The sequence below is a fragment of the Plantibacter auratus genome (assembly GCF_050587365.1).
Classification (GTDB): Bacteria; Actinomycetota; Actinomycetes; order Actinomycetales; family Microbacteriaceae; genus Plantibacter; species Plantibacter auratus.
Genome location: NZ_JBOBFV010000003.1, coordinates 340,633 through 455,975 on the forward strand (window position 1 = coordinate 340,633; position 115,343 = coordinate 455,975).

Sequence of the window (115,343 nt, forward strand, 5' to 3'; positions counted from 1 at the left end):
AATCGGGTCGTCCGGCGCCGGCGGGCCGAGATGCACCGACGCCGGCCGCCGCAGAGCGACGATGTGCACGATCAGACCGGCCACCGGGCCGACGACCATCGCGAGGATCGTGCGCTCGTGCAAGCCCAGCGGCAGGAGCAACGCGATGATCGTGGAGACGGCGGCGACGATCCAGCCACCGGCGAACGGCCCGTGCTGCGCGCGCGACAGGGTGGCCGCGCCCGTGACGCACAGAACACCGACGAGGCCCGCGGTCGCCACGAGGAGGGCGATGGTGCCCCCGGACAGCACGTCCGCACGCCCGAACAGGATCGAGAGGGCCCACGGACCGAGCCACCAGGCGAGCACGGAGAGGAGGCCCGCACCGGCGAGCACGATGATCGCGAACCGGACGACCCGGCCGAGCATGGCGTCGGCGTCGGTACGGAAGACCACCACGAGATAGCTCTGCAGTGCGAGCACGACGATGACGATCGGTGCCCTGGTGAGGGTGATGGCGTAACTCAGGGAACCGAACGCGTCCGAGGAGACGATGTCGCCGGTCGCCTGGATCATCAGCGGCAGGCCGCTGACCATGACCCCGGTCGCGGCGGCGGCGGTGACGGTCCGCAGGACGTTCCAGCTGAGTTCCCGCGGTCCGACGTCGATCCCGAACCGCCCGACGACACCGCGCCGGATGAACGGCCAGAGGATGAGCGGGGTGATGGCGAAGGGAAGCGTCACGCCCCAGGCGAGGACCGCGATATCGGTGGTGAGCGAGAGCATGACGGCCACGATGGCGAACCGGACGAGCCCGTCGACGATCGTGAGGGCCGCAGCGGACGCCCAGAGCGAGAGGCCGTAGAGCACGCCCGCGGTCGCAGCGACCACGACGTAGGCGGCGAGGCCGATGACGAGCGGAAGCACCAGCGACCAGCCGTTCGCGGGGAAGACCGCGCCGACCCAGATCCAGGCGGTGCCGGCGATGAGCACGGCGATGATGAGCGCCGCGACCACAGCGAAATTGCGGACGACCGGTGCACGGAATGCGCCCCGTGCTCCCTCACCGAGGACGTGGGTGGCACGCGCGACCTCCTGCTGGACGCCGGACAGCGCACTGATGAGCAGGTAGAGCGCCGACCAGAAGACCGCGAACGGCGCGTAGGCCGCCGTCCCGAGGGCTGCCCCCGTGATGATCTGGAGGAGGTAGCCCGCGCCTCCCCCGATGGCGGTCGCCGCGAGGATCAGGACGGCACCGTTCGGCCCGCGGCGCACGGCCTCGGGCGGAACGGCGCTATCGCTGGGCGGCAATCCACTCCTGCAGCGCCGCGACCCCCCGCGTGACGTCCCAGGCCGGGGCCCAGTCGAGTCCGGCGAGCGTGTCGTCGATGCTGCACTCGGCGTGCCGGACGTCGCCGTCGCGGTACATCCCGTTGATCACCGGCGCGGGCGCGCCGTGATAGGCCGCGATGGCCTGTGCCAGCTCGAGGATGGTCGTCCCGACGCCGGAACCGATGTCGAAGCGGGACACGTCGGCGGACGGTCCGGCGGTGATGACCGCGCGGAAGGACTCCGCGATGTCGTCGATGAAGACGAAATCACGGACGATCCGACCGTCCTCGTACACCTGGATCGTGCCGCCGTCCATCGCGAGCTGGGAGAAGAGGGAGACGATGCCGGTGTAGGAGTTGATGAGCGACTGGCCGGGACCGTACACGTTCTGCAGCCGGAGGACGGTGAGCTTCGCGTCGTGGGCGGCGGTCCAAGCGGACAGGATGTGCTCCTGGGCGAGCTTCGTCGCTCCGTAGACGCTCGTCGGGGCCGGCATGGTGACCGCGGCCCGGCTGGGCAGGGGTGAGGCCTCCGGGAAGTCCCACTCGCCACGTTCGAACTGGGCGTGCGAACGTTGCCCTGGCTCGAACACGGACCCGTCGGTGCGCCGCCACTGGCCCTCGCCGTAGACCGCCCGGCTCGACGACAGGACGAAGTGTCCCGGGACCTGCCCCGCCCGGCCGAGTGCGTCGAGCATCTCCGTCGTTCCGACGACGTTCGCCTGAGCGTGGCTCGTGGCGGCGTGGAGGGACTGCGCCGTGCCGGTCTCGGCGGCCAGGTGGACGATGACGTCCGGCTCGACGTCCGCCAGCAGGGCGTCCCAGGCGGCGGCGTCGGTGACGTCACCGACGACCAGCTCGGCAGCCTCGTGGAGGTCGGCTGGCCGTTCTGCGCTCGGATGGACCTGCGGGTGCAGTTTGTCGATGACGACCCACCGCTCGGCTGTGGCAGCGAGCTTGTGGGACAGCGCGCAGCCGATGAAGCCGGCGCCTCCCGTCACCAGAACGGTTCCGAGCGTTGTTGCAGTCACGAATGGGTGTCCTTAGCTGTAGGCGGGCCGACATTCGATGGTACTCGACGCGGTCACCGTCACACGGGATCCGCGGTCCGACGCGTCGCGAGCCACTCGAGTCCCCGCCCGGGACCGCGATCCTTCAACGCCATCGCCCGCTTCTCGACCCCGTGCCAGCTCAACCACGCGCACGCCGCGGTGACGAGGATGGTCAGCCCGACCCACGGCCAGTAACCCAGGGCGTTCCACCCGAGGAAGGCGGTGAACTGCTGGACGAGGAACCCGTAGACGTACATGCCGTAGGAGTAGTCGTTCTTGGCGCCGATCCACTGGACGCGCTTCGGGAGGCGAGCCGCCAGCCAGAGGATGAAGTAGGCGAAAGCCGGGTACCCGAGGAGCACCCACCCTCCGGTCACGAGCGTGACCGCCGCCACGACACCGCACGCGACGCCGATCCAGTCGTTCAGCGGGATCCGCTTCGAGTACATCGCGAGCGAAGAACCGATGAGGAAGGCGAGACCCAGCTTGATGGGGTTCGCGTCGACCAGTTGCGGGATGAACACCGTCACGATCTGCGGTGCGACGCTGTAGGCGATGTCGGCCAGCCAGAACCCTGCGGCGAGCGCCGGCACGACCCAGCGGGCATGGCGGAGCACGCCGACCACGAGGAGGGCGGCGATCAGCATGTAACACCCCCACTCGAGCGTGAGCGTCCAGAGCGAGCCGTTGAAGACGCTGTACTGGACGACCTCGCCGTACGGCGTCGTGTTCTGGAAGATGTCCCAGACTCCCCACTGCCGCATCGTGAGGTCCGCGTTGGAGAAGACGTAGGCGACCGGGCTGACCCCGATGTAGTCGCGCAGACCGCGGCCGGAGAGGTGCCAGGCGATCGGTCCGACGATGACGGCACCGACGAGGAGCACGGTCCAGAAGGCCGGGAAGATCCGCAGGGCGCGCCGCCAGACGAACTGGAGGATGTCCGCGGACGCACCGCTCTTCGCGATGAGGTAGCCGCTGATCGTGAAGAAGCCGACCACGGCGAACCCACCGATCGTCTCCTGGCCGTTCGTCCACCCCTTCGACGGATCCTCCCCCCAGCCCCCGGTGGGGAACGCGTGCGAGAAGATGACCATGGACGCGAGGATGAGCCGCAGGACGCCGAGCGAGTTGCGGTGGCCGCCCAGTCCTTCGCTGAGCGACATGCCACCGCCCGGGAGGCGGAGACGCTTGCCCGGACGACGCGGCTGGTCGTACGGGACGTTCGTCGTCGACGTCATGCGTTCCATTCCTGAGTGCGGGGCCGGCCCCTGGACGGACGCCGATGGGCGGTCCGAGGTGGAGTCAGGATACCCCGTCGTCAGCCGTCGCCCGTGACGGCTTCCGCATAAACTGTCTGCAGTCTCCGCGGTCGGCGCACGATCGCCCGTCATCACGTCGAATGGAACATCATCTCGCTCGCAGGCCCGCTCGAACCGTCCGGTGGCGCACGCCCGGTCAGGAACCGTTGGCGCGTGTTCGTGATCGCGTTCGTCTGCTTCTTCGCAGCCAACCTCCTCTGGTCGCTCGCCTCCCCGCTGCGCTCCTCGCCTGACGAGCCGGCCCACTTCATCCGCGCCGCCGCGGTCGTCCGTGGCGACCTCACCGGGCAGCCGAAGGCGGGCGAGACCTGGCTCTCGGAGTCGCTCGTGCCGAAGTACATCGCCGACACCCAGGGGCGCACCTGCTACGCCTACCAGCCCGACGTCAGCGCGAGCTGCGACGGACCCGTCGACCCCGACGACACACCGACCCCGGCCGTCACCACGGCGAACTCCAACCACCCGCTCTTCTACGCCATCACCGGGCTGCCCACGCTGGTCCTCGAGGGCAACGCCGCCCTGTACGGGATGCGCGGGATGAGCGCCCTGCTCAACGCGGCGATGCTCGCCATCGCGACGATGTCGCTCTGGCAGTTCCCACGGGCGAGGTTCGCCCTGATGGGGCTGGTCGCGGGCTTCACACCGATGGTCGCGTTCCTGTCGGGAACGCTCAACCCCAACGGTGTCGAGGTCACCGCCGCGGTGGCCCTGATCTCGGTCCTGCTCCTCACCCTCAGGCGCGCCTCGTCGACGCGACTGCTCTGGGAGCGCGGAGCGATGGTCGTCCTCGCGACACTGCTCCTGTCCAGCACCCGCAGCATCTCACTGCTCTGGGTGCTCGTCATCGTCGTCGCCGCGCTCCTCGCCGCCGACTGGCGATCCGCGAAGGACCTGTTCAGACGACCGGCCGCGATCGTCACCGTCGTGGTCTCGGGGCTCGTCGCGGTCGGAGCGATGGCCTGGTTCCTGACCCCGCTCACCACCTACGGTGACGGAGGGCAGACGTATCCGGAGGTGGGCACCGGGTACTGGACCGGATTCCTCCAGATGCTCGTGAGCACCTTCGACTACGCCCAGGGGTGGATCGGGCTCTTCGGCTGGATCGACACGGCACTCCCGCTCTCCGCGATGGCCATCTGGACGGTCGCGGCGGGATCGCTCGTGGCGGCCGCCTTCGTCGTGGGCCGAGGTCGCGCTCTGCTCGCCCCGCTCCTGCTGGTGCTCGTTCTGGTCTTCGTCCCGGCATTCGTCCAGGCGGCCCTGGTCACCGAGATGGGCTACATCTGGCAGGGACGGTACACGCTCGCGATGTTCGCGGTCCTCCTCGTCCTGTGCGGCGTCGTCATCGATGGGAGCGACGTCGTCCTCGGGGTGAGGACGACCCGTCGACTCGCGACGATCGCACTCGGCGCCCTGGTGATCGCGCACCTCATCGCCTTCGTGAACACCCTGCGGCGGTACACCGTCGGTTCGCAGTATTCCTTCGCCGACATGCTCCAGCACGTCACCTGGCAGCCTCCCGCCGGCTGGCTGCCGCTCTCCGTGGCATATCTCGTCGTGCTGACGACCGGGGCCGTCCTCCTTCGCCGACGCCTCCTCAATGACCACGACGCACCGGTCGGCTCCGTCGCCCAGACACCGGGGCGGCGCTCTGAGGATCCGCTCGGACCCGCCGCTAAGCTGATCGGCGACGGAACCGCGAACCGTCGCGCATCGACCTGATCGGAACCTCCGCCACATGGATTCTCCCGCCCGCAGCTCCGCCCCCACCCGCTGGGAGCGACGACGCTGGCTGACCTTCCTCCTCGCATTCGTCACGATCCTGACGCCGATGGTCCTCTGGGCGCTGGCCTCGCCGATCGGGTCCATTCCGGACGAACCGTCCCACGCCATCCGCGCCGCTGCGGTGGCGCGCGGAGAGCTCGTGTCCGTACCCTGGCCCGAGAATCCGAGCCTGACCGAGGCGACGGTACCCGAGAACATCGCGAACGCGCATCAGCTCGTGTGTTTCGCCTTCGACGGCGAACTGACCGCCGACTGCCAGGCGGGACTCCGGGATCGCGACGAGGATCTCGTGACCACGGGGTCCTCGGCCGGGCTCAACAGTCCGGCGTTCTACGCGATCGTCGGCTGGCCGTCACTCTTCGTCACCGGTGACGCGGCCTTCTACGCCATGCGCATCGCCGGGGCCGCGGTCTGCGCCCTCGCGCTCGCCGTCATGGTCATGCAGCTCACCCTCCTCCCCCGCTGGCGGTGGGCCATGGTCGGCGCGATCGTCGGGGTCACCCCGATGGTGCTCTACCTCAGTGGTTCCCTGAACCCGAACGGCCTCGAGGTCGCGGCTGCCGGAGGGCTCTTCGCCACGTTGCTCGCGATGACCCGAGGAACGGCCACCGGTCGACGGCTCTGGGAACAGGCCGGCCTCGCGCTCGTCACCGCGAGCCTGCTCATGACGACGCGGAGCATCTCGTTGCTCTGGGTGCTCCTCATCGTCGTCGCCGCCATCTTCCTGGGCAACCGGCCGCGGGTGGCGGCCCTCCTGAAGTCGCCACCAGGCCTGGCACTGCTCGTCGGGGCGGCCGTCGTCGGTCTCGTGACCGTCGCCTGGTACCTGCAACCGCCAGCCCTCGCCGGCTCGGCCCCCGCGAGTCTCGGGATCGTGAGTTACCTCTTCGCGGCCGGCTACACCTTCATCCAGTCCATCGACTGGGTGTTCGGCATGATCGGGTTCTTCGGCTGGGTCGACACCCCCGCCCCGTCAGCCACGATCATCGCGTGGAGCGCCGCACTGCTGCTCCTGTTGTCGGCGTCCGTCGTGTGGGGTCGACGACGCACCACCGTCGCGGTCTGGGGCCTCCTCGTCGTGTGCCTCGTCGTGCCCGTCCTCACGACCCTCTCCGTCTACGCGCAGTACGGGTACATCTGGCAGGGCCGCTACATGCTCGCGATGTTGCTGTGCCTCGTCATCGTCGCCGGTCTGGCGCTCGACGACGCCGGTGTCGGGATCGGTGCCGACCGTCGCATCGCGCGGTTCGTCGTCGGCGGGTTCGTCCTCCTGGCGATCGGCCACCTGTTCGCCTTCGTCATGACCCTCAGGCGCTACGCCGTCGGGATCGACGGCGATTTCGGCCGATTCGTCTTCGACCCGAGCTGGGAGCCGCCCATCGGCTGGCGCCCGCTGTCGGTCGCGCTCCTCCTCGTGCTCGTCGTCGCCGTCTGGTTGAGCAGGAAGCTCTTCCTGGGAGCACCCGACCATCGGGCCGTCGAACCGAGCGCCGACCGCTTGGACGATCAGCCGTCGAGGACGACCGAGAAGTCCTGATCCGAGCACTCGGCACGCAGGGAGGCCTCGAGGTCGGGGTTCCGCGTCCGGATCGTCGCTCCGCTCTCGAACCGACCGATCGCCGTGCAGACGTCGTCGATCTTCGTCACGTCCAGGGCGTAGGCGGAGATCCGGATGGGGTCGGTCGCGTCCGTCGTGTTGATCTGCAGGCTCCAGGAGTTCACGTAGGCGTCCGTCGAGGGATCGGCGTACCCCACCAGGATGTTCTTCTCCCCCGGCGTCGCGAACCGCATGGCGAGCTCCGCGGCGTCGCCCGACGCGGCGATACCCGTCTTCCGCCAGACCTCGACGATCGGTGACACCGCCGAGGTCTCCGGGCCGAGCGGCGTGATCTGCCACGCGAGCGATCCGACCAGCACGATGCCACCGGCGACGAGGACCACACGGGCGCTCCGCACCTGGTCCAGCCGGACGGACAGCGCCTGAGCGATCAGGGCGAGGATGATGACGAGCGCCAGCGCCTCCAGCAACCAGGCGAACTTCGCCGGATAGTACCCCCAAGGGTTGGGCACGGCGTGGCGCAGGAGGACGAAGACGACGACCAGCAGCGCCCCCGCGCCGGTGAGGGCGAGGACGCCGGCGAAGACGTGCGATCGGCCCTGCTGCAGGCGGGCGCACGCGGCGACGACGAGCAGAGCGGCCCCGACCGCGATGGCGGTGTTGGACGTGGAGGTGAAGATGCCGCCGTCGGCGGAGAGCGCACCCTGCTCACGGAGGAAGTCGGGCACGGTGACGAACAACGCGTACCCCACCATCTGCGCGGTCGCCGCGATCACCAGGATGAACCGGGGGACGTCGACCCTGCTGGTGAGCACTCGGAGGTTCCGTCCGGCGAGGACGAGCAGCACCGACCCCAGGACGATGGCGACCGGACCCCACGTGCCGAGGAGCACCGTGATGATCAGCGTGAGGACGACGTAGGCCGGCACCGGGTACTGCTCGGCGCGCAGGTAGACGAGCCACCCGGCCAGGAGCAGGAAACAGGCGAGCGCAGCGTTGAAGAAGCCGAATTGCAGGGCGTTCCCCGCGACGAACCAACTGAGGGGAAGCGCACCGGCGACCAGCGCAAGGGGGGTCGTGACCCACCAGGAGGCCGTACCCCGCGACGCGACGACGACCGCACCGGCCAGGACGGCAGCACCGAGGAGCACCAGGATCCAGAGTTGGGCGAGCTGACCGAGGTCGTGTCGCAGATACTCCTCGGGTGGGATGGAATGCCGCCCGGGTGCCAGCGCTGCGGCCACGAGCGAATACGGGACCGGCACCGGGTTGGTCCGCTCCGGGCTGATCCCGCCGTCGCCGAACATGTATCGGGAGAACATCAGGCTGGTGATGGAGTCGCCGCTCGTCACCCACGCGATGTTCCACCGGCCGGGGACGACGACGATCGCGAACACGGCCACGAGTCCGGCGAGCGCGCTCGCCGAGGCGACCAGGATCTGGCGGAGCGGTCGGACGAGGCGAGCATCCAGCGTCAGAACACCGTGTCGCCAGAGCAGCACCGCCACGGCGACGCCGATCGCCAGATGGACGATCAGGACCGGTGTGGCGATGCCGACACCGAGGAGGGGCGTCAGACGGAGCAGCATCGTGACGACGAAGAGACCGACGGCAGGGCCGGCGGCGATGCCGAGGAACCAGTCCGTCCGATGGGCGACGAGCGCACCGACACCGAGCCAGACGGCGAGCCAGAGCGGCCATCCCGCTCCCCCGAACCACAGCGCCCAGACGGCGAGCAGGACGACGCCGACCAGGTAGGCGGCCGCGAGGACCGTCCCGGACGAGAGCGCCAGGGGAGGCGATGCATTGCTGCGGTGCGCGACGGTCCCGGTCTCCCCCGGATCCGTCTGCTGACGACGAACCTCGACCACGACCGCCCCCTCATCCGCGGCGGCCGTCGGCCCGGTCGCCCTCCGCGAGCCTAGTCGACAGCTGCAGCTCTGATGACGATCGTCACCGCCCGAGCACGGACCGCTCGTCACAGGTCACCCGTCGCTTCCGAGGTCGTGGAAGACTGAACCCACCCGTTCCCACCAGGAGGCCCCGATTGACTGAAGCCGAGACCGAGCGTTCCTACGTGGAACGACTCGCAGACGCCGAGACCCTCGATGACGTCCCCGGGATCGTCGACCCCAGGGTCCAGGCACCGTCCAATCCACCGCGGCGTATCCAGCAGAAGTTCGTCGGCGCGAGCTACCTCGACGCCTACCGAGAGGCGGAGCGCTTCATCGGAGCAGCCTTCGACCGGTGGCCGACAGGCGACCAGGGCGAACACCTCGTCCTCGACTTCGGTTCCGGCTGGGGCCGGATCACCCGCCTCCTGATGAGTCGCCTCCGGGCGGACCAGATCTGGTCGAGCGACGTCGACACACAGATGACGGCGCTCCTGCACCACACCCTGCCCGGCGTCAACGCGGTCACGAACCGCCCGATGCCGCCCACCGTCTTCCACAGCGGCAGTTTCGACGCCGTGACGGCGTTCAGCGTGTTCTCCCACCTCTCCGAGGAGGCCCACCGCCGGTGGTCCGCCGAATTCGCGCGGATGACCCGGCCGGGGAGCAAGGTCTTCATCACGGTGCTCGAGGAGAACTTCCTCGCCCAGGTCGCCGGTGCACAGGCTGCGGTGGCCGCAGGAGAGGCCGACACGTTCGCGACGAACCTCGCGGCTGTGGTCCCCGACGCGCAGCTCGCGCTCGAGCAGTTCCGCAACGGCGAATTCATCTTCGGAGGCGGCGGCGACGACGGACCGCGCGAACAGTCGTTCTACGGTTGGGCGGCCGCACCCCGGGAGTTCGTCGAGCGCACGTGGGGCGCCAATGGGTTCGTCGTCGAGTCCTGGATCCCGACCGGAGAGCTGTTCGAACAGGCGATGGTCGTCCTCAGGCGCGAGGAGGCCGGCCCGATCGCGCGGGCCGAGCGATTCGCCCGCCGCGCCGTGAACGGGCTGCAGCGCCGCATCGCGCGCTGAGTTGCACGGAACGCAGCGGTTCGGGGCCGTTCTCAGCGACTCTCCAGTCCGGCCGTATACTGAGCCGAGAACCGCCGGTCACCCATCCGGGGGTGGATGAGAGGAAGCCGATGCTGGTCGCACGTCGTGGAGGACTGCTCGCAGTGGTCGGTCTCGTGGCCATGTTCGGGCTGACCGGCTGCTTCGGCGGTGACGCGGCTCCCGACTCCAGCCCCTCACCGACCGGCTCGACCAGCGAGGTACAGGGCAAGAGCCCGGAGCCGGCGCCGATCGAGCCGGAGGCCGTGATCGTGTTCGCCACCATCGATCCCGACGGTGCGACCATCTCGATCTCCGGCTACGTCGCCGGCGTCATCGAGAACGACGGTTCGTGCACCTACGTCCTGACGGGGCCCGGCGACGAACAGCGCATCGAGTCCGTCGGGGCGGCTGACGCCGGGCAGACCTCGTGCGGGGTCGTCCAGCTGGACACCGGCGCCCTGCTCACGGGCACCTGGTCCGTCACCCTCGACTACGCTTCAGCGGCGGTCACGACGACCTCCGCCCCGACCACTCTGGAGATCCCGTGAAACATCGTTTGGCGGCATTCTTCGCCATCTTCTCGCTCCTCGTGGCCGGCCTCGTCGTCGGTTCGACGCCGGAGACGTCCGAAGCCGCCGAGGCACGGAACTTCGACCCCGGCAACATCATCAGCGACCAGCTCTTCTACAACGACATCTCCATGTCGGCGGCAGCGGTGCAGTCGGTGCTGAGCTCTCGGGTGTCCACCTGTCGGTCCGGCTACACCTGCCTCAAGGACTTCCGCGAGAACACCCCGAACCGCGCGGCGGTCTCCGGCAGATGTGCGGCGTACTCGGGAGGCAATCAGAGCGCGGCGGAGATCATCACCCGCGTCGGCGTCGCCTGCGGCATCAGCCAGAAGGTCCTGATCGTCATGCTCGAGAAGGAGCAGAGCCTCATCACGGACGATTGGCCCTCCGCGCGGCAGTACCGGAGCGCCATGGGCTACGGCTGCCCGGACACGGCCGACTGCGACACCAACTACTACGGCTTCTTCAACCAGGTGTACGCAGCCGCGCTGCAGTTCAAGAACTACCAGGCGAACCCGACCCGCTGGAACCACGTCCCCGGTCGCAACAACGCCGTACGGTTCAACCCGAACGCCGCCTGCGGCTCGAGCACCGTCTACATCCAGAACGCTGCGACGGCCGGACTCTACAACTACACCCCGTATCAGCCGAACGCTTCCGCGCTCGCCAACCTCTACGGCACCGGCGACGGCTGCGGTGCCTACGGCAATCGGAACTTCTGGCGGATCTACACGGACTGGTTCGGTCCGACGACGGGCTCCTCGTACGGCTCGTACGACGGCGTGTCCGGTGGATACCAGGGCATCTCCGTGTCCGGCTGGGCGATGAACCCGAACAGCACGGCGCCCGCATACGTGTGGGTCAACGTGAACGGCCAGGGAGGACCGTTCCTGGCGAACACGTCCCGTGCGTGGTTCAACTCCCTCTACCCGGGCTACGGCCCGAATCACGGCTTCGACGGGACCATCGCGAAGCCGCCGGGGACGTACGAGGTGTGCGTCTACAACTCGACCATGAACACGCTCCTCGGCTGCAAGCAGGTCACCGTCCCGAAGGGTGCCGGATCGTTCGACACCGCGACGCAGGTCCCGGGCGGCATGATCCTCAGCGGTTGGGCGGTCGACTACACGACGAAGAACCCGACCAACGTGACCGTCTCCGTGAACGGCAAGGCTGAACCGGCGGTCGCCGCCAACGTCTCCCTGCCCTGGATCAACGGATACTTCCCCGGCATCGGTGCCAATCACGGGTATTCCATCAAGCTCGACAGACCACTCGGGACGTACAACGTGTGCGTCGACGCGATCTCGGGTCGGTTGGGTTGCAAGACCGTGACGCTGAAGTCCGAGGAGGTGGGGTCGTTCGATACCGCGACGGCCTCGGCGAATCAGCTCCGGCTCACCGGTTGGGCGTTCGACCGGAGTACCACGGCTTCGACGTTCGTCTGGGTCGACGTCAACGGCAAGGGTTCCGCCTACCGCGCGAACACCGCACTGAGCTGGTTCGAGGGCATGTTCCCGGGGGCGGGGAAGAACCACGGGTTCGACCTCACGATCCCGACGACGGCGGGCAACAATCGAGTGTGCGTCTATGGTTCGGCGACCTCGAAGTTGCTCGGCTGCAAGACCGTCAACGTCCCCGCTCCGGCAGAATACGGTTCCTTCGACACCGCGACCGCCGTCGACGGCGGCATCAAGCTGACCGGCTGGGCCTACAACTCCGCGACGAAGGACCCGTCCTACGTCTGGTTCGACATCAACGGCGTCGGAACCGCGGTCAAGGCGAACACGAGCCTCAGTTGGTTCGAGGGATTGTTCCCCGGAGCCGGCAAGAACCACGGGTTCGACGTCACCCTGCCGAAGGGGCCGGGGACCTACCGGATCTGTGCCTACGGATCCGCGACCTCGGTGCTGTTCAGCTGCAAGACGGTGACCGTCGGCGCCGGGAAGGCTCCGGCACCCGCGCCGACGCCGACGCCCACCCCCACGCCCACCCCCACGCCGACGCCGGTCGCACCGACGCCGACCCCGACCACCGCGACCGGATCGTTCGACACGATCACCCCCGCGGCGGGCACGGTCCGGGTGACCGGTTGGGCGTACCAGCCCGGCGTGGACCCGGCGACGACGACGTCGTTCGTCTGGGTGGACGTCGACGGGGTCGGTGCCGCCTACCGCGCCAACAGCACCCTGTCCTGGTTCGACGGCCTCTACCCGGGTGCCGGCACCGACCATGGGTTCGACCTGACGGTTCCGGCGGCGTCCGGGGCGCGGAACGTGTGCATCTACGAAGCATCGACCAGCGTGAAGTTGGGGTGCAAGGCGACCACGGTTCCCTGACCGGAGCCGTGAACGTCGAAGGGGCTGCACCGTTCGGTGCAGCCCCTTCGACGTTCGCGCGAATCGCGCTCAGCGGTACAGGACGTCGCGGATCGCCATCAGGTAGGACTTGCCGAAGCGGAGCGTCGGTTCGAGGACGGCGCTCTCCGCCCATTCGTTCCAGGCGTTGACGAAGACCAGACGGTGCTCGTGGTCGCGGTCCGCGACGGCCGACACGGCCGCATCGAACCAGCGTCGGAACGTGTACGGGTTCGAGCCCCACCAGAGATCCGGCTGCCACTGGCGTCGGGCCGTGTTGTCGTAGTTGACCATCACGCCCGGGTAGCGGTCATCGGACACACCCTCCAACAAGGTGAGCTCGGCGTTCTCCACCATGGCGTCGTAGCGGAACGTGTTCCCCTGGAACCGGTCGTCGAACTCCGTGTCCGCGCGGTCCCATGGGCTCCACAGTTTGTTGTGGGGAGCGAACTCCATGTACGCGTCCATGCCGTGCTCGGAGAGGTCGCCTTCGACCCCGTCGAACGCGCCGCTCACGTCCACGCTGAGGAGCAGGAGGTCGTCCAACCCGGCCTCACGAGCGACCTGACGCCAGTAGGCGACGACCGAACGGTACTCGGGGATCTGGGTGATCCGGTAGACACCGAGCACCGGGCGACCGTCGACTCGGATGTAGCGGTCGTCGGTGAGCAGGTCGATGACGTCGTGGATGAACTGCGTCGCGGGGACCCGCTCGTAGTCCTGACCGATCAGGACGTTCGTCGAACGTCCGTCCCATCGCCGCGTGAAGTTCTCGTTCGCCCACATGATGCAGAACGGTTCGTCATCGGAGTCCGCGACCAGCTGTTCCACCGGCAGGTTCATGAGCTTCTTGCCCGCGAACCAGTAGTAGTAGTACATGAAGCCCTCGATCCCCATGGACTGGGCGAGGTCGTACTGCTTCCGCCGGGTACCGGGCGCCCGGAGGTCGTAGAAGCCGAAGTCGCTGGGGAGCAGCGGCTGGTTCTGCCCCTCGTAGATGGCCTGTGCTCCGGCGACGTTCGACCATTCGGTGAAGCCGGTGCCCCACCACTGGTCGTTCTCGGGGAAGGCGTGGAACTGCGGGAGGTAGAAGGGGACCGCCCTGGCCCGCGGTTCCACTTCGGCATCCCGTCGGAACCGCTTCCAACCGTCGGACTCGACATCGGTCGAGGAGGCGGTGAGCGAACCGACCTCGCGCAGGTCGTATCCGGCCTCCTCCGTGACGATGCCGATGAGGCGCTCGACGCCGTGCGCCGTGGTCGCGTCGACCTGCCCGGCCTCCGCCTCGAAGTCCCACTCGCTCAACTGCAGCGCGCGGAGACCCTGCAGGATGAAGCCGCGGACCCAGTAGACCGAACCGGACGCGAAGTGGAGGGTCTCCGGTTCGAGTTCGAGCTGGAGACGCTTGAGGAGCGCCTCGACGATCTGCTGGTCGCCGCCCCAGAACTCGGGACCGACGAGGTTGCCGTCGGCGGTCAGGAGACCGAGGGACGGGTCCCCGGCGAATGCCGAGAGGATGGACTCGACGTGCTCCGGCGAGCCGAGCAGGCCGGCGTACAACGAACGGCGCCACTCATCGCCCGTGCCGCTGAGCTCCGTGTGCTCGGCACGCCAGGCACTGCGCTTCGTGTGGATCTTGAGGACCAGCTCGTACGGCTCCAGGATGTCGGCGTTGACCAGCGACACGAGCGGCAGGATGTCGCGTCCCTGGTTGTTCACCTCGTACACCTCGACCCGCCCGACGCGGTCGAGGGACGAGGTGTCGAGCTCGAGCGGGACGCCGGTGGCGTTGGTGACGATGAGGTCGAACTCGACGGGCAGGTGCTGGAGCTCGTGGAGGATCTCCGGCACGAGCTCGGCGTAGAAGACGTGCACGACCACAGCGACGCGCGCGGCGGGCACCGTCGACGGCTCGCGCATGCGCCACTCGCTCGGGAAGAGCGAAGTCAGACGGTCGTTGCGTCGTCGCAGCCAGTTCTCGAACCCGGCCGGATAGGCCGTCGGCACGTGGTGCTGGACGATGGCCGGGTCGAGCTCGGCGAGCTTGACGCCCGCGGAGATCCCTTTGCGGCCGGCGAACCGCTTCGCGCCGCCGGGGGTGATTCTTCTCATGTCTTACCTCGGCTTCGTGTCCGGTGTGGTCGGCAACCAGTCCATCGGGTCTTCCCCGAAGGCGGCTCGTACGGTCTCGCGAGCGCGGACGCCGTCGGCGACCACGCTCGGGTTGGTGATGATCTCCCGCTTCACGAACGGGAACCCGAGCTGGACGAGTCGGCGCCAGCCACGGATGACCGGGTTCTCCCCCGGTTCGACGACCTGGGCGTGATCGATCCAGGCGCTCGTGACGTAGGCCTCGACATGGAGCAGCTCGCTCAGCCCGATCTCGTACTGGTCGATGATCTGCTGCTTGTCGTCGTGGTCGACGAGCGTGCGCCAGAAGGTGCGGACCGGGCGGTCCCGGAGCATCCCGTTCCGGAAGCCCAGGAGGTAGCTCTGGAGATGCGGCGAGAACTGGAGCGTGTTCGTCGCGCCCCAGACGTCCGTGTCGCGAGTCTCGAAGTCCTCGAGCATCGGCTGCAGCGACCCGAACGGGCCGACGAGTGAATCGTTCGCAAGCAGCACGAACGGGGCCCGGAGCAGCTGCGGGTACAACGCCATCCCGGTCGCCCATGAACCGAAGTCGTACCCGATGTTGGGCTTGCGCACCACCAGCGCCTCGGGAGGCGTCGGCCAGACCAGTGGTTCGACCGAGTCCGACGCACGGACGACGACGACGAAGTAGCCGCAACGGGCGAGTTCCGAGACGAGAGTGGAGAGCGACCGTGAGACGTGCGGATCCGCGCCCCAACTGGCGACGAACGCCACCCGCTCGGGGTGCGTCGGGAGCGCTCGAGGGCGCTCGACCACCACCCGAGGGAGGACCTCACGCAGAACGGTACCGCCCACCTCAGCGGCCCCTGCGGAGCGATGACACGCGCCGCTTCACGGCTCGCACCGGCTTCGTCAGGCGCCAGGAGGAGGATCGGCGCAGTTCGCGCACCTGCTCCGCGTACTTCGCAGACTTCGCACGCTCAGCCCGGAGCAGCCGCTTTGCGTCGTCGGCTTGACGTGCCAGGCGGGCCGCTTCCGCTCGCAGGCGGGCGATCTCGAGCCTCGCCTGTCGGAGCTCTCCGGTTCCGGCCTCTTCAGTCACGTCGTCCCACCTTCGTCCGTTCCCCACGAGTCAACGCTCCATCCTACCGAGGCGCCGACTTGGAGTTCGCTGGGCTTGCGTGTAGGCGAGACCCAGAGGTCACGCGACGGAATCCACCACGCTGGCGGTCGGCACGGCGTGCACGGTCCCGACGGCAAGCTGGAAGTGCGGGGCATCGAACGACGCGATCTGGGGCCGGTCTGCGAGGTGGACCCCGTCGTGGGTCATCAGCGACACGTTGACGAAGTACTTGCCTTCGCCGAAGGTCACCTTCTCGAGCACGAAGTCGACCGTGCAGGAGCTCCGGAGCCGCGGGAGCGACAGCCCGATGCGCTTGCTCGTGGTGCCATAGACGACCTGGCCGAGCGCACTGTCGATCTGCACCGCGGCGATCCAGTCGTCAAGCCCTTCACTGTGGGAGAAGGTCGCGGACACGATGAGGTCGTCTCCGGGCGCGACGGGCTCACCGACCGCCTTGCCGACGGCGTGGGCGTTCACCGAGATGATGCGTCCGGCGCCCTCCTGCTCCTCGGGGTGCTCGGCGATCTCCTCCTGACGTCGCTCCTCGAGCACGTCGCGGAACTCCGTCGTCGCGACGTGCGGTTCGCCGTCGAACAGCACCTCGCCGCGGTTCAGCAGGACGGCGCGATCGCACAGTTCGGTGACCTGGCCCAGGGAGTGGGTGACGATGACGATCGTGCGGCCCTCGGCCTGGAAGGACCGGATCTTGTCGAGGCACTTCCGCTGGAACGCCTCGTCGCCGACGGCGAGCACTTCGTCGACGAGGAGCAGGTCGGGGTCGACGTGGATCGCCACGGCGAAGGCGAGCCGCATGTACATGCCGCTCGAGTAGAACTTCACCTGCGTGTCGATGAAGTCACGGATCCCCGAGAACTCGACGATGTCCTCGAAGTAGTAGTCGGTCTGTTTGCGGGACAGCCCGAGGATCGAGGCGTTGAGGTACACGTTCTCGCGACCGGTGAGGTCCTGGTGGAACCCGGCACCGAGCTCGAGGAGCGCGGCGAGCCGACCGCGACGCTTCACCGAACCGCTGGTCGGCTCGATGATGCCGCCGATCGCCTTGAGCAGGGTGCTCTTGCCGGAGCCGTTCGGCCCGATGAGCCCGATGGTCGAGCCTGAGTCGACCTCCAGCGAGATGTTCCGGAGAGCCCAGAAGTCCTCTTTGTGCTTCGCCGACCGGCCGGCGTTGACCAGCCGCTCCTTGAGACTCTTCTCCTTGCGGATGACGAACCGCTTCGAGACGTCGTCGAGACGGACGATGGGGACTGAGGTGCTCATGTTCACAGCTCCTGCGCGAAGTTGCCCTGGAGCTTCGCGAACACGCGCTGGGCTCCGAAGAGGAGGACGATGCCGACCACGGCGGCGATGGCCAGGCGGAGCCCGAGGTCGGGCAGGGTCTCGCCGTTGCTTGTGCTCGCCCAGAACGCTTCCTGGAATCCGATGACCCCGAGCGTGATCGGGTTGTTGAGGTAGATGTCGGCCAGCCAACCCGGCATGTGCTGCACCGCGAACGTCCAGTGGTACAGGATCGGCGAACCCCACATGAAGAGCATGAGGAGCACCTCGACCAGGTACTGCACGTCGCGGAGGTAGACGTTCAGGGCGGACAGCAGGAGTCCGATCGCCGTCGCATAGACCAGCAGCACGAAGAAGCCGCCGAGGCCGAACAGCAGGTTGCCTGAGAACTGCAGTGTCCCGAACAACGCGGCGGCTACCAACAGGATCACGAACTGGATGCAGAAGTTGAAGATCGCCGAGCCCACAGCGGAGAGGGGGAAGATCTCACGCGGTAGGTAGACCTTCTTGACGAGGCCCGAGTTGGCGATGATCGAGGAGGTCGAGCCGCCGACGATCTCGCTGAAGAGCCCGTAGGCGGTCAGACCCGCGAACAGGTAGATCGCGAAGTTCTCGATGTTGCGGGCTGCTCCGAGGAACTGCCCGACGACGACCGCGTAGATGAGCAGCTGCATGAGCGGCTTGATGAGGCTCCAGAAGAAGCCGAGTGCGCTGTCCTTGTACCGCGCCTTCACCTCGCGGTTCGTCAGCAGACCGAGGAGCTCGCGGTGCCGCCAGATGTCCTTCAGCTGCGAGGTGGAACCCCCCAGCGACGACCCGGGTGAACCGGCGTCCTCCCAGGGCAGTCCCGCCAGTCGTTCCGCCCGATCGTCCGGGCTCGGCGCAGCAATAGCCATGCAGTGGATCTCCTAGCAGTTCGAAACAGCTCTCCGCTGATTTCGAGCAGAGACGCCTCCGAGGATACAGGAGTGAACATGAGAGACTGCGTGCTGGGGTTCGAAGCGGACTCCCGCCAGGCAATCTCCAGGAAAGCGAGGTCGGTGTGCCCGACGGATACCGGAGCCTCCCGCGGCGCGCCCTCGGCCGCGCGGCGCGTGACTACCGTGGAGCCGTGCTCGCCTACCAGCAGCGCCGGGCCGACCAGCGGATGCGGCGGATGCTCGACGGACGGTTCACCATCGAGCTCCTGGCGGGTGAGGTGCACGAGGAGGACCTCGCGGTCGTCGTGTGCCTGTGGAACCGGCGGGAGCGGCTCGCCGACGTGATCCGTCTGCTGCGCGACCAACGAGTCGACCGCCACCTCCGGTTGGTGCTCTGGAACAACCAGCCGGACGACGAGGCACACTATCGCCGGGTCATCGCGGAGGTCGGCGTGGGCGGTGCGCTCCGCAGCATCGAGTTCCGCGCCAGCCCGGAGAACATCGGCGGCATCGGACGCTTCTGGGCGGCTCGCAAGCTCAGACTCGCCGGCTATCGCGGACCGTTCGTGATGTTGGACGACGATCAGGACGTCGAACCGGACTTCATCCGATCGCTCCTCGAACGAGCGGGCGAGCGGGTGATCGCGGGGGTCTGGGCCTATGCGAACCACGGCTCCTACTGGAACCGGACGGATCTCGCCGACCGCGAGCGGGCCGATTACGTCGGCACCGGCGGCTGCGTCTGCGATTCCGAGATCGTCACGGATGACGCGTTCTTCACCGACCTGCCCGAGCGGTACCGGTTCCTCGAGGACATCTGGATGTCGTTCCTGGCCGCCCGCCTCGGGTGGCGTCTGGAGAAGGCGGACCTCCCCGTCACGTTCGTCCTCGACGAGACCAATCAGAACCATACGCTCGCGTACATCAAAGACGAGTTCTACGCCTACCTGCACCACGACCACACCGGACCGACCGACGCGTAAGCTGGAGCGGTTGTCCCGATGCCGACCCGACAGGAACACACTCGATGAAACTCGCCATGACGATCATGGTCCGCGACGAAGCGGACATCATCGCGGCCATGCTCGACCACCACGAGGCCCAAGGGGTCGACACCTTCATCGTCACCGACAACGGGTCGGTCGACGGCACCACCGAGATCCTCGAGCGCTACGCGGCCGAGGGGCGGATCGACCTCCGTCATGACCCGGTGCACCGCAAGCAGCAGGCACCCGTGGTCACGCAGATGGCGCGCGACGCCTACACCCGTTATGGAGCGGACTGGGTCATCAACGCCGATGCCGACGAGTTCTTCCTGCCCGTCGATCGCACCAAGACCCTCCACGAGGTGTTCGAGCAGATCCCCAAGACCTACCTCAGTTTCCTCGTCCCGGTCGTCAACCTGACCGGCGCACCGGCCAAGGACGGCACCGGCTTCGATCGGCTCGTCTACCGCGACGCCCGAACCCAGGACCAGCTCGAGCTCGCCGGGGTGCGTGCCCACCCGACCCCGGACGCCGTGCACATCGGGTCCCCCGACATCGACGTGATCCAGGGCAACCACTTCGTGAGCCTGGCGTCGCAGGGTTCCCCGCCACCGGAACTCGCCATCGAGGTCCTCCACCTGCCGTGGCGTTCGTGGAAGCAGTACAAGAACAAGGTCGAGATCTCCGGGCGCGCCTACGAGAGCAACCCCGAGTTGACACCCAGCCCGAACCACCACGGGATGCGCGACTATGCGAGATTGAAGGCGGGTGCGCTGCTGCCGTACTACTTCATGCGCCACCCCACGCCCGAGGAGCTCGAGCAGGGAGCGGTCGACGGCACCCTGGTGCGCGATGACGTGCTCGCCGATGCGCTCACGGCGCCCGTGCCGGATGCGGACTTCGACAAGGCGACCCGGAAAGCACAGCTCGCCTTCAGCGAGGCGCTCCGGTACGACCGTGTGCAGCGGGCGAAGCGCATCGCCTCCGGCTTCGAGGATCGACTCGAAGCCGCAGCGGAGCGCGAGGCCGACCTCGCAGCCCGCCTCGCCGTTGTGGAAGGTGAGGCGGCAGCCCTGCGCTCGAGGCGGGTCGTGCGCGCCACGGATCGACTCGCACGACTCGTCCGCCGTCGCTGACCGGTCTCACCAGCGCTTCAGTGCCGCCACCACCGGCGTGAGTGCCGTGGTCCCGCCGATGCTGAGTCAGGCCTGACGCCAGCGAAGTCTGGAATCTGTCGCGGATCGCGAGCAGACCATCAGGAGCCCGGTCGCCGTTCGGCCGTACTGCCCGTCGAGCGAAGCTTTACAGAACGCCCCCGGAGTGACACCGTCCCGATGCGGGTTCCCTGCTGAACCGAGCGGTGGCGCCGGCGCCGGAGGCGGGTTCGGAGCAGGAGCCGGCGCAGGTGGCGGAAGGCAGACGAAGCGATCTGCCACAGCGGGAGAAAGCGCCGCGGCACCACCGAGCAAGGTCAGTTCCGTAACTCCTGCCGAAGCCAAACCGTTGGCGACGACAGGCGGAAGGCAAGTCGGCGTCACGACGTACAGCGACGAGCCGGTGCGGCCCGCGAGGACGGCACCCGCCAGTGCGTCCGCATACGCGGTTCCCGTTGCAATCAGGGCAGACGAACTTCCCGATGGAAACTGACTGTTGATGAGGACCGACGTCTCGTAGCGATCCTGGCCGGCGATGCGGCCAACGGATGAGACGGACTTCCGCAGTCCGCCCGCGTAGCCTTCCCCGATAGCGGCCGAACCGCCGATGAGCGTCGCACTCGTCGTTCCCAACGCCTGGAACAGTCCCAGATCATCCAAGCTAGGGCCCGATGAGCTTCCGTCGACCAGCAACACCGGGATCCCGCGGGGTCCGCTTGCGGCCCCCGCGGAGAGGGCGTCGGGAAAGTTGGATCCTGTCGCGAGGAAGACCTGCGTTGCTCCGGTCACCGAGAACGCTCGCTGAATCAGCGCTCGCGACGTCGCGAACCGATCTGTACCCGAGACTCTCTCGACGGTGATACCGAGAACACCGAGTTCGTCGACCACCGAAGCGTCGACGGCGTTCACACCGCCGACGACGACGACCTTCGTGACGCCGAGGCGCGAGAGTTCCGCTCGAACGGTCTCGGGAAGCCGATCGCGCATCGTGAGGAGGAGTGGACCACCTTCTACCATCGCTGCGGGCGCCGCGCTGAGGGCGTCCGGAAAGTTGAAGCCGGTCGCCAAGTACGCAACGGTGGCCCCGCCGTCGGGGAACGCTGCCTGCGAGATGGCGACCGCCGTCGAGAATCGATCGTCGCCCGCCAGTCTGACCGTCGCCGCCTGAGCTGGAGCGGCTGTGCCAGCCATCAGGCCGGCGCTTGCGAGAGCGATGGTCGCCGCCACGGCGAGCATCGCCAATCGACCGCGTGGAGCGAACGTTCTGTGCACAGCGCTGTCCTTGCCGCCGACCGCTCGGGTTCGGCAGGCGAGCTGAACTCTAGCAGAGGTGATCACCTCAGTACTGCACCCTCGAGGCACGGCTCCGATGATCGGGGTCAGCAGCGCTTCAGTGCCGCCACCGCCGGCGTGAGTGCCGTGGTCCCGCCGACCACCGACACCGTCTTGGGCTGCAACGCCGCAAGGCGGTCGAGTACGGAAGACGACACACAGGTGGACCCGCTCGTGAGCATCGGTACACCCAACGCGCCGGCTGCGAGTGCGTCGGGGAAGTTCGCCCCCGAGGCCAACAGCACCTGATCGACGGCGCCCGGCCACGCGGCGGCCACGATCTGCGCGGCCGTGTCGTAGCGGTCGGCTCCCGCATACCGCGTCACCTTGCCCGGGTAGAGGTGTTCCAACTGCGACTGGATACCGGCGCTCATCGCCGCACGCCCGCCCACGAGTCTGACGTCGCGGACCCCGAGCCCGGCGATCATCCGGAGCGTCGCAGCGTCCACGGTCGACGCACCACCGTCGACGAGGACCACGGCACCTCCCAGACTGGCTGCGGCCGGGCCGGCGGCGAGTGCGTCCGGGAAGTTGGACCCGATCGCGAGGTAGACCGTCGAGGCGCTACGCAGCGCGTCCGCGATGAGCAGTCGGTTCGTCTCGAACCGGTCCGACCCACCGATGCGGGTCGTACCGTGTGCGAATGCGAGCCCCGTGACCTGGCTGAGGACCGCGTCGGACACGGCCGACGTCCCGCCGACCACCTTCACCGTCCCAGGACGCAATCTGAGCAGCTCCGCCCGCACCGCGTCCGGCAGGACCTCCGGTGCCGTCAGGAGGACCGGCGCACCGATCGAGGCGGCGAGGGCTCCGGCTCCCAGCGCGTCCGGGAAGGTGTTCCCCGACGTCAGGTAGACGGTTCCGGTACCCGTGTCGAACGGAGCGAACGCCTGCGCCGTCGCGACCGCGGTCTGGTAGCGGTCCTCCCCCGAGATCCGGACGACCTCCGGCGAAGCGGCCACGGTCAGCGCGGCGGAGACCAGTCGTCCGTCGTCGGACCCGCTCACCCCCCAGAGTCGTTGCACGCCGGCGGGAGCGTCGGCCGGCAGTCGAAGCGTCCCCGCGACCCCGCCGCCCGCATCGGCGACCAGCGCTCCGACCTGCTCAGCGGAACCCGTCGACGGGTGCAGGGAGAAGGTGACCGTCTCCGCCGGTGCGAACCCTCCTGCCTGGACGACGAGGTCGCCTCCCGAGAAGACCGCCCCGCTCGTCGAGAGCGCCTCCGTCGAGCTGAGTGGCATCGGGGTGCCCGGACCGGACGCGAGGCGGAACCGGCTGGTGGCGCCCGCGATCGAGAGGTCCAGGTCGTCCCCGGGAACCCAGCCGCTCGGAACGACGATGTCGACCGTCACCGCACCCGATCCGTCGACCGTCGCCCCGACAGGTGCAGCGACCGCACCGGACAGGTCGCCGCCCGACGCGAGTCCCCGCGTGACGTTCGTGATCGAGGCCGTCACCTGCTCACCAGGCGTGAAGCCGAACGCGCTGGCGGTCACCACGGCTCCCGCCCCGACGGGGCCCGTGATGCTCCAACTCCACCTGGTCGCCGTCGGGCCCGAACGGACCGTCAGCGGTAGGGAGATGGTCTGTGCTGCGCCACCTCCCGAGGGTGTGCACGTGAGCTGCAGGGACCCGGCCGTACCATCGGGGATCGACGCCGACATCTGACCGTCCCGGGAGGTCACGCCGAGCGCTGAATTCGCCTCCGAGGGCGACGGCAGCGGTGTCGATGCTGCGGCGTCGACGAACGCCCAGCTCTGGGAGAACGCGTCACCGCCGTCACCGCACTCGGCGGTCTCGCCGATGAAGTCCACGGTGAATGCGCCATCCGGTGCGACGGACGGTGCAGAGACGTAGGCGCCCGTCGGAGCCGGTTGCGGAGCCTCGGCCACGGCCGCGGGGACGGCACCGAGGGCAGTCGAGCCCACCGCGATGGCGACGACCGCGCCGATCGCGACCGAGGTTCTGCGTCGTGGTCTCGGACCGACGTGTCGGGCCCCGGTCGTCTCTGGCATCTCGGGGCCTTTCGCTCGGGGATGTCGTCCTCTGAGGGTATCGAGCGGACCAGCACCGGAGAGACGCCACGCTGCGGTCCCCGACGAGACCCTTCGAGCCGGACCCTGTCAGCCGGCGTCCCGTCCCAGTTCGGCCCAGAGCGCGCTGACGCCGTCGTCGAGTGAGGTCGGCGACTGCGGCCGACCGAACTCGCCCTCGTACCGGGAGACGTCCAGGACGACCCGATCGACGAACGTCTTCGGTTGCGGCAGGCGTTCGATCGCGAAGTCGACGCCGGTGACGCGACGCAAGGAGGCGAACACCTCGGACACGGAGAACCCGATGCCGCTGCCGAGGTTGTAGGTGGAGTGCTCCGGCGTGGTCGCAACCACCGGCAGGATCATCCGTACGAGATCCTCGACGTAGACGTAATCGCGGACCATCGACCCGTCGCCGAACTGTTGGATCGGCCGGCCGAGAGCGATCTGTCTCAGCGCGATCGGGATGAGCCCCTGCTTGCGGTTCGGACGCTGGCGAGTGCCGTAGGGGTTCGACACCCGCAGGGCCGTCGAGGCCAGACCGTGCTTCGCCCGGAAGTAGTCGAGGTAGTGCTCGATCGCGAGCTTGCCGATGCCGTAGGGCGAGATCGGGAGCGCCTGGTCCGTCTCCGAGTAGACGTCCTGACCCTGCTGCCCGTAGATCGCCCCGCCGGTCGATGCGAACACGAATCGGCCGACACCCGCGGCGACACTCGACTCGAGGAGCTCGATCGTCTGGGCGATGTTGGTGCGGACGTCCAGCGTCGGATCGCTCTCCGCCGTCGCCGGCGTGGTCGTCGACAGGAAATGGAACACGAGTTCCTGACCTCGGACGGCTTCCTCGAGGTCGCTCCGACTGAGGAACTCCCCGGTCAGCACTCGGGCCCGCTCGGAGCTGAAGGTCGTCGTGCCCGAGCTGAACCGGTCGAACGCGGTCACCTCGTGGCCGGCACCGTCGAGCGCGTCGACGAGGTGCGAACCGATGAACCCGTTCGCACCGATGACCAGTGCCTTAGCCACGCATGACCCGTTCGACTGCCGACACGAACGCGTCACCCGAGTCGCTCCAGCTTGCACCGGCGACCGAGGCGGACATGGCCAGACCACGAGCGGTCGCATCCGGCCGGTCGAAGACGCCGGCGAGCGTACGAGCGAGCGCCATGGGCACCGGAGGCACGTATTCGATGAACGGGTTGTCCGACACCATGCGGTTGTTCGGACCGTCGTTCACGACCGGGGCGACGCCGCTCGAGATCAACTCGAGCGGGAGCAGCGACATGTTGGTCAGCGACAACACGAGCCCCGCAGCACAGCGGTTGTAGAGCTCGTTGAGCTCGGCCAGCTGCATGCTGGAGTGGTTCTTGTACGCGAACGGCAAGTCCCATCCGGAGACGTCCCAACCGGCCAGGTTGATGGTGACATCCGGCTTCAGCTCCGAGAAGTCCTTCAGCGCGAGGACGCCGAGCTCGAACGCGCGCCGCGAGGTGACCGGGCGTGCGTAGAAGAAGATCTCGTTCCGTGGACGCTCATTCGTGATCCGGTAGAGCGAGGTGTCGACCGAGAAGTCGAAGGAGTCACATGCCATGCCGTACTCGGTGCTGAGCTTGTGGGCCAGCCACCCGCCAGCCGTGATGCCGTGGAATCCGAAGCGGTAGGTGTTCTCCGCGAGGATGTACTCCGAGCCGATCGCATAGAAGTACGGCTCGAAGTCCTGCACGAAGTAGAAGCGCTTCGCCGTCGAGCGATCGAGGTAGGAGGCGTAGGCGGTCTCCCAGCCGGTGGCGAACAACGCCTGGGTGTCCGCATCCACGCCGACGGAGGCGTCGTACATCCGGATGTCGGCCTTGAGATCCGGGTACGACTTCGAAGCGGCGAGCATCTGCTTCGTCGCGTCGAGACTCGGCGTCAGGTGCAGATTGTCGTAGAGGTAGATCGTGCAGTGGTGACCTGCCCGTTCAGCGAAGTCGATGAACCGGAACAGGTTCTGGTGGCCGCCGCTCTCGGCTCCCGGCGGCGACATGATCCAGGCCATGCGGACCGGGCCGTCGGCGACGGTCACCGGGTTCGCGAAGCGTTCGCCGGGCACCGTCCAGTCGACGGCTGCGGCGTGCTCGAGGTTGACGAGCATCTCCCCGCCGGCGTTCTGCAGGCTCAGTTGGGTCGAGAGCTTGCTGAACACCCGACCGAGGAAGGCCTTCGGACCGAGGTCCTTGAAGAACCGGAGGAGGCGGGCGGCACGGGTCCTGACACGGGCGGCGCGGGTGCGCACCGCCGTCAGCCGCGAGCTGAGAGGCGACACGGTCAGGCCTGCTGGGCCAGCAGCGTCTGCAGGTAGCGACCGTAACCGCTCTTCACCAGCGGAGCGGCGAGGGCTGCGAGCTGCTCATCGTCGATCCAACCGGCACGCCACGCGATCTCCTCGATGCAGCCGACCTTGAAGCCCTGGCGGTCTTCGATCACACGCACGTACTCGGACGCCTGCATCATCGACTCGAAGGTGCCGGTGTCGAGCCAGGCGGTGCCACGGTCGAGCACCTGGACCTGCAGGGTGCCGCGCTCCAGATAGCGCTCGTTGACCGTCGAGATCTCGAGCTCGCCTCGGGCGGAGGGCTCGATCGTCTTGGCGATCTCGACGATCGAGTTGTCGTAGAAGTACAGTCCGGGCACCGCATAGTTGCTCTTCGGCTGCGCGGGCTTCTCCTCGATGGAAAGCGCTTTGAAGTCGTCGTCGAACTCGACGACGCCGTAGGCCTTCGGATCGGCGACCTGGTAGGCGAAGATGAGCGCGCCGTCGATGTCGTTGTGACTGCGGAGAGCTGAACCGAGGCCGGTGCCGTGGAAGATGTTGTCGCCGAGGACCAGGGCGACGCTCTCGTCTCCGATGAAGTCCTCACCGATGATGAACGCCTGCGCAAGGCCGTCCGGAGACGGCTGGACGGCGTACTCGAGGCGGATGCCGAGATCGTCGCCGTTGCCGAGGAGCGCCCGGAACTGCTCGTTGTACTCCGGGGTGGTGATGATGAGGATCTCCTTGATCCCCGCCATCATGAGCGTCGACAGGGGGTAGTAGATCATCGGCTTGTCGTAGATGGGCATGAGCTGCTTGGAGATGCCCTTGGTGATCGGCCAGAGACGCGTGCCGGATCCACCGGCGAGAATGATGCCGCGCATCGTCAGTTCCCCTTCAAGGTCGCGTAGAACGCCCGGGCGTCGTCCCAGGTCGGCAGGAGACCGGCGGCGGCCGCCTCGTCGAGACCGGGGGCCTCGGTGTCCTTCGGTGAGAGCAGAGGCGTGCCGGCCTCCGGTGGGATGACGAGACCGATCCGCTCGTCGAGCGGGTTGATGCCGTGCTCGCGGTCGGGGCGGTACACGTCGGTCACGAGGTAGCTGACGGTGGCGTCGTCGGTCAGGGCGACGAAGCAGTGGCCGAGGCCCTCGGAGATGAAGATCGCCTTGCGGTCGGTGTCGTCGAGCAGCACCGAGTCCCACTGGCCGAAGGTCGGTGAGCCCACGCGGATGTCGATGACGTAGTCGAGGACGGCACCGCGGGTGGCCGTGACGTACTTCGCCTGCCCGATCGGGATGTCGGCGAAGTGGATGCCGCGCACCGAGCCGCGCTTCGACACCGAGGTGTTGGACTGGGCCAGCTTGATCGACCGACCGGAGGCCTCTTCGAGCTTGTCGAAGCGGTACCACTCGAGGAACACGCCTCGGTCGTCGCCGAACTGCTTCGGCGTGATCTCATAGCTGTCGGGGACGTTCAGTTCGCGGATCTGCACCCGGGGAGTCTACCAAGTCGGCGCTCGGCGACAGTATTCCGCGGTTCCGTCACCGGTTGTCTCAGGCATAATCGAGTGTCCGCGCACAGAACGGCCCGCCATGATCCCTCTGCTCCGCCGCCTCTGGAACGGTGTCTCCGCGTACGCGGTGAAGTTCGGCGTCGTCGGGCTGATCGGCTTCGGCCTCGATGTGCTCGTGTTCAACCTGCTGCGCGTCGGCGTCTTCGGACACGACCACCTCGCGCAGTCCCCCCTCGGCGCCAAGGTCATCAGTGTCTCGGTCGCCATCGTCTTCAACTGGATCGGCAACCGGTACTGGACCTTCCGCGAGCATCGCCGGAAGAACTTCGTCCTGGAACTCGGCGAGTACGTGATCGTCTCCCTGGGTGGCATGGCCATCGCCGTCGGGTGTCTCTACGTCAGCCACTACGTCCTCGGCTTCACCTCGCTGCTCGCCGACAACCTGGCCTCGAACGTCATCGGGCTCGGCCTCGGGACCCTTTTCCGTTTCTTCCTCTACCGCTTCTGGGTCTACGGACACCATCGGGCGGACGGCCTGGCCAACCTCGCTCGCGTTGAGGAGGCCCAGCGAACGCTGTTCGAGGAGCCACCGGCGACTCAGGCACCGACAGGTTCCGCCCTGCCCGAGCCGGGTACGATGAACGGGCCACTCCCGAGAGGACCCCTATCTTGACGTACCTGATCACCGGCGCTTCCGGCATGCTCGGCCACGACCTGCAGGAGGCCCTGACGGGTCGCGAGGTCACCGCCCTCGGTCGCGCCGAGCTCGACGTGACCGACCTCGAGGCCGTCCGTTCCGCCGTCGCAGGGCACTCGGCCGTCATCAACGCCGCCGCCTACACGAAGGTGGACGACGCCGAGTCGCACGAAGCAGACGCCGCGGCCGTGAACGCCATCGGGGCCCGCAACCTCGCGATCGCCGCTCGGGAGGCCGGCGCGAAGCTCGTCCAGGTGTCGACCGACTACGTCTTCGACGGCTCCGCGACCTCGCCGTACCAGGAGGACCACGAGCTCGCCCCGATCAGCGCGTACGGCCGGACGAAGGCCGACGGGGAGCGCGCCGTCCTCGCCGAGCACCCGAACGGCGGCTACATCGTGCGGACGGCATGGCTGTACGGCAAGAACGGACCGAACTTCGCCGCCACCATGGCGAAGCTCGCGGCGAACGGCGTCGACCCGGCCGTCGTGACCGACCAGTTGGGTCAGCCCACGTGGACCGCCGACCTCGCCGCGCAAATCGTCGCACTGCTCGACGCCGACGCTCCTGCCGGGGTCTACCACGGCACCAACGCCGGACAGGCCTCCTGGTACGAGTTCGCCCAGGCGGTCTTCGCGGCGGTCGGCGCGGACCCGGCCCGGGTCTCCCCCACCGACAGCTCGGCGTTCGTCCGCCCCGCGCCGCGCCCCGCCTACTCGGTGCTCGGCCACGACGCCTGGGCCACCGCCGGTCTCGCCCCGATGCGTGACTGGCGGGAGGCCTTCGAGGCAGCGACGCAGCACGGCGTCGTCACGGCACCGTGACCACCCTGCGCGTCGTCGTCGACCAGATCGTCGCGCCGGTCGCCGGCGGGGTCGGTCGTTACTCCGAGGAACTCACCCGTGAGCTCATCGCGAGCGCCCCAGCGGGATGCGACGTCGAGGGCATCGTCTCGGCGGTATCGAAGGAGAAGATCGACCTCCTCGAGTCCAAGCTCCCCGGACTGGCGACGCTGCATCGCACGACGCTCCCGCGCCGCGAGCTCAGTGCCGCCTGGCAGCTCGGCATCGTCGCGCCCGGCACCGCGAACGGCATGGTGCACGCCCCGGGCCTGCTCGCCCCGCTCAACCGCCACGACCGCATCAACGACGGCAACCAGATCGTCGTCACCATCCACGACACGCTCGCCTGGTCGCACCCGTCGTCACTGACACCGATGTCGGTGGCGTGGCAGAAGGCGATGGTCAAGCGGGCGCGGAAGCACGCGGACGCCATCGTGGTCCCGACGCACGCCGTCGCCGACGAACTGCGCGACATCGTCGATCTCGGCGACCGCGTCCGCGTCATCGGCGGGGCCGCCGCGACCACGCTCACCATCCCGACCGACGCCGACGGTCGAGCACGGACGCTCGACCTCCCCGCCGAGTACCTCGTGTCGGTCGGCTCACTCGACCCCCGTCGCGGCATCACGGAACTCATCACCGGCCTCGGACGACCCGGTGCACCCGACCTCCCCCTGCTCATCGTCGGCACGGACAGCTGGGGCGACGTCACCCTCGCGCAGGTCGCCGACGAGGCCGGGCTGCCGGAGGGTCGCGTGCGTGCGCTCGGGTTCCTCGACGACGCCGACCTCGCCGTCGTCCTCGACCGCGCGACCGCCTTCATCTACCCGAGTCTCGCCGAGGGGTTCGGGCTCCCACTCGTCGAGGCGTTCCGCTTCGGCACGCCCGTCATCCACTCCGACGTCCCGGCGCTCGTCGAGGTCGGCGGCGGCGCCGGCGTCGTGGTCGAGTCCGGTGCCAAGGGGTACGCCGATCGACTCATCGCCACCATCAACGACGTCATCGGCGACAGCGAACGCCTCGCCCGCCTGCGCATCCTCGGCATGGACCGCGAGCAGGCCTTCAGTTGGCGCGACTCCGCCGAACGCGTCTGGCAGCTGCACGCGGAGATCTGACACCGACGCCGAGCCGGACGGACGACCTCTCAGAGCGGCCTCAGCCGGCGTCCGGCTCCGGGCTCGGCGACGGCGGGAACAGCTGGTCCTGCACCATCTGGTGGATGAGCGTGTAGTCGGGCTCTTCCGGGTCGATCGTCGGCGGGACGAACTGCAGCGAGTTGATCGGCAGCTCGCGCGTCTTGAGCGCGAGGTTCACGAAGTAACCGAGCATTCCCTGGGGCACATCGGTCTTGACGACGTCGCCTCCCGCAGCTGCGACGTCCTGGAAGCGCGCGAGGACGTTCGCCGGGTTGAACTGCTTGAGCATCGCCGTCTGGAGGATGTGCTGGCGCTCCATGCGGTCGTAGTCGCTCGTCGAGTGCCGCGACCGGGCGTACATGAGCGCGGTCCAGCCGTCCATGTGCTGCTCGCCGGGTTCGATCCACTTCGTGACGTTCTCGAGGTCGGCGTCGCCGTCCATCGGTAGTCGCTCCTTGACGTCGATGTCGACGCCACCGAGCGTGTCGATCAGCGTGGCGAAGCCGTACATGTCGATGAGGACGTACCACTGGATGTGCAGCCCGGTGATGCCCTCGGCTGCCTGCTTCATCGCCTCGATGCCGGGCTCGCTCGCCTCAGCCGTCGCCTTGGGGAACAGTTCGGGGTTCTTCAGCTCGATCTCGGTGTAGATCGAGTTGAGCTGACAGACGTCGACGTCGCAGGAGTCGTCGTAGCCGTCCGGATAGAGGGACGCCATCTCGCTGCCCTCGGGGAACGGGATGTCGACGAGGTCACGCGGCATCGACATGGTCGTCGCCTGCCCGGTCTCGGCGTTGATGCTGACGACCGACATGCTGTCCGGCCGCATGCCGTCGCGGTCGGGGCCGGCGTCGCCACCGAGCAGCAGGATGTTGTAGTAGCCGTCGACCGGCGGCTCCGACGGGCCGGTGTTGCCGAAGATGGAGGAGATCGACCCGCGGGTGGCGCCTGCGACCACCGCTCCGTAGCCGGCCCCACCGGCCACCAGCACCATGGCGAGGGTCGTGAACAGCGCCACACCGAGCCTGGCGTTCGGCGAGGCCTTCACGAGGCGGACGAGCCGCAGGGTGTCGAGCGTCAACACGATCCACAGGATCGCGTAGGCGGCGAGGAGGATCTGGGCGACGGTGAGGGCGATCGGATTCGTCGCGAGGGTGAAGAGCACCTCGCGGGCGAGGAACATGAGGGCAACGCCGACGACGACGAGCAGCCAGAGGAAGAGGGTGAACCCGAGGCCGAACCGACCGAGCTTCCGGTTCCCGGCGAGCACCTGCGCGGAGCCGGGGATCAGCAGATTGAGCAGGACCAGCCACCAGGCGCGCTTCGTCATCACCTCGCGCGAACGGGTGTCGGGATACCGCATCGGCTTCGCGGCGGTGGCTGCACTCGTCATAGCTGCGCTTTGAGGTTCCGGTTCTTCTCCTCGACGGAGTCGGCGAGGCCCGCGGCGTAGGCCACGAGCGCCTGGTGCAGGGCGTCGTCGGCCGTGGCGAGGATCTTGACGGCGATCAGCGCGGCGTTCTTCGCGCCGCCGATCGACACGGTCGCGACCGGCACGCCAGCGGGCATCTGCACGATCGACAGGAGCGAGTCGAGGCCGTCGAGGCGGGAGAGCGGCACCGGGACGCCGACGACCGGGAGCGTGGTGACGGAGGCGAGCATTCCGGGAAGGTGCGCCGCTCCACCGGCACCGGCGATGACGACCTTGATGCCACGGCCGTGGGCGGCTTTGCCGTAGGCGATCATCTTCTCGGGCGTGCGGTGGGCCGACAGCACCTCGACCTCGAACGGCACGCCGAAGTCGCGGAGCACCTGCGCCGCGTCGCTCATGACGTTCCAGTCGGAGTCCGAGCCCATCACGACGCCGACGAGCGGCGGGGCGTCACGGGACGGGGCGGAGTTCTCGGGCATGAGCACCATCGTAGATCGCGGTGCCTGAAGATCGGCTCAGGACGCACCGCAGCTGGCGGACAAGCCCTCGCCCAGGAGCCCCCAGTCCGGGGACGCCTCGGTACCGCGCAGCGCACCGGTCGACAGGTGTCTGGGACAATCGGCGGATGAGCACGTCGACCGCGGACGGATCCGCAGCACGCCACGAGCCGCCCAGCCAGCGCGAGCTGCGGCGGTGGCGCGGGTACCTCGCCGACGAACGCGCCGAGGCCGCCGTCTACCGGGATCTCGCCGGGCGGCGGAGCGGTGAGGAGCGCGACATCCTGCTCGCGCTCGCGGAGGCCGAGAAACGCCACGAGTCGCACTGGATCGCCCTGCTCGGGGAGGACGTCGGCAAGCCGCAACGCGGTGACCTGCGGACCAGGCTGCTCGGCTGGCTCGCGAGGCGGTTCGGATCCGTCTTCGTCCTGGCGCTCGTCCAGCGCGCCGAGTCGCGCTCGCCCTACGCGACCGAACGGGCGGCCACCGAGCGCATGGCCGCCGACGAGCAGATCCACGAGGAGGTCGTCCGGGGCCTGGCCGCCCGAGGACGCAACCGCCTGTCCGGAACCTTCCGGGCGGCCGTGTTCGGAGCGAACGACGGACTCGTCTCGAACCTCGCGCTCGTCATCGGCATGAGCGCCACCGGCGTCGGCAACGGCGTCGTCCTCGCCGCCGGGCTCGCGGGCCTCCTGGCGGGCGCGCTGTCGATGGGAGCCGGCGAGTACGTCTCGGTCCGGTCGCAGCGGGAACTGCTCGAGGCGTCCAGCCCCAACCCGGCGGCCGACGACGCCCTCCCCCACCTCGACGTCGACGCGAACGAACTCGCGCTCGTCTACCGGGCACGCGGCATGGAGGTCGGTGAAGCCGAGGCCCACGCAGCGGACGTCCTGGCCCGCGTCGGCGCCGGTACCTACCAGCGCGAGGCCCGGACGGCGATGGAGCACGAGGCCATCGGGACCGGGCTCGGTGCCGCGCTCTCGAGCTTCTGCTTCTTCGCGTCGGGCGCCGTCATCCCGGTCCTGCCCTACCTGTTCGGACTGCAGGGTGTCGCTGCATTGCTGGTCGCCGCGCTCCTGGTCGGGGTGGCCCTGCTCGGCACCGGCGCCGTCGTCGGGCTGCTCTCCGGGGGGCCACCGCTTCGCCGGGCACTGCGACAACTCGCGATCGGGTACGGCGCTGCTGCGGCGACCTACGTGCTCGGCCTGCTCTTCGGCGCGAACGTCGGCTGACCCGGCCGTCGGTCGTCCGCCGCGCGACACCGGGAGCCGATGCGAACACGTAATCTGCCGTCCACGAGTGCGTCACCGGCGTTCCCTACGCTGAGCCCGCCGTCCGTCGACCCGGAGGGCGGGGGGGGCGCGTGAGGCAGGTGCAGGACCGGACCGACGTGTCTCCTCTCCTCGGAGCGGTTCCGCGAACGCAGCCCGACATCCAGTTGCTCCGCGCGATCGCCGTCCTGTCCGTCGTGGTCTTCCACCTGTCGTCGAGCCTCCTGCCCGGCGGGTACGTCGGCGTCGACGTGTTCTTCGTCGTCAGTGGCTATCTGATCACGAGCCACCTCGCACGCCAGGCCGACCAGACGGGCCGCGTCGACCTCCCGGCGTTCTGGGCCCGGAGGATCCGGCGACTCCTGCCGGCCGCTCTGCTCGTCCTCGCCGTCACCGCCGTCCTGATCTGGCGGCTGGCCCCGCCGAGCGCCTGGACGCAGTTCTTCACCGAGACCGTGGCGAGCGCGACCTCCTGGGAGAACTGGTTCCTGGCCGGGAGCTCCGTGGACTATCTCGCACAGGGCAGCGCCGCGTCACCGGTCCAGCACTTCTGGTCGCTCTCCGTCGAAGAGCAGTTCTACCTCGGCTGGCCGCTCGTCGTCGTGCTGTGCGTGTGGCTCACCCGGCGTCGACCGTCGGCCCTCCGCCGCACCCTCGGTGTTGCGCTCGGGATCATCGGTGCCACCTCTCTCCTGTGCTCGATCCTGTACACGGCGGCGGACCCGACTCCGGCGTACTTCGCCACGCCGACCCGTGCCTGGGAGTTCGCGGCCGGCGGTCTGCTCGCGCTCCTCGGGCCGGTCGTGGTCGTGCACCGCACCCGGTGGCGAACGGTCTCCGGCGTCCTCGGTGTCGTCCTCCTGGCGGTCGCCCTGGTCGCCTTCACCGAGCGGACGGCGTTCCCCGGGATCGCCGCCGCCCTCCCGGTCCTCGGGACGCTCCTCGTGATCGTCGGTGGGTCGTCGACCCACCGGTGGTCCGTGACGACCCTTGCGCGCACACGTGCGTCGCTCCTCCTCGGCGATCTCTCCTATTCGCTGTATCTGTGGCACTGGCCGCTCATCGTGGTCGCGCCGTGGGTGCTCGGCGTGCCCGTCGCGCTCGGCGACCCGCTCGGGTGGGCGGTCGCTGCCGCACTCCTGGTCGTCGCCGTGATCCTCGCCGCGCTGACGAAACGGTTCGTCGAGGACCCTGTCCGACGAGCCCCCGTCCTCGCGCACGCACGCTCCGCACGGACCGTCCTGCTGGCGGGCGCGGCGACCGCACTCGTGCTCTGCATCCCGACCGCGGGGTTGCTCACCGTCGCTACGGAGGAACGCACCCTCGCGAGCACCGTGGACGCCTACGTCGCGGACGGCGAACCGTGTTTCGGTGCCGATGCGGCCGTGTCGGGCTGCACCAATCCGGCGTTGGCGGACGAACTCCTGCCGCCGCTGTCGGTGCGGACCGAGGACACCGGCGACACCTTCCGGTGCTCCGCGGCGGCCGACGCACCGGACTTCCCCGGCTGCACCTTCGGTTCCGAGCGCCCGGACGCCACGCGGGTCGCGCTCACCGGGAACTCGCACGCCACGATGCTCATCCCCGGACTCGTCGACCAGCTCGAGGCACGCAACTGGCGACTCGACGTGTACGTCGGCAAGGGCTGCGAGTGGCGGGCACCGGGACCCGACGACTCGGCGGCCTGCGACGCCCGGCGGGCGCTCATGCAGGAGGCGTTCACGGGTGAGCGGCCGTACGACATCATCCTGGTGACCTCCAAGAGTCCGGACGAGACCTCGGTGGCCGAACAGGCCGCGATCCGCGGCGCGACGCTCGCCGCGTGGAGACCGGTGCTCAAGCAGGGGACGTCGATCGTGGTGCTGCGGGACAATCCCCGCGTGCCGACCGAAGCCGCGGCGTGCGTCGACCGCACGAGCGCCGCCGAGCTCATCGCGGGGGCGTGCGCCTTCCCCGTGGCCGAGGCGTACCCGACGTTCGACCTGAACACCGCCACGGCGGCGATGACCGACGGCGCCGTGCCGGTCGTGGATCTCGGCGAGCTGTACTGCGCGGCCGGAACCTGTCCGCTCGCCGTCGGGAACGTGCTCGTCTATCGCGATCTGCACCACATCACGGCCACCTGGTCGCGGACCCTGGGCCCGTTCCTCGTCGACCGGATCCGAGCCGCCACCTCCCGAGGGTGACCAGTCCCCGATCGGGTGGAGTGCCAGCGCGGTGCGCTGACGCGAGGGTGTCGAACCCGGCGTCGGCGCGGTGCGCTGACGCGAGCGCGGCGGAACCGGCACGACCGCGGGGCACAGGCGTGAGCGCGCCCCTCCGGAGACCCGCGCTGACGTCCCCGACCCGCGGTGACGTCAGCGCACCGCGCTGGCGACCACCCAGGAGAGCACGGGCGCGGGAGCGGTCAGGCGGAGGTGGGCTCGTACTGCCGACGGTCGCCGATGACGCCCGCGAAACGGAACGGCGCACCGGTCTCGCGAGGGCGGTCGGAGTCGTGGACATCGGCCGACGCCGCATCCTCGAGGAGCTGCAGGTAGCGGGCGTCGTCGACGACCGTCCTGGCATCGAGCTGCGCACGGTTCGCGTCGCTCCGCAGAGCCGAGCGGTAGCCCGGACGCACGATGCCGCTGAAGCACTCCGCGACCGCACCCGAGCCGTAGCTGAGGAACGCGATGCGCCGACCGGTGAGGTCGTCGTCGCCGTCGAGCAGCGCGAGCAGTGCGAGGTACACGGAGGCCGTGTAGCTGTTCCCGATCCGGCGGTTGTACCCGGTCGTCGGCTCGATCTGTGCGTCCAACTCCTCCTGGGTGCGCTCGGAGCCGAGCGACTTGGCCAGGTGCCGGTGCGCCTTGATCGCCATCTTCGTGAACGGCTGGTGGTAGCAGAAGTGGTCGACCTCGGAGAAGTCCGCTCCGCCGCGTGACCGGTAGTCCGCCCAGGCCCCCTCGATCGCGTCCTGGTAGGCGGAGATGGACAGCTTGCCGTCGACGATCGCCGTCGCACTGTGGTTCGGGCGCCAGAAGTCCATGACGTCCTGCGTGTAGACGCCGGTCGCGGTCTCGAGCTCGAGGATGGCCGGATCGGCGGCCACGAGCATGGCGACGGCCCCGGCGCCCTGCGTCGGCTCGGCGTTGGAGTGCAGTTCGTACCGCGCGACGTCGCTCGCGATCACGAGGACGGTCTCCTCGGGGTTCCGCGCCACGAGCGCAGCAGCGAACTGCAGCGCCGCGGTGGCCGAGTAGCAGGCCTGCTTGAGCTCGACCACGCGGACCGCCTGCGGCAGGCCGAGCAGCCGGTGCACGTAGACGCCAGCGGACTTCGACTGGTCGATCCCGGACTCGGTGGCGAACAGGACGGTCCTGAGCCGGTCGCTGCCGTGGCGTTCGATGATGGGCGCGGCAGCGGCGGCGGCCATCGTGACGATGTCCTCGTCGGCGGCCGGGACGCTCATCTCGCTCTGGCCGAGACCGACGTAGTACTTGGCGGGTTCGACACCGAAGCGCCCCGCGAGCTCGGCGAGGTCGATGCGGTTCGCCCCGGTCGCGAAGGCGATGTCGTCGATGCCGACGGCGGGGCTGCTGGTCTGGTTGGTGTTCACGTGCGGGGTGCTCCGTTCGAGCGTCGACGATGCACCGGTCCCCCGGTGCGGTGGGAGGGTCAGGCGGGCGCGCCGGCTGCGGTCTGCGCGCTGCGTTCGAGCTTCAGGTGGGCGGCCATGAGCTCACCGGGGTTGGTCTGCGCGGCGAGGAGTGACAGTTCGCCACACCAGACGGCGGCAGCGCACAGGACGGCGAGTCGCCGGGCGTTGGCGCCGGGTTCACGGTCCTCGCGGCACCCGAGGCGGGTGAGGTTCTCCTCGACGAAGCCGAGTCCCTTGCCGTTGCCGACCGTGCCGACGATGAGGTTCGGCAGGGTGCAGGAGAAGTAGAGGTCGCCGTCGTGCACCTCGGCGTGTGTGACGCCCTGCGAGCCCTCGACGATGTTCGCCGCGTCCTGGCCGGTCGCCAGGTAGAACGCGAGCAGCATGTTGGCGTAGTGGGCGTTCGCGCTGCGCAGGCCGCCGGCGAGGATCGTCCCGACGAGGTTCTTGCGCACGTTCAGCTGCACGATCTGCTCGGGCGTCGTGTGCAGGAACCGCTCGACGATCGCCCGCGGGATCGTCATCTCGGTGACGACGTTCTTGCCGCGACCCAGGATGCCGTTGACCGCGGTCGCTTTCTTGTCGGAGCAGAAGTTGCCGGAGATCGAGCCGTAGCGGAGCATCGGCCAACGCTCCATGATGTACGGCATGAGACGGTCCGCCGCGAGCGTGACCATGTTGTGACCGGACGCGTCACCCGTGCGGAACTCGAGGCGCAGGAAGAGCAGGTTGCCGGCGATCTGCGAGTTGATCTCGATGAGTTCTGCGAAGTGGCTCGACTGGGCGACGACGGCCTGCAGCTCGGGCAGGCTGCGCTCGATCTCACGGAGTGCCTGCAGGGCGTCGCCGGCCGAGTCGACCTCGAACAGGACGGAGCGGCTCATCCGCTCGTCGACGAGCGTCGCGCGGATGCCGCCGGGGACCATGGAGGAGATGCGGGCGCCCCGACGGACCGACGGCCAGAGCGGGCTCTCGTAGGTGGCGAGCGGGACCTCCTGCTCGCCCTCCATGACGTTGCCGCTCAGGTGGAGCGGACCGATCCACTTGAGTGGGACCGGTGCGACGCCGTCGGGTTCGTTGCTCATGCGTGGGGTTCCGTTCCGCCCCGGAGGACGTCGTGCTGCTCGGCGAAGGCACGAGCGTAGGTGGATCTGATGGATTCGACCGCGTCGTCGTCGGTACGGCTGATCTCCGACGGCCCCCACGGGCTGTGGGCGGCGTCGATGAGTCCGGTCGGCGGGTGCACCGTGAGCGGGAGCCGCTCGATGCCGTGCGCCGACCAGTCGTCCTCGAGGGCGGCGGTGGAGACGGACTGGCCGATGAACGCGATCCCGCAGTCGCCACCACCGGCACCGGAGGACTTGGCCGCCCCGCCGAGGCGCTCGGCGGCGTCGCAGAGCTGAGCGAGCGCGGCGGTCTCGATGTCGACACCGGCGTCGCGGCCGAGACCGGCGAGCGTCGCGCGCGCGGAGCGGACGGCACCGAGCACGAGGGCCGGATCCTCGTCGTTCAAGCCGATCGTGAGAGCGTCGACGGCGGCGCGACTGGCCGCGAGGAACGAGGTGTAGTGGGCGGTCTCCGCCCATTTGCGGGACTGCAGTTCGTCGACGAGACGCGTGGTCGAGGCGGGTTCGCCGGTCCATCCGACGAGGAGCCGGAGCGAGGTCGGCGGCGACAGGCGCTCGAGCCCCAGCTCGGCCCAGGGGTCGCGGAGGGCGGCGAGCACCCCTTCGCGGTGGCGCACCTCCCGCAGCCGCGCCCGATCGGGCGAGGTGTAGCGGAGCCAGCCGCCGAACATGCTCGCCGCGAGGTCGCCCCCGGACGCCGCCGGCGCGACGTCGATGGTGGCGAGGATCGCGAGCTTGAGCATCTGCGTGCGGGTGAGGTCGAGCTGGTAGAACTCGTCGAGGGCCCGGATGGTGGCGGTCGTCACGGCCGCGCTCGAGCCGAGGCCGAACTTCCGTCCGCTCGCGTCGTCGAGCTCGCTCGTGATGGACAGCGCGGAGAACCGCTGCGCGACGCCGAGCTCGGCGACGAGGGTCTCCATCGTGCTCACAGCGGAGAGGACGTGGTCGAGCGGGCGTTCCTCGTGCTCGACGACGACCCCGTTGCGGTTGCGACGCCAGATGATGGGCGCTCGGCCGTACTGGTCGGAGAAGATGCGGCCCTCGTGCTCGCTCGCCTCGAGTCGGACGGTGACGCACCGGTCGACCGCGACGAGGATGGAGGGGTGCCCTGGTTCGACGACGGCGTACTCGCCGGCCACGAAGAGCTTGCCGGGCGCCTTGATCTCGATCATCGCGCTCCTTCCGTTGTCTGCTCGCCCGCCGATCCGCCGGGCTCCGAGGTGATGAGCCTCGCGCCCCGTCCGGCTCTGGCGGGGATGACGCCGATGTCGGGCTGCGCCTCGAGGATCCGAGTCGCGAGCTCGTCGACCGCGTCGGCTCGACACAGGATCTTCACGTTCGGGCCGGCGTCCATCGTCGCATAGCATTCGAGGCCGTCGCCTCTGAGGTTTGCGACGAGATCGAGCAGTTCCACGCTCGCCGGTCCCCAATACCTGACCGGCGGCTCGGCGCCGAGCATCGTGGCGTGCATCCGCATCGCGTTCCGCTCGGCGATCGTGCCCACCGCGGTGAAGTCGGCACGGGTGATCGCGGCGAGCATCTCCTCGAGTTCCACGGGGGTGCGTTCGACCCAGGCGGGGTAGTACGGCGAGGTGTCGACCGTGCGCCGCATGCCGTCGCGACTGGAGACCGACTTGGCCCGGGCGTCGAGGACCGTGAGGACCATGCCGAGATCGAGTCCGGGCGCGGGAACCGCCTCGGCGAAGGAGCTCTCGTCGTCGTGCCCGGCGTGCCAGACGGCGATCCCGTCGAAGATCGAGCGTGAGGCCGACCCCGAGCCACGGCGGGCCAGCCGGGAGAGGGCACGCCGATCGAGGTCGAGTCCGAACGCGGTCGATGCGGCGAGCGCCAGCGCAGCGAAGCCCGAGGCGGAGGAGGCGAGGCCGGCGCCCGTGGGGATCTCGTTGTGGGAGTCGACGGTGACGCGCTCGTCCCGGCCGGCGAGCGCGCGTACGAGGTCGATGAAGCGCGTGACGCGGGAGCGGGCGGTGCCCTCGAGGGCTCGTCCGCCGAGGAGCACGACGTCGTCGGCTGCGTCCGTCAGTCGCACCGTCGTCGTCGTGGGCGCTGCGTCGAGGGTCAGTGAGAGGCTTCCGGTCCACGGGAGGATGAGCGCCTCGTCCCGCTTGCCCCAGTACTTGACGAGGGCGATGTTGGGGTTCGCCAACGCGGTCGCGGCGCCATCGACCGACGCGGTCTCGGCGTGCTGCTGTGGGGTCAGGGTCACGCGTAGTCCTCCGCGTCGATCGTCCAGGTGCCGAGTGCTCCGGCCTCGAGGAGGGCTTGCGAGATACGTCGGGCTGACGCGGAGTCTGCGGCGAGGGTGATGATGCATCCGCCCTGCCCGCCGCCCGTGAGCTTCGCGCCGAGGGCGCCGTTCGCCGCGGCGACCGCGATGAGCGCGGTGATGGCGGGGTGGCCGGCGCCGAGTTCGTCGAGGACCACCTGCGCCGCGTCCATGCGGGTCCCGAGGTCGTCGCGGCGGTCCGCGGCGAGGTCGGCGACGCCCGCCACGGTCCCGCGTTCGAGCTCGGCCAGGAGCGCGCGACCACGCTCGGGGTGCAGCTCGACGAAGGCGCGGACGTCGGCGACCGCCTTCCGGGTCGACCCGCGCGCACCGGTGTCGGCCACGACGAAGCTGCCGCCGAAGCGGATCGGCGGATGCTCGACGCGGCCGGCGGTGAAGAGGATGGGTGTCGAGGCGCTCGTGGCCCGGGCGTCGAGACCGCTGGGCGTCCCGTGGGCGACGCGTTCGCCGCGCTGCACGAGCTCGAACCGGTCGGCGTCGTCGAGCGCCACGCCGTGCAGGTCGGCGACGGCGTCGACGATCGCGTTGGCGGCCGCGGCACTCGAACCGAGGCCTCGGCCGATCGGCAGGGTCCCGCGGACGACGACCTCGACACCGGCCGGTGCCGCACCGACGTGCGCGAGGGTCTCGAGGACGGTGGTCCCGAGCGGATCGGAGGCGTCGAGCGGGCCGAGCGAGATCTCGGTGTCGAGCACCGAGGCTCCGTCGATGCGTCGGGCGGTCGCCTCGACCCGGAGCGACGGGATGGGCAGGGCGACGGCTGGAGACCCGTACACGACGGCGTGCTCGCCCAGCAGGATCGCCTTGGCGTGCGCGAAGCCGCGACCGGTCGCAGCCGTGTGCTCTGTCGTCATCTCACCATTCTGGTCCGAAAAACATGCAGCTGGCTGCACATCGGTCGTCCGGTCGCGATCCGATCCGCCACGGGGCCGGCTCGTGAGCCGTCCCGCAGCGCATCCGGGCGCTGCACGATGGGCCGTCGACGGGAGCTGCCGGAGCGCTCACGGCGTGTCCCATGCGTACCGGAAACACCCAGCCTACGCCGAACGGCCCGGTTCGGCTCGTTACGGTTGAGTGGGCGGGACGGCCCGGTTAGTATCGGAACACCTCCATTCATGCAGACGACGGCCGCCGCACCCAGCGCCCGCGTCGACACGGACCCTCCCTCCAGCGACGTAGATCCGGTCCCGTCATCTCACCGTCTCCGGGCCGTCCAGCGCCCGCATTCCGAGGGGTACCCCGTCGTGATCTCGTCTTCCGTTCCACCGCGCCCGCGCACCGCCGCACCGTCGCCCCTGCCAGACCTCGTCGATCGCCAGACCGACAAGAGCGACTGCGGCGTCGGTTTCATCACCCGCAAGGACGGCGTGCAGAGCCACGACGTCATCGCACTCGGCGACACCGCCCTGTGCGCCATCCCCCACCGCGGCGGCATGTCCTCCGAGGGTGTCGGCGACGGAGCGGGCGTGCAGATCGACCTCTCGGTCGACTTCTTCAGCTCCCTCGTCGGCAAGCCGCTCGTCGCCGGGCGGTTCGGCGTCGCGAACGTCTTCCTCCCGGTCGACCACGGTCGGATCGGTGACGCCGAGGCGCTCATCGAACGCTCGCTCGGCGAGGCCGGCTTCACCGTGCTGCTCGCCCGCGCCGTGCCGACGGTCGACGCCGTCCTGCGCCCGAAGGCCGTGCAGTACCAACTGCCGATCCGGCAGTGGATCTTCGAGCCCTCGGACGACGCCTCCACGGAGGACCTCGACCAGCGCGCGCACGCGGCCCTGCTCGCGATCGAGGCGACCGCCTACACGGACCTCACCCTCGACGGCCTCTACCCGCTGTCGCTCAGCACGCGCACCCAGGTCCTCAAGGGACGCCTCAACTCCGGCGAGGTCATCCCCTACTTCGCCGACCTGGCCGACCCCCTGCACCGGGTCAGGACCCTCGCCTTCCACACCCGGTTCTCGACGAACACCGCTCCCCACCCGTCGATGGCGCAGCCCTTCCGCCTCATGGCGCACAACGGCGAGCTCAACACCGACCGGAAGAACCGTCTGTCCGAGACGGCGCTGGCTGCATCGCGAGGCCGGAAGATCATCCGGGCCAGGGGCCAGTCGGACAGCTCGCGCCTCGACCAGACGCTGCACAGCCGCGTGGTCGAGGACGGACTCGAACTGCTCGAGGCGGTCGTGTCCGTCATGCCCCCGGCCTGGGAGAACGATCGCACCCTGAGCCGCGAGGTGCGCGCGATGCTCGAGTACTTCTCGCTCGTCGAGGAGAAGAACGACGGCCCGGCCGCGCTCATCTTCAACGACGGCACGACCGTCGGCGCCCGGCTCGACCGGCTCGGCCTGCGCCCGCTGCGCAGCGTCGAGACGGCCGACTACCTCTGCGTCACCTCCGAGGCCGGGCAGCTGCCGTTCCCGGACGACGAGGTGGTCCACCGCGGTCGCATCGAGGCCGGCGGCATGCTCGCCTACGACCACCGCACGGGCACCCGCCTCCGCACGGGCGAGGCGCTCGAGCTCCTCGCGGCGCGCAAGGACTACCCGGCGATGCTCGCCGCATCGGCCACCGACCTCGATGCGCTCGAGGACCGGGGCGTCCCGGTGTCGGCACCGACGGCCTCGGCGGACGACGCGTTCGCCTACCGCGGTGGGCTGAGCCAGGTGCAGCGCTACGTCGCGTACTCCCTCAACCAGGAGAGCTTCCGGTTCATGACGGACCCGATGCTCGCCTCGGGCAAGGAGCGGATCTCGGCGATGGGCTACGGCAATGCCATCAACGCCCTGTCCGACCAGGAGGGCGGCCTGGCGAAGTACTTCTCCCAGCGCTTCGCCCAGGTGACCAACCCGCCGCTCGACAGCATCCGTGAGGCGGACGGCATGACCCTCCGGGTCGCGCTCGGCCCGAAGCCCGGCAGCGGCACGGTCGGCACGAAGCAACTCGTCCTCCGATCCCCCATCATCAGCGAGGACGAACTGCGGCGCCTCAGCGCTCAGCACGAGTCGCCGGCCGCGTGGTTCGACATCCTCTACCGGCCCGAGGTGGACGCGCAGGCGAACGCCGACGCGCTCGAGGCCGCCGTCGAGCGTGTGGCCGCGGCGGTCGCCGGGTTCGCCGCAGAGAACGGCGGCATCGCGATCCTCAGTGACCGCGGCGTCCACGCGGAGGGTGCCGCCCTGCCGCTCATCCTCGTCGTGGCGGCCGTCAACCAGCGACTCATCGACGACGGCCTCCGGCTCCGCGTGTCGCTCGTGGTCGACAGCGGCCAGCTGCCGTCCTCGCACCACGTCGCCTCCGCCCTCGGCTTCGGTGCGTCGGCCGTCCACCCGCTCGCTGTCCGCCTCCGCGCCGAGCAGCAGCACCCCGACGAGGTGGAAGCAGCGTTCCGCCGGTTCGCCTACGCCGCCGAGAAGTCGCTCCTGAAGACCATGGGCCGGGTCGGCCTCTGCACCGTCGAGAGCTACATCGGCGGCGAGTTCTTCGAGCCGAACTACCTCGACACGAGCGACCCCGTGCTCGCGCGCGCCTTCCCGCACCTCCGCGCCCCCGTCGGCGGCGTCGGCTTCGCCGGGATCGCCCGGACGGCGAGCGCCTGGCACCAGCGCGCCCTGACGACGTCGAGCGACGCGGACGTCCCGCTCCTCGGCCTGTTCAAGGAACGCGCCGAGGGCGCCGGCCACTCCTACGGGACGACCGCGGTCCGCGGCTTCGTCGACCTCACCGAGGAGCCCGTGCAGCTGCCGCGAGCGGACACCACGGCCGTCGACCGCGACGGCGGCACGCTCGGCGACGACCCGCTGCGGCTCCACACCATCGGGAACCTCGAGGACGCGTTCGGGATCGACGACGACGCCTACCAGCACACCTCCTTCGACGCCCTCGACGACGACGAGATCGACGCCTTCACGATCACGCCCGGCTACCGCTCCTTCGTCCAGTCGATGACGACCGAGCGGCGCCGTCGCCCGGCGGCCCTTCGCGACGTGCTCGTGCTGCCCGAGGACATCACCCGGCTGACCACCCCGGAGGAGTTCGCTCGCGAGCTCGACCGGCTCGGCCCCGTCGGCAACTCCTCGATCGTCGTCCGGGGCCTGCGTGCGACGCGGACCGAGCAGGGGCGGCACCGGCTGCAGCTCACGGGCCCGCTCGCGGGCGACCTCACGCGGGTCTCGGCGCTCGGCGAGTACTACGTCCACCGCTTCGGTGGCGAGGTGACGGGGCACTGGATCTCCGGTGGCGACCTCATCGTGGAGGCGACGGGGTCCGCCGACGACTACTTCTCGATGCTCGTCGAGGGTGCCGAGAGCATCTCGACCGACCTCGTCCAGCCGGCGAGCGAGATCACCCGATCCCTCGCGTCCGGGGCGATGAGCCACGGCGCCCTCGTGGCGACCGCGCACGAGGCAGTCGCGCACGGCACCAACATGGTCGGAGGGATGTCGAACAGCGGTGAGGGTGGCGAACACCTGTCCCGCTACGGCACCATCCGCGGCTCGCGCATCAAGCAGTTCGCCTCCGGGCGCTTCGGTGTCTGGGCCGGTTACCTCGCTGACCCGATGCTGCAGGAGCTCGAGATCAAGATCGGCCAGGGTGCCAAGCCCGGCGAGGGCGGTCAGCTCCCGGCTCCCAAGGTGACGGTGGACATCGCCGCTGCCCGGGGTGGCACGCCCGGCATCGAGCTCGTCTCGCCGCCGCCGCACCACGACACCTACTCGATCGAGGACCTCGCGCAGCTCATCCACGACTGCAAGGCGGCACGGGTCCGCGTCGTCGTCAAGCTCGTCTCCTCCGAGGGCATCGGCACGATCGCCGTCGGCGTCGCCAAGGCCGGCGCCGACGTCATCAACGTGGCCGGCAACACCGGTGGGACCGGCGCAGCCGCCGTGACAAGCCTCAAGTACGCCGGACGCAGCGCCGAGATCGGCATCGCCGAGGTCCACCAGGCCCTCAGCGCGAACGGTCTGCGATCGAAGGTCACCCTGCGCTGCTCCGGCGCGCACCAGACCGGTCGCGACGTCGTCATCTCCGCCCTGCTCGGCGGCGACAGCTTCGAGTTCGGGACCACTGCGCTCATGATGCTCAAGTGCGTCATGGCGAAGAACTGCAACGTGAAGTGCCCGGCTGGTCTCACGACCAACCCGGAGACCTTCGACGGCGACCCGCGCGCGCTGGCGCAGTACCTCCTGAACATCGCGCACGACGTCCGCGAGCGGCTCGCCATCCTCGGCCTCCGCTCGCTTCGCGAAGCCCGCGGTCGCACCGACCTCCTCCACCTCGTCGACCACCCGGCGGCCGTCGCGGACCTCGACCTGCGTGCCATGCTCGCGGTCGTCCCCGAGGTCGTCGTCACCGACCCGGTGTACCTGGAGAAGGACTTCACGCTCGACGACGCCCTCATCGAGCGGGTACGGGCAGGACTCTTCGACGACGGCCGGACGACGCTCGACCTGGGCGCCGAGGACGCCGACGGCGGGATCCGACTCGGCAACCGCTGGCGTTCCGTGGGCGGGCAGCTCGCGATCGACCTCGAGCGCATCCTCAACCACGAGCTCGACGACGACCAGGCGGCGGCGATCCCCTCCGTCGTCACCGACGACCGCGGCCACCGTTCGCTCGCCGCCGACACCGTGACCATCCGCACCGAGCACTCCGCGGGGCAGTCGTACGCGGCGTTCTGCGTCGACGGCCTGCACTGGCGACACACCGGCACCTGCAACGACGGCGTCGGGAAGAGCGCATCCGGCGGCACCATCGCGATCCTCTCCCCCGGCGGCGGCAGCTCGGAGGACGGCGGCAACGTCCTCATCGGCAACTTCGCGCTCTTCGGGGCGACCGGTGGCCGCACCTTCGTCCAGGGCGAGGCCGGCGACCGCTTCGCCGTCCGCAACTCGGGCGCCACGGCGGTCGTCGAGGGCGTCGGCGACTACGCCTGCGAGTACATGACCAACGGCGCCGTGTTGAACCTCGGCGGCTTCGGGATCGGCTTCGGCAACGGGATGAGCGGTGGCTTCGTCTACCAGTACGACCCGCGGGGCGAACTGCCGAGCAAGGTCAGCGCGGACTCCCTCCTCCTCGGATCGATCACCGAGGGCGAGCAGGCGGCATTCCACGAGGCCGCCGTGCTCCTGCTGCTGGAGTGGCACGTCGAGGCGACCGGCTCGCCGCTCGCCTCCCGGTTGCTCGCCGACTGGGACACGGCCAGGCACCAGTTCGTGTTCGGCATGCCGCGCGCGCTGCTCCTCTATCAGGACAGCGACGCGATCCTCGCGGCCAAGAGCCGGAAGGAACTCCTCGACGAGCTCGGCGCGGCCCTCGCGGCACAGCAGCTGCGCACTTTCAAGCTCGACTACCGCGACCGCCGGCCGGTCCGCGGCGGTCGCGCCCCCGGACTCGGCGAGCCCGCGGCCGACCCGCAGGACGTCTACGCGCTCCTCACGAGTTACACGGTGCTGAAGCTCGCCCAGGAGGTCGCGATGTCCCGCACGCCCGGCGTCGACGACCCGTCGCACCCGCTCGTGCAGGCGAGTGTCCGCACGCTCATCCTCACTGAGGACTTCTTCGTCATGCAGCGGGTGCAGCGGGCGGCTCGAGAGCTGCTCGAACGGTACGACGACGAGGCGCTGGCCGCCATGATCGCCGCGAAGCGCCTCCACGATTACACGGAAGCCCTGCGCCTGCGGAACGTGCTGTCGATCGACCACCCGGGCACCACGGGGTGGATCATGCACCAGCACGCCAAGAACCGGACCCGATCCGCAGCGACCGGTGGCACCGAAGCACTCCTTGCATCGGCCGCTCTGGCCGAACTGACCCTGGCGGGTTCCCGATGAACGCGCCCGAACTGGAGGGGACGATGACCTCGACCCAGGCCCCGGCGGCCACCAGCACACCGAGCCCGGTGCTCTTCGAGGCGCTCGCCGCGCTCGGCAGCAGCGCAGACGACCCGTTCATCCCGGCTGACGCGCCCTTCAGCCCCGAGCAGCGGGTCTGGCTCGCCGGATTCCTGGCGGGGGTCCGCTCCAGCGCCATCGATGTCACCGACGCCGGTGGCCGGACACCGCAGCTCGCCCTGCACGTGCTCGTCGGGACGCAGACGGGCACCGCGGAGGCCATCGCAGAGGATCTCGGCCGAGCCGCCTCCGGCTACGGTGTGGCGGTGACGACGATCGGACTCGACGACGTCGAGGTGGACCGGCTCCCGGCGATGGGACACGTCGTCGTCATCACCTCCACCTACGGCGAAGGGGAGATGCCCGACAACGCCGAACTGTTCTGGGAGACGCTCCAGGCGAGCACCGCACCACGCCTCGACGGCCTGAAGTTCTCCGTGCTCGCGCTCGGCGACTCCGGATACGACGGGTTCTGCCAGGCGGGCAAGCTCATCGACACGCGTCTGGAGCAGCTCGGCGCGGAACGCATCCTCGCGCGCGTGGACTGCGACGTCGACTACGAGGAGCCCGCCGCGGCGTGGACCACGCAGGCCCTGTCGCTCTTCGGCGCCCTCGCCCCGACGGACGCCGATGCCGCATCCGCTCCCGCGCCGGCCGCCAAACCGGCGAAGAAGCCCGGCCGCACGCGTTCACCGTGGACCCGCAAGACGCCGTACGGCGCGACCCTCGCCGTCAACCGCGTCCTCTCCGGGCCGGCCTCGTCGAAGGAGATCCGGCACTACGAGTTCGACCTTGCCGACAGCGGCATCGAGTACGCGGCGGGCGACGCCCTCGGCGTCATGCCGAGCAACGACCCGGCGCTCGTCGATGCCATCATCGCCGAACTGGATGCGAGCGCGGACGAGTCCGTCGACGGCTCGACCCTGGCGGACCGGCTCACCCACGGGTTCGAGATCCGGACCCCTTCGAAGGACCTCGTGGCCGAGCTCGCCGACCGCGCGCCCGACTCGGAACTCGCGGGCATCCTGGCGCTCGCCCAGGCGGAGACGCTCGACTCCTGGTTGCGCGAACGGGACATCCTGGACCTCCTGCGCTCCACGTCCGTGCGGTTCGACGCCGAGTCGCTCCTCGACGTCCTGCGTCCCCTCCAGCACCGCGCCTACTCGATCTCGTCCAGCCCGCTGGCTGCCGACGGGCGGGTGCACCTCACCGTGGCGAGCGTCCGCTACGCCGTCGGTGACCGGGCCCACGGGGGCGTCGCGTCGACGCACCTCGCCGACCGGGTCGCCGAGGGCGGGACGAGCGGGATCTTCGTCTCGGCCAACGCCGGCTTCCGGGTGCCGTCGGATGACGATGCGCCGCTCATCATGGTCGGCCCGGGAACCGGGATCGCGCCGTTCCGCTCGTTCCTGCAAGAGCGCCGCGAGCGCGGGGCCATCGGTCGGAACTGGCTGTTCTTCGGCGACCAGCACCGGGCGCACGACTTCATCTACGAGGACGAACTGGGCGAGCTGCTCACCGGAGGGGTGCTGGACCGTCTGGACCTCGCGTTCTCCCGCGACCAGCGAGAGAAGGTGTACGTCCAGACCCGGATGCGCGAGAACGGCAAGGAGCTCTACGCCTGGCTCGAGGAGGGCGGCCACTTCGCCGTCTGCGGTGACGCCTCACGGATGGCGAAGGACGTCGACCAGGCGCTGCACGAGCTCATCGCCGAGCACGGCGGGCGTTCGACGGAGGCCGCGGCCGAGTACGTGCACACGCTGAAGCGCGAGAAGCGCTACATCCGCGACGTGTACTGAGGCGCTCCTCGACCGGTCCCGGAGCCTGTCGAAGGGCGCGCCTCGACAGGCTCGGCGTCCGGTCAGGCGTTCTCGGCGCCGAGCAGCGCTGCGGCGGCACGTGCCTCGTACACGACGTCGTCGAGGTCGTCGCCCGCGACGTTGACGTGGCCGACCTTGCGCCCGGGGCGCGGGTCCTTCCCGTAGTTGTGCACCTTCGCCACCGGGTGCGCACCGAGGACCTGCGGGTAGCGGTCGTCGAGCGTCCCCTCGGCAGGCCCGCCGAGCACGTTCACCATGACGGTCCAATCGCGGTGGCAGCCCGTCGAGCCGAGGGGCAGGTCGAGGACGGCGCGCAGGTGCTGCTCGAACTGGCTCGTGACGCTGCCGTCCTGCGTCCAGTGCCCACTGTTGTGCGGACGCATGGCGAGTTCGTTGATGAGCAGGCGGTCGTCGTCGGTCTCGAACAGTTCGACGGCCAGGACGCCTGTCACCCCGAGCGCGGTCGCGACGGTCACGGCGATCTCCTCCGCGGTGTCGGCGAGCCGACCAGCCGAGCCGGGCGCCGGAGCGATGACCTCGCTGCACACCCCACCGAGCTGCACGGTCTCGACGACGCGCCATGGCACCACCTCGCCGGACGGGCGCCGGGCGACGAGCTGGGCGAGCTCGCGCCGGAACGACACCAGCTCCTCGACGAGCAGTGCTCCGCCGTTGGCATCCTCGGAGAGCGCCGTGAACCAGTCGTCGACCTCGTTCGGTCCATGGACGACACGGACGCCCTTGCCGTCGTAGCCACCACGCGGCGTCTTCACGACGCCCTTCCCGCCGTGCTCGGCGAGGAAGGCCGCAAGCTCCTCCTGATCGTGCACGCGCGCCCAGTCGGGCACCGGCAGTCCGAGCTCCGTCAGGCGTTCGCGCATGAGCAGCTTGTCCTGGGCGACGGCGAGCGCGTCCGGTCCCGGGTGCACCTGCACACCGGCGTCGACGAGTGCCCGCAGGACGTGCTGCGGCACGTGCTCGTGGTCGAAGGTGATGACGTCGACCGTCTCGGCGAAGGCGAGCACCGTGTCGGCGTCGCGGTAGTCGCCCACCTCGACGGTCGCGAGCCGGGCGGACATGCCCTCCTGCTCGGCGAGCACGCGGATGTCGAGCCCGAGGTTCACGGCCGCAGGCACCATCATCCTGGCCAGCTGACCGCCGCCGATCACTCCGACGCGAATGCTCATGGGTTCACTCCAGCTCTCCGGCGACCGGCCGGCGGGTCTCGTTTCGGCAGGCGGGACGGGCGGATCCGGAGGCGGATCGGCGGGTGCCCCGACTCGAACATCGTACCGGCCGGGCGCGCCCCGCACCGGTCAGCGTCGGACCGGTGGCTGCTGCATCGGAGGCGGTGCTGCCGGGTACGGCGCGGCGATGCTCTGGTTCTCCGCGACGAGCTCGTGCAGGGCGTTCTGGACGAGGACCGCACCGGGCACGTCCCTCAGGACGACCGGCACCTCGCCACCGCTCGTCACCCGGACGTTGCCGCTCCCGAAGGCGCTCTGCACCCAACTCTTGTGCACCGTGATGCCGTAGCCGCGGGCGTGGTAGAGCTCCTGGCGCGTCCGCACGAAGAACCCGCGACGGACGATCAGTCGCCGGGTCGTGATCACGTAGCGGACCGACAGCCAGGCGATGAACGGCAGGACGCAGGCGACCAGCACGATCACCCCGCCGCCGATCAGGACGGCCCAGTTCTGCCACTCGAGGTCGAACGAGCCGAAGAAGTACGCACCGGCGCCGCTCACCGCGATGAGCAGGAGGGCGGGGAGCAGGAGCCGCCGGGCATGCGGACGCAGGCGTGCGACCACACGTTCGGTCGCCGCCGCGGGAGGAGCCGGCCTGCCCGGCCCCGTCATACCGGGATCAGCCATACTCCCATTCTTAGCAGTCGCGGGAACCCGCCGCCTGCTCCCACCCCGCCCGTCGGCGATCCCGAACATCCGTGCATCGGCCGCCCGGCTAGCATGAAGGCGTGAAACCGGCCGAGAGCACCGCACCGACGGCGCAGCACCCCGGCGTGGTCGGGTCGTTCCTCGAGGGGATCGGCATCCTCTTCGGCGGGTTCCGCCTCTGGGGCACCTCGCCGAAGCGCATGCTGCTCGGCATGGTCCCCGCCGCGATCGTGGGCGTCGTGTTCATCGCGTTGCTCGTCCTCCTCGGCGTCAATGCCGCCACGATCGTCGACTGGGCGACACCGTTCGCCGACACCTGGGACGAGCCGTACCGCTCGTCCATCCGGGTGGCCGCCGCGGTGGCGTTGGTGGCCGTCGCCGTCGTGGTGATGCTGTACGCCTACGCCGCAGCGACGCTCCTCGTCGGCGATCCCTTCTACGAGCGGATCTGGGCCGACGTCGAACGCACCCTCGGCGACGCCCCTCCGGAGTCGGGTGAGTCCGCCTGGCGCGGACTCCTCACCGGTGTCACCCGGGCACTCGGCCTGCTCCTGCTCACCATCCCGACGGCGGCCGTCCTCTTCCTCCTCGGCTTCGTCCCGGTGATCGGCCAGACGGTGGTCCCGGTGCTCGGGCTCGCCGTGAGCGGTTGGTTCCTCGCCCTCGAACTGACGGGCTACGCGTTCGACGCGAGGGGGTTGTCGTTGCGCGACCGCCGCCAGGTCCTCGCCAGGAGACGCGCCCGCACCCTGGGCTTCGGGATGACGGTCGCGGTCCTCTTCCTCGTGCCGGTCCTGTCCGTGCTGGTCATGCCGGCAGCCGTCTCCGGCGCGACGGTGCTCGCACGCCGGTCCCTCAGCGAACAGGCGGGAACGCTCAGCGCACGTGCGTGACGTCGCCGGCCGCCACCGCGACCGGCGCACCACCGTCGGTCGGTCGGACGACGAGCCGCCCGTCCGCGTCGATCCGCTCGGCCGTGCCGGTCAGGACGTCGCCGCCGGGGAGCTCCACCCGCACCGAGCTGTCCAACGTCACGCATCGCTCGGTGACCGCCGCTCGGAGCCCACTGGCCTCGGCGTCACCGGACGCGGCCAGGTAGGCGTCGTACAGGGCGCCGAACGCACGCAGGTAGCCGACGAGGACGGTGTCCGGGTCAGGATCGGCGAGCCCGGCGAGCGCGAGCGAGGTGGACCGGTCGGTCGGCAGTTCCTCGGCACGCTGACGGAGGTTGACACCGGTCCCGAGGATCACCGCGTCCCCGCTCGGCAGCAGCTCGGCGAGGATGCCGGACACCTTCCGACCGCCGATGAGCACGTCGTTCGGCCACTTCACGTCGGCGGGCACCCCGAGCTCCCGGAGCGATTCCGCGAGCGCCGCACCCGCGAGGAGCGGGAGCCAGCCGTAGGCCTGCAGCGGGAGCGGATCACCCGTCGGAGTGACCGGCCGGAGCAGGACCGAGACGGCGAGAGACGTGCCGGGTGGCACCGTCCACACGCGACCGAGGCGGCCTCGTCCCCCGCGCTGGTCGTCGGTGAGGACCACCGAGCGGTCGGGCCACGCGTCGCCGCCGTCCTCGCGCACGCGTCGGGCGAGTTCGTCGTTGGTGGAGCCGGCGTGGGCGAGGATCTCGAGGCGTGGCACGAGGGCGGCGGTGAGGGGCAGATCCATGGCACAACCCTACTGAGGCCGGTCGTCGGCGCCTGCGTCGCCCGCCGGCACGCTTGGACGATGCCGACAACGGATCGGCGCGCCGCTTGTACCCGATCGTCAACGGGTCGGCCGGGGGACCACCGGGTAAGGTGAAAGCGTGACCGACGAAACCACCTCCGGCCCTGACCTGTACACGACGGCCGGGAAGCTCGCCGACCTCAAGAACCGCTATCACGAGGCCGTGACGGCGAGCGGCGAAGCCGCCATCGAGAAGCAGCACAAGAAGGGCAAGCTCACCGCGCGGGAGCGCATCGAGCAGCTGCTCGACCACGGCAGCTTCGTCGAACTCGACGAGTTCGTGCGGCACCGCACGACCGCCTTCGGCATGGACCGCTCACGGCCGTACGGCGATGCCGTCGTCACCGGCACCGGCACCATCCACGGCCGCCAGGTCGCCGTGTACTCGCAGGACTTCACCATCTTCGGCGGTTCGCTCGGCGAGGTCGCCGGCGACAAGATCATCAAGATCATGGACCTCGCATTAAAGACGGGCGTCCCGATCATCGGCATGCTCGACTCCGGCGGCGCGCGCATCCAGGAGGGCGTCGTCGCGCTCGGCAAGTACGGCGAGATCTTCCGACGCAACACGCAGGCCTCCGGGGTCATCCCGCAGATCTCCATCATCATGGGTCCGGCGGCCGGCGGCGCCGTCTACTCCCCCGCGCTCACCGACTTCGTCATCATGGTCGACAAGACGAGCCAGATGTTCGTCACGGGCCCCGACGTCATCAAGACCGTCACGGGCGAGGACGTCGGCATGGAGGAGCTGGGCGGCGGGTACACGCACAACACCCGCTCGGGCGTCGCCCACTACCTCGCGAGCGACGAGCCGGACGCCCTCGACTACGCCCGCACCCTCGTCGGCTTCCTGCCCGACAACAACCTGTCCGAGGCCACGGTCTTCGACGTCGAGGTGGAGCTGGAGACGACGGACGAGGACCGCCGACTCAACACCCTCATCCCCGACTCGCCGAACCAGCCCTACGACGTGAAGACCGTCATCGAGCACGTCGTCGACGACGCCGACTTCCTCGAGGTCCAGCCGCTCTTCGCCCCGAACATCGTCATCGGTTTCGCGCGCGTCGAGGGACGGTCGGTCGGCGTCATCGCCAACCAGCCCTCCCAGATGGCCGGGACGCTCAACATCGAAGCGGGCGAGAAGGCGAGTCGGTTCGTCCGGTTCTGCGACGCGTTCAGCATCCCAATCCTCACCCTGGTCGACGTCCCCGGCTACCTGCCCGGCACCGACCAGGAGTGGACCGGCGTCATCCGCCGCGGCGCGAAGCTCCTCTACGCCTACGCCGAGGCCACGGTGCCCCTGGTGACCGTCATCCTGCGGAAGGCCTACGGCGGCGCCTACATCGTCATGGGCTCGAAGCAGCTCGGGGCCGACATCAACCTCGCCTGGCCCACGGCCGAGATCGCGGTCATGGGTGGGCAGGGTGCCGTCAACATCCTGTACCGCGGCGAGATCAAGCGGGCCGAGGAGGCCGGCGAGGACGTCGCCGCCGTGCGCACGCGCCTCGCGAACGAGTACACCTACAACGTGGCGAGCCCGTTCCTGGCCGCCGAGCGCGGCGAGCTGGACGGCGTCATCGAGCCGGCTGCCACGCGGGTCTCGGTCATCAAGGCGCTCCGTGCACTCCGGACGAAGCGTGCGAGCCTGCCCGCCAAGAAGCACGGGAACATCCCGCTGTGAGCACCGGCACCGAGCCGAGCACGACCGAGCCGTCGTCGATCGATCTCCGGATCGAGCGCGGTACCCCCACCGATGAGGAGCTCGCGGCACTCACCGCGGTGCTGAGCGTGGCGATCGCCGAACAGGCGCTGCGCGACGCCGACACCGCCCCGGCACCTCGCGTCCCGTCGACGTGGGAGCGGACGAGGCGGAACCTCCGCACGGGGATCACCGTGGGCCCAGGACACTGGCGCGCGTTCACGGGCTGAGCCGTCTCGACGGAGGACTCACGCCGGTTGCCCCTCGCGGCGCGCGGTGCTGTCCCCCATTCGTGTCCTCCATAGTGCCGACTGTTGGGGGTACCCCTGATGGAGGATCATCATTCTCGAAAGTTGCGTCTCATCGAGACCACTTCACCAGCTCCTGCTCCATCTAGGGTAAGCGGGCAGGAGTTCGGGGGCGGGTCAGAGCGGTATTCGGGTTACCGCTCTGACCCACGAACGTCACGGAGGGCCAGCATCGGGTGCTGGCCCTCCTTTCGTTCGTCCAGGACCTGGCACGTCGACAGGCTCAGTGATCGTGCGAGCTGTGCTCGGATGTGTCCGGCTCATGCGCTCGTCGAAGTGCACACGAGGAACCTCCCGCTCCGGCGACCTTCTCCGGTCCCTGAGCAACCCCCTCTGGTCCCTGAGCAACCCCCTCCGGTCCCTGAGCAACCCCCTCCGGTCCCTGAGCTTGTCGAAGGGCCCACGAGCAACTTCCACAACCAACTCGACTCGGCATCTGGAATGTCAGTGGTTCATGGTGGACTTGTTCCATGACCGAGACCACCCTCACCGCGATCCGCGCGAGCGACGAGCACGCCGCGCAGCTCGCGGAGTTCTCGGACCACTACGCGGACATCCAGCGGCGGCGTGCTGCTCTGGACGCCGAGGAGGCCCGGCTCCTCGCCCGTTCCGCGGCCTACGCCGACGCGCTCGCGGACTCGGTCGTTCCGGCCGTGTTCCCGCCGGCCGAGCGCCAGGCGCTCTCGCGCCGATCCACCTGCGCAGCCCTCGCGATGGCGACCCGCACGCCCGAGCGGACCGTGCAGCGGGCGACGAACGACGCCGAGCGTCTCGTGAACGACGCACCGGCCGTGCTCGCGTCCCTCGAGGCCGGGCGCATCTCGGCCCGGCACGCGCAAACGATCATCGACCAACTCAGTGACGTGCCGACCGCGGGGCGGGCGGCGTTCCTGGAGGCTGTGTTGCCGGCCGCGGAGCAGCTGACCAACGCGAACCTCCGCAGGCGCGCCCGCGTCCTGCGCGAGCGCCTTCACCCCGAGTCCATTACGGCACGCGCCCGGCGGTCCGAGGCGGACCGCCGGGTGGAGTTCGAGCCGGCAGCGGACGGCATGGCGTGGGTACACCTGTTCACCACCGCGCCCATCGCGCAAGGCCTCGCGGAGCGGGTCGAAGCGGCTGCCGCGGAGTCACGCAAGGCCGGTGACACCCGCACGTGCGCCCAACTGCAGGCCGACGCCCTCGCGGCGCTCGCGCTCACCGGCGTCACGCCTGACGACGTGGCGTCGAGCCCAGTGCTCCCGCACCCCATCGAGGTCCAGGAACACATCAAGCCGACCGTGCAGATCACCGTCCCGGCGCTCAGTATGGCCGGCGTCAGCGACGCACCGGCCATGCTCGACGGGTACGGCCCGATCGATCCTGAGATCGCGTCGCGCATCGCGGTGAACGCCCCGAGCTTCACCCGGATCCTCGTCCAACCGGAAACGGGTGCGGTGCTCTCCGTCGGGCGCGGACAGTACCGGGTCCCGGCCGACCTGCAACGGGCGGTCCGCCTCCGGGACGGCACCTGTCGCGCACCAGGCTGCGGCAGACGCGCCAGAGCCTGCGACCTCGACCATTCGGTCGCGTGGGAGGGCGGCGGGGCAACGGATGTCGGCAATCTCGCCTGCCTGTGTCGACATCATCACCGGATGAAGCATCTGCCCGGATGGAACCTCGACCACGGACCCGGCGGGGCGCTCGAGTGGACTACTCCTGACGGGAAGCGCCATCGGACGGAACCGGACCCCGCGCCGTTCTGACCGCTGCCTGTCCCTGAGCCTGTCGAAGGGTTCCTCGTGGGCACTTCGACAAGCTCAGTGACCGGGAGAGGTGTGCCCGGAACGATGAGGAGTCCTCGTGGGCACTTCGACAGGCTCAGTGACCGGAAGAGGCCTACCCGGAACGACGAGGAGTCCTCGTGGGCACTTCGACAAGCTCAGTGACCGGAAGAGGCCTACCCGGAACGACGAGGAGTCCTCGTGGGCACTTCGACAAGCTCAGTGACCGGGAAAGGTGTGCCCGGAACGATGAGGCGTCCTCGTGGGCACTTCGACAAGCTCAGTGACCGGAGGAGGTTCACCGGGAACGGTCCCTGAGCCTGTCGACGGGCACTGTCCTCGTCGAAGCGGTTCAGCCCTCGTCGGACACACCGACCGCGCCCACGCCGGCACGGGAGCCGTCGCGCGGGATCTCGAGCCAGACGTCGAGTTCCTCGTCGTCGTCGTCCGGACCCGCAGCGACGCCCGGTTCGCGCTGCACCGCGCGCAGGCCGACCACGGTCACCGCGACGCGCTCGTCGTCCGGGACGCTCCGCACGATGAGGCGCGTGGCGTGCGAGGCGGCGAGCGCTTCGGCGATCTGCTCGTGGATCGCGTCGAGGACGCCGGCGTCCAGCTCCTCGAGGCCACCTTCGTCCAGCATGTTCACGATCGCTCCGCGCCGCCGGGCCGCGAGCACCTCGGACCGGACCGGGTCGCTCAGGAGGTGACGCCCGCGGATCTCGTCGCGGAGACTGGCCTCCAACGTGCGGCACTCCGTGCGATCGGCCACGGAGAGCCTGCCGCCGTTGGCGATGATCGTACGCAGCATCGGGGTCGCGAGGCGGCCCGTCTGACTGAGGCGTCGCCGCCGCTCGTGTACGTGCGCGTACTGCGCCGCCTGCCAGTCCGAGGTCGCATGCTCCGCCTGCGTGAGGCGCTCGGCGTCGTGCTGGGCCCCGGCGATCGATCGGGTGAGCACACTCGCGAGGATGACCCAGATGAGGCTGCCCGTGACACCCATCCCGAGCGCCAGTCCCGGACCCGCCCAGAGGAGCGACTGGAACGTGAGGAAGACGATCCCGATGTAGGCGACCGCCTCCCGCTGCCGGACCACGGTGATCGTCATCAGTGTCCCGATCGACGCGACGTGCCAGGTGGCGTACCCGTTGTTCCGCGTGGGGTCGAGCTGGCTGGTCACGAGCAACGGGACGATGATCGCGGTCGCGAGGTTGATGCTCGCGAGCCACGACGGCATGCGCGTCGTGCCCATCGGCCAGAGACTCAGGACGCTCGCGACGGCGTAGACGAGCATCGCGATGAGGACCGGGACGACGTCGCGGGGTGTCTCGAGCGTCAGCGCCGCACGGAGCAGGTGGTACGCCGAGAACAGGGCGGCGAGGATGACGAGGGCGTACCGCGGTGCCGGGGTCACGAGCCGTGCTCCGGTGACCACTCGATGCGGATGACGGCGCCCTCACCCGGACGGGAGATCACCGTCGAGCGGCCGCCGACCGCGGCGACGCGCTCGACGATCGAGACCTTCAGCCCGAGCCGCTCCTCAGCGACCTGCTCGGGGCAGAACCCGACGCCGTCGTCGCCGACGATGACGCAGACGCCACCGGAGACCGTGCCCTCGATCGACAGGCTCCGCGCCGCTCCCGAACCCGCGTGCTCGACGCTGTTGACCATCGCCTGCACCGTCGCCCAGTAGACCGCGTTGGCGACCGTGACGGGCAGGACCCGGCCGGACGCCCCCTCGACCGTGACGGAGAACGGTTCACCGAGCATCGACGCGGCCGCACGCAGCCGTTCGATGAGCTCGGCGAGCCCGGTGACCTCGTCCTCGTTCGTCATCGGCGCTCCGACGCCCTCGAGTTGCTCGATCGCGACCCGCGCCATCATGACGGCGAGCGCCTCCGACTTCGGGGTCAGCGCCCGATCCGCGGCGAGCAGGGAGGCGAGGACGCTGTCGTGGACGATCGAGTCGACCTCGACGCGCTCCACCTCCGTGGCGTGCTGCTTGACGGCCGCGTCGTAGGTGGCGAGGGCGGCCGCCCTCGCGGTGTCGACCCGACCGGCCAGCACGCGGAACAGCCCGACGAGCACGACGATGAGCCCACCGATGATCGTCGCGTAGGACGCGTCGAGCGCCCCGATCTCGAAGGACGCGGGCGCGAAGTCCGCGTCGATCACGCGGTTGACCCCGTACATGACCGAGGTCACCACGAGGTACACGATGGCCCCCCGCAACTGCAGCGGGATGCAGGCGAACGCGACGGCGATCGTGCAGAGGTACCAGATCCACGGTTCCTGGTTGATGTCCGCCGACGCCTGCGCGTTCACCGCGGGCCAGATGAGGAGGGCCACGAAGAACACGGCGGCGAAGACGCCGGAGGCGATGCGGTGGTGCCACAGGAAGAAGCAGCAGATGATGGCGCCGAACATCGTCCCGAAGACGAGGGAGACGTAGAGCACGCCGAACCAGCCGGTGATCTGGACACCCTGCCCGAGCGTGGTGAACGCGGTCTGCAGTCCGAAGACGAGTCCGATGATGGCGACCGAACGGCCGAGGAGGCGTTCGAAGTTCGCGGTGTTCAGCATCCGGCGCTGAACCTGGGCATCTTTCGTGGTCGCGGGGATCGCGGGATGCCTGGTCGGTGCCCGGAAGCTAGGAGACATCCGTCCCGCCTTGATCGAGGCCGGGGAGGATCCCGTCCTCGACCGCTCGGCGGAGCAGGTCGACCTTCGTCGGTGCCGGGCGACCCACCTCGACGTACTTCACCCGGATGCGGTCGATGTGTTCGCGGGCCGTGGAGTAGGCGATACCGAGCTGCATGGCGACGGTCTTCAGCGGCAGGCCGGACGCGTAGAGGTGCAGGACGTCGCGCTCACGGCGGCCCAGCTGCGCCCGGGCGAAGTCGCTGTCGGCGTCGATCGCGCTCGCCCACTCGATGTTGTTCAGGGCCTCGCCACGGGCCACCGTGCCGATGGCGGCGATGACCGTGTCCGTCGGTGACGACTTGGGGATGACCCCGGACGCTCCGGCGGCCAGCGCCTCGCGCACCAGTGCGACCCGATCCGCGATGGAGTGGATGAGGACGTGCGCCCCCACGGCCTGCACCGCCTGGATGTTCGAGGTCGGCGTGCTGCCGTCGGAGAGCGAGAGGTCGAGCACGACGACGTCCGGCACCACGCCGTTCAACGCGGCGATGCACTCGACGGCGGTCGGGGCACTCGCCACGACCTGATACCCGGCGTGCGCACACACCGCTTCGATCCCGAGCCTGACGGACTCGTGATCATCAATGATTGCGACGGTCACCACGGCACCATCGTAGCGAGTGACGGACCCGCCGGGCGCGACGGCCGGATCGCGAGTCGCCTCCGTCGGCACGGGCCCGCTCAAGCCGTTCGCGAGAAGCCCGCGACGGCCTCGAGGTGATGCGTGTTGGGGAAGAGGTCGTAGGCCGCGAGGTGGTCGAGCTCGTACCCCTGCTCGGCAAGGAGGGCGACGTCGCGGGACAGCGCGATGGGGTCGCACGCGACGTAGACGATCGACGCGGGCCGTAGCTCGCCGAGCATGGCGACGATCTCCGCGCCGGCACCCGAGCGGGGCGGGTCGAGCACGACGGTCGCGGTGGCGTACCGGGACCGCTCGATCCGGCTGCCCGTCGCGATCTCCGACCGCAGGAAGGCGTCGACCTTCGCGGTGACGGCCTGTGCGCCCACCCACTCGGACAGGTTCTCGCCCGCGTACTTGGTGGCGCGTTCGTCACTCTCCACGGTCGTGATGCGGGTGGTGGAGCCGAAGCGGTCCCCCACGCCCGCGGCCAGGAGGCCGACGCCGCCGTAGAGGTCGAGGTTCGCGGCGCGCGGGTCGAAGCGCGCGTCGTCGATGGCCGCCGACACCGCCTGCTGGAGGGTCGTCGCAGCCTGACGGTGGACCTGCCAGAATCCGTTCGCGTCGACGATGAACTCGCGCTCGCCGACGAGCTCGCGGATCGGGTCTGCCGCGGGACGGACCGGCTTCGGTCCCCCGCGTCGACCGCGCCCGCCACCGCGTCGGCGGTCGCCGCCTCCCGCCTCGTCCGCACGCGTCAGGACGCGGACCGCTCCGGTCGAGGAGGCGACGATGTCGATGGAGGTGGTGCCGTGCGGCAGCTCCTCGAGCTTGGCCGCCTCGGCCACCGCTTCGATCGCGAGCGGCAGGTCGTCGACGGGGACGACGTGGTGGGACCTCGAGGCGTAGGGGCCGATGTTGCCGTGCTGGTCGACGTGCAGGGAGACCCGCGTCCGCCACCGGGTGCCGTCGCTCGTCTCGCCGTCGACCGCGGCGACCGTGAACTCGGGAGCGACGCCGGCGAACCGCTCGAGCCCTTCCGAGAGGACCTGGTGCTTCAACGCGCGCTGGTGGGCGAGCTCGATGTGTCCGAACTCCGCTCCCCCGGCCCGCTCGCTCGGCTCGCGGTCGACGGAGGCCTCGGCCCAGACGTGCGGACGGCGGTGCTCGGACGGCGTGAGGACCTCCAGGGTCTCCGCCCGCCAGAAGCGCTTCTCGTTCTCGTCGACGATGCGCGCCCGCACGCGCTCACCGGGGAGCGTGTCGGGGACGAAGACCACCCGGCCCTCGTGCCGGGCGACGAAGACACCCCCGTGGGCTACGTTGGTGATGTCCAGTTCCACGGTGCGTGCAGTCGTCGTGCTCATGCGTCGAGCATGTCACACGGGCGGCCGCGGGGAGTCCACCGTCCACTGCAGAAGGAACCGTCATGCGCCTCACGCTCGCCTCCACGTCACCGGCCAGACTCGCCCTGCTGCGGTCGAGTGGCATCGAGCCGATCGTCGTCCCGTCGTCGGTCGACGAGGAACAGGCCGTCGACGATGCGACCCGCGCCGCGGGTGCCCCCCTCGCCCCCGACGAGGTCGTGGCCCTCCTCGCCCGCGCAAAGGCGGAGGCCGCTCTGGCCGTCGTGCGCGAACGTGGCGACGCGGCCGACCTCATCCTCGGCGGCGACTCGGTGTTCGTCCTCGACGGCGTCGTCCACGGCAAGCCCCACACCCCCGAGCGCGCCCGCGAACGCTGGCACGCCCAGCGCGGCCGGACGGGGACCCTGTACTCCGGTCACTGGCTCATCGACTGCACCGGCGCCTCGCCGGTCGGGATCGGCGCGGTCGCGAGCGCCGAGGTGTCCTTCGCCGACGACCTCGACGACGCCGAGATCGACGCCTACATCGCATCGGGCGAGCCCCTGGCGGTGGCGGGGGCGTTCACGATCGACAGTCTGGGTGCCGCCTTCATCACCCGCATCGAGGGCGATCCGTCGACCGTCGTCGGACTCTCGCTCCCGACCCTGCGGCGTCTCGTCCGCACGCTGGGACACGACTGGCACGAGCTCCGCAACCGGCGCGGCGCCCTCTGACACCCCAGCACTTGTAGAGGCGACACGTCGTTCCTGCGGCTTTTTTGTGCGTGTGAGCCAAAGGCTCACCCGGGCCTCCCGGTAGGCTCGTGGACTGTGCCACGTATAACCAAGGTCCTCATCGCCAACCGTGGCGAGATCGCCGTCCGCGTCATCCGAGCCGCGAAGGACAGCGGGATCGCCTCCGTCGCCGTCTACGCCGACCAGGATCGCGACGCCATGCACGCCCGTCTCGCCGACGAGGCCTACGCCCTCGACGGGACGACGAGCGCGGAGACGTACCTCGTCATCGACAAGCTCCTGTCCATCGCCCGACGGTCCGGCGCCGACGCCGTCCACCCGGGCTACGGCTTCCTCGCCGAGAACGCTGACTTCGCGCGTGCCGTCATGGCCGCCGGGCTGATCTGGATCGGCCCGTCGCCCGAGGCCATCGAGCGGCTCGGCGACAAGGTCTCGGCCCGCCACGTGGCCGAGAAGGTGGGCGCTCCGCTCGCCCCGGGCACGCTCAACCCCGTCTCGGGTGCCGAGGAGGTGCTCGACTTCGTCGACATCCACGGCCTGCCCGTCGCCATCAAGGCTGCCTTCGGCGGCGGCGGTCGCGGCCTCAAGGTCGCCCGTGAGCGCGAGGAGGTCGCCGAGCTCTTCGAGTCCGCCACCCGCGAGGCCATCGCAGCGTTCGGACGGGGCGAGTGCTTCGTCGAGAAGTACCTCGACCAGCCGCGCCATGTCGAGACACAGTGCCTCGCCGATGCGCACGGCAACGTGGTCGTCGTCTCCACCCGCGACTGCTCGCTGCAGCGTCGCCACCAGAAGCTCGTCGAAGAGGCACCGGCACCCTTCCTCACCGACGACCAGGTGACGGAGCTCTACCGCGCGTCGAAGGCGATCCTCAAGGAGGTCGGCTACCTCGGCGCCGGCACCTGCGAGTTCCTCATCGGCAAGGACGGCACCGTCTCCTTCCTCGAGGTCAACACCCGCCTGCAGGTCGAGCACCCGGTCTCCGAGGAGATCACCGGCATCGACCTCGTCCGTGAGCAGTTCCGTCTCGCCGAGGGCGGCGTCCTCGACTACGACGACCCGCAGCCGAGCGGCCACTCCTTCGAGTTCCGCATCAACGGCGAGGACCCGGGACGCGGCTTCCTCCCGCAGCCGGGCCCGATCCACGTCTTCAAGACCTTCGGCGGCCCCGGTGTCCGCCTCGACTCCGGCGTCACGGCCGGCGACACGATCTCGGGGGCGTTCGACTCGCTCCTCGGCAAGATCATCGTCACGGGACGCACCCGCGAGGAGGCGCTCGAGCGCAGTCGTCGCGCGCTCGACGAGTTCGAGGTCGCCGGCCTCCCCACCGTCATCCCCTTCCACCGCAAGATCGTCCGCGACCCCGCGTTCACCGCGGAGGACGGTACCTTCGGTGTCTACACCCGATGGATCGAGACGGAGTTCGTCAACGACATCGAGCCCTGGGACGGATCCATCGATGCACAGCAGGCACCCGCTGCCCGCTCGACGGTGGTCGTCGAGGTCGGCGGCAAGCGGCTCGAGGTCAGCCTTCCGGGCGGACAGCTGGGGCTGAACGTCGGTGCACCGGTCGCCGCTCCCGCTCCGCACCGCCGCGGTGGTGCAGCGGTGGTCTCGGGTGCGACGGGTGATTCGGTCTCGGCGCCCATGCAGGCGACCATCGTGAAGCTCGCGGTCGCCGAGGGCGATGTCGTCGTGAAGGGCGACCTCGTCGTCGTCCTCGAGGCGATGAAGATGGAACAGCCCATCACGGCGCACAAGGACGGCACGGTCGGCGCGATCGACGCGACGGTCGGCGCCACGGTCTCCTCGGGTCACCAGCTCCTCACCATCAGCTGACCCGACCGGCGCCTTCGGGCGTCGCATCGGACCCGGCGACGATACGCTGAACAGGTGTCAGCAGCCGACCTCCTCGAAGATGCGTTGGATCGTGTGGCGGACTTCGACGCCGCCGGTGCGATCGCGCTGCTCGAGGCAGAGCCGCACGCGGCGTCCGATCCCCGCGTCCTCGCCCTCCTGTCCTACGCCCGGTTCACCACCGCCGACTTCGCGGGTTGTCGCCGGGACGCGGTGGACGCGCTCGCCGCCTCGACGGACTCCGACCGGACGACGCGCCTGCTCGTGCTCGGGGCCGCCGGGCTGGCCCTCGGCTCGGACCGCTCGTCCGGCTCGGAGCTGGAGGGGTGCTTCGCGGAGGCGGACGCCCTCGTCGACGACGGCGGCGACCTCGAGCCGGCCCTGGCCTGGCTCGTCGGGTATCTGCTGGTCGAGGGTGCCGTCGTCAACGTCCTGATCCACGCCGCCCGGCGCTTCGCCGACGCGTTCGCCGACGACATCGCCGCCACCCCGGGCCGCTTGTACCGGACGCTCGTCGACGGGGTCCTCGCCCGCCTCCTGCTCAACGAGGGACGCGTCGCCGAGGCCGAGGCCGCCGCGCTCGCGATGTTCGAGCGGGCCGGGAGCGGACCGACCGCGCTGTACGCGGAGGCCGTGCAGTGCCTCGTCGCAGGGAACCGTGCTGAGCAGGGGGCGACCAGGACACTCGCACGCCGCGTCCGCCAGGCCATCCCCGAGCCCACGGGCGCCTTCCAGACGACGTGCTACCTCCTCGTCGGCTACGGTCTCGCCGCCCTCGCGGACGACCACGGAGCCGCAGCCCTCGCGAGGAGCGCCTCGGGGAACGACTTCAGCGGCCTGTCCGTCCAGGACCGCGCCCTCGCGATCGAGCTGCTCGTCTCGAGCGCCTTCCTCGACCGCGACCTCGTCGAATCGGAACGCCTCATCGGCTTCATCGCCGCCGATGTCGACCGCAGGGTCCCCGGGCCGGCCATCCTCCGGATGCAGTGCAAGCTCGAACTCCTCCGTGGGCGACCCGCCGAGGCGCTGGCGCTCGCGCGCACGGCGACCACCCGCGCGTTGGTCGACGGCCGCATGCTGGAAGCCGGGATCGGCGAGATCCTCGCGACGCGTGCCCTCATCGCCATGTCCGACCGGACGCAGGCCGTCCGTGAGCTGGCCGCGCTCGCCGAGCAGGCGGTCCTCGGCGGGCACACCGCCGCGACCCGCTCCGCCGCCCGGGAGCTGAAGGCGATCGGCCGACGTCTCGCGCCGGTCGCCGGATCCGGTTGGGACGGACTGTCGCCCCGTGAACGCGAGGTCGCCCTGCTCTCCGCGGAGGGCAACTCGACGGCGGAGATAGCGTCCGTCCTCCAGCTCTCCTCGCGCACGGTCGACGCGCACGTCACCCGGGTGCTCGCCGCGTTCGGGATCGTGTCCCGCCGCCAGCTCCCCTCTCGGCTCCCGGCCACGCTGCCGTTGACCGCCGTCCCCGTCCCGACCGCGCCGCTGACGCCCCGACAGCGGGACCTCACCGAACTCGTCGCGGACGGCCTGTCGAACGACGAGATCGCGACGGCCCTCGGCATCTCCCGCAAGACCGTGGAGAAGCATCTGAGCGCCGTCTTCCAGGCCTGGGGCGTGCGCTCGCGGGTCGCCGTCGCACGCATCGTGCTCGCGAACCGCGATCGGTGAACTCCGGCGTCTCAGCGCCGGTTCGACGAGGACGACGCCTATTCGACGATGTGCATGGCGCGCGCAGCATCGGTGATCGACCCGGTGAGTGACGGGTAGACCGTGAAGGCACGTGCCACCTGGTCGACGTTCAGCCGTTGCTCGACCGCGAGGGCGAGCGGGAAGATGAGCTCGCTGGCCTTCGGGGCGACGATGACCCCGCCGATGACCGTCCCGCTGCCGGTCCGCGCGAACAGCTTGACGAAACCGTCCTTGATGCCCATCATCTTCGCGCGCGGGTTCTGGGCGAGGGGCAGCTTGTAGATCTCGCCCTGGGCGATGCCGTCCTCGATCTGCTTCTGGGTCCAGCCGACAGTCGCGATCTCGGGCTGCGTGAAGATGTTCGCGGCGACGTTGCGGATCTCGGTCGGGTTCACCGCGTCGCCCATCGCGTGCAGCATCGAGGTGCGACCCTGCATCGACGCGACGGACGCGAGCGGCAGGAAGGTCGTGCAGTCACCGGCGGCGTAGATGTTGGGGACGCTCGTGCGGGCCACCCGGTTCACACGGATGTGCCCGGAATCGGTCAGCTGCACGCCAGCCTCCTCGAGACCGATCCCGGCGGTGTTGGGCACCGAACCGACCGCCATGAGGCAGTGCGAACCCTCGACCGTGCGCCCGTCGGAGAGCGTGGCGACGACGCCGGTCTCGGTCCGTGTGACGGAGTCGGCCCGCGACTTCGACAGGACCGTCATGCCGTTGCGCTTGAAGACGTTCTCGATGACCGCTGCCGCATCGGCGTCCTCACCGGGCAGCACCTGGTCGCGGCTCGAGATGAGCGTGACCTTGGAGCCGAGCGCCGTGTAGGCGGAGGCGAACTCGGCGCCCGTGACGCCCGAGCCGACGACGATGAGGTGCTCGGGGACGGAGGTGAGGTTGTAGAGCTGCGTCCAGGTGAGGATGCGCTCGCCGTCCGGCAGGGCGGAGGGCAACTGGCGCGGGCTCGCGCCGACGGAGACGACGACGGTGTCAGCCTCGATGCGGTCGAAGTCGGTGCCGCCGGACAGGTCGGTCGAGACGATGACCTCGTTCGGTCCGTCGAGCCGCCCCTGACCGTTGACGATGCGGACACCGGCACGGATGAGACTCGCCCGCATGTCCTCGGACTGCTGGCGGGCCAATCCGAGCAGCCGTTTGTTGACGGCGGCCAGGTTCACGGCGACCTCGGGACGGCTGGGCTTGCCGGTGGTCTCCGAGCGGACGAAGAACTGCACACCGAGGTCGGCCGCCTCGCCGATGGCCCCGACCGCGTCGGCCGTGGCGATGAGGCTCTTGGACGGGACGACGTCGGTGATGACCGCCGCGCCGCCGACGCCCGTGCGCTCCACAAGCGTGACGTCGGCCCCGAGCTGTGCCCCGGCGAGGGCAGCCTCGTACCCGCCGGGTCCGCCTCCGATGATCGCCACTCGCTGCTTGCGTTCGAACTCGTAGGCCATGCGTCCATTCTCGCGCGCCACCAGGGGCGGGACCAAACCCGTTCGGGCCTGCGGCGGTGGGCATCGTGCGCGGATGAGCGGGGTCGGCACGGTTGGGCGGCGGCCCCGCCCCTGTCTAGAGTGAGAGGATGTCCGAAACCTCTGCGAACCCACTCGATCTGTCCGATGTCGATCCCTTCGAGATCGCCCGCGAAGCCGCCGGCCAGATCGCTGAGAAGACCGGCGTGGAACGCCACGACATCGCACTCACCCTCGGCAGTGGCTGGGGCAAGGCGGCCGACCTGATCGGCGAGACGACGGCGACGATCCCGGCCTCCGAGATCGTCGGCTTCTCGAAGCCGGCGCTCGAGGGCCACGTGGGCACCCTGCGCTCGGTCCTGCTCCCGAGCGGGAAGCGTGCGCTCGTCATCGGCGCCAGGACGCACTACTACGAGAACCATGGTGTCCGGCGTGTCGTGCACAGCGTGCGGACGGCCGCTGCGGCCGGCGCGGGCATCATGGTGCTGACAAACGGCGCAGGCGGCATCAAGGACCACTGGACGCCCGGCACGCCCGTGCTGATCAGCGACCACATCAACCTCACGGCCGACTCGCCGCTTGAGGGCGCGACGTTCATCGACCTCACCGACCTCTACGCCAAGCGGCTGCGGGACATCGCGCACAGCGTCGCTCCGGAGCTCGACGAAGGCGTCTACACGCAGTTCCGCGGACCGCACTACGAGACCCCGGCCGAGGTCCAGATGGCGAAGGCGATCGGCGGCCACATCGTCGGCATGTCGACCGCGCTTGAGGCGATCGCCGCACGTCAGGCCGGCATGGAGGTCCTCGGGATGTCGCTCATCACCAACCTCGCCGCCGGCATCCAGCAGACGCCGCTCAGCCACGCCGAGGTCATCGAAGCCGGCCAGGCGGCCGAGCCGGTGATCAGCAAGCTCCTCGCGCAGATCGTCGCGGCCCTGTGAGCGAGGCGACGAGCCTGCTCGCGACCGCCGAGGCCTGGCTCGCCCAGGATCCCGACGACGAGACCCGGGCCGAACTGGCAGGCCTCGTCGAACGCGCCCGGGTGTCCGACGACGTGGCCGTCGCCGAGCTGCACGACCGCTTCGACACCCGACTGCAATTCGGCACTGCCGGGCTCCGCGGTCGCATCGAGGCCGGCTCCAACCGGATGAACCGGGTTCTCGTGTCGCAGGCCGCGGCCGGGCTCGCCGCCTACCTGATCGAGCAGGCGCCGGAAGGGGTGACGCCGAGCGTCGTCATCGGATACGACGGCCGGAAGAACTCCGCCGTGTTCGCCAGCGACACCGCCGAGCTGATGGCCGGTGCCGGTGTCCGCGCAATCCTGCTCCCACGGCTCCTCCCGACGCCCGTCCTCGCGTTCGCCGTGCGGTTCTTCGACGCCTCCGCCGGAGTCATGGTGACCGCGAGTCACAATCCGCCCGCCGACAACGGCTACAAGGTGTACCTGGGCGGTGAGCACCACGGGTCCCAGATCGTCTCCCCCGCCGACGCGGCCATCGCCGCCCACATCGGGCGCATCGCCGAGACGGCGCTCGTCCAGGACCTCCCGCGCAGCGACGGGTTCGAGATCGCGGGCGAGGACGTCGTCGACGCCTATGTCGCCGAGACCGCGGCCGTCGCACCCGCCCCGGCGGGCAGCCAGCTGCGCGTCGTCTACACGGCCATGCACGGCGTGGGTTGGGAGACGACCCGACGCGTCCTCGAGACCGCCGGTTACCCGGCACCGGAACTCGTCACCGAGCAGATCGATCCCGATCCCACCTTCCGGACCGTCAGCTTCCCGAACCCGGAGGAGCCGGGCGCACTGGACCTGTCCTTCGCGACGGCGCGAGCAGTCGGCGCCGATATCATCATCGCCAACGACCCCGATGCCGACCGCCTGGCGATCGCGATCCCCGACGACGCGGCGCCGTCGGGGTTCCGTCGACTCACCGGCAATGAGGTCGGTCTCCTCCTCGGCTGGCGGGCCGCCCAGGCCGCCAGTGCCGCACTCGACGGCGACGCGGCACCCGAGGGCACGCTCGCGTGCTCGATCGTCTCCTCCCCCGCCCTGCGCATCGTCGCCGAGGCGCACGGCCTCGAGTTCCGGGAGACGCTCACCGGGTTCAAGTGGATCTCCCGGACGCCGGGCATGATCTTCGGCTTCGAGGAGGCCCTCGGCTACCTCGTGAACCCCGGGACCGTACGCGACAAGGACGGCATCTCGGCCGCCGTGGCGTTCCTCGGTCTCGCGACGGCGTCGGCGCAGGCGGGCGAGAGCGTCGCGGGGCTCCTCGACCGGTTCGCGGACACCTTCGGTTCCTTCGGCAGCGACCAGATCTCCATCCGCTACGCGGAGCTCAGCCGCATCGGCGAGGTCATGTCCGGGCTCCGGGCACTCCCGCCGACGGAGCTCGCGGGAGCCCGGGTGACCCGGATCGACGACCTCGCCGACGGCTTCGAGGCGCTCCCGCCGAGCGACGTCCTGCGCGTCTGGCTCGACGACGGCACCCGGGTCATGATCCGGCCGAGCGGCACGGAACCGAAGCTCAAGGTGTACGTCGACGTCCAGTCCGCCGACGGCGACGCCGCCGAGCGGGCGGCGACGGTCACCGCGCGGCTCGCCGCGCTGCGGACGGATCTCACGGCGCTCGTCTCCTAGCGCCTCGACAGGCTGAGCGGCCTGACGGGTGCGGCCCGGAGACCGGGCCGCACCCGTCAGCCGATGGCTCGTTCGAGCTTCTCGGTGAGTTCGGCGAGGTCGAAGTAGTTGTCGATGACGACGATGTCGGCGAAGGTCTTGCCGATGCGCTCGACGAGCTCCGGCGAGGTCAGGATCACCTGGGCGTCGGCCGCGGTCGTGCCGAGGCTCTCGATGTCGCCGGCGACGACATCGGCCTCGAGGTCGAGGCGTTCGAGCGCGCGTTCGGCGTTGAGCTTGAGGATCGCGGAAGAGCCGACCCCCGAACCGCAGACGGCGACGATCTTCATGCCTGGTCTCCGATGCGCAGGGGGGACGCACCGAACACGGCGCGCACCTCGTCGAGCGTCGTGGCCGCTGCGAGCCGCGGGATGGCGGTCTCGTCGTTGAAGACATTGGCGATCTCCGCCACCCAGCCCACGTGCGACTCGGCGGTGGTGACGGCGAGGCCGAGGACCACCGAGACGGGGTCGTTGTGGGGGTGTCCGAACCGCACCGGAGCAGCCAGGGTCGCGACGACGAGGGCGTCGTCGTGGACATCGGCACCCGGTCGGGCGTGCGCGAGCGCCAGGCCCGGCGCGATCACGACATATGCGCCGAACTCCTCGACGACGTCGATCATCCGCTGGGTGTATGCGGCGTCCGTCGCGTGGGTGTCGGACAGCAGCGCTCCGGCTACGCGGATCGCCTCGCGCCAGTCGTCGGCTTCGACGTGGAGCGCGACGCTGGCTTCGGACAGTTCTGGGAGTGGCATCGCTTCAATCAGAGGATCGGTCGACCCGAATGGATCGGAACCATCGTAACGCTCCGAGGCTGGAAGCCTGCCGCGCAGGTGCCGCCCAGGCGGTCGCCGGAACAGCACCTGCCGGCATCGTCAGTCCTCGTCGTCGTCGTCGAGGAACTCGTCGAACGCCTCGCTGATGCGGTCCGCCAGAGCCTCACGGATCTCCAGCGGCTGGAACGTCGCGGCGGCGGCGTTCAGCTGGAAGGTCTCCAGGTCGGTGAGGTCGTAGTCGAACGACTCGGAGAGGAGCGCGAGCTCCTTCGTCAGGCTCGTGTCGCTCATCGTGCGGTTGTCGACGTTCACCGTGACGGCGAAGTCGAGCTGGTAGAGGAGGTCGAACGGGTGGTCCTCGAGCTCCTCGCCCCAGGCCGCGATGGCTCCGGTCTGCAGGTTCGACTGCGGGCTGAGCTCCAACGGGATCTTGCGGTCGCGGACCCACTCCGCGACGGGACCGAGCGTGGCGTAGAGGGACTCGGCGTCGTCGCGCTCGATGAAGATGTCCTCCGCGATGCGGACACCGTGGCCGAGTCGCAGCGCACGGCCGTCGAGCATGGCGCTCCGGATCGACTCGATGCCGTCGGCCTCCCCCGCGTGGACGGTGACCGGGAACAGCTCGGCCGCGAGGTAGTCGAACGCCAGCCGGTGCTTGCTGGCGGGGAAGCCCGCCTCAGCGCCGGCGATGTCGAACCCGACCACGCCGCGCTCGCGATGGCGCACGGCGAGCTCAGCGATCTCGAGCGCGCGGTCGGCATGCCGCATGGCCGTGACGAGCTGGCCGATCTGGATGTCGGAGCCGGAGTGGGCCGCGTCCTTGATGCCGAGCTCGATGCCCTCCTGGACGGCCTCGACGACCGCGTCGAGGCTGAGACCCCGGGTGAGGTGCTGTTCGGGAGCCCAGCGCACCTCGCCGTAGATGACGCCGTCCGCAGCGAGGTCCTGGACGAACTCGCGCGCGATGCGGACGAGCCCCTCCTCGGTCTGCATGACCGCGGTGCTGAGGTCGAAGGTCTTCAGGTACTCGACGAGCGAGCCGGCGTTGCACTGCGTGTAGAACCAGTCGGCCAGGCCGTCGGGGTCCGACACGGGGACGTCGACACCGTTCGCTTCGCCCAGCTCGATGATCGTTGCGGGCCGCACACCGCCGTCGAGGTGGTCGTGGAGCGAGATCTTCGGGAGCGCGCGGAGGTCGACGCCGGAGAGGGGGGATTCGTCTGCAGAGGTCACGGGGTTCACTGTACCGCTCCACCCTCTGCCGAGGTGAGGCACTTCGTCACTCCCCATCACCCTCAACGACGAACTGCCTCACCTCGGGCGGGACCGTGGAGGCGCGCCCGGATGCGCTCCGCCAGCGCCGATGGTCGGCGCAAGTCGTCGGCGGTCAGGCGCATCACCGTCCAACCCTCGTGAGCCAGCTCCTCCGTGCGCGCGATGTCCTTCCGCCATTGCGAGCGGTCGGTGCGGTGATGGTCGCCTTCGTACTCGAGGACGAGGTGCTCGTCGCGGAACACCACATCGCCCCGGACCACTCGCCCGGAGCCGTGGAGGACGATCTCGGCGTTGTGCTCCGTTTTCGGGAGCGCCGACGCCTCGAGGATCAACCGGAGCTCGGTCTCCTTCGGCGACTGGCATCGGTCGTGCAGTCGCGGGATCGCAGCCCGAAGGGCGACGACGCCACGACGCGACGGATACTCCGTGACGGCCGCCTGCAGTTGATCGACAGACGTTCGAGGCTCAAGGAACCAGAGGAGGGCATCCCCGGCCGCGATCAATGCCGGGAGCGGTATCACCGTAGCGAGATCGCACCAGGTCCGTTCGACACTGGTGACCGGGAGGCCGTCCAGGTCGACGACGTCCTCGGGAGCAAGGGTGCCGCAGTGCCCGACGACGCCCCGCCCCTCGCGTGCCCGGACACCGGCGGGCGACATGACATGCAGCGGGTCTTCCGGGCTCGTCGGCCTGGGCGTCGGAATGCCGTGCAGGGCGGCGGCCGTCTGATGGCTGAAGGCTCCCCCGATCGGGAGAGCGCTCAGGTAGGCGACCGCCCGGTGGTACAGGTCGGCCGGGTAGCCCGGCGGCGTCCGGATCCCGTGGAAGGGAGCACCGAGCGCGGGGTTCCGGAGCTGACGAGGCGTGAACCCGGCGCGCACCGCCGACTGAGCGGACTTCGGCCCGGCCATGATCGGGATCGAGGATCGGAAGGTCATCCCTCGATCGTGCCGCCGGCAGGAGGTTCCCCCGTCGTTCTCCACAGGTCGCGTACTCAGGTGAGGCAACTCGTCGTCCGGAACGGCGATGGACGACGAGTTGCCTCACCTCAACGGGCTCAGGCCTCGATGCGGGCCCGGACGATGGGGCCGCGCGGGGGCGCGGTGTCCTCGATCGTGTACGCACCGTCGAGGGCCTCGAGCGCCCGCGGGAAGCGTGCCGCGTCGTCGGCACTCAGCGTGAAGAGCGGCTGTCCGGCCCGGACCTCGTCGCCCGGCTTCGCGTGCAGGTCGATGCCCGCCGCGTGGATGACCGGGTCCTGCTGCCTGGCCCGACCAGCACCGAGGCGCCAGGCCGCGATGCCGAACGGCAGTGCCTCCTGCGTCGCCAGCACGCCGTTGCGCGACGCCGTGACGACGTGGGTCTCCTTGGCGACCGGCAGCGGTGCGTCCGGGTCGCCGTCCTGTGCGCGGATCATGCGCTTCCAGACGTCCATGGCCCGACCGTCCGCGAGGGCGCCCTCGACGTCAGCGTCCGGCTGCCCGGCGAGGGTCAGCATCTCCCGCGCGAGGGCGAGCGTCAGCTCGACGACGTCCGCCGGACCACCACCCGCGAGGACCTCGACGGACTCGCGGACCTCGTTCGCGTTGCCGATCGCGAGGCCGAGCGGGACGTTCATGTCCGTCAACAGTGCTGTCGTCGCCACACCGGCGTCCGTCCCGAGCGCGACCATCGTGCGCGCCAGTTCCTCGGCGCGCTCGTAGTCCTGCATGAAGGCGCCGGAGCCGAACTTGACGTCGAGGACGAGCGCACCAGTGCCTTCGGCGATCTTCTTCGACATGATGCTCGACGCGATGAGCGGGATCGCCTCGACCGTGCCCGTCGTGTCGCGCAGGGCGTACAGACGCTTGTCGGCCGGGGCGAGACCGGAGCCGGCGGCGCAGATGACCGCGCCGACGTCCTCCAGCTGCGCCAACATCTCGTCGTTCGTCAGCGCCGCACGCCAGCCGGGGATGCTCTCGAGCTTGTCGAGCGTCCCACCCGTGTGCCCGAGCCCGCGGCCCGACAGCTGCGGCACCGCGACGCCGAAGACGGCGACGAGCGGGGCGAGCGGCAGGGTGATCTTGTCGCCCACGCCGCCCGTCGAGTGCTTGTCCGAGGTCGGCTTGTCGAGCGATGCGAAGCTCATCCGCTCTCCACTCGCGATCATCGCCATCGTGAGGTCGCGGATCTCGCGCCGCTCCATGCCGTTCAGCAGGATCGCCATCGCGAGCGCCGACATCTGCTCGTCGGCGACATAGCCACGGGTGAAGGCGTCGATCAGCCAGTCGATCTGCGGCGTCGACAGCTCGCCGCGGTCGCGCTTCGTGCGGATGAGGTCGACGACGTCGAATGCTTCTACGGAACTCATGCGTGGTACTCCTCGAGTTGACGGGGTCCGAAGGCGTCCGGCAGGACCTCGTCGATGGTGCGGATGCCGGAGACGGTGTCGAGCAGCATGCCCGCCGTCGAGTGCTCGTACAGCAGCTGTCGGCACCGGCCGCACGGCATGAGGCGTTCGCCCTTGCCGTCGACGCAGGCGAACGCCACGAGGCGTCCTCCGCCCGACATGTGGAGGGCGGAGACGAGCGCGCACTCCGCGCACAGCGTCAGGCCGTAGCTGGCGTTCTCGACGTTGCAGCCGGAGATGATCCGGCCGTCGTCGACGAGAGCAGCCGCGCCGACCGGGAACCGGCTGTAGGGCACATAGGCGTGACCCATCGCCTCCCGGGCCGCGGTGTGCAGCGCCTCCCAGTCGACGGGTGGCGTGGTCGTCGTGTCGCTCACGATCAGCCCTTCACGTAGGGCTTGCCGGCGGCTGCCGGTCCGCGGGAGATGCCGACGAGTCCGGCGACCGCGAAGATCGTCACCACGTACGGGAGCATGAGCATGAACGCGCTCGGCACCGGGGAGCCGATGGCACTCAACGCGAACTGCAGGTTCTGCGTGAAGCCGAACAGCAGCGCGGCGAGCGTCGCCTTGAGCGGGTCCCAGCGTCCGAAGATGACCGCCGCGAGCGCGATGTAGCCGGCACCCGCCGTCATCTCCTTGTTGAACGCACCGACCGAGCCGAGGGTGAAGTACGCCCCACCGAGGCCGACGATCGCGCCCGCGAGCGCGACGTTCCAGAACCGGGTCCGGTTCACGTTGATGCCGACGGTGTCGGCCGCCTGCGGGTGCTCACCCACGGCGCGGAGGCGGAGGCCCCAGCGCGTGTAGAACAGGCAGAAGAAGACCACGGCCACGGCGATGTACATCAGGTAGATGATGATCGTCTGGCGGAACAGCACGGGCCCGATGAGCGGGATCTCGCTGAGGATCGGGATGTTGATCCGGGGGAACTTCGGCGGGCTGTTGAAGAGCGCCTCGTTCTTCGTGAGCACCTGCGAGTACAGGAAGCTCGTGAGTCCGACGACGAGGACGTTGAGCACCACACCGACGATGACCTGGTCGACGAGGTACTTGATCGAGAACGCCGCGAGCAGGAAGCTCACGAGCGTGCCGGCGATCATCGCCGCGACGAGCCCGAGGAAGGCGTTCCCCGTCACCGAGGCGACGAAGGCGGACGAGAACGCGCCGGCGAGCAGCTGGCCCTCGATCGCGATGTTCACGACGCCGACCCGCTCGGAGATGACGCCGCCGAGCGCACCGAAGATGAGCGGGACGCTCAGGGCGACCGTGCCGAGCAGGAGCCCGGTGATCGGGATCGCCTTGCCCGCGGCGGCCCACGACAGGAACCCGACCATGAACAGCACACCGAACACGGTGATGAGCCAGAGCGGGACTTTCTTGCCCGTCGTGACGAGGTACGCGCTCAGTGCCGTGATGGCGGCCAGGAGGATCGTGACGACGATGCCGGTGACCGTGGACGGGAGCACGACCGTCGGCAGCTGGATGACGTCGCCGTCGCTGGAGAGCCGGAACGTGCTGTTGCCGTCGCGGTGCCAGATGACGAACAACAGGAACGCGATGACGGTGAAGATCCCGAACGCGATCGGGGCCTTCCAGCTCCGGACGACGACCGTCTCGAGGACGATCGGGGCGTCGGGAGCCGGCTGCGGCGTCTGCTTGTCGAGCGTGAATCCACTCATGCGGACACCTCCTTCTTGGCGGAGCGACGCGTTCGGCGCGTCGAACCGTCGGGCTTCGGCAGGAAGAAGATCGCCCGCACGAGCGGCGGAGCCGCGATGAACAGCACGATGAGTGCCTGGAGGACGAGCACGATGTCGATCGGCACGTTGACGCCCTGGGTGGCCTGCATGGAGTACCCACCGGCCTTGAGCGCACCGAACAGGATGCCGGCGATGAGGATGCCGCCCGGCCGGCTGCGTCCGAGGAGCGCGACGGTGATGGCGTCGAAGCCGATGCCGGCGTCGATGCCGTTGTCGAACCCGGAGGTCACCGTTCCGAGCACCTGCGAGACGCCGGCGAGACCGATCAGTCCACCGGAGAGCAGCATGGCGTACACGTAGGTGTTCTTCACGTCGATACCCGCGACGCGCGCGGCGTTCGGGTTCTCACCGACCGCGCGGAAGCGGAAGCCGATCGACGACCGGCTGAACAACCACCACACGAACACGACCGCGAGGATCGCGATGAGGAAACCGGCGTGCAGGTTGTAGCGGTCACCGAGGAGCTTGGGCAGGACGGCGTTCTCCGCCATCCCCGCGCTCTTCGGCACGTTCGACCCGGGAGCCTGCAACAGCCCCTGCGTGGAGAGCATGAAGGTGATGAGGTAGAACGCGACGTAGTTGAGCATGATCGTGATGATCACCTCGTGCGCGCCGGTGCGGGCCTTCAGGACGCCGACGATGCCGCCCCAGAACGCGCCACCGATGATGCCGGCGGCGATCGCGACGAGCAGGTGCACCACGGGCGGGAGGTCGAGCGTGAAGCCGACCCATCCGGCGCAGGCGGCGGCGATGAGCATCTGACCTCGTCCACCGATGTTGAACATGCCGACCCGGAACGCCAGGCCGACACCGAGTCCGGCGAGGATCAGCGGGGTCGCGAAGGTCAGCGTCTCCGTCAGCGGGCGGATGCCGTTCAGGAAGTCGGGGCGCTTGAAGTTGTAGATCGACCCCTGGAAGAGCGCGCCGTACGCGCCGGTCGCCGACTGCCAGACCGCCGCGATCGTGTCGCCCGGGCGGGCGAAGAAGTACCCGGCGGCGGTGTGGACCTTCGGATCGGTCAGCGCGATGAGGATCGCACCGACGACCATCGCCAGGACGACGGCGAGGATCGAGATGACGATGCTCGAGTTGAGGATCTCGGCGAGCACCTTGTTCGAGCGCGGCTGGGTCGTGTCGGGCTTCGCCTCGCCCGGTGCCACCGGCTGGACCGTTCCGGGCGGGGTGTGGGACGTCTCGCTCATGCTGCTGCTCCTGCCGGGAGTTCGCCGGCCATCATGAGGCCGAGGACCTCTCTGGGGGTCGATGCCGGGACGATCCCGACGATGCCGCCGCGGTACATGACCGCGATGCGGTCGGCGAGCGCGACGACCTCGTCGAGCTCGGTCGACACGACGATGACGGGGATGCCGGCGTCGCGCGTGGCGACGATGCGCTTGTGCACGAACTCGATCGAGCCGACGTCGATCCCGCGGGTCGGCTGTGCGGCGACGAACAGCCGCAGCTCACGGCTGAGCTCACGGGCGAGGACGACCTTCTGCTGGTTGCCGCCCGACAGGGAGCCGGCCGGCGACTCGATGCCCTGCGACCGGACGTCGAACTCCTGCGACTTCTCGCGTGCGAACTCGTCGCGGAATCCGCGCTGGACGTTGCCGCCCTTCACGAAGGGTGCACCCGTCGATCGGTCCAGCATGAGGTTCTCGGCGATGGTGAACTGTTTGACGAGCCCGTCCTCGGATCGGTCCTCCGGCACGAAGCCGACGCCGGCGTCGAGCACCTTGCGCGGGGTGGACCCGACGAGTTCGACACCGTCGAGCTTGATGCTGCCCTTGGTGTGCGGCTGCAGCCCGAGGATCGCCTCGGTGAGCTCGGTCTGCCCGTTCCCCTGGACGCCGGCGATGGCGAGCACCTCGCCCTCGCGCACCTCGAAGCTGACGCCGTTGACGACGAGCTGGCCGAGGTGGTCGACGACGGACAGGTCGTGCACGGTGAAGGTGGTGTCGCCGAGGTTCGGCGCCTCCTTGTGGACCGTGAGTTCGACGGGACGCCCGACCATGAGGGACGCCAGCTCGGCGTTCGTCGCGGTGGGCGAGGCCTCGCCGACGACCTTGCCGAGTCGGATGACGGTGATGCGGTCGGCGACTTCGCGGACCTCTCGCAACTTGTGGGTGATGAAGACGATGGACGTGCCCTCGTCCTTCAGCTGCTTCATGATCGCCATGAGCTCGTCCGTCTCCTGTGGGGTGAGCACGGCGGTGGGCTCGTCGAAGACGAGGACGTTGGCGTTGCGGGAGAGCGCCTTGACGATCTCGACGCGCTGCTGCACTCCGACCGGGAGGTCGCCGACGATGGCGTCCGGGTCGAGGCTGAAGCCGAACCGCTCGGAGATGTCGATGACGAGCTTGCGGGCCGCTGCGACGTCGAGGCGGCCACCGCCCTTGGTCTGCTCGTGGCCGAGCATGACGTTCTCGGCGACGGTGAAGACGGGGATGAGCATGAAGTGCTGGTGCACCATGCCGATGCCGGCGCCCATGGCGTCGCCAGGGCCCTGGAAGTGCTGGACGACGTCGTCCAGGAGGATCTCGCCCTCGTCGGCCTGATAGAGGCCGTAGAGGACGTTCATGAGGGTGGATTTGCCGGCACCGTTCTCGCCGAGGAGACAGTGGATCTCTCCCGGTTCGACGGTGAGGTCGATGTGGTCGTTGGCGGTGAGTGCACCGAACCGTTTGGTGATGCCGCGGAGCTCGAGCTTCATGGGTCCCAATCTAGTCACGTGTCGGATGTCGGCACAGGCGGTCGGGATCGCCGTCCGGCCGTGCCGCGAACAAAGCGGGGGGAGGTCGCGGATCGCGACCTCCCCCCGGAGTCCCGGGCGAGGGCCCGGGTGAAGAGGGACTACTTGACGGGCGAGGAGACCGAGGTCGCCTTGATGGAACCGTCGATGATGCCAGCCTTGATCGTGTCGAGCTCGTCGGCCAGGGTCGGGGAGACCTTGGACTCGAAGTCGTGGAACGGCGCGAGGCCGACGCCCTCGTTCTCGAGGGTGCCGATGTACGCAGCTGCGTCGAACTTGCCGCCACCGGCCTCGGTCACGGTGTCGGCGACGCCGGCCTTCATGCCCTTGAGGATGGAGGTCAGGAACAGGCCCTTGTTCTCGGAGTTGGTCTCGTACAGGTCGGCGTCGACACCGATCATGGCGATGTCCTTACCGGTCTCCTGGATCTCGGCGATCGCGCTCAGGAAGATCGGGCCACCGACCGGAAGGAGCACGTCGGCGTTCTGGTCGATGAGTGTGCGGGCGAGCTGCTTGGCGGTGTCGTTCGCCTCGAAGCCACCGGTGAAGGAACCGGTCTGAGCGGCGACGTCCCAACCGACGACCTGGACGCTCTTGCCCTTCTGCTCGTTGTAGTACGCGACGCCCTCGGCGAAGCCGTCCATGAAGATCTGGACGGACGGGAAGGGCTGGCCGCCGAAGGTGCCGACGACGCCGGTCTTCGAGTAGTCGGCCGCCGCGTAGCCCGCGAGGAATGCGGCCTGGACGGTGTCGAACAGGATCGGCTTGATGTTCGGGGCGTCGACCTTGCCGTCGAAGTCGTTGTCGGCCGCGTCGTCGATGATCGCGTAATCGACGTCCGGGTTCGCGAGCGCCGCGTCGACCGTGTCGGCGGAGAGGGCGAAGCCGACGCTGACGATGAGCGAGCAGCCCTGGTCGGCCAGGCTCTGCAGGTTCGGCTTGTAGTCGTCGGCCTTGTCGGACTGGACGGTGATGGGCTCGACGCCGAGCTCCTTCGCCGCCTCGGTCAGACCCTCGTAGCCGAGCTGGTTGAACGACTTGTCGGTGAAGCCACCGGCGTCGGAGACCATGCACGGGAGGAAGTCGGATGCGGCACCGGTTGAGTCGCCGTCGCCGGTGCTGGGAGCCGATGCGCAGCCGGCGAGCAGTGCCATGAGACCGACGCCGGCGATTGCGCCCGCAGCGGCCTTCCGAGTTGAGATTGCCAAGGTAGCCTCCAAGATGCAGCCCCGCGGGTCACGGGGCGTATGGGGTTACGTTACCCAATACGACGACCGCCGAACGGACGATCCCGGCTTCGCGACCGAAGCGTTACAGAACGGTGGCACCGGCGTCATGCGCCGGAAACACGCGGATGCGCAGACGCGCATCGCCGGGCCGTGATGCTGCGCACGTGAGCGCGGAGCGACCCCGCCGGCGGTCGCCTTGCGCTCCGGGTAGCTGCGGTTCCCACCTGGGCACCGAGCGCGGCTCGGTGCCCAGGCAGAACCGACCGGGATCCGGGTCAGCGGCGGTCGAGCATCAGGGTGTCGCCGCTCCAGCGCCGACGGAGCCATCGGTCGTGGCTCGCGATGACGACCGCGCCCGGATAGTCGCTGAGGGCGTCCTCGAGCTCCGTCGCAAGCGTGAGCGACAGGTGGTTCGTCGGCTCGTCCAGGAGGAACAGGTGCGGAGGCCGCGCGATGATCAGCGCGAGGGCAAGACGGCGTTGCTGCCCGACGGAGAGCTGGCCGATCGGGCGGTCGAGGTCGCGAAGCCCCAGGAGCCCGAGACCCGCGAGCGGGGTGCGCGCTGCACGCGCCTCGCCGAGCGTCCGGTCGTAGACCTCCCGAGGTGATCGCTCCGCATCCGGGAACGCGACGTCCTGCTCGAGGAGCCCCACGCGGAGCCCCTTCCGCCGGAGGACGGTCCCCGCATCGAGGCGCAGCGACCCGGCGAGGACCGCCAGGAGCGTCGACTTCCCCGAACCGTTCGCCCCGGTGACCAGCACCCGCGACCGGGGTGCCAGCTGCAGGCGTTCGAGGTGCAGCCGGCCGTCCACGCGGGCGTCGGCGAGGTCGAGCAGCTGCTCCCCCTCGTCGAGGACCGTCGATCCGCTCGGGATCCCTGCGAACGAGAGCTGGCGAGGCGGGCGCCGCACCTGCTCGCGCTCGAGGACCTCGAGTCGGAGCTGCGCGTTCCGCACCCGCCGACTGATCTGCTGCTCGACGCGGTCGCCGCGCATGCCGAAGGCCATGCGGTTGTTGTCGCGGATGCCCCGATCGTGGTTGATCCGCGGGGCGACGTCGTGCACCGCGGACGCGAGGCGGCGCAGTTCGGCCTGCTCCTCTTCATGACGCGCCGACCAGCGATCGAGTTCCGCTGCCTTCCAGTCGAGGTACTCGCTGAACGGCCCGCCGAACTCCACGACGGGTGACGCCTCGCCGACGGGGACGGGGCGGGACGGATCGATGTCGACGAGCCCCGTCGCCACCTCGTCGAGGAAGGCGCGGTCATGGCTCGCGAAGAGCACCGGACCCGGCCACTCCGACAGGTGGCCGCGGAGGAACGCGACCGCCTCGTCGTCCAGATGGTTGGTCGGCTCGTCGAGCAGCAGTGCGGTCGGTCTCGCGACGAGGAGCGCGGCGAGGGCGAAGCGGGATCGCTGTCCCCCGCTCACCTCACCGAGTCGTCGCGACCGTTCGATCGCGGCGATGCCGAGGCCGTCGACGACCGCGTCCAACCGGGCGTCCGCCGTCCAGACGTCGGCGCGTTCCGCCGCATCGAGCGCGGCGGCGTACCGCTGCTCGGCGGAACCGTCACCGGCGGAACCCGTCTCACCGAGTGCCGCCGCCGACGTCTCGAGCTCCTGCTCGACTGCGCGGACCTCGCCGAGCGCCTGCTCCAGCAGCTCGCCGACCGTCGTGTCCTCCGGGAGCTCGAGTTCCTGCATGAGGATGCCTGTGCGCAGCGGGCGGACGGCCTCGCCGTCGTCCGGCTCATCGATCCCGGCGAGGATGCGCAGCAGCGTGGACTTCCCCGCGCCGTTCTCGCCGATCAGGCCGAGACGATCCCCGGCCGACACGACGAGGTCCACGTCGCGCAACACGACGCGGTCGCCGTAGGAGCGGGTGACGCCGTCGGCGCGGAGCTGCTGGATGTCGATGGATCGCCCGAAGGTCGAAGCGGCGCGACGGTGGACTGGTGTTGCTTGGGTCATGGGTGCTCGCATGGAGGCCCCTTTCGAGATGGGGCACGCCGGGTACGGTCGTCGTCCGACACGTCAGGAGTGAGCGCTGGGCTCGAACTCCTGGGCGGACCTGGAAGCGTCTGGCGTACCTCGATGGATTCCCGCCGGGCACATCACGTTCGTGATGGTCTGCCGCAGGCGCGGGACGTCGATTCGCTCAGTTCTTCACAGTGATCTCAGGCTATCCGTCGGTCGTCGGCCGCCGCAAGCCCTGCACGTCACCGGTCCCGATTAGGCTGGTCGTCATGCGTGCTCCGTCGGTCCCCTCGCCCGCGCGGCGTCGCCGTGCGCATCGATCGACCGCGGCCTCGCTGCTCGCCGCGCTCGGTATCGGTGCGCTCGTCGCACTCGGCGCACTGCCGACCACGCCGGCGACCGCGGCAGCTGCGAGCTCGCAGCTGAGCCGGACGCAGACGACGCCGACGCCCACCCCGAGTCCCTCGCCGAACACGCCCTCGACGGCGAGCCCGAAGCCGACGAAGCCGGCTCCCAGCAAGCCTGCCCAGCCGGCGCCGCCCACGGTCCGCGGCACGGACTTCGACCCGGGCGAGATCATCAGCGACGCGAACTTCTATGACGCGAACGCCATGAGCGAGGCGGACGTCCAGGCGTTCTTCGCCTCCCAGCCCTGTACCCCGAAAGACGGCGTGCCGTGCCTGGCGGACTTCCGTGCCAGCACCGAGTCCGTCCCGGCGGCCGAGCCCGGGCACTGCGAGGCCTACCGCGGCGCCGTGAACGAGTCGGCGGCGAGGATCGTCGCGAAGGTCGCCCACGCGTGCGGGATCAACCCCAAGGTGCTGCTCGTCCTCATGCAGAAGGAGCAGTCGCTCATCACCGGGCCGAGCGAGTACGGCTACGCGCGCGCCATGGGTTGGGGCTGCCCCGACACCGGCCCGAACTTCAGCGCGAGCTGCGACGCGGACTACTTCGGGTTCCAGAACCAGGTCTACCGTTCCGCATGGCAGTTCCGGCAGTACACGCTGTACCCGCTCAACGTGCCGGGCGAGTCCTATCAGCGGGCGTATCACCTGGGATCGGTCTACATCCAGTACAGCCCCGACGCGGCCTGCGGCGGTACCCAGGTCGACATCCGCAATCAGGCGACGGCGAACCTCTACCTCTACACGCCGTACCAACCGAACGCCGCGGCCCTCGCGAACGTCTCGGGCACTGGCGACGCCTGCAGTGCCTACGGCAACCGCAACTTCTGGCGGCTCTACACGGAGTGGTTCGGCCCCGCGGTCTGATCGCCCGGTTCGCTCTTCCAAGGATGGGCGAACGAACGGGTCATTCGCCGATGAGGAGCGCGACGCGGTCGTCGAGGTAGGCGTCGAGCGGGGTGAGCCCGAGGTCGTGCCCGGCCCAGCGGAGCATGACCGTGTCGTCGACGAGTCGCAGCGGGCCTGAACCTTCCCGGAGTGACGCCTCGTCCAGCGCGAGCTCGACGACCTCGAAGTTCACGACGTCGCCCTCGGCGAACGGGCCGCGGTGGGCCGCCTGCTGCGCGATCCGGCGGTGCTCGACCTCCGAGGAGCGGTGGTTGAACCACTTCGGCTCCACGGCCCGAGTGGATTCGGCGGCGGTGAAGAGGCGACCGTCGGCCGAGAGCAGGACGACCCCGAGGCGCCACGCCCGGCCGATCGGCCGCAGCGCGGGTGCCCGCTTCACGAGCGGGAGTCCGCGGGGTGTGTAGACCTCCGCCAGGGCCTCGTCACGCACGCCTGCGGCTTGGAGACGCGCGCCCGCCTGCAGGAGCAGCTCGCGCAGCGCGGTCACCGTCGGTCGCCGATCAGAGGACGTCGTCGCGACCGGACAACTTGAGGGCGTCCACGACGCTCTTCACCCGCTGCGCGTTGGCGCTCGTGGTGACGAGCAGGGCGTCCGGGGTGTCGACGACGACGATGTCCTGCACACCGATGAGGCTGATGACCCGACCGGTCTGGCTGACGACGATGCCGCTGGAGGCGTCCGACAGCACCCGCGCGTTCTCACCGAGGATGGCGAGGTCGGACTTGCGCCCACCGGAGTTGAGCTTGGCGAGCGAGGCGAAGTCGCCCACGTCGTCCCAGTCGAAGTGCGCCGGCACGACGGCCATGCGACCGGCGGCCGCGGCGGGCTCAGCCACGGAGTAGTCGATCGCGATCTTCTCGAGCGCCGGCCAGACGCGGTCGACGACCGGGCCACGGGCCGCCGCGTCGTCCCAGACTTCGGCGAGTTCGAGGAGACCCGCCAGGAGTTCAGGCTTCTGCCGACCGATCTCCTCGAGGAGGACGTCGGCTCGCGAGATGAACATCCCGGCGTTCCAGAGGTGCTCGCCGCTCGAGACGTACCGCTTGGCCGTGGCGAGGTCGGGCTTCTCGACGAAGGAGTCGACCAGCATGACCCCTTCGGCCCCGCGGATGCCGAGGTCGCGGGCGCTCTTGATGTAGCCGAAGCCGATGGCGGGCTCCGTGGGCTGGATGCCGATCGTGACGATGTAGCGCTCCTCGGCGGCCGTGACGGCCTGGGCGACCGCGGCCCGGAACAGGCGGTCGCCGCGGATCACGTGGTCGGCGGCGAACGAGCCGACGATGACGTCGGGTTCGCGACGGACGAGGATCGCTGCGGCGAGCCCGATCGCGGCGGTCGAGTCGCGCGGCTCGCTCTCGAGGACCACGTTGGCGTCGGCGAGGTCGGGCAGCTGCTGTTCGACGGCCGCGCGGTGCGCACGCCCGGTGACGACCATGATGCGCTGGTCGCCGGCGATCGGCGCGAGGCGGTCCCAGGTGGCGCGCAACAGCGTGCTGCCGGAGCCGGTGAGGTCGTGCAGGAACTTGGGTGCGTCGGCTCGCGAGAGCGGCCAGAGACGACTGCCGATGCCGCCGGCCGGGATCACTGCGTAGAAGCGTTCGAGGGGCGTGGTCATCCCCCGAGCGTACCGCCAGGCTCCAGGCTGAGGACGACGGCACGGAAGCGTCATCTGACGGGTTTACGATGAGCGCCAGATCGAGCACGAGAAAGAACGGTACGAGCATGGCTGGACGCAACGTCCTCGGGATCCCGATCCCGTCCTTCGGCAGCAAGCAGGCTCCCCCGGTCCCCGTCGGTCCGCCGGACGCAGCGGACCTGGACGGCCGCAACAGCATCGTCAACGCCTGCATCTACCGCCACGGTTCCCGCAGCTCGACGCTCACCTCACTCGAGGACACCTTCCGCGCGCTCCATGAGACCCCGGACGGCGTCGCATGGATCGGGCTCTACCGGCCCGACGCCGGCGAGCTCGGCGTCCTGGCGGCTGAGTTCGGTCTGCACCCGCTCGCCGTCGAGGACGCCATCACCGCGCACCAGCGGCCGAAGATCGAGCGGTACGACGACGTCCTGTTCGTCGTCCTCCGGGCCGCCAACTACGTCGACGAGACCGAGACCGTCGAGTTCGGCGAGCTGCACGTCTTCGTCGGTCCGAACTTCGTCATCACCCTGCGGCACGCCGAGTCCCCCGACCTGTCGCACGTGCGGGCGCGGATGGAGCAGGAGCACGAACTCCTCGCCTATGGTCCGCAGGCGATCCTGTACGCCATCATCGACGCCGTCGTCGACGGCTACGGTCCGGTCGTCGCCGGGCTCTCGAACGACATCGACGAGATCGAGGAGCAGGTCTTCGTCGGCGAATCCCAGGTGTCCCGCCGCATCTACCAGCTCTCCCGCGAGGTCATCGCCTTCGAACGGGCGACGCACCCGCTCAGCGACGTGATGCTGTCGCTCGAGCAGGGCAGCGCGAAGTACGGGGTCGCCGACGAATTGCAACGCGGCCTCCGCGACGTCGCCGACCACCTCACGAGCGTCAACCAACGGATCGACGCCTACCGCGAGCTGTTGCGCGACATCCTGACCGTGAACAGCACCCTCGTCGGGCAACGCCAGAACGAGGAGATGGCGAAGATGACCGAGGCGAGCCTCAAGCAGGGCGACGAGGTGAAGAAGATCTCCTCCTGGGCCGCCATCCTGTTCGGCCCGAGTCTCATCGCGGGGATCTACGGCATGAACTTCACCCACATGCCGGAGTTGTCGTGGTGGTTCGGCTACCCGATGGCGCTCGCGCTCATGGCCACCACGAGCGTCATCCTCTACAAGGTGTTCAAGCGTCGGAACTGGTTGTGAACACCCGGTGTCGCGCGGTCGTCGCGCAGATGTCCGGCCTCTCTCGACGTCGAGACAGTTAGGCCAGCCTTAGCGGCGGGACCGCGCATCCCACGCCTACACTTGGTCCAGCGCGCCGATTCGACGCACGGCAGGCAACAACCCCCGCACGGCAGAACGATCTGCCGCAGATAGCGACTATCAGGGAGGACCTCGTGACCGCGAGTCTCACGCGAACGTCACCGTTGGAATCCACGACATCCAAACGCCCGGCCGGCACCCTGTACCGGGGCCGTGAAGGCATGTGGTCGTGGGTGCTCCACCGGATCACCGGCGTCGCCATCTTCTTCTTCCTCCTCGTGCACGTCCTCGACACCGCGCTGGTGCGGGTCTCCCCCGAGGCGTACAACGCGGTCATCGGCACGTACAAGAACCCCATCATGGGGCTCGGTGAGGTCGCGCTCGTCGCCGCCATCGCCTACCACGCGTACAACGGCATCCGCATCATCCTCATCGACTTCTGGTCGAAGGGCACCAAGTACCAGCGGCCCATGTTCTGGATCGTCATCGGTCTCTGGGTCGTGACGATGCTCGGCTTCACGCCGCGCCACCTGATCAACGTGTTCAGCGAGATGGGCCACTGATGACGACGATCGCCGCTCCCCGCACCCCCGCTCGTCCCGCGCGCCGCAAGGGCGTCAACTGGGAGAAGTGGGGCTGGATCTACATGCGCGTCTCCGGCGTGATCCTGCTGGTCCTCATCTTCGGCCACCTGTTCGTCAACCTCATGGTCGGCGACGGCATCAAGGCCATCGACTTCGCCTTCGTCGGTGGCAAGCTGTCGAACCCCTTCTGGCAGTGGTGGGACGTCGCCATGCTGTGGCTCGCACTGATCCACGGCGGAAACGGCATGCGCACCATCGTCAACGACTACGCCACGGGTCGCACGATCCGCGGTGTCCTCAAGGTCGCGATCCTCGCCGCCGTCACCATCCTCATCATCCTCGGGACCCTGGTCGTCTTCACCTTCGACCCGTGCCCCGCCGGCGCACCTGCAGACCTGCTCGCGTCGTTCTGCCCCGCCAACTGAGCAACCGAGACCGAGCAACGGAAACCGTGACTACAGAAACCACCGAGTCCACCGTCATCGACGGCATCCACTACCACCAGTTCGACATCGTGATCGTCGGTGCCGGCGGTGCCGGCATGCGCGCCGCGATCGAGGCCGGCCCCGGAGCGAAGACGGCCGTCATCTCCAAGCTCTACCCGACGCGGTCCCACACGGGAGCGGCGCAGGGCGGTATGGCCGCTGCGCTCGCGAACGTCGAGGAGGACAGCTGGGAATGGCACACCTTCGACACCATCAAGGGCGGCGACTACCTCGTCGACCAGGATGCGGCGGAGATCCTCGCGAAGGAGGCCATCGACGCGGTCATCGACCTCGAGAACATGGGTCTGCCGTTCAACCGCACCCCCGAGGGCAAGATCGACCAGCGTCGCTTCGGCGGCCACACCCGCGACCACGGTAAGGCGCCGGTCCGCCGCGCCTGCTACGCGGCCGACCGCACTGGCCACATGATCCTGCAGACGCTGTTCCAGAACTGCGTCCGCCTCGGCATCAACTTCTTCAACGAGTACTACGCACTCGACCTGATCATGACGAACGTCGACGGCGTCGACAAGCCGTCCGGTGTGGTCGCGTACGAGCTCTCCACCGGCGAGATCCACGTCTTCCAGGCGAAGGCGGTCATCTTCGCCACCGGTGGCTTCGGCAAGATCTACAAGACGACCTCGAACGCACACACCCTCACGGGCGACGGCGTCGGGATCATCTGGCGCAAGGGTCTCCCGCTCGAGGACATGGAGTTCTTCCAGTTCCACCCCACCGGCCTCGCCGGTCTCGGCATCCTCCTCACCGAGGGAGCCCGAGGCGAGGGTGCGATCCTCCGGAACGCGAGCGGTGAACGCTTCATGGAGCGGTACGCCCCGACCATCAAGGACCTCGCCCCGCGAGACATCGTCGCGCGCTGCATGGTCCAGGAGGTCGCGGAAGGCCGCGGTGCCGGGCCGAACAAGGACTACGTCTACCTCGACTGCACCCACCTCGGTGCCGAGGTCCTCGAGACCAAGCTGCCCGACATCACCGAGTTCGCGCGCACCTACCTCGGTGTCGACCCGGTGACGGAGCCCGTCCCGGTCATGCCGACCGCGCACTACGCCATGGGCGGCATCCCGACGAACGTCAAGGCCGAGGTCCTGAGCGACAACAACACCGTCGTCCCCGGTCTGTACGCGGCCGGCGAATGCGCGTGCGTGTCCGTCCACGGCTCGAACCGGCTCGGCACGAACTCGCTCCTCGACATCAACGTGTTCGGCAAGCGCGCCGGCAACAACGCCGTCGAGTACGTCCAGGGCGTCGACTTCACGCCACTGCCCGAGAACCCCGCCGGCTTCGTCTCCGGCCTCATCGAGCAGATGCGGAACTCCAACGGCACCGAGCGGATCTCCACGATCCGCAAGGAGCTGCAGGAGGAGATGGACCGTAACGCCCAGGTGTTCCGGACCGACGAGTCCCTCGCCGGCGTCACCGCCACCATCCACAACCTGCGCGAGCGGTACCAGAACATCGCCGTCCAGGACAAGGGCAAGCGCTTCAACACGGACCTCCTCGAGGCGATCGAGCTGGGCTTCCTGCTCGACCTCGCCGAGGTCGTCGTCTACTCCGCTCGCAACCGTCAGGAGAGCCGTGGCGGTCACATGCGCGACGACTACCCGAAGCGCGACGACGAGAACTACATGAAGCACACGATGGCGTACCTGTCCGGCGACCCGCACTCGTCCGACGCGGCCGACCACATCCGGCTCGACTGGAAGCCCGTGGTCATCACGCGGTACCAGCCGATGGAGAGGAAGTACTAGCGATGAGCACTGCAACGCTCGAGAACCCGCCGGCAGCAGCACCGGAGGAGATCCAGTCCTTCACGGTCACCCTGATCATCCGTCGATTCGACCCGGACGTGGACGCCGAGCCGCGCTGGGAGGACTTCGACGTCGAGATGTTCCCGACGGACCGCATCCTGGACGCGCTCCACAAGATCAAGTGGGAACAGGACGGGACCCTCACGTTCCGTCGCTCCTGCGCGCACGGCATCTGCGGCTCCGACGCCATGCGGATCAACGGACGGAACCGCCTCGCCTGCAAGACGCTGATCAAGGACCTCGACATCTCGAAGCCGATCTACGTCGAGGCGATCAAGGGCCTGCCGCTCGAGAAGGACCTCGTCGTCGACATGGACCCCTTCTTCGCCTCGTTCCGCGAGGTGCAGCCGTTCCTCATGCCCGGCAAGCCTGCGGAGAAGAACAAGGAGCGCGTGCAGTCGGTCGCCGAGCGCGCCCGCTTCGACGACACCACGAAGTGCATCCTGTGCGCCGCGTGCACCTCGTCGTGCCCCGTGTTCTGGACCGACGGCCAGTACTTCGGCCCGGCGGCGATCGTGAACGCGCACCGCTTCATCTTCGACTCCCGCGACGACGCCTCGCAGGTCCGCCTGGACATCCTCAACGACCAGGAGGGCGTGTGGCGCTGCCGCACCACCTTCAACTGCACCGAGGCGTGCCCCCGCGGTATCCAGGTCACGCAGGCGATCGCCGAGGTCAAGCAGGCCATGATCTCCGGCAAGGTCTCCTAGCCCACACCCGGTTCATCCGTCCGGCCCAGCGCACTGCGCTGGGCCGGACGTGTTCGTGCAGGGCGACCTGTTCGTCGAGCGACGTCAGGCCAGCGCGGCAGCTCTGGCTTCAGCCGGTGACGCGGCGCTCAGGGCGTCCATGGCCATGGCACGAGCCGCCTCGAGCGTGTAGCGTCGCAACTCGCTCCGGACGTCGCCGAGCGCGGCCGGGGTGACCGAGAGACTCGTCGCCCCGAGGCCGACGAGCACGACCGCGAGGGCCGGATCCGCTGCCGCCTCCCCGCAGACGCCGATCGAGCGCCCCGAGGCGAGACCGGCGTCGCCGACGAGCTTGACGAGCCGCAGCACGGCCGGGTGCCACGGGTCCTGATACGAGCCGAGCGGCCCGAGCAGACGGTCCGCCGCGAGCGTGTACTGCGTCAGATCGTTAGTTCCGATGCTCACGAAGTCCGCGACCCCGAGGATCTGCGCGGCGAGCAGTGCACTCGACGGCACCTCGATCATGGTCCCGACCGTCCGCAGGCCGAGCCGCTTGGCGAGGGTCACGAACGCCGCGGCCTCGGGGAGGTCGGCGATCATCGGGGCCATCACCCAGAGGTCCGCCTCGTGGGCGTCCTGTGCGAGCGCGAGCGCCGTGAGCTGGTCTCGGAGCACCTCGTCACGAGCTCGGAGCGCCCGGATACCCCGCACCCCGAGCGCCGGGTTGGGCTCGGCCTCGTCCGGTCGGAGGAAGGCGAGCGGCTTGTCGGCTCCGGCGTCGAACACCCGGACGACGACCCGCTTGCCCGGGAACGCCGCGAGCAACTCGCCGTAGCGGTCAGCCTGCTCGGCGACGCCCGGCGCCTCCGCGCGGTCGAGGAAGAGCAGCTCGGTGCGGAACAGCCCGACCCCCTCGGCGCCGAGGGCCAGGGCACCGGCCGCGCCGGCGACGGACCCGAGGTTCGCGAGCAGGGGCACCGGGGTGCCGTCGGCGAGTTCGCCCGGCGAGCGCGGTGAGACCCGCACGCGCTCGGCCGCGGTGGACCTGGCCGACCGCACCTCGCGTTTCGTCGGCGACCCGGTGACGACCCCGGCTCCGGCGTCGACGAGGACGATCTCACCGTCCTCGAACTGCTCGGCTCCGGCGACGCCCACGACGGCGATGAGGGACTGCTCGCGCGCGAGGATGGCCGTGTGCGAGGTCGCCGAGCCGCCACTCGTGACGAGTGCCAGCACCCGATCGAGGTCGAGGAGCGCAGCGTCTGCCGGAGCGAGGTCCGCGGCGACGAGGACGAACGGCTCGTCCGACTCGGGTGGTCCGGGGACAGGTCGGCCGAGCAAGCGCGCGATGACCCGTTGCGAGACATCACCGACGTCGGTCGCGCGCGCCGCCATCGGCTCCCCCAGGTTGAAGAGGACCTGCTGGACCGTCGCCAGGGCCTCGAACACGGCGCGCTCCGCGGAACGCCCCGCTGCGATGCGCGTCGCGACGTCCTCCGCGAGTGCGGGATCATCGGCCATGACCGCCTGCGCTTCGAGCACGTCCTGCGCATGTCCGCCGGCTCGTCGAGCCCGCTCCTCGAGGTCGGCCCGCGTCGCGCTGAGCGCCGCGACGGCCCTGGCTTGTTCGAGCGTGACGTCCCCGCCGAACGGGTCGGCACTCGGTTCGGGCAGCGGCTCCGGCATGCGGAGCACGGGACCGGCGACGACGCCGCGTCCGACGCCGGTGCCGGTGAACGTGCGTTGCCCCTCCGCCTCGCGCATGGTTCGACCCTAGTGCACCGCCTCTCCCCCGGTCCGGCCCGCTTGTAGGCTGGTCCGGTGACCAATCCGCGTGCGCCGAGGAAGGACTCCGCCGACGCGCCGGACGCCGGTACGACCCCCAGGGTGCGGCTCCAACAGACGCCACCGCCACTCGTGTTCCAATGGATCCAGAACAGCGAGAACCCGTTCATCCGACGGCTCGCGCCCCGCGCGGCGAGAGCGGAGCGCGCCACGACGTGGGTCATGCGGCTGAAGCCCTATCGCGTCATCCATCGGTATCTCGCCATGGACGGCAACCTCCTGGCCGCCGGGATCAGCTTCCAGGCCGTCTTCGCCGTGTTCGCCGCGGTCTACGTCGGATTCGCCATCACCGGCATCTGGCTCGGCAACAACGCCGAGGTCTTCCAGGCGCTGGTGGAGATCATCAACCGCGCCGTCCCCGGCCTCATCGGCACCGACGGCGAAGGCATCATCGCCGAGGAGCAGTTGTCGAGCGCCTCGCTGCTCGGCTGGACCGGGGTCATCGCCGCCGTCGGTCTCATCTGGACGGCGATCGGCTGGCTGTACTACACCCGGCAGGCGGTCAGGTCGATCTTCGCGCTCCCGAAGGTCGCGGCCAGCTTCTTCCTGCTCAAGGTCGTCGACCTCGTGCTGGCACTCGCCTTCGGCGTCCTTCTCCTCGTCTCCGCGACGCTGTCGGTCGCCAGCACACAGGCACTCAGCTGGCTGCTGTCACTGGTCGGCTTGGAGGGCACCTTCTGGGTGACCGTCGGCAGCCGGGTCGTCGGGCTGGTCGTCGCGGTGGTCGTGAACCTCGTCACCCTCGGCGCCATGTACCGCGTGCTCAGCCGGATCCGAATCCCGTGGCGCAACCTCTTCGGAGGCGCGCTCCTCGGCAGCCTGGTGCTCTCACTCCTGAGCGTCGCGAGCAGTGCGGTGATCGCCGGGGCCTCCCGGAACCCGTTGCTCGCGACCTTCGCGGTGTTCATCGGCCTCATGCTGTGGTTCAACCTCGTGAGCCGCGTCATCCTCGCCTCCGCCGCCTGGATCGCCGTGGGGCTCGACGACCAGGGCATCAGTGTGCGCACGACGACGCCGGAGGAGCAGGCGGCCGAAGAGCTGGCGGCCAGGAGGCTGATCGCCGAGGCGGAACTGCGGGAGGCTCGCGAATCCCTTCGGCGCGCCAAGGGCCCGGCGGTCTGGTTCGCCCGCAGGCGCGTCCGGCACGCCGAGGAGGCCTCGGCCGACCTCATCCGAGAGCACGGCGAAGCCCCCGAGTCGCCAGCGGCGGACGCGTCGGACCCGCCCCATCGCCGACGCCAGGGCGGGCGCCGGGGCCAGGGCGTTGTCGGCCCCCGCGACTAAGCTGGAGGCATGTCTGCACCCCTCCGCATCGCCAGTGTCAACGTCAACGGAGTCCGCGCGGCCTTCCGCAAAGGGATGGGCGACTGGCTCGAAGACCGCGGGGTCGACATCCTCGCTCTGCAGGAGGTCCGCGCCGCGACGAGCGACCTCGAGACGCTCTTCGGACCGGAGTGGAACATCCTGCACGATGCCGCGACCGCCAAGGGGCGCGCCGGCGTCGCGATCGTCAGCCGTCGCTCGGCGGGCATCCACCGCGTCGCCCTCGGAGCCGACGACTTCGACAGCGCGGGTCGGTGGATCGAGGCCGACTTCGACATCGACGGCACCCTCGTCACGGTCGTGAGCACCTACGTGCACTCCGGCGAGGTCGACACACCCAAGCAGGTCGAGAAGTTCCGCTTCCTCGAGGCGATGCTCGAGCGGCTGCCCGCGCTGCGCGAGCACAACCCGCTGTCCCTCGTCGTCGGCGACCTCAACGTCGGCCACACCGAGCTCGACATCAAGAACTGGAAGGGCAACGTCAAGCGTGCCGGCTTCCTGCCTGCCGAGCGGTCCTACTTCGACCGCTACCTCGGCCCGGCGGGCGAGACCGTGACGGGGGTCGACGGCGTGACCGGCACCGGCCTCGGCTGGGTCGACATCGGGCGTCAGTCCGCCGGCCAGGTCCCCGGTCCCTACACCTGGTGGTCCCAGCGCGGCCAGGCCTTCGACACCGACACCGGCTGGCGCATCGACTACCAGCTCGCCACGCCCGAGCTCGCAGCCCTCGCGTCCGGTTACACGATCGACCGGGCCGCCGCGTACGACCAGCGATGGTCCGATCACGCCCCCGTCGTCGTCGACTACGCCGTCTGACCCTCCGGCATCACGCCACCCCACCACTCCGTGCCCCGGCTCCGGCCGCTCATCCCTCTGCGAGAACCCACATGACCAAGCCACGCCTGTACTCCGGCATGCAGCCCTCCGCCGACTCGCTCCACCTCGGCAACTACATCGGTGCCCTCCTGCAGTGGAAGCAGATGCAGCAGGAGCACGACGCCTTCTTCAGCATCGTCGACCTGCACGCGATCACGGTGCCGCAGGACCCCGCCGAGCTCCGCGAGAAGACCCGTCGCACGGCCGCCCAGTACATCGCCGCAGGCATCGACCCCTCGGCGTCGACCCTGTACGTCCAGTCGCACGTCCCGGCGCACGCACAGCTCGCCTGGGTGCTCAACACGATCACCGGCATGGGCGAGGCCGCGCGCATGACGCAGTTCAAGGACAAGTCGGCCAAGCACGGGCGCGACGCCTCGTCGGTCGGGCTCTTCGCCTACCCGATCCTCATGGCGGCGGACATCCTGCTCTACCAGACCGACATCGTGCCGGTCGGCGACGACCAGCGGCAGCACATCGAGCTCACGCGCGACCTCGCCGAGCGGTTCAACGCCCGCTTCGGCGACACCTTCGTCGTCCCGAAGGCGCAGATCCAGAAGGACTCCGCACGCATCTACGACCTCCAGAACCCGACGTCGAAGATGTCGAAGTCCGCCGAGACCCCGGCGGGGATCATCTGGTTGCTCGACGAGCCGAAGGTCACGCAGAAGAAGATCATGCGTGCGGTCACCGACAACGACGGCGTCATCGCCTTCGACGCACAGGAGAAGCCCGGTGTCTCGAACCTGCTGAGCATCTACTCCGCGATCACCGGCTCCCCCATCGAGGCCGTCGTCGGCGAGTTCGAGGGTCGTGGCTACGGCGACCTCAAGAAGGGTCTCGCCGAGGTCGTCGTGGGCGAACTCGAGCCGGTCCGTGCGCGCGCGCTCGAGCTCCTCGACGACCCCGCCGAGCTCGACCGCCTGCTCGCGGTCAACGCCGCCCGCGCGACCGAGGTCGCCGAGCAGACCCTCGCAGAGGTCTACGACCGCGTCGGACTCCTCCGCCGCGCCTGATCCCGCCCGCGTTCGCCCATCTTCGGGCGAACGGATCACGACAGAACGGCCCGCCCTCCGCGAGGAGGACGGGCCGTTCCGGTCGGTCGGGACTACTGCACGTCGTCGTCGACCCAGTCGAAGGTCTTCGTGACGGCCTTCTTCCAGTTGCGGTAGAGGCGGTCGCGCTCCGCGGAGTCCATGTTGGGCTCCCAGCGCTTGTCCTCCTGCCAGTTCTTCGCGAGGTCGTCGAGGTCGGACCAGAAGCCGACGGCGAGACCGGCCGCGTAGGCAGCGCCGAGCGCCGTGGTCTCGGCGACGACCGGTCGGATGACCGGCACACCGAGGATGTCGGCCTGGAACTGCATGAGCGTGTCGTTGGCGGTCATGCCGCCGTCGACCTTGAGCTCCGTCAGCGGGACACCCGAGTCGGCGTTGACGGCGTCGATGACCTCGGCCGTCTGGAACGCGGTCGACTCGAGGGCGGCCCGGGCGATGTGGCCCTTGTTGACGTACCGGGTGAGCCCGACGAGCGCACCGCGGGCGTCCGGACGCCAGTACGGCGCGAACAGCCCGGAGAACGCCGGCACGAAGTACGCGCCACCGTTGTCCTCGACGGTCTTGGCGAGCGCCTCGACCTCGGGAGCGGAGGAGAACATGCCGAGGTTGTCGCGCAGCCACTGGACGAGCGAACCGGTCACGGCGATCGAACCCTCGAGCGCGTAGTGCGGCTTCGCGTCGCCGAGCTTGTAGCCGAGCGTCGTCAGCAGACCGTTCTCGGAGTGGACGATCTCCTCACCGGTGTTGAAGATGATGAAGTTACCGGTGCCGTAGGTGTTCTTGGCCTCGCCCTGCTGGAAGGCGGCCTGACCGAAGGTCGCCGCCTGCTGGTCGCCGAGGATGCCGGCGATCGGCGTCTCGCGGAGGAGGCTGTCGTCGGACGCGTGGCCGTAGATCTCGGAGGAGCTCTTGATCTCCGGGAGCATCGACTTCGGGACGCCGAACGCCTTGAGGATCTCGTCGTCCCACTGCAGGGTCTCGAGGTCCATGAAGAGCGTGCGCGAGGCGTTGGTGACGTCGGTGACGTGCACGCCGCCGTTGACACCACCGGTGAGGTTCCAGATGACCCAGCTGTCGGTCGTGCCGAAGAGGAGGTCGCCCGCCTCGGCCTTCTCACGAGCACCCTCGACGTTCTCGAGGATCCAGACGATCTTCGTGCCGGAGAAGTAGGTCGCCAACGGCAGGCCGACGGTCTTCTTGAAGCGCTCGACGCCACCGTCCGCAGCGAGGCGGTTCACGATGTCCTGGGTGCGCGTGTCCTGCCAGACGATCGCGTTGTAGACGGGCTGACCGGTGGTCTTGTCCCAGACGACGGCGGTCTCGCGCTGGTTCGTGATGCCGATGGCCGCGATGGCGTGCCGGGTGATGTTGGCCTTGCTGAGCGCCTGGCCGATGACCTCGCGGGTGTTGTTCCAGATCTGGTTCGGGTTGTGCTCGACCCAGCCGGCCTTCGGGAAGATCTGCTCGTGCTCGAGCTGGCCCGTCGAGACGATCGATCCGCTCTTGTCGAAGACGATGGCCCGGGAACTCGTCGTCCCCTGGTCGATTGCGATGACGTAGTCCGCCATTGGATACTCCTTCGTTGCGTGCGTTGCGAGGTGAGGCACCGGAACCGGTACCCCGGGGTGCCGCGGCGGTGATCGTGTCCGGTCACCGCCGCAGCGTCAGGTCAGACGGCCGGGAGCAGCACCATCGAGGCGAGGGCCGCGAGGACACCACCGAGCAGGGGGCCGACGACCGGCACCCAGGCGTAGGACCAGTCGCTCTTGCCCTTGCCCTTGATGGGGAGGAGGGCGTGGGCGATGCGCGGACCGAGGTCACGTGCCGGGTTGATCGCGCAGCCCGTCGGGCCACCGAGGGAGGCACCGATACCGACGACGAGCAGGGCGACGGGAAGGGCGCCGAGGGCCGCGAGTCCCCCGGGGACGCCCTCGATGACCACCGCGTCGGGGCCGGTCTTGCCGAAGGACATCACGACGAAGACGAGGACGAAGGTCGCGATGACCTCGGTCACGAGGTTCCAGCCGTAGCTGCGGATCTCCGGACCGGTCGAGAAGACACCGAGCTTCTTGCCCGGGTCCTCCTCCTGGTCGAAGTGCTGCTTGAAGGCGAAGTACGTCAGCACGGCACCGATGAAGGCACCGACCATCTGCGCCGCCCAGTAGACGAGCGCCGTACCGAAGTCGATCGACCCCGTGGTGAGGAAGCCGATCGTGACGGCGGGGTTCAGGTGTCCGCCGGAGGCGTAGGACACCGTGACACCGGCGAAGACCGCGAGGCCCCAACCGAAGTTGATGAGCAGCCAGCCGCCACCGAGGCCCTTGGATTTCGTGAGGATCGCCGTGGCGACCACACCGGTACCGAGGAGGACGAGCATCGCCGTCCCCACGGTCTCGGAGAGGAAGATGGTTCCGAGGTTCATGTCTTCATTGACCTTTCATAGGTGTGGCCGTGTGGGGGCCGACGCCGAGGCGCGAGCCCCCGCTGGGCGAGGTTGCACTGACCAGTTGCTTGTAAGATAGCCAGCTCCTGTTGCACAGGACAAGGGCCTTGCCTGCACATTCGTGCATTATGAGAACGCCGGGGCCTCCTTGGCGGCGTCGACCCGGAGGTCGACCTGGTGGGCGTCGCGCAGGCGGTCGAGCGCTGCGGTGATCTGCGCGGCCCGCTCGGCGTCGTCCCACCCGATGACACCGCCGACGACGCGGGCGATCTCGTCGACGAGGCCGGCGGTCAGCGATCCGGTGAAGGCGAGGCTCGTACGACGGTGCAGCACGTCGGAGAGGTGCACGACCTGCTCCTGCTCGACGAGGAACTCCAGCTCCTGCACGCTGTAGTCGGCAGCGCCCTGCAAGCGGTCGTCGCCGTGCTCGGACAGGTGCTCGAGGAGTGCGGCGGCCTTCGTGCCGTACCGGCCCAGCAGCTGCTCGGCACGCTTGGCACCGATGCCGTCCTCGTGCGCGGCGACCCAGGTGCGCGTCGCCGAGTCGGTGCGCGGGAAGCCGGCGCCGCCGCCGATCGCGAGGCCGAGGGTCTCCACGGGGCGCGGGGCCCCGATGGTGTTGAGCACGTCCGTGCTGAGGTGCTCGGCGAGGGCCCGGAAGGTGGTCCACTTGCCGCCGACGAGGCTGAACACGGTGGTGGACGGACGTGCAGCGGCGGCCCGACGCTCGATCCGGTAGTCGCGCGACACGAAGCCGGGGGCCTCGTCGTCGTGCTTCGGCAGCGGGCGGATGCCGGAGAACCGGTAGACGATCTGCTCGCGCGAGGTCGCGATGGTCGGGAAGACGTGCTTCACCAGGTCGAAGAAGTAGTCGACCTCCTCCTCGGTGCAGACGCTCGGGGTGCTCGGGTCGGCGTCGATGTCGGTCGTGCCGACCATGACCTTGCCCTTGAGCGGGTAGATGAGGACGATGCGGCCGTCCTCGTGCTCGAAGAAGATCTCGCGCCCCTTGGTGGCCGCGTAGAGCTCCGGGTTGTCGAGGACGATGTGCGAGCCCTTCGTGCCGCCCATGTAGGTCGTCGGCTCGCCGAGGCCGGCGTTCGTGAGGTCGGTCCAGGGGCCGGAGGTGTTGACCACGACGTCGCTCGTCACGGTGAAGGTCTGGCCGGTGACGGTGTCGCGGAGCTCGACGCCGTCGGCTCCCATGCCGACCGCCTCGACGTAGTTGACGGCGCGGGCGTGCGGGCCGGCGGCGAGGCCGTCCATGAGGACGTCGAGTGCGAGACGCTCCGGGTCGTGCATGGAGGCGTCGTAGTAGGTCGCCGTGTACTTGAGGCCCGGGTTCATCTTCGGCAGGTCGGCGAGGGACTTCTTCCGGCCGTGGAAGCGGTGACGCGGCACGCTACCGCCGTCACGGGAGAAGGAGTCGTACGCGGTGAGGCCGACCTTGATGAGCAGCGCGCCACGCTCCTGCGGCTTGCCCTGCTTGTGGGTGAGGAAGCGCAGCGGTGCAGAGAGGATGCCCGAGAAGGTCGAGAAGATCGGGACCGTGGTCTCGAGCGGCTTCACGTAGTGCGGCGCGATCTTGATGAGCCCGTTGCGCTCCTGCACCGACTCCTGGACGAGGCGGAACTCGCCGTTCTCGAGGTACCGGATGCCGCCGTGGATCATGTGGCTCGACGCGGCAGAGGCGCCGGAGGCCCAGTCGTTGCGTTCCACGAGCGTGACGTCGACGCCCTGGAGCGCGAGGTCGCGGAAGGTCGCGATGCCGTTGATGCCGCCGCCGATGATGAGCACCGACGCCTGCGGGCGGTCGATGACGGACTGGACGGTGGAACGGGGAGCTGACGACTTGAGGGACATGAGATGCCTCGCTTCTTCGCGGTTGGTACGCGACGCTGCCGGGATTGCGCGCCGCTGAATGATGTGACTGAATACATCGTGACACCCGCTGCAACTCTGAACAGCCCTAGTGAACAAACGTGCAAGGAGACCCGATGTCGCTCGCAGACGCGCTCAGCCAGCCGGACCGGACGGCCGAGGCGCTCCGCGCCGCACAGCTGTATTACGTGCAGGACCTCACCATGGAGGCCATCGCCCAGGAGCTCCACACCTCCCGGTCGTCGGTCTCCCGCCTGCTCGGATATGCGCGGGAAAGCGGGCTCGTCGACATCCAGGTGCGCTCCCCGCACGACATGCCGTCGCGGCTCGAGGCGGAGTTCCGCGACCGGTTCGGCGTGACCGCCCACATCGTCCCGGTCCCCGACCACACGAGCGACATCGACCGCCTGGAGCGGGTCGCCCTCTCGGCTGCACGTTTTCTCGGCTCGGTGTTCGACTCGAACATGACGCTCGGCCTGGCATGGGGCTCGACCGTGAGTGCGGTGGCGAGGCACCTCACCCCCAAGCGGACCCACAACTCGCAGATCGTCCAGCTGAACGGTGCGGCCAACACGCGCACCTCGGGCATCCTCTACGCGAGTGAGATCCTGCATCGGTACGCGGACGCCTACGGGGCCTACGCGCAGCAGTTCGCGGTGCCCGCCTTCTTCGACGACCCGTCGACCAAGCTGGCCCTCTGGCGGGAACGCAGCATCCGACGCGTGCTCGAGATCCAACGCCGCATGGACGTCGCGCTGTTCGGTCTCGGTTCGCAGCTCTCGGGGGTGCCCAGCCACGTCTACGTCGGCGGCTACCTCGACGACAGCGACTTCGAGGCGCTCGCGAGCGCCGGGGCGGTCGGGGACGTCGCGACCGTGTTCTTCCGCGCCGACGGTTCCTGGCGCGACATCCCCTTCAACAATCGTGCGTCCGGGCCCGATCTCGACGTGCTGCGCGGCGTCTCCCGTCGGATCTGCGTGGTCGCGGGAGCCGCCAAGGTGCCCCCGCTCCTCGGGGCGTTGGCGGGCGGGCTCATCTCCGACCTCGTGGTCGACGAGGGGACCGCCCGCGCGGCGATCGACCAGCACGACGCCCAGCGCTGACCCCGGCCGCATCAGGCGCTGCAACCGGGCGTCATCCGAACCGGGAATAGGGCACCCACTCAGCCCGTTGACCTAGAATCGACAACACGTAACGTGCTCCGGGGTCGGTGAGAGTCCGAACCGGCGGTGATAGTCCGCGACCCGTGTCTCGCGCAAGCGAGGCCCGGTTGACCTGGTGGAACTCCAGGACCGACGGTTATGAACGCGTCTGCTCGCAGGCGGCGTTCGAGTCCGGATGGAAGGAAGCACGGGCGTCGGCCGATGGTCGACGCCGGCGAGCACCTGCCCGCGACCCCGGAACTCGTGTCAGTACCGACCGAGATGACGGACAGATGAGCGCAGGAACCGAGGCACCGCAGGCGAGTGTCCGCGAGGAGCAGGCCATGCTGCGCGCGCTCGAACTCGCCGCCAACGGCCCGGCCCGCGGCGTCAACCCCCGCGTCGGCTGCGTCGTCCTCGACGCCGACGGCACCGTGCTCGCCGAGGGCTGGCACCGTGGAGCCGGCACCCCGCATGCGGAGGTCGACGCCCTGTCCCACCTCGCTCCCGGAGCGGCCCGCGGCGCGACGGCCGTCGTCACCCTGGAACCCTGCAACCACACGGGCCGGACCGGACCGTGTGCCGTCGCGCTCCTCGAGGCCGGTGTCGAGCGCGTCGTGTTCGCCGTGGACGACCCCGGCCACCACTCCGGAGGTGGAGCGGAACGACTCCGCGACGGCGGCGTCACCGTCGTCGGCGGCGTACTCGCCGGACCGGCGGAGGACCTCCTCGGTGACTGGCTCACCACCGCCCGCCTCGGGCGTCCGCTCGTGACGGTGAAGTGGGCCTCGAGTCTCGACGGGCGGATCGCCGCGAGCGACGGCACGAGCCGCTGGATCACCGGCGATGCCGCGCGCGACGACGTCCACCGTCGACGGGCCGCCCACGATGCGATCCTCGTCGGCACGGGGACGGTCCTCGCCGACGATCCGAGCCTCACCGCTCGCGACGACCGCGGCGACCTCTTGCCCGAGCAGCCATTGCCCGTCGTCATGGGCGATCGCCAGATCCCCCTGGACGCCGCCGTCCACCGCCACCCCCGGCCGGTCGTCGTCCACCACGGGCATGATCCGGCTGCGCTGTTAGCCGAGCTCCGCGCCGCGGGCGTCCGGAGCGTCTTCATCGAGGGCGGCCCGACCATCGCCACAGCGTTCCTCCGCGCAGGACTCGCCGACACGGTCCTCACCTACCTCGCCCCCGTGCTCCTCGGCGGCCCTCGCCTCGCGATCGGCGACCTCGGTGTCGACACCATCGGCGATGTGATCCGCCTCACCACCGTCGGCGTCGAACGACTCGGCGACGACCTCCTCGTCATCACGACACCCGACCGCAGCGTCTCCGCCTCGGCCGCCCACCACCTCACCGCCTGACCCCCAGAGAATGGACCACCCATGTTCACGGGCATCATCGAAGAACTCGGCACGATCGTCGCCATCGACCACGGCGAGGACTCGGCACGGTTCACCGTCCGCGGCCCGCTCGCCCTCGAGGGCACCAGGCACGGGGACTCCATCGCCGTGAGCGGTGTCTGCCTCACCGTCGTCGAGCAGACCGGCGAGACGTTCACGGCCGACGTCATGGCCCAGACCCTCGCGATGAGCTCGCTCGACGGCGTCACGGTCGGATCTCCGGTCAACCTCGAACGTGCGGCCCGCGTCGGCGACCGCCTCGGTGGCCACATCGTCCAAGGGCACGTCGACGGCACCGGCACCGTCCTGGCCACGGTGCCCGGCGAGGCCTGGCGCGTCGTGCGCGTCTCGCTCCCCGCGGCACTCGCGCCGCTCGTCGTCGACAAGGGATCGATCACCGTCGACGGCGTCTCGCTCACCGTCAGCGCCATCAGCGCACCGGACGCACCGGAAGCCTGGTTCGAGGTGTCCCTCATCCCCGAGACGCTGGCCGCGACGACGCTCGGTGAGCGGGTCCCCGGCGATCGTGTGAACCTCGAGACCGACATCCTCGCCCGCCACGTCGAGCGAATGCTCGCATTCAGCCGTCTCGAGTCGGCACTCCCCAGCAGCATCGGCCAGGATCCGCAGTCCGCGGACCCGGTCGGCACCACCGCCACCGGAAGGGGCAACGCATGAGCATCGCCAGCATCCCGGAGGCCCTCGAGGCACTCCGCCAGGGCCGACCGGTCATCGTGGCCGACGACGAGGGCCGAGAGAACGAGGGCGACGTGATCCTCGCCGCGGAGTCCGCCACCCAGGAGTGGATCGCGTGGACGGTCCGACACTCCTCCGGATTCATCTGCGCACCGATGACGAACGAGATCGCCGACCGCCTGGCCCTCCCGCCGATGGTCGCGCTCAACGAGGACCCCAGAGGCACCGCGTACACCGTCACGGTCGACGCGGCCGACCGGCTCAGCACCGGCATCAGCGCAGCCGACCGCGCCCACACCCTGCGCGTGCTCGCCGACCCGGCAGCCGTGCCCGCCAGTCTCTCGCGCCCCGGACACATCGTCCCGTTGCGCGCCGTCGACGGCGGGGTGCGTGAGCGCGACGGCCACACGGAGGCGGCCGTCGACCTCATGAAGCTCGCGGGGCTGGTCCCCGTCGGGGCGATCTCCGAGATCGTCGCCGACGACGGCGAGATGATGCGCCTGCCCGGCCTCATCGCGCTCGGGGAGCGGGAGGGCGTGCTCGTCACGACGATCGCCGCACTCATCGCCTTCCTCGAGGAGAACCCCGATGCGGCTGCGGTCTGCGCCGAGGAACGCGCCGCCCAGGCGGCCATCCCCGAATCGTCGAACGTGTCGTTCGAGGTGGAGACGACCGTCCCGACGACGCACGGCTCGTTCCGGTTGCGCGCCTACCGCGACCGCAGGACCGGTGCCGACCACGTCGCCATCATCGCCGGCGACCCGCAGGCCAACGGTGCGCTCGTGCGCGTCCACTCCGAGTGCCTGACCGGCGAGGCGTTCGGCTCGCTCAAGTGCGAGTGCGGTCCGCAGCTCGACAGTGCTCTGGACACCATCCAGCGCCACGGCGGTGTCGTCGTCTACCTGCGCGGGCACGAAGGGCGCGGCATCGGCCTCGTCAACAAGCTGCGCGCCTACCGGTTGCAGGAGGACGGTCTCGACACCCTCGACGCCAACCTCGCGCTCGGGTTGCCGGCCGACGCCCGCGACTACACGGCGGCGAGCGCGATCCTGACGGACCTCGGCATCACCTCCGTGCGCCTGCTCTCGAACAACCCGGAGAAGGAGCGACAGCTCACGAACCACGGCATCGCCGTGAGCGAGCGCGTCCCGCTGGTGGTCGGCGTCGGCCTGTTCAACGAGGGCTACCTCGAGACGAAGCGCGACCGCATGGGCCACAGCATCGGGTTCGAGCTCGCACCGGAACCGCACCCCCACCAGTAGTCCACCGCCGCCCTCGATTCCCTCGAGGAGCGAGAACACCACCAACCCCTCGACGCGCTCGAGGGAAGAAGACAGGAGACCGCATGAGCGGCGAAGGATCCCCCACCATCAGCGTCGACGGCACCGGCCTCGACATCGTCGTCATCGCCGGCACCTGGCACGAGACCATCACCGACGGTCTCATCGCCGGAGCCGTCAAGGCCCTCGATGCGAGCGGCGCCAACCACCGCCTCGTGCGGGTCCCCGGGAGCTTCGAACTCCCGGTCGTCGCCAAGGCCGCCCTCGAGGCCGGGGCCGACGCGGTCGTCGCACTCGGGGTCATCATCCGTGGCGGCACGCCGCACTTCGAGTACGTCTCCGACGCTGCGACGAGTGGCCTCACGCAGGTCAGCATCCAGACGGGCAAGCCCGTCGGCTTCGGCGTCCTCACCCTCGACGACGAGAAGCAGGGGCTCGACCGCGCAGGGCTGCCCGGGTCGAAGGAGGACAAGGGAGCGGAGGCCGCTGATGCCGCCGTCGCGACCGCGATCGTCCTCCGCGAGCTGCGCGGCTGACCCGAGCAGAGGCGCATCACGCGGCATTCCGGTATCGGTATACGCCCGTCCGGGCAACCGAATACCGGAATGCCGTACTTCGGCGTACAGTGTCATGGTCCTGCCACAAGCGGGCGAACCTCTGATCCTGCCGTCGTCGGCGGGCGTGCGCGACCGGTGCTGATGCTTCGACGGCGTCCATTCCCGAACCGAAACGCGCACGCATGTCTCTCGAAGCAACCCCAGTCACCAAGGCCCCGGTCAATCCGCGCTCCCGAGTCGTCCTCGCCAGCCTCATCGGCACGACGATCGAGTTCTACGACTTCTACGTCTACGCGACGGCCGCCGTCCTCGTCTTCCCGCACCTCTTCTTCCCGAGTGAGGACCCGACCGCGGGTCTCCTCGCCTCCTTCGCCGTGTTCGGCGCCGCGATGGTCGCCCGCCCCGTCGGTGCCGTCATCTTCGGGCACCTCGGCGACAAACGCGGTCGGAAGGCGACCCTCGTCGGCGCCCTCCTCACCATGGGGATCGCGACCTTCCTCATCGGCCTGCTGCCGACCTACCAGCTCGTCGGCTGGGTCGCCCCGCTGCTCCTCGTGATCCTCCGCATCGGTCAGGGCTTCGCGCTCGGCGGCGAATGGTCGGGCGCCGCCCTCGTCGCGACGGAGAACGCGCCGACCGGCAAGCGTGCCCTGTTCGGCACGTTCCCGCAGCTCGGTGCGCCGATCGGCTTCATCATCGCCAACGGACTGTTCCTGATCATCGCGGCGATCCTGCCGAGCGACGACCCGTCCATGCCGTCCGAGGCGTTCCTCGAGTGGGGCTGGCGCATCCCGTTCCTCTTCTCCGTCGTCATGGTCATCGTCGGCCTCTGGGTCCGTCTCCGTCTCGTCGAGAGCAACGCGTTCACGAACGCGAAGGAGCAGGGCAAGGTGCAGCGGTCGCCGCTCGCGAGCGTCGTCAAGCTGCACTGGCGCAAGCTGCTCCTCGGCACCTTCTTCATGCTCGCCACCTACGTGCTCTTCTACCTGATGACGACGTTCTCCCTGAGCTACGGCCGTGCGCCACTCGACGCCCCGGTCGCCGGGCTCGGCTACAGCTACACGACCTTCGTGCTCATGCTCATCGCCGGCGTGGTCTTCTTCGGGATCTTCACGCTCGTGTCCGGTCCCTTCGCCGACAAGTACGGACGCCGCAAGACGCTCATCGTCGTGACGAGCGCGATCCTCGTGTTCGGTCTCGTCTGGGTCCCGTTGCTCGGCGCCGGGTTCACCGGGGTCATGATCTGGCTCATCATCGGATTCAGCCTCATGGGGTTCACCTTCGGACCGATGGGCGCCCTGCTGCCCGAGCTGTTCCCGACGAACGTGCGGTACACCGGGTCGGGGATCTCCTACAACGTGTCGTCGATCCTCGGTGCCGCGGTCGCACCGTTCATCGCCGTCGCGCTGTGGAGCGCCGGCGGCGGCAGCCCGTTCTGGGTCGGCGTCTACCTCTCGGCGATGGCCCTGATCACGCTCGTCGCCCTCATCGTCTCCAAGGAGACCAAGGACGTCGACATCGACGCCTGATCGAGGCGCCCACCGAGGGCCGGTGCGTGGAGGACGTCTCCGCGCACCGGCCCTCGGTGCGTGGGCGCTCGGTGCGTCGGCTTCGGGCTCGGCGCGTGCGACCGTCGCCTAGAGTTGAACCACGGTGCGCCGTCGCCATGGACGTCTCGGAGCCGCGCACCGCACCTCGGAGGAAGAGCACCATGAGCACCCCAGCGCGCCCGGCACGCAGCCGCAACCCGTTCAGCCGACCGAAGGACGACGGTCCCCGCGCGAGCCTCAAGCAGCTCATGCCGTACATCTTCGAGCACCGCTCGATCCTCATCGTCGTCATCATCCTGAGCGTCATCGGAGCGGCCGCGTCACTCGCCCAGCCGCTCATCGTCAGCCAGGTGATCGGGGTCGTCGAGGCGGGCCGGTCGCTCGGCAACCTGGCGTGGCTCCTCGTCGGGCTCGTCGTGGTCTCCGGCGTCATCAGCGGGTACCAGCACTACCTCCTCCAGCGCGCCGGCACCGGGGTCGTGTACTCCTCCCGGCGCCAGCTGATCGCGCGCATCTTCCGGCTGCCGATCAGCCAGTTCGACACGCGCCGGACGGGCGACCTCGTCTCGCGGGTCGGCAGCGACACGACCATGCTCTACGCCGTCCTGACGCAGGGCTTCGTGGACGCCGTCGGCGGTGCCATCACCTTCCTCGGCGCACTCATCGCGATGGCCATCATCGACCCCGTCTTGCTGGGTCTCACCCTCCTCGTCGTCATCGTCTCGGTCGTCGTGGTCGTCGCCCTGAGCGGACGCATCCGCGTCGCCAGCCGCGAGCAGCAGACCAAAGTGGGTGAGCTCGCCGCCGCGGTCGAGCGCGCCATCAGCTCCATCCGCACCATCCGGGCGTCCAACGCGACCGACCGCGAGATCGACGCGGTGGACGGCGTGGCCAAGGAGGTCTACGGCGTCGGCGTGCGGATCGCGAAGATCTCCTCGCTGGTCGTCCCGGTCGCCGGCATCGCCATGCAGACCTCGTTCCTGGTCGTCCTGGGCGTCGGTGGGTTCCGCGTCGCGTCCGGGGCCATCACCATCGCGAGTCTCGTCGCGTTCATCCTCTTCCTGTTCATGATGATCATGCCGCTCGGCCAGGCCTTCGGCGCGATCACGAGCGTCAACCAGGCGCTCGGAGCGCTCGGTCGGATCCAGGAGATCCTCGACCTGCCCGACGAGGGCGACGACGACGCGGCCATCGCCGCGCGGGTCGGACGTCCCGGGACCGCCTCAGCGTCCGCTCCGGCGATCGAGTTCGACGGGGTCGAGTTCGCCTACCCGGACGCGGCGGTCATCGAGCGCGAACGGGCCGCAGCGGAAGCGCTTGCCACCGAGGCGCTGAGCGAGGGCACCAGCGCGCCGGAGGTCGTCGCCGCCGATGCCGCCCGACTCACCGAGGCGCAGTCCGCGCTCGGTCGTCAGGTGCTCCGTGGGGTGTCCTTCGCCGCGATGCAGGGCAGACGCACGGCGCTCGTCGGACCGTCCGGCGCCGGCAAGAGCACCATCCTCGGGCTCATCGAACGGTTCTACGACCCGACGGCCGGAGCCATCCGCCTGGGCGGCGTGGACATCCGCACGATGCCCCGCGCCGACCTCCGGGACCAGATCGGATACGTGGAGCAGGACGCCCCGGTCCTCGCCGGCACGCTGCGCGACAACCTGCTGCTGTCGTCACCTGATGCGAGCGACGCCGACTGCGAGCGCGTGCTGCACGCGGTCAACCTCGGCGGGGTCCTCGACCGCAACCCGCTCGGTCTCGCCGCTCCGGTCGGCGAGGACGGCATCATGTTGTCGGGTGGCGAGCGGCAACGCCTCGCGATCGCGCGCGCCATCCTCGCGGCTCCCCCGATCCTGTTGTTGGACGAGTCGACCTCGAGCCTCGACGGCGTCAACGAGCAGATGATGCGCGAGGCCATCGACGCGGTCGCGACGGGACGCACGCTCATCGTCATCGCGCACCGGCTCTCGACCGTCGTCGACAGCGATCAGATCGTCGTCCTCGAGGAGGGTCGGGTGGTCGGCGTCGGCACCCACAGCGACCTCGTGACCGAGGTCCCGCTCTACCGCGAACTCGCGAAGCACCAGCTCCTCGTGTGACGCTCCGCTCGCCCGACCGTGGTCGGGCGAGCGAGCGGACGCATCAGGACCGGAGGCGGTAGCGCAGGGCGGCGAGTTCCGCACGGAGGGCGGCCGGGACCCGGTTGCCGAAGGTGTCGAAGAAGGACTCGGTGAGGTCGCACTCGACGAGCCAGGACTCGTGATCGACGGCGAACAGGGCGTCGAGGTCGGTGTCCGGCACGTCGATGCCGTCGAGGTTCAGCTCGTCGAGGACGGGCAGCCGGCCGATCGCCGACTCCCGTGCATCGACCTCGTGCTCGAGCCGCCGCACGATCCACTCGACGACCCGCGAGTTCTCGCCGAAGCCAGGCCACAGGAAGGAGCCGTCGGCATCCTTCCGGAACCAGTTGACCTGGAAGATCCGCGGCGCCTTGCCGTGCTCGAGTGCACCGCCGACCCGCAACCAGTGACTCCAGTAGTCCGCCATGTTGTAGCCGCAGAACGGGAGCATCGCGAAGGGGTCGCGACGGAGCTCCCCGACCGTGCCCTCGGCGGCGGCAGTCTGCTCGGAGGAGATCGTCGCACCCATGAACACGCCGTGCTCCCAGCTGCTGGCCTCGACCACGAGCGGGACGTTCGTGGCACGACGCCCGCCGAAGAGGATCGCGTCGAGCGGGACACCGTCGGCCGCGTCCCAGTCGTCGGCGATCGACGGGCACTGCGCCGCCGCGACGGTGAACCGCGAGTTCGGGTGGGCCGCCGGGCGCCCCGACTCGGGCGTCCAGTCCTGCCCCTGCCAGTCGACGAGGTGGGCGGGCGGCTCGGGGGTCAGTCCCTCCCACCAGACGTCTCCGTCGTCGCGGAGCGCGACGTTGGTGAAGATCGTGTTGCCCCACAGGGTGTCGACGGCTGTCGCATTCGTGCCGGCGCCCGTGCCGGGTGCGACCCCGAAGAAGCCTGCTTCCGGGTTGATGGCGTACAGACGGCCGTCGTCGCCGGGCCGGATCCACGCGATGTCGTCGCCGAGGGTCTCGACCGTCCACCCGGGGATCGTCGGCCGCAGCATCGCGAGGTTGGTCTTGCCACAGGCAGAGGGGAACGCGGCGGCGATGTGGAACGCCCGGCCCTCTGGCGAGACGACCCGGACCAGCAGCATGTGCTCGGCCAACCAACCCTCGTCGCGTCCGATGACCGAGGCGATCCGCAGCGCGAAGCACTTCTTCGCGAGGAGTGCGTTACCGCCGTAGCCGGAACCGAACGACCACACTTCGCGCGTCTCCGGGAACTGGACGATGTACTTGGTGTCGTTGCACGGCCAGACCACGTCGGCCTGCCCTGCTTCGAGCGGAGCGCCGACCGAGTGGACGGTCCGGACCCACGGCTGTCCGTCGGCGATGAGCTCGAGGACGCGGTCGCCCATCCGCGTCATGATGCCCATGCTGAGGACCGCGTAAGCCGAGTCGGTGATCTGGACGCCGAGCTGCGAGAGCGGCCCGCCGACCGCGCCCATCGAGAACGGTACGACGTACATCGTGCGACCGCGCATGCTGCCGGCGAAGACCCCGTGCAATTCGTCGCGCATCACCGCGGGATCCCGCCAGTTGTTCGTCGGGCCGGCGTCCTCCTCCTGCTCGGAGCAGATGAAGGTGCGGTCTTCGACGCGCGCGACGTCGCGCGGATCGCTGCGGGCGAGGAAACTGTTCGGCCGCCACTCCGGGTTGAGCTTGATCAGCTTCCCCTCCTCGACGAGCTGGTGGGTGAGCCGGTGCGACTCGCTCGCGGAGCCGTCGACCCAGTGGATCGCGGACGGCTCCAGGAGGGCCGCCAGTTCGTCGACCCAGGCGTGCAGCTCGTCGAGGCCGGTCCGCTTCGGGCGCGGCACCGCTCGGAGCCCCACGCGGGCGGCGGGAGCGGGTGCGGTATCGGGAATCAGTGCTGCGATGGACATGCGTTCCTCCGGCGTTGGTGGGACGGTCAAGAAGTGGTCGTAGAGCCACCATGCGCCCGTTTCGGTCGATCTTGATGGCCTTTCACCTTTCAACAATCGCGGTTCTTTCGATACGGTGAAGGAATGACGCCGACTCTCGCATCGACCGCCGCTGTCGAACTCCTCACGCTCGGCCACCGGATCCGGCACTTCCGGACCCGGCGAGGCCTCACCCTCGACGACCTCGGTGAACGGGTCGGCCTGGCGGCGAGCCAGCTCTCCCTCATCGAGAACGGGAAGCGCGAGCCGAAGCTGTCGGTGCTGCAGGAGCTGACGACCGCGCTCGGCGTCGACCTGACCGACCTCCTGTCGAAGGAGGCACCCAACCCCCGCGCGGCGCTGGAGATCGAGCTGGACCGCCTCCAGCGCAGTGCCCTCTACGGAGAGTTGACCCTGCCGATCGTCAAGCCGTCGAAGGGCATCCCCGACGAGGCCCTCCGCGCACTCGTGGGCCTGCACCGCGAACTGCAGCGGCACGCGAGCGAGGCGATCGCGACCCCGGAGGAGGCGCGGCGTGCCAACACCGAGTTGCGGGAGTGGATGCGGGAGCGTGACAACCACCTGCCCGAGATCGAGGAACTCGCGGAGTCGCGCGTGCTGCGTGCCGGACACAGCACCGGCGCACTCACCCACCGCACGGTGAGCATCATGGCGGAACAGCTCGGCTTCGACCTCATCTATGTCAACGACCTGCCGCACTCCGCGCGCAGCGTCACCGATCTCGAGAACGGGCGCATCTACCTGCCACCGGCGTCGATCCCCGGCGGGCACGGCCTGCGGTCCATGGCCCTGCAGGCGATGGCGCACCGCCTGCTCGGGCACCAGCGTCCGACGAGCTACGCCGAGTTCCTCCGGCAACGGCTCGAGATCAACTACTTCGCTGCGGCGGCGCTCATGCCGCAGACGGCCGCGGTGTCGTTCCTGCAGCAGGCCAAGCGCGATCGCAACCTGGCCGTCGAGGACTTCCGCGACGCCTTCGGGGTCACCCATGAGGCCGCGGCGCTGCGCCTGACCAACCTGGCGACCGCCCGGCTCGACATGCGCCTGCACTTCCTGCGGGTCTCCGAGGACGGGGCGATCTCGAAGGCCTATGAGAACGATGCGCTGCCGCTGCCCGTCGACGTGACGGGCGCGGTGGAGGGCCAGATCGTGTGCCGGAAGTGGAGCGCGCGGAACGCCTTCGCGCGGACGAACCGCACCACGGAGCTCTACCAGTACACCGACACCCCGGCCGGTACCTTCTGGTGCGCGACGCAGACCGGCACGACCGAGGCCGGGGAGTTCTCGATCTCGGTCGGCGTGCCCTGGGGCGAGGCGAAGTGGTTCCGCGGACGGGAGACCACGACGCGTGCGGTCTCCACCTGCCCGGACCCGACCTGCTGCCGTCGACCGCCGTCGGACCTCGCCGACAAGTGGCGGGAGCAGGCCTGGCCGAGCGCCCGCTTGCACACCCACATCCTCTCCCCGCTGCCGAGCGGCACCTTCCCCGGCGTCGACGACTCCGAGGTCTACGACTTCCTCGAGCGTCACGCGGCGGGCTGATCGCTGGGGGCGGCGACGCCGTCGTGTGTTCCCGGGGTGCTGCAGAACGCCCAGGCCGGGAGGTGCCCCTGGCGGATCAGCGAACCGACGGTCGCCGCCAGCGGGTGGTCCAGCTCCTCGTCGATCAGCTCGGTGAGGAAGGCGGCCGCGCGCGTGCTCTGACCGAGCGCCCACGACAGCCAGGCGAGCATGGCGAGCGGCGCGACGCGTGCCGGCTCCGACGCTCGCGCCGCGACACCGAGGAGCAGGCTGCTCGCCGCACGGATGCGCTGGACGTCGGGATGCGGTCCGTCGCCGACCAGCAGGTGGGCGACCCGGTGGAACACCTCCGGGTCGTCCGTCCCGACCGGCAGATGCCCGTACGCGCGTTCGGCGTCGTCGAGTTCCTCGCCCAGCTCGCGCCCGAACGCCCACTGCATGAGTGCGAGATCGCTCGCCCACGGGCGTGACAGGCTCAGCAACAGGAAGGCCACTTCCCGAGCGGTCATCGCATCGACGCCGCGGGCGAGCGCGTCCTCGAAGACCGCAGGAAGGCCGTCGAGTCGTTCCACGGCGTCTCCGACGTCGATCCGCCAGGTCGTGCGCGCGTGATCGGCGGCCGCGTCGAGCATGGAGGCCAGTCGAGCGCAGAGCACCCGGTACTCGAGGTCGACGGCTGCGAACGTCGCCACGTCCACCCGCGGGACCTCGGTCGTGACGAGCTCCCACGGGAGCGGTGGGACCGGCGGGACCGCCGCCGAGGCCACGATCCCCGGCGAGCGCCCTCCGGCGGGGAGTCCAGGGTCGAGGTAGGAGCCCCAGCCGTCAGCGGCCGAGCAGAGCGCGTCTTTGACCGTGAACCCCTGTGCGCTCGCCAGCTCGAGGACCGCGTCGGCGATGGTCCTGCCCGGCGGCTCCGCCCCTGCTCCGAACGCGTCGTCCGTGTAGACCACGGGCACGATGGCGTCGACACCCGGGGCCCGGCAGGCGAATCCGAGGGCGCGCTCCGCGGCGGCGTCCGCCACCTGCCGGTCGACGTCCGTTCCGGCCGGCAGGTGCACCTGGAGTGCGCCGCGGCTGTGACGGCCCGCGAACAGGACGACGACGAGACTCGATCTCGGAGTGCTTCCGACGAGTCCGGGGATGAGGGCGAGGAGGTCTTCGGCCGCATTGGCCTGCACGATGTGGGTCATGGAGCAAGCCTCGATCGAACCCGGGTCCGACTGCCCGGCAGGCGTCACGCATGTGGAGCGGATGCTGTCGCGGCCGCACTGTGCAGCGCGGTCACCGCGGAGTAGAGTGTGCTCGTCAGACTCCGCAACACGGGGTCGTTGCTCGAAAAAAGGGCGATAGCGCGGCCAGCACCGGCGAGACACACACGGAATCCCATCCGTCCACGTTCTCGAAGGTCTCCCATGTCCGAACACGCTTCGTCGACCGTTCTCACGTCGATCCGCTCCTCCACCGTCTCCGCCCGGGTGGCACAGGCACTCAGCCGCCATGTCTCCGAGGTGTTCGGCGTCATGGGCAACGGCAACGCGCACCTTCTCGACGCCCTCGCCTCGACCACGACCCGCTTCACCGCCATGCGGCACGAGGCCGGCGGTGTCGCCGCAGCCGACGCCTACGCCCGCGCGGGCGGCGGTCTCGCTGCCGCGACCGCGACCTACGGAGCCGGATTCACCAACACCCTGACACCCCTCGCGGAGGCGGTGATGGCCCAGATCCCGTTGGTCCTCGTCGTCGGTGACGCCCCGACCACCGGTGCCCGCCCCTGGGACGTCGACCAGTTCCAGATCGCCGCCGGGCTCGGTGCCCCCACCTTCACCGTCGGTCGTGACGACGCCACCGCGACCACGCTGCGGGCCATCGAGCACGCCGTCCACCGCCGGACCGCGGTCGTGCTCGCGATCCCCTACGACCTCGCTGCCGTGGCGTCCGACGAGCCGCTGCGGGCGGACGGGACACCACACCACCCGGCGCTCGTCCGGCCGTCCCGCGTGGAGCCCGTCGCACGGCGCCTGGACACCGCCGCCGCCGCCCTGCGCAGCGCACACCGTCCGCTCATCCTGGCCGGGCGTGGAGCCTGGCTGGCCGACGCCGGACCCGTCCTCGGCGAGCTCGCCGAGCGGCTCGACGCCCACACCGCCACCACGGCGCTCGGACGCGGGCTCTTCGGTTCCAGCCCCCGTGATCTCGGGGTGGCCGGCGGCTTCGCGACGGAGCACGCCGCGACACGCATCGCCGAAGCGGACGTCGTGCTCGTCGTCGGCGCCGGCCTCAACCAGTTCACGATGCGGTTCGGCGAGGCCTTCTCCGCCGATGCGCACGTCATCCAGGTCGACCTCGCCGACGCCCCGACGAACGCCAGGGTCGACGAGCTCATCCACGGTGACGCGGCCCTCGCAGCCGCAGGTCTCCTGGAACGGCTCTCCGACGGCGCGGGGTCCGGATGGGTCGCGTCGGCCGGCCGAGCCCGCCCAGCACCGCACCTCGACCGCGACCTGGGTGACGGTTCGACCGGCGACGGGCTGTGCGCGGACGGGCGCCTCGATCCACGAAGCCTCGCGCACCGACTGGACGAGCTGCTCCCGGCCGACCGCACGGTCGTGCAGGACGGCGGCCACTTCATCGGCTGGGCGCCGATGTACCTCGACATCCCCTCCCCCGACCGCCTTGTCATGGTCGGGACGGCCTACCAGTCGATCGGACTCGGGTTCCCGAGCGCTGTCGGTGCCGCGGCGGCCGGGCACACGGGCACCACCGTCCTCTGCACCGGCGACGGCGGCGGCCTCATGGCGCTCCCCGACCTCGACACCGTCATCCGCACGGTGCCGAGCGGCGTGATCGTGGTCTTCAACGACGCGGCCTACGGAGCCGAGGTCCACCAGTACGGCTCGCGTGGACTCGACCAGACCCCGATGCTCATCGACGAGGTCGACTTCGCCGCCCTCGCGCGGGCCTTGGGGGGCCAGGGCGTGACGATCGACACGCTCGCGGACCTCGACGGACTCACCGACTGGGTCCACGCCGGAGCGCAGGGCGTCCTCCTGCTCGACTGCCGCATCTCCACGAGCGTCGTCGCCCCGTACCTCTCCGAGATGATGCAGCAGGGACCACGACCGGTCGCCGTCGACTGAGCCTGCGCGGAGCCACCGCGGGTATCGTTGACGGGTGCTTCCTCAGCCTGCCCCGACCGCACCCACCTACGTCATGTCGACGGACGGTATCCGGGTAGCGACGTACCTCCACGAACCGGCTCCGGGCACAGGCGACCTCGGCACGATCATCGCAGTGCACGGCTTCGCCTCGAGCGCCGGACTCAACTGGGACCTCGCCGGGTGGACACGCACGCTCACGCGCGCCGGGTACCGCCTGCTGACCCTCGACCAACGCGGTCACGGAGCCTCGGACAAACCGACGGATCCGGCCGCATACCGCCTCGACATCCTCGTCGACGACGTCCTGTCCGTCCTCGACGGCTACGGCGTCGACGAGCCGCACTACCTCGGGTACTCGCTGGGCTCCCGGGTGGGTTGGCGGTTGGGCGTCCGGCACCCCGACCGCGTGCGCTCGCTCAGCCTCGGCGGTCTCCCCGAGGGCGACTCGCTCCGCGACTTCGACCTGGAGGCGGCCCGTCACCATGTGAGGACCGGGACGACGATCGCCCACGCCCTCACCGACACGTACGTGACGATGGCCGAGGGCGTCCCGGGCAACGACGTGGAGGCGCTCATCGCCCTGGTGGACGGCCTCCGCGGAGGACCGCAGCCGAGCACGGCCGAGGTGCCGCCACTGCCCATGTTGCTCGTGACCGGAGACGACGACGCGGTCGCCGCCGGGAGTCGGCGGCTCGCCGAAGCCGCCGGTTCCCGCTACGTGGGGCTGCCCGGCCGCGAACACTTCAACG

At 69.6% G+C, this 115,343-nt stretch carries 91 protein-coding genes and 1 riboswitch (2 of these 92 only partly in view); of the genes, 42 read left to right on the forward strand and 49 right to left on the reverse strand.

Annotation, left to right across the window (positions count from 1 at the left end; genetic code table 11):
* The 3 genes in view from ACQ3HE_RS14520 to ACQ3HE_RS14530 are tightly spaced (at most 59 nt apart) and all read right to left on the reverse strand, a layout consistent with a single transcriptional unit that may run on beyond the window.
* A protein-coding gene (locus ACQ3HE_RS14520) for a hypothetical protein (protein ID WP_430893235.1) crosses the window boundary here: on the reverse strand, positions 1 to 1,290 show its 5' portion. It extends 6 nt beyond the left edge of the window; the window shows 1,290 of its 1,296 coding nt (coding positions 1-1,290); it begins with the start codon at positions 1,288 to 1,290; its stop codon lies beyond the left edge, outside the window.
* Complete coding sequence (locus tag ACQ3HE_RS14525) at positions 1,274 to 2,341, reverse strand: NAD-dependent epimerase/dehydratase family protein (protein ID WP_079707288.1); 1,068 nt, start codon at positions 2,339 to 2,341, stop codon at positions 1,274 to 1,276. The genes ACQ3HE_RS14520 and ACQ3HE_RS14525 overlap by 17 nt, the downstream gene beginning before the upstream one ends.
* Before the next feature lie 59 nt (positions 2,342 to 2,400).
* A complete protein-coding gene (locus tag ACQ3HE_RS14530; protein ID WP_164486968.1) occupies positions 2,401 to 3,600 on the reverse strand; it encodes an acyltransferase family protein in 1,200 nt (399 codons plus the stop codon).
* 234 nt (positions 3,601 to 3,834) lie between these two features.
* On the opposite strand from ACQ3HE_RS14530, the gene ACQ3HE_RS14535 reads away from it, so the two are divergent.
* Together ACQ3HE_RS14535 and ACQ3HE_RS14540 are read left to right on the forward strand one after the other, a co-directional pair.
* On the forward strand, positions 3,835 to 5,403 hold the full coding sequence (locus ACQ3HE_RS14535) for a DUF2142 domain-containing protein (protein WP_430893236.1): 1,569 nt from the start codon (positions 3,835 to 3,837) through the stop codon (positions 5,401 to 5,403).
* A gap of 16 nt (positions 5,404 to 5,419) precedes the next feature.
* Positions 5,420 to 7,003: a DUF2142 domain-containing protein gene (locus ACQ3HE_RS14540; RefSeq protein ID WP_430893237.1), complete on the forward strand. Its 1,584-nt coding sequence runs from the start codon at positions 5,420 to 5,422 to the stop codon at positions 7,001 to 7,003.
* On the opposite strand, the gene ACQ3HE_RS14545 is transcribed toward ACQ3HE_RS14540, so the two are convergent.
* Positions 6,973 to 8,895 (reverse strand): hypothetical protein, encoded by a 1,923-nt coding sequence (locus ACQ3HE_RS14545; RefSeq protein WP_430893238.1) that lies wholly within the window; start codon positions 8,893 to 8,895, stop codon positions 6,973 to 6,975. The two genes, ACQ3HE_RS14540 and ACQ3HE_RS14545, sit on opposite strands and share 31 nt — an antisense overlap.
* 176 nt (positions 8,896 to 9,071) lie before the next feature.
* Between ACQ3HE_RS14545 and ACQ3HE_RS14550 the strand changes: the two genes are divergently transcribed.
* The 3 genes from ACQ3HE_RS14550 (at position 9,072) to ACQ3HE_RS14560 (ending at position 12,921) form a co-directional block, all read left to right on the forward strand.
* Positions 9,072 to 9,992 (forward strand): class I SAM-dependent methyltransferase, encoded by a 921-nt coding sequence (locus ACQ3HE_RS14550; protein ID WP_430893239.1) that lies wholly within the window; start codon positions 9,072 to 9,074, stop codon positions 9,990 to 9,992.
* A 110-nt stretch (positions 9,993 to 10,102) separates the two neighbouring features.
* Positions 10,103 to 10,561: a hypothetical protein gene (locus ACQ3HE_RS14555; protein ID WP_430893240.1), complete on the forward strand. Its 459-nt coding sequence runs from the start codon at positions 10,103 to 10,105 to the stop codon at positions 10,559 to 10,561.
* Complete coding sequence (locus tag ACQ3HE_RS14560) at positions 10,558 to 12,921, forward strand: hypothetical protein (RefSeq protein ID WP_430893241.1); 2,364 nt, start codon at positions 10,558 to 10,560, stop codon at positions 12,919 to 12,921. The genes ACQ3HE_RS14555 and ACQ3HE_RS14560 overlap by 4 nt, the downstream gene beginning before the upstream one ends.
* A gap of 69 nt (positions 12,922 to 12,990) precedes the next feature.
* Here the strand turns inward: ACQ3HE_RS14560 and ACQ3HE_RS14565 are convergent, their stop codons facing one another.
* The 5 genes from ACQ3HE_RS14565 to ACQ3HE_RS14585 all read right to left on the reverse strand — a co-directional run bounded on the left by ACQ3HE_RS14565 (position 12,991) and on the right by ACQ3HE_RS14585 (position 18,345).
* Positions 12,991 to 15,051, reverse strand: a complete 2,061-nt coding sequence (locus ACQ3HE_RS14565; protein ID WP_430893242.1) for a glycoside hydrolase family 99-like domain-containing protein — start codon at positions 15,049 to 15,051, stop codon at positions 12,991 to 12,993.
* Positions 15,052 to 15,054: 3 nt separating this feature from the next.
* On the reverse strand, positions 15,055 to 15,885 hold the full coding sequence (locus tag ACQ3HE_RS14570) for a rhamnan synthesis F family protein (RefSeq protein ID WP_430893243.1): 831 nt from the start codon (positions 15,883 to 15,885) through the stop codon (positions 15,055 to 15,057).
* A 1-nt stretch (position 15,886) separates the two neighbouring features.
* On the reverse strand, positions 15,887 to 16,132 hold the full coding sequence (locus ACQ3HE_RS14575) for a hypothetical protein (protein WP_079707297.1): 246 nt from the start codon (positions 16,130 to 16,132) through the stop codon (positions 15,887 to 15,889).
* Positions 16,133 to 16,231: 99 nt separating this feature from the next.
* Positions 16,232 to 17,431 (reverse strand): ABC transporter ATP-binding protein, encoded by a 1,200-nt coding sequence (locus tag ACQ3HE_RS14580; RefSeq protein ID WP_159879407.1) that lies wholly within the window; start codon positions 17,429 to 17,431, stop codon positions 16,232 to 16,234.
* A 2-nt stretch (positions 17,432 to 17,433) separates the two neighbouring features.
* Positions 17,434 to 18,345 (reverse strand): ABC transporter permease, encoded by a 912-nt coding sequence (locus ACQ3HE_RS14585; RefSeq protein ID WP_159879409.1) that lies wholly within the window; start codon positions 18,343 to 18,345, stop codon positions 17,434 to 17,436.
* A 146-nt stretch (positions 18,346 to 18,491) separates the two neighbouring features.
* Here ACQ3HE_RS14585 and ACQ3HE_RS14590 point away from each other — a divergent pair, with 146 nt between their 5' ends.
* Together ACQ3HE_RS14590 and ACQ3HE_RS14595 are read left to right on the forward strand one after the other, a co-directional pair.
* Entirely contained in the window at positions 18,492 to 19,352 is an 861-nt protein-coding gene (locus ACQ3HE_RS14590) for a glycosyltransferase family 2 protein (RefSeq protein WP_159879411.1), read from the forward strand.
* A gap of 44 nt (positions 19,353 to 19,396) precedes the next feature.
* Complete coding sequence (locus ACQ3HE_RS14595; RefSeq protein WP_236555506.1) at positions 19,397 to 20,491, forward strand: glycosyltransferase family 2 protein; 1,095 nt, start codon at positions 19,397 to 19,399, stop codon at positions 20,489 to 20,491.
* Positions 20,492 to 20,557: 66 nt separating this feature from the next.
* Here the strand turns inward: ACQ3HE_RS14595 and ACQ3HE_RS14600 are convergent, their stop codons facing one another.
* The 6 genes from ACQ3HE_RS14600 to ACQ3HE_RS14625 all read right to left on the reverse strand — a co-directional run bounded on the left by ACQ3HE_RS14600 (position 20,558) and on the right by ACQ3HE_RS14625 (position 27,653).
* Positions 20,558 to 21,736, reverse strand: coding sequence for a cell wall-binding repeat-containing protein (locus tag ACQ3HE_RS14600; protein ID WP_430893244.1), 1,179 nt, complete (start codon positions 21,734 to 21,736; stop codon positions 20,558 to 20,560).
* A 152-nt stretch (positions 21,737 to 21,888) separates the two neighbouring features.
* Positions 21,889 to 23,856 (reverse strand): cell wall-binding repeat-containing protein, encoded by a 1,968-nt coding sequence (locus ACQ3HE_RS14605; protein ID WP_430893245.1) that lies wholly within the window; start codon positions 23,854 to 23,856, stop codon positions 21,889 to 21,891.
* Positions 23,857 to 23,964: 108 nt separating this feature from the next.
* Positions 23,965 to 24,894 carry an NAD-dependent epimerase/dehydratase family protein gene (locus ACQ3HE_RS14610; RefSeq protein ID WP_159879417.1) on the reverse strand — a complete coding sequence of 310 codons (930 nt, stop codon included), beginning with the start codon at positions 24,892 to 24,894 and terminating at the stop codon, positions 23,965 to 23,967.
* The gene (locus tag ACQ3HE_RS14615; RefSeq protein ID WP_411558631.1) at positions 24,887 to 26,173 is read right to left on the reverse strand and encodes a rhamnosyltransferase WsaF family glycosyltransferase; all 1,287 of its coding nucleotides are present in this window, start codon (positions 26,171 to 26,173) and stop codon (positions 24,887 to 24,889) included. Before ACQ3HE_RS14615 ends, ACQ3HE_RS14610 begins: the two co-directional genes overlap by 8 nt.
* A gap of 2 nt (positions 26,174 to 26,175) precedes the next feature.
* Entirely contained in the window at positions 26,176 to 27,045 is an 870-nt protein-coding gene (rfbA, locus tag ACQ3HE_RS14620; RefSeq protein WP_430893246.1) for a glucose-1-phosphate thymidylyltransferase RfbA, read from the reverse strand.
* A 2-nt stretch (positions 27,046 to 27,047) separates the two neighbouring features.
* Entirely contained in the window at positions 27,048 to 27,653 is a 606-nt protein-coding gene (locus tag ACQ3HE_RS14625; protein ID WP_124769687.1) for a dTDP-4-dehydrorhamnose 3,5-epimerase family protein, read from the reverse strand.
* 100 nt (positions 27,654 to 27,753) lie between these two features.
* On the opposite strand from ACQ3HE_RS14625, the gene ACQ3HE_RS14630 reads away from it, so the two are divergent.
* Genes ACQ3HE_RS14630 through ACQ3HE_RS14640 form a run of 3 tightly spaced genes read left to right on the forward strand, consistent with a single transcriptional unit; the run spans position 27,754 to position 30,328 of the window.
* Positions 27,754 to 28,347, forward strand: coding sequence for a GtrA family protein (locus ACQ3HE_RS14630; RefSeq protein ID WP_124769688.1), 594 nt, complete (start codon positions 27,754 to 27,756; stop codon positions 28,345 to 28,347).
* Positions 28,344 to 29,195, forward strand: coding sequence for a dTDP-4-dehydrorhamnose reductase (gene rfbD, locus ACQ3HE_RS14635; RefSeq protein WP_124769689.1), 852 nt, complete (start codon positions 28,344 to 28,346; stop codon positions 29,193 to 29,195). The genes ACQ3HE_RS14630 and rfbD overlap by 4 nt, the downstream gene beginning before the upstream one ends.
* Positions 29,192 to 30,328, forward strand: coding sequence for a glycosyltransferase family 4 protein (locus tag ACQ3HE_RS14640; RefSeq protein ID WP_159879421.1), 1,137 nt, complete (start codon positions 29,192 to 29,194; stop codon positions 30,326 to 30,328). The genes rfbD and ACQ3HE_RS14640 overlap by 4 nt, the downstream gene beginning before the upstream one ends.
* Before the next feature lie 40 nt (positions 30,329 to 30,368).
* Here the strand turns inward: ACQ3HE_RS14640 and ACQ3HE_RS14645 are convergent, their stop codons facing one another.
* On the reverse strand, positions 30,369 to 31,742 hold the full coding sequence (locus ACQ3HE_RS14645) for an LCP family protein (protein ID WP_236555507.1): 1,374 nt from the start codon (positions 31,740 to 31,742) through the stop codon (positions 30,369 to 30,371).
* Complete coding sequence (gene purE, locus ACQ3HE_RS14650) at positions 31,739 to 32,260, reverse strand: 5-(carboxyamino)imidazole ribonucleotide mutase (protein ID WP_430893247.1); 522 nt, start codon at positions 32,258 to 32,260, stop codon at positions 31,739 to 31,741. Before purE ends, ACQ3HE_RS14645 begins: the two co-directional genes overlap by 4 nt.
* A 146-nt stretch (positions 32,261 to 32,406) precedes the next feature.
* Between purE and ACQ3HE_RS14655 the strand changes: the two genes are divergently transcribed.
* Both ACQ3HE_RS14655 and ACQ3HE_RS14660 read left to right on the forward strand, forming a co-directional pair.
* Entirely contained in the window at positions 32,407 to 33,510 is a 1,104-nt protein-coding gene (locus ACQ3HE_RS14655; RefSeq protein ID WP_079707308.1) for a VIT1/CCC1 transporter family protein, read from the forward strand.
* Between the two features lie 158 nt (positions 33,511 to 33,668).
* A complete protein-coding gene (locus tag ACQ3HE_RS14660; protein ID WP_430893248.1) occupies positions 33,669 to 35,735 on the forward strand; it encodes an acyltransferase family protein in 2,067 nt (688 codons plus the stop codon).
* A 221-nt stretch (positions 35,736 to 35,956) separates the two neighbouring features.
* On the opposite strand, the gene ACQ3HE_RS14665 is transcribed toward ACQ3HE_RS14660, so the two are convergent.
* The 5 genes from ACQ3HE_RS14665 to mvk are packed head-to-tail and all read right to left on the reverse strand — an operon-like array spanning position 35,957 to position 41,481.
* Positions 35,957 to 37,150: a hydroxymethylglutaryl-CoA synthase gene (locus ACQ3HE_RS14665; RefSeq protein WP_430893249.1), complete on the reverse strand. Its 1,194-nt coding sequence runs from the start codon at positions 37,148 to 37,150 to the stop codon at positions 35,957 to 35,959.
* Positions 37,151 to 37,209: 59 nt separating this feature from the next.
* Entirely contained in the window at positions 37,210 to 38,277 is a 1,068-nt protein-coding gene (locus tag ACQ3HE_RS14670; protein ID WP_079002857.1) for a hydroxymethylglutaryl-CoA reductase, read from the reverse strand.
* Positions 38,274 to 39,491, reverse strand: a complete 1,218-nt coding sequence (locus tag ACQ3HE_RS14675) for a phosphomevalonate kinase (RefSeq protein WP_071262515.1) — start codon at positions 39,489 to 39,491, stop codon at positions 38,274 to 38,276. Before ACQ3HE_RS14675 ends, ACQ3HE_RS14670 begins: the two co-directional genes overlap by 4 nt.
* A complete protein-coding gene (mvaD, locus tag ACQ3HE_RS14680; protein WP_430893250.1) occupies positions 39,488 to 40,546 on the reverse strand; it encodes a diphosphomevalonate decarboxylase in 1,059 nt (352 codons plus the stop codon). Before mvaD ends, ACQ3HE_RS14675 begins: the two co-directional genes overlap by 4 nt.
* The gene (mvk, locus tag ACQ3HE_RS14685; RefSeq protein ID WP_430893251.1) at positions 40,543 to 41,481 is read right to left on the reverse strand and encodes a mevalonate kinase; all 939 of its coding nucleotides are present in this window, start codon (positions 41,479 to 41,481) and stop codon (positions 40,543 to 40,545) included. Before mvk ends, mvaD begins: the two co-directional genes overlap by 4 nt.
* A 390-nt stretch (positions 41,482 to 41,871) precedes the next feature.
* Between mvk and ACQ3HE_RS14690 the strand changes: the two genes are divergently transcribed.
* Entirely contained in the window at positions 41,872 to 47,454 is a 5,583-nt protein-coding gene (locus ACQ3HE_RS14690; RefSeq protein WP_430893252.1) for a glutamate synthase-related protein, read from the forward strand.
* A 23-nt stretch (positions 47,455 to 47,477) separates the two neighbouring features.
* Positions 47,478 to 49,313 carry a sulfite reductase subunit alpha gene (locus ACQ3HE_RS14695; RefSeq protein WP_430893253.1) on the forward strand — a complete coding sequence of 612 codons (1,836 nt, stop codon included), beginning with the start codon at positions 47,478 to 47,480 and terminating at the stop codon, positions 49,311 to 49,313.
* A gap of 62 nt (positions 49,314 to 49,375) precedes the next feature.
* Here ACQ3HE_RS14695 and ACQ3HE_RS14700 read toward each other — a convergent pair whose 3' ends face one another.
* Entirely contained in the window at positions 49,376 to 50,521 is a 1,146-nt protein-coding gene (locus tag ACQ3HE_RS14700) for a 5-(carboxyamino)imidazole ribonucleotide synthase (protein ID WP_159879431.1), read from the reverse strand.
* A gap of 129 nt (positions 50,522 to 50,650) precedes the next feature.
* Positions 50,651 to 51,208, reverse strand: coding sequence for a PH domain-containing protein (locus ACQ3HE_RS14705; RefSeq protein WP_231884331.1), 558 nt, complete (start codon positions 51,206 to 51,208; stop codon positions 50,651 to 50,653).
* Positions 51,209 to 51,309: 101 nt separating this feature from the next.
* Here ACQ3HE_RS14705 and ACQ3HE_RS14710 point away from each other — a divergent pair, with 101 nt between their 5' ends.
* A complete protein-coding gene (locus ACQ3HE_RS14710) occupies positions 51,310 to 52,122 on the forward strand; it encodes an EI24 domain-containing protein (protein WP_192006820.1) in 813 nt (270 codons plus the stop codon).
* Here the strand turns inward: ACQ3HE_RS14710 and ACQ3HE_RS14715 are convergent.
* A complete protein-coding gene (locus tag ACQ3HE_RS14715) occupies positions 52,106 to 52,897 on the reverse strand; it encodes a biotin--[acetyl-CoA-carboxylase] ligase (protein WP_430893254.1) in 792 nt (263 codons plus the stop codon). The genes ACQ3HE_RS14710 and ACQ3HE_RS14715 overlap by 17 nt on opposite strands.
* Positions 52,898 to 53,036: 139 nt before the next feature.
* Between ACQ3HE_RS14715 and ACQ3HE_RS14720 the strand changes: the two genes are divergently transcribed.
* The 3 genes from ACQ3HE_RS14720 to ACQ3HE_RS14730 all read left to right on the forward strand — a co-directional run bounded on the left by ACQ3HE_RS14720 (position 53,037) and on the right by ACQ3HE_RS14730 (position 56,706).
* Positions 53,037 to 54,638 (forward strand): acyl-CoA carboxylase subunit beta, encoded by a 1,602-nt coding sequence (locus ACQ3HE_RS14720; protein WP_071262519.1) that lies wholly within the window; start codon positions 53,037 to 53,039, stop codon positions 54,636 to 54,638.
* Positions 54,635 to 54,886: an acyl-CoA carboxylase subunit epsilon gene (locus ACQ3HE_RS14725; RefSeq protein ID WP_079707316.1), complete on the forward strand. Its 252-nt coding sequence runs from the start codon at positions 54,635 to 54,637 to the stop codon at positions 54,884 to 54,886. Before ACQ3HE_RS14720 ends, ACQ3HE_RS14725 begins: the two co-directional genes overlap by 4 nt.
* 548 nt (positions 54,887 to 55,434) lie before the next feature.
* Positions 55,435 to 56,706, forward strand: a complete 1,272-nt coding sequence (locus tag ACQ3HE_RS14730; RefSeq protein ID WP_430893255.1) for an HNH endonuclease signature motif containing protein — start codon at positions 55,435 to 55,437, stop codon at positions 56,704 to 56,706.
* A gap of 370 nt (positions 56,707 to 57,076) precedes the next feature.
* On the opposite strand, the gene ACQ3HE_RS14735 is transcribed toward ACQ3HE_RS14730, so the two are convergent.
* From ACQ3HE_RS14735 to ACQ3HE_RS14750, 4 genes are all read right to left on the reverse strand, one after another.
* Positions 57,077 to 58,138: a hypothetical protein gene (locus tag ACQ3HE_RS14735; protein ID WP_430893256.1), complete on the reverse strand. Its 1,062-nt coding sequence runs from the start codon at positions 58,136 to 58,138 to the stop codon at positions 57,077 to 57,079.
* Positions 58,135 to 59,307: a sensor histidine kinase gene (locus ACQ3HE_RS14740; RefSeq protein WP_229938989.1), complete on the reverse strand. Its 1,173-nt coding sequence runs from the start codon at positions 59,305 to 59,307 to the stop codon at positions 58,135 to 58,137. The genes ACQ3HE_RS14735 and ACQ3HE_RS14740 overlap by 4 nt, the downstream gene beginning before the upstream one ends.
* A 67-nt stretch (positions 59,308 to 59,374) precedes the next feature.
* Positions 59,375 to 60,031, reverse strand: a complete 657-nt coding sequence (locus tag ACQ3HE_RS14745) for a response regulator transcription factor (RefSeq protein WP_079707415.1) — start codon at positions 60,029 to 60,031, stop codon at positions 59,375 to 59,377.
* Between the two features lie 77 nt (positions 60,032 to 60,108).
* Positions 60,109 to 61,413 (reverse strand): class I SAM-dependent RNA methyltransferase, encoded by a 1,305-nt coding sequence (locus ACQ3HE_RS14750; protein ID WP_430893257.1) that lies wholly within the window; start codon positions 61,411 to 61,413, stop codon positions 60,109 to 60,111.
* Positions 61,414 to 61,475: 62 nt separating this feature from the next.
* Here ACQ3HE_RS14750 and ACQ3HE_RS14755 point away from each other — a divergent pair, with 62 nt between their 5' ends.
* The 3 genes from ACQ3HE_RS14755 (at position 61,476) to ACQ3HE_RS14765 (ending at position 65,675) form a co-directional block, all read left to right on the forward strand.
* Positions 61,476 to 62,126, forward strand: a complete 651-nt coding sequence (locus ACQ3HE_RS14755) for a Maf family protein (RefSeq protein ID WP_079002868.1) — start codon at positions 61,476 to 61,478, stop codon at positions 62,124 to 62,126.
* Positions 62,127 to 62,222: 96 nt separating this feature from the next.
* On the forward strand, positions 62,223 to 63,983 hold the full coding sequence (locus tag ACQ3HE_RS14760) for an ATP-binding protein (RefSeq protein ID WP_079707321.1): 1,761 nt from the start codon (positions 62,223 to 62,225) through the stop codon (positions 63,981 to 63,983).
* A 54-nt stretch (positions 63,984 to 64,037) separates the two neighbouring features.
* Positions 64,038 to 65,675, forward strand: a complete 1,638-nt coding sequence (locus ACQ3HE_RS14765) for a LuxR C-terminal-related transcriptional regulator (protein ID WP_159879449.1) — start codon at positions 64,038 to 64,040, stop codon at positions 65,673 to 65,675.
* A 38-nt stretch (positions 65,676 to 65,713) separates the two neighbouring features.
* On the opposite strand, the gene ACQ3HE_RS14770 is transcribed toward ACQ3HE_RS14765, so the two are convergent.
* Complete coding sequence (locus ACQ3HE_RS14770; RefSeq protein WP_079707323.1) at positions 65,714 to 67,150, reverse strand: NAD(P)H-quinone dehydrogenase; 1,437 nt, start codon at positions 67,148 to 67,150, stop codon at positions 65,714 to 65,716.
* Between the two features lie 128 nt (positions 67,151 to 67,278).
* Between ACQ3HE_RS14770 and ACQ3HE_RS14775 the strand changes: the two genes are divergently transcribed.
* Together ACQ3HE_RS14775 and ACQ3HE_RS14780 are read left to right on the forward strand one after the other, a co-directional pair.
* Complete coding sequence (locus ACQ3HE_RS14775; RefSeq protein ID WP_079707324.1) at positions 67,279 to 68,112, forward strand: purine-nucleoside phosphorylase; 834 nt, start codon at positions 67,279 to 67,281, stop codon at positions 68,110 to 68,112.
* Positions 68,109 to 69,812, forward strand: a complete 1,704-nt coding sequence (locus ACQ3HE_RS14780) for a phospho-sugar mutase (RefSeq protein WP_430893258.1) — start codon at positions 68,109 to 68,111, stop codon at positions 69,810 to 69,812. Before ACQ3HE_RS14775 ends, ACQ3HE_RS14780 begins: the two co-directional genes overlap by 4 nt.
* A 56-nt stretch (positions 69,813 to 69,868) precedes the next feature.
* Here ACQ3HE_RS14780 and ACQ3HE_RS14785 read toward each other — a convergent pair whose 3' ends face one another.
* From ACQ3HE_RS14785 to ACQ3HE_RS14835, 11 genes are all read right to left on the reverse strand, one after another.
* Entirely contained in the window at positions 69,869 to 70,141 is a 273-nt protein-coding gene (locus tag ACQ3HE_RS14785) for a PTS sugar transporter subunit IIB (protein WP_064294838.1), read from the reverse strand.
* Positions 70,138 to 70,605: a PTS sugar transporter subunit IIA gene (locus tag ACQ3HE_RS14790; RefSeq protein ID WP_079707326.1), complete on the reverse strand. Its 468-nt coding sequence runs from the start codon at positions 70,603 to 70,605 to the stop codon at positions 70,138 to 70,140. The genes ACQ3HE_RS14785 and ACQ3HE_RS14790 overlap by 4 nt, the downstream gene beginning before the upstream one ends.
* Positions 70,606 to 70,725: 120 nt before the next feature.
* Entirely contained in the window at positions 70,726 to 71,916 is a 1,191-nt protein-coding gene (locus ACQ3HE_RS14795; RefSeq protein ID WP_430893259.1) for an adenosine deaminase, read from the reverse strand.
* Between the two features lie 5 nt (positions 71,917 to 71,921).
* Entirely contained in the window at positions 71,922 to 72,839 is a 918-nt protein-coding gene (locus ACQ3HE_RS14800) for a DUF559 domain-containing protein (protein ID WP_430893260.1), read from the reverse strand.
* A gap of 119 nt (positions 72,840 to 72,958) precedes the next feature.
* Complete coding sequence (locus ACQ3HE_RS14805; protein ID WP_430893261.1) at positions 72,959 to 74,251, reverse strand: thymidine phosphorylase; 1,293 nt, start codon at positions 74,249 to 74,251, stop codon at positions 72,959 to 72,961.
* Positions 74,248 to 74,667: a cytidine deaminase gene (locus ACQ3HE_RS14810; protein ID WP_064294834.1), complete on the reverse strand. Its 420-nt coding sequence runs from the start codon at positions 74,665 to 74,667 to the stop codon at positions 74,248 to 74,250. The genes ACQ3HE_RS14805 and ACQ3HE_RS14810 overlap by 4 nt, the downstream gene beginning before the upstream one ends.
* Positions 74,668 to 74,669: 2 nt before the next feature.
* Positions 74,670 to 75,971, reverse strand: coding sequence for an ABC transporter permease (locus ACQ3HE_RS14815; RefSeq protein WP_079707330.1), 1,302 nt, complete (start codon positions 75,969 to 75,971; stop codon positions 74,670 to 74,672).
* Positions 75,968 to 77,254: an ABC transporter permease gene (locus ACQ3HE_RS14820; protein WP_124769711.1), complete on the reverse strand. Its 1,287-nt coding sequence runs from the start codon at positions 77,252 to 77,254 to the stop codon at positions 75,968 to 75,970. The genes ACQ3HE_RS14815 and ACQ3HE_RS14820 overlap by 4 nt, the downstream gene beginning before the upstream one ends.
* Positions 77,251 to 78,765, reverse strand: coding sequence for an ABC transporter ATP-binding protein (locus ACQ3HE_RS14825; RefSeq protein WP_124769712.1), 1,515 nt, complete (start codon positions 78,763 to 78,765; stop codon positions 77,251 to 77,253). Before ACQ3HE_RS14825 ends, ACQ3HE_RS14820 begins: the two co-directional genes overlap by 4 nt.
* A gap of 140 nt (positions 78,766 to 78,905) precedes the next feature.
* Complete coding sequence (locus ACQ3HE_RS14830) at positions 78,906 to 80,012, reverse strand: BMP family lipoprotein (protein ID WP_124769713.1); 1,107 nt, start codon at positions 80,010 to 80,012, stop codon at positions 78,906 to 78,908.
* Positions 80,013 to 80,308: 296 nt separating this feature from the next.
* Positions 80,309 to 82,003 carry an ABC-F family ATP-binding cassette domain-containing protein gene (locus ACQ3HE_RS14835; RefSeq protein WP_430893262.1) on the reverse strand — a complete coding sequence of 565 codons (1,695 nt, stop codon included), beginning with the start codon at positions 82,001 to 82,003 and terminating at the stop codon, positions 80,309 to 80,311.
* 275 nt (positions 82,004 to 82,278) lie between these two features.
* Here ACQ3HE_RS14835 and ACQ3HE_RS14840 point away from each other — a divergent pair, with 275 nt between their 5' ends.
* Positions 82,279 to 83,280 (forward strand): hypothetical protein, encoded by a 1,002-nt coding sequence (locus ACQ3HE_RS14840; RefSeq protein ID WP_430893263.1) that lies wholly within the window; start codon positions 82,279 to 82,281, stop codon positions 83,278 to 83,280.
* A 40-nt stretch (positions 83,281 to 83,320) separates the two neighbouring features.
* Here the strand turns inward: ACQ3HE_RS14840 and ACQ3HE_RS14845 are convergent, their stop codons facing one another.
* Positions 83,321 to 83,809, reverse strand: a complete 489-nt coding sequence (locus ACQ3HE_RS14845; protein WP_079707335.1) for a hypothetical protein — start codon at positions 83,807 to 83,809, stop codon at positions 83,321 to 83,323.
* A 13-nt stretch (positions 83,810 to 83,822) separates the two neighbouring features.
* Positions 83,823 to 84,938 (reverse strand): mannose-1-phosphate guanylyltransferase, encoded by a 1,116-nt coding sequence (locus ACQ3HE_RS14850; protein ID WP_064294827.1) that lies wholly within the window; start codon positions 84,936 to 84,938, stop codon positions 83,823 to 83,825.
* A 107-nt stretch (positions 84,939 to 85,045) separates the two neighbouring features.
* Between ACQ3HE_RS14850 and corA the strand changes: the two genes are divergently transcribed.
* The 5 genes from corA to ACQ3HE_RS14875 all read left to right on the forward strand — a co-directional run bounded on the left by corA (position 85,046) and on the right by ACQ3HE_RS14875 (position 89,838).
* Positions 85,046 to 86,170: a magnesium/cobalt transporter CorA gene (gene corA / locus ACQ3HE_RS14855; protein ID WP_071262530.1), complete on the forward strand. Its 1,125-nt coding sequence runs from the start codon at positions 85,046 to 85,048 to the stop codon at positions 86,168 to 86,170.
* A 194-nt stretch (positions 86,171 to 86,364) separates the two neighbouring features.
* Positions 86,365 to 86,793, forward strand: a complete 429-nt coding sequence (gene sdhC, locus ACQ3HE_RS14860; RefSeq protein WP_255376691.1) for a succinate dehydrogenase, cytochrome b556 subunit — start codon at positions 86,365 to 86,367, stop codon at positions 86,791 to 86,793.
* Positions 86,793 to 87,239 (forward strand): succinate dehydrogenase hydrophobic membrane anchor subunit, encoded by a 447-nt coding sequence (locus ACQ3HE_RS14865; protein WP_064294824.1) that lies wholly within the window; start codon positions 86,793 to 86,795, stop codon positions 87,237 to 87,239. The genes sdhC and ACQ3HE_RS14865 overlap by 1 nt, the downstream gene beginning before the upstream one ends.
* 26 nt (positions 87,240 to 87,265) lie before the next feature.
* Positions 87,266 to 89,068: a succinate dehydrogenase flavoprotein subunit gene (gene sdhA, locus ACQ3HE_RS14870; RefSeq protein ID WP_086474106.1), complete on the forward strand. Its 1,803-nt coding sequence runs from the start codon at positions 87,266 to 87,268 to the stop codon at positions 89,066 to 89,068.
* Between the two features lie 2 nt (positions 89,069 to 89,070).
* Complete coding sequence (locus tag ACQ3HE_RS14875) at positions 89,071 to 89,838, forward strand: succinate dehydrogenase iron-sulfur subunit (protein ID WP_064294822.1); 768 nt, start codon at positions 89,071 to 89,073, stop codon at positions 89,836 to 89,838.
* An 84-nt stretch (positions 89,839 to 89,922) separates the two neighbouring features.
* On the opposite strand, the gene ptsP is transcribed toward ACQ3HE_RS14875, so the two are convergent.
* Complete coding sequence (gene ptsP / locus ACQ3HE_RS14880) at positions 89,923 to 91,581, reverse strand: phosphoenolpyruvate--protein phosphotransferase (protein WP_430893264.1); 1,659 nt, start codon at positions 91,579 to 91,581, stop codon at positions 89,923 to 89,925.
* 57 nt (positions 91,582 to 91,638) lie between these two features.
* Between ptsP and ACQ3HE_RS14885 the strand changes: the two genes are divergently transcribed.
* From ACQ3HE_RS14885 to trpS, 3 genes are all read left to right on the forward strand, one after another.
* Positions 91,639 to 92,946, forward strand: coding sequence for a YihY/virulence factor BrkB family protein (locus tag ACQ3HE_RS14885; protein ID WP_430893265.1), 1,308 nt, complete (start codon positions 91,639 to 91,641; stop codon positions 92,944 to 92,946).
* Positions 92,947 to 92,955: 9 nt separating this feature from the next.
* Complete coding sequence (locus ACQ3HE_RS14890; protein ID WP_079707339.1) at positions 92,956 to 93,801, forward strand: exodeoxyribonuclease III; 846 nt, start codon at positions 92,956 to 92,958, stop codon at positions 93,799 to 93,801.
* 71 nt (positions 93,802 to 93,872) lie between these two features.
* The gene (gene trpS / locus ACQ3HE_RS14895) at positions 93,873 to 94,877 is read left to right on the forward strand and encodes a tryptophan--tRNA ligase (protein ID WP_159879465.1); all 1,005 of its coding nucleotides are present in this window, start codon (positions 93,873 to 93,875) and stop codon (positions 94,875 to 94,877) included.
* 92 nt (positions 94,878 to 94,969) lie between these two features.
* Here trpS and glpK read toward each other — a convergent pair whose 3' ends face one another.
* From glpK to ACQ3HE_RS14910, 3 genes are all read right to left on the reverse strand, one after another.
* Complete coding sequence (gene glpK / locus ACQ3HE_RS14900; protein WP_079707342.1) at positions 94,970 to 96,484, reverse strand: glycerol kinase GlpK; 1,515 nt, start codon at positions 96,482 to 96,484, stop codon at positions 94,970 to 94,972.
* A 101-nt stretch (positions 96,485 to 96,585) separates the two neighbouring features.
* A complete protein-coding gene (locus ACQ3HE_RS14905) occupies positions 96,586 to 97,338 on the reverse strand; it encodes an MIP/aquaporin family protein (RefSeq protein ID WP_430893266.1) in 753 nt (250 codons plus the stop codon).
* A gap of 147 nt (positions 97,339 to 97,485) precedes the next feature.
* The gene (locus tag ACQ3HE_RS14910; protein WP_430893267.1) at positions 97,486 to 99,222 is read right to left on the reverse strand and encodes a glycerol-3-phosphate dehydrogenase/oxidase; all 1,737 of its coding nucleotides are present in this window, start codon (positions 99,220 to 99,222) and stop codon (positions 97,486 to 97,488) included.
* Positions 99,223 to 99,356: 134 nt separating this feature from the next.
* On the opposite strand from ACQ3HE_RS14910, the gene ACQ3HE_RS14915 reads away from it, so the two are divergent.
* The 7 genes from ACQ3HE_RS14915 (at position 99,357) to ACQ3HE_RS14945 (ending at position 107,964) form a co-directional block, all read left to right on the forward strand.
* Positions 99,357 to 100,343 carry a sugar-binding transcriptional regulator gene (locus ACQ3HE_RS14915; protein ID WP_064294816.1) on the forward strand — a complete coding sequence of 329 codons (987 nt, stop codon included), beginning with the start codon at positions 99,357 to 99,359 and terminating at the stop codon, positions 100,341 to 100,343.
* Between the two features lie 90 nt (positions 100,344 to 100,433).
* Positions 100,434 to 100,595: riboswitch (FMN riboswitch) on the forward strand.
* 80 nt (positions 100,596 to 100,675) lie between these two features.
* Positions 100,676 to 101,752, forward strand: a complete 1,077-nt coding sequence (gene ribD / locus ACQ3HE_RS14920; protein WP_244175685.1) for a bifunctional diaminohydroxyphosphoribosylaminopyrimidine deaminase/5-amino-6-(5-phosphoribosylamino)uracil reductase RibD — start codon at positions 100,676 to 100,678, stop codon at positions 101,750 to 101,752.
* Between the two features lie 21 nt (positions 101,753 to 101,773).
* Positions 101,774 to 102,469 carry a riboflavin synthase gene (locus ACQ3HE_RS14925; RefSeq protein WP_079707344.1) on the forward strand — a complete coding sequence of 232 codons (696 nt, stop codon included), beginning with the start codon at positions 101,774 to 101,776 and terminating at the stop codon, positions 102,467 to 102,469.
* The gene (gene ribA / locus ACQ3HE_RS14930) at positions 102,466 to 103,749 is read left to right on the forward strand and encodes a GTP cyclohydrolase II (protein ID WP_430893268.1); all 1,284 of its coding nucleotides are present in this window, start codon (positions 102,466 to 102,468) and stop codon (positions 103,747 to 103,749) included. Before ACQ3HE_RS14925 ends, ribA begins: the two co-directional genes overlap by 4 nt.
* 83 nt (positions 103,750 to 103,832) lie before the next feature.
* Positions 103,833 to 104,303 carry a 6,7-dimethyl-8-ribityllumazine synthase gene (gene ribH, locus ACQ3HE_RS14935; protein WP_079707346.1) on the forward strand — a complete coding sequence of 157 codons (471 nt, stop codon included), beginning with the start codon at positions 103,833 to 103,835 and terminating at the stop codon, positions 104,301 to 104,303.
* A 203-nt stretch (positions 104,304 to 104,506) separates the two neighbouring features.
* Positions 104,507 to 105,853, forward strand: a complete 1,347-nt coding sequence (locus ACQ3HE_RS14940) for an MFS transporter (RefSeq protein ID WP_079707347.1) — start codon at positions 104,507 to 104,509, stop codon at positions 105,851 to 105,853.
* Positions 105,854 to 106,035: 182 nt separating this feature from the next.
* The gene (locus ACQ3HE_RS14945; protein WP_430893269.1) at positions 106,036 to 107,964 is read left to right on the forward strand and encodes an ABC transporter ATP-binding protein; all 1,929 of its coding nucleotides are present in this window, start codon (positions 106,036 to 106,038) and stop codon (positions 107,962 to 107,964) included.
* Positions 107,965 to 108,007: 43 nt separating this feature from the next.
* On the opposite strand, the gene ACQ3HE_RS14950 is transcribed toward ACQ3HE_RS14945, so the two are convergent.
* Entirely contained in the window at positions 108,008 to 109,873 is a 1,866-nt protein-coding gene (locus tag ACQ3HE_RS14950; RefSeq protein ID WP_430893270.1) for a phosphoenolpyruvate carboxykinase (GTP), read from the reverse strand.
* A gap of 123 nt (positions 109,874 to 109,996) precedes the next feature.
* Here ACQ3HE_RS14950 and ACQ3HE_RS14955 point away from each other — a divergent pair, with 123 nt between their 5' ends.
* Entirely contained in the window at positions 109,997 to 111,454 is a 1,458-nt protein-coding gene (locus ACQ3HE_RS14955) for a helix-turn-helix domain-containing protein (RefSeq protein WP_430893271.1), read from the forward strand.
* On the opposite strand, the gene ACQ3HE_RS14960 is transcribed toward ACQ3HE_RS14955, so the two are convergent.
* On the reverse strand, positions 111,439 to 112,626 hold the full coding sequence (locus ACQ3HE_RS14960) for a DUF4192 family protein (protein WP_430893272.1): 1,188 nt from the start codon (positions 112,624 to 112,626) through the stop codon (positions 111,439 to 111,441). The genes ACQ3HE_RS14955 and ACQ3HE_RS14960 overlap by 16 nt on opposite strands.
* 222 nt (positions 112,627 to 112,848) lie before the next feature.
* On the opposite strand from ACQ3HE_RS14960, the gene ACQ3HE_RS14965 reads away from it, so the two are divergent.
* Positions 112,849 to 114,573 carry a thiamine pyrophosphate-binding protein gene (locus ACQ3HE_RS14965; protein WP_430893273.1) on the forward strand — a complete coding sequence of 575 codons (1,725 nt, stop codon included), beginning with the start codon at positions 112,849 to 112,851 and terminating at the stop codon, positions 114,571 to 114,573.
* A 34-nt stretch (positions 114,574 to 114,607) separates the two neighbouring features.
* Positions 114,608 to 115,343: the 5' portion of an alpha/beta fold hydrolase gene (locus tag ACQ3HE_RS14970; protein ID WP_430893274.1), read on the forward strand. Its footprint extends 59 nt past the window's final position; only the first 736 of its 795 coding nucleotides appear in the window; it begins with the start codon at positions 114,608 to 114,610; the stop codon falls past the right edge of the window.

Bases quoted from the DNA above. Each gene is read 5' to 3' on its own strand.
- ACQ3HE_RS14530 (WP_164486968.1), bottom strand. From the start codon at position 3,600: ATGACGTCGACGACGAACGTCCCGTACGACCAGCCGCGTCGTCCGGGC.
- ACQ3HE_RS14540 (WP_430893237.1), top strand. From the start codon at position 5,420: ATGGATTCTCCCGCCCGCAGCTCCGCCCCCACCCGCTGGGAGCGACGA.
- ACQ3HE_RS14555 (WP_430893240.1), top strand. From the start codon at position 10,103: ATGCTGGTCGCACGTCGTGGAGGACTGCTCGCAGTGGTCGGTCTCGTG.
- ACQ3HE_RS14565 (WP_430893242.1), bottom strand. From the start codon at position 15,051: ATGAGAAGAATCACCCCCGGCGGCGCGAAGCGGTTCGCCGGCCGCAAA.
- ACQ3HE_RS14580 (WP_159879407.1), bottom strand. From the start codon at position 17,431: ATGAGCACCTCAGTCCCCATCGTCCGTCTCGACGACGTCTCGAAGCGG.
- ACQ3HE_RS14585 (WP_159879409.1), bottom strand. From the start codon at position 18,345: ATGGCTATTGCTGCGCCGAGCCCGGACGATCGGGCGGAACGACTGGCG.
- ACQ3HE_RS14595 (WP_236555506.1), top strand. From the start codon at position 19,397: ATGAAACTCGCCATGACGATCATGGTCCGCGACGAAGCGGACATCATC.
- ACQ3HE_RS14605 (WP_430893245.1), bottom strand. From the start codon at position 23,856: ATGCCAGAGACGACCGGGGCCCGACACGTCGGTCCGAGACCACGACGC.
- rfbA (WP_430893246.1), bottom strand. From the start codon at position 27,045: ATGCGCGGCATCATTCTCGCCGGTGGATCCGGCACGCGTCTCTGGCCG.
- ACQ3HE_RS14630 (WP_124769688.1), top strand. From the start codon at position 27,754: ATGATCCCTCTGCTCCGCCGCCTCTGGAACGGTGTCTCCGCGTACGCG.
- ACQ3HE_RS14645 (WP_236555507.1), bottom strand. From the start codon at position 31,742: ATGACGAGTGCAGCCACCGCCGCGAAGCCGATGCGGTATCCCGACACC.
- purE (WP_430893247.1), bottom strand. From the start codon at position 32,260: ATGCCCGAGAACTCCGCCCCGTCCCGTGACGCCCCGCCGCTCGTCGGC.
- ACQ3HE_RS14655 (WP_079707308.1), top strand. From the start codon at position 32,407: ATGAGCACGTCGACCGCGGACGGATCCGCAGCACGCCACGAGCCGCCC.
- ACQ3HE_RS14670 (WP_079002857.1), bottom strand. From the start codon at position 38,277: ATGAGCAACGAACCCGACGGCGTCGCACCGGTCCCACTCAAGTGGATC.
- ACQ3HE_RS14675 (WP_071262515.1), bottom strand. From the start codon at position 39,491: ATGATCGAGATCAAGGCGCCCGGCAAGCTCTTCGTGGCCGGCGAGTAC.
- mvk (WP_430893251.1), bottom strand. From the start codon at position 41,481: ATGACGACAGAGCACACGGCTGCGACCGGTCGCGGCTTCGCGCACGCC.
- ACQ3HE_RS14695 (WP_430893253.1), top strand. From the start codon at position 47,478: ATGACCTCGACCCAGGCCCCGGCGGCCACCAGCACACCGAGCCCGGTG.
- ACQ3HE_RS14700 (WP_159879431.1), bottom strand. From the start codon at position 50,521: ATGAGCATTCGCGTCGGAGTGATCGGCGGCGGTCAGCTGGCCAGGATG.
- ACQ3HE_RS14705 (WP_231884331.1), bottom strand. From the start codon at position 51,208: ATGGCTGATCCCGGTATGACGGGGCCGGGCAGGCCGGCTCCTCCCGCG.
- ACQ3HE_RS14715 (WP_430893254.1), bottom strand. From the start codon at position 52,897: ATGGATCTGCCCCTCACCGCCGCCCTCGTGCCACGCCTCGAGATCCTC.
- ACQ3HE_RS14730 (WP_430893255.1), top strand. From the start codon at position 55,435: ATGACCGAGACCACCCTCACCGCGATCCGCGCGAGCGACGAGCACGCC.
- ACQ3HE_RS14740 (WP_229938989.1), bottom strand. From the start codon at position 59,307: ATGCTGAACACCGCGAACTTCGAACGCCTCCTCGGCCGTTCGGTCGCC.
- ACQ3HE_RS14750 (WP_430893257.1), bottom strand. From the start codon at position 61,413: ATGAGCACGACGACTGCACGCACCGTGGAACTGGACATCACCAACGTA.
- ACQ3HE_RS14755 (WP_079002868.1), top strand. From the start codon at position 61,476: ATGCGCCTCACGCTCGCCTCCACGTCACCGGCCAGACTCGCCCTGCTG.
- ACQ3HE_RS14770 (WP_079707323.1), bottom strand. From the start codon at position 67,150: ATGGCCTACGAGTTCGAACGCAAGCAGCGAGTGGCGATCATCGGAGGC.
- ACQ3HE_RS14775 (WP_079707324.1), top strand. From the start codon at position 67,279: ATGTCCGAAACCTCTGCGAACCCACTCGATCTGTCCGATGTCGATCCC.
- ACQ3HE_RS14785 (WP_064294838.1), bottom strand. From the start codon at position 70,141: ATGAAGATCGTCGCCGTCTGCGGTTCGGGGGTCGGCTCTTCCGCGATC.
- ACQ3HE_RS14790 (WP_079707326.1), bottom strand. From the start codon at position 70,605: ATGCCACTCCCAGAACTGTCCGAAGCCAGCGTCGCGCTCCACGTCGAA.
- ACQ3HE_RS14795 (WP_430893259.1), bottom strand. From the start codon at position 71,916: ATGGGGAGTGACGAAGTGCCTCACCTCGGCAGAGGGTGGAGCGGTACA.
- ACQ3HE_RS14800 (WP_430893260.1), bottom strand. From the start codon at position 72,839: ATGACCTTCCGATCCTCGATCCCGATCATGGCCGGGCCGAAGTCCGCT.
- ACQ3HE_RS14805 (WP_430893261.1), bottom strand. From the start codon at position 74,251: ATGAGTTCCGTAGAAGCATTCGACGTCGTCGACCTCATCCGCACGAAG.
- ACQ3HE_RS14815 (WP_079707330.1), bottom strand. From the start codon at position 75,971: ATGAGTGGATTCACGCTCGACAAGCAGACGCCGCAGCCGGCTCCCGAC.
- ACQ3HE_RS14820 (WP_124769711.1), bottom strand. From the start codon at position 77,254: ATGAGCGAGACGTCCCACACCCCGCCCGGAACGGTCCAGCCGGTGGCA.
- ACQ3HE_RS14825 (WP_124769712.1), bottom strand. From the start codon at position 78,765: ATGAAGCTCGAGCTCCGCGGCATCACCAAACGGTTCGGTGCACTCACC.
- ACQ3HE_RS14835 (WP_430893262.1), bottom strand. From the start codon at position 82,003: ATGACCCAAGCAACACCAGTCCACCGTCGCGCCGCTTCGACCTTCGGG.
- ACQ3HE_RS14840 (WP_430893263.1), top strand. From the start codon at position 82,279: ATGCGTGCTCCGTCGGTCCCCTCGCCCGCGCGGCGTCGCCGTGCGCAT.
- ACQ3HE_RS14850 (WP_064294827.1), bottom strand. From the start codon at position 84,938: ATGACCACGCCCCTCGAACGCTTCTACGCAGTGATCCCGGCCGGCGGC.
- corA (WP_071262530.1), top strand. From the start codon at position 85,046: ATGGCTGGACGCAACGTCCTCGGGATCCCGATCCCGTCCTTCGGCAGC.
- ACQ3HE_RS14865 (WP_064294824.1), top strand. From the start codon at position 86,793: ATGACGACGATCGCCGCTCCCCGCACCCCCGCTCGTCCCGCGCGCCGC.
- ACQ3HE_RS14875 (WP_064294822.1), top strand. From the start codon at position 89,071: ATGAGCACTGCAACGCTCGAGAACCCGCCGGCAGCAGCACCGGAGGAG.
- ptsP (WP_430893264.1), bottom strand. From the start codon at position 91,581: ATGCGCGAGGCGGAGGGGCAACGCACGTTCACCGGCACCGGCGTCGGA.
- ACQ3HE_RS14890 (WP_079707339.1), top strand. From the start codon at position 92,956: ATGTCTGCACCCCTCCGCATCGCCAGTGTCAACGTCAACGGAGTCCGC.
- trpS (WP_159879465.1), top strand. From the start codon at position 93,873: ATGACCAAGCCACGCCTGTACTCCGGCATGCAGCCCTCCGCCGACTCG.
- glpK (WP_079707342.1), bottom strand. From the start codon at position 96,484: ATGGCGGACTACGTCATCGCAATCGACCAGGGGACGACGAGTTCCCGG.
- ACQ3HE_RS14905 (WP_430893266.1), bottom strand. From the start codon at position 97,338: ATGAACCTCGGAACCATCTTCCTCTCCGAGACCGTGGGGACGGCGATG.
- ACQ3HE_RS14910 (WP_430893267.1), bottom strand. From the start codon at position 99,222: ATGTCCCTCAAGTCGTCAGCTCCCCGTTCCACCGTCCAGTCCGTCATC.
- ACQ3HE_RS14915 (WP_064294816.1), top strand. From the start codon at position 99,357: ATGTCGCTCGCAGACGCGCTCAGCCAGCCGGACCGGACGGCCGAGGCG.
- ribD (WP_244175685.1), top strand. From the start codon at position 100,676: ATGAGCGCAGGAACCGAGGCACCGCAGGCGAGTGTCCGCGAGGAGCAG.
- ACQ3HE_RS14925 (WP_079707344.1), top strand. From the start codon at position 101,774: ATGTTCACGGGCATCATCGAAGAACTCGGCACGATCGTCGCCATCGAC.
- ribA (WP_430893268.1), top strand. From the start codon at position 102,466: ATGAGCATCGCCAGCATCCCGGAGGCCCTCGAGGCACTCCGCCAGGGC.
- ribH (WP_079707346.1), top strand. From the start codon at position 103,833: ATGAGCGGCGAAGGATCCCCCACCATCAGCGTCGACGGCACCGGCCTC.
- ACQ3HE_RS14940 (WP_079707347.1), top strand. From the start codon at position 104,507: ATGTCTCTCGAAGCAACCCCAGTCACCAAGGCCCCGGTCAATCCGCGC.
- ACQ3HE_RS14945 (WP_430893269.1), top strand. From the start codon at position 106,036: ATGAGCACCCCAGCGCGCCCGGCACGCAGCCGCAACCCGTTCAGCCGA.
- ACQ3HE_RS14950 (WP_430893270.1), bottom strand. From the start codon at position 109,873: ATGTCCATCGCAGCACTGATTCCCGATACCGCACCCGCTCCCGCCGCC.
- ACQ3HE_RS14955 (WP_430893271.1), top strand. From the start codon at position 109,997: ATGACGCCGACTCTCGCATCGACCGCCGCTGTCGAACTCCTCACGCTC.
- ACQ3HE_RS14960 (WP_430893272.1), bottom strand. From the start codon at position 112,626: ATGACCCACATCGTGCAGGCCAATGCGGCCGAAGACCTCCTCGCCCTC.
- ACQ3HE_RS14965 (WP_430893273.1), top strand. From the start codon at position 112,849: ATGTCCGAACACGCTTCGTCGACCGTTCTCACGTCGATCCGCTCCTCC.